The 115,343-nt window shown below is 72.9% G+C and carries 98 protein-coding genes (1 of these 98 running past the window's edge); 63 read left to right on the top strand and 35 right to left on the bottom strand.

Going from position 1 to position 115,343, the window contains the following annotated elements:
• A protein-coding gene (locus AB0O11_RS23555; protein WP_363390287.1) for an HAD-IC family P-type ATPase crosses the window boundary here: on the bottom strand, positions 1-2,403 show its 5' portion. Its footprint begins 63 nt before the window's first position; 2,403 of the gene's 2,466 nt are visible here — the first part of the coding sequence; it begins with the start codon at positions 2,401-2,403; its stop codon lies off the left edge, out of view.
• A 52-nt stretch (positions 2,404-2,455) separates the two neighbouring features.
• The gene (locus tag AB0O11_RS23550; protein ID WP_363390285.1) at positions 2,456-2,770 is read right to left on the bottom strand and encodes a DUF2530 domain-containing protein; all 315 of its coding nucleotides are present in this window, start codon (positions 2,768-2,770) and stop codon (positions 2,456-2,458) included.
• A 175-nt stretch (positions 2,771-2,945) separates the two neighbouring features.
• Here AB0O11_RS23550 and AB0O11_RS23545 point away from each other — a divergent pair, with 175 nt between their 5' ends.
• Positions 2,946-4,406, top strand: coding sequence for an NCS2 family permease (locus tag AB0O11_RS23545; protein ID WP_363390282.1), 1,461 nt, complete (start codon positions 2,946-2,948; stop codon positions 4,404-4,406).
• Between the two features lie 90 nt (positions 4,407-4,496).
• Here AB0O11_RS23545 and AB0O11_RS23540 read toward each other — a convergent pair whose 3' ends face one another.
• Positions 4,497-4,946: a VOC family protein gene (locus AB0O11_RS23540; RefSeq protein ID WP_363390279.1), complete on the bottom strand. Its 450-nt coding sequence runs from the start codon at positions 4,944-4,946 to the stop codon at positions 4,497-4,499.
• Positions 4,947-5,077: 131 nt separating this feature from the next.
• On the opposite strand from AB0O11_RS23540, the gene AB0O11_RS23535 reads away from it, so the two are divergent.
• Positions 5,078-6,001 (top strand): DUF4231 domain-containing protein, encoded by a 924-nt coding sequence (locus AB0O11_RS23535; RefSeq protein WP_363390277.1) that lies wholly within the window; start codon positions 5,078-5,080, stop codon positions 5,999-6,001.
• A gap of 213 nt (positions 6,002-6,214) precedes the next feature.
• Positions 6,215-7,933, top strand: coding sequence for an enoyl-CoA hydratase-related protein (locus AB0O11_RS23530; protein ID WP_363390274.1), 1,719 nt, complete (start codon positions 6,215-6,217; stop codon positions 7,931-7,933).
• Positions 7,934-8,036: 103 nt separating this feature from the next.
• On the opposite strand, the gene AB0O11_RS23525 is transcribed toward AB0O11_RS23530, so the two are convergent.
• Complete coding sequence (locus AB0O11_RS23525) at positions 8,037-8,903, bottom strand: MHYT domain-containing protein (RefSeq protein ID WP_363390272.1); 867 nt, start codon at positions 8,901-8,903, stop codon at positions 8,037-8,039.
• Between the two features lie 304 nt (positions 8,904-9,207).
• Positions 9,208-9,657: a VOC family protein gene (locus tag AB0O11_RS23520; RefSeq protein ID WP_363390269.1), complete on the bottom strand. Its 450-nt coding sequence runs from the start codon at positions 9,655-9,657 to the stop codon at positions 9,208-9,210.
• A gap of 123 nt (positions 9,658-9,780) precedes the next feature.
• Between AB0O11_RS23520 and AB0O11_RS23515 the strand changes: the two genes are divergently transcribed.
• A complete protein-coding gene (locus tag AB0O11_RS23515) occupies positions 9,781-10,215 on the top strand; it encodes a MarR family transcriptional regulator (RefSeq protein WP_030235202.1) in 435 nt (144 codons plus the stop codon).
• Between the two features lie 377 nt (positions 10,216-10,592).
• Positions 10,593-11,936: an MFS transporter gene (locus tag AB0O11_RS23510; protein ID WP_363390330.1), complete on the top strand. Its 1,344-nt coding sequence runs from the start codon at positions 10,593-10,595 to the stop codon at positions 11,934-11,936.
• 56 nt (positions 11,937-11,992) lie between these two features.
• On the opposite strand, the gene AB0O11_RS23505 is transcribed toward AB0O11_RS23510, so the two are convergent.
• Complete coding sequence (locus AB0O11_RS23505) at positions 11,993-12,511, bottom strand: GNAT family N-acetyltransferase (RefSeq protein ID WP_363390265.1); 519 nt, start codon at positions 12,509-12,511, stop codon at positions 11,993-11,995.
• Between the two features lie 46 nt (positions 12,512-12,557).
• On the opposite strand from AB0O11_RS23505, the gene thpR reads away from it, so the two are divergent.
• Complete coding sequence (gene thpR, locus AB0O11_RS23500; RefSeq protein WP_363390263.1) at positions 12,558-13,145, top strand: RNA 2',3'-cyclic phosphodiesterase; 588 nt, start codon at positions 12,558-12,560, stop codon at positions 13,143-13,145.
• A 250-nt stretch (positions 13,146-13,395) separates the two neighbouring features.
• Here the strand turns inward: thpR and serC are convergent, their stop codons facing one another.
• Together serC and AB0O11_RS23490 are read right to left on the bottom strand one after the other, a co-directional pair.
• Positions 13,396-14,514, bottom strand: a complete 1,119-nt coding sequence (gene serC / locus AB0O11_RS23495; protein WP_363390260.1) for a phosphoserine transaminase — start codon at positions 14,512-14,514, stop codon at positions 13,396-13,398.
• 152 nt (positions 14,515-14,666) lie between these two features.
• On the bottom strand, positions 14,667-15,767 hold the full coding sequence (locus tag AB0O11_RS23490) for a citrate synthase 2 (RefSeq protein WP_363390257.1): 1,101 nt from the start codon (positions 15,765-15,767) through the stop codon (positions 14,667-14,669).
• A 416-nt stretch (positions 15,768-16,183) separates the two neighbouring features.
• On the opposite strand from AB0O11_RS23490, the gene pdxH reads away from it, so the two are divergent.
• The 9 genes from pdxH (at position 16,184) to AB0O11_RS23445 (ending at position 29,147) form a co-directional block, all read left to right on the top strand.
• Positions 16,184-16,816, top strand: a complete 633-nt coding sequence (gene pdxH / locus AB0O11_RS23485; protein ID WP_363390327.1) for a pyridoxamine 5'-phosphate oxidase — start codon at positions 16,184-16,186, stop codon at positions 16,814-16,816.
• 144 nt (positions 16,817-16,960) lie between these two features.
• A complete protein-coding gene (fxsA, locus tag AB0O11_RS23480) occupies positions 16,961-17,152 on the top strand; it encodes an FxSxx-COOH cyclophane-containing RiPP peptide (RefSeq protein WP_049656076.1) in 192 nt (63 codons plus the stop codon).
• A gap of 241 nt (positions 17,153-17,393) precedes the next feature.
• A complete protein-coding gene (locus AB0O11_RS23475) occupies positions 17,394-18,791 on the top strand; it encodes a TIR-like protein FxsC (RefSeq protein ID WP_363390253.1) in 1,398 nt (465 codons plus the stop codon).
• A complete protein-coding gene (fxsT, locus tag AB0O11_RS23470) occupies positions 18,788-22,801 on the top strand; it encodes an FxSxx-COOH system tetratricopeptide repeat protein (RefSeq protein ID WP_363390251.1) in 4,014 nt (1,337 codons plus the stop codon). Before AB0O11_RS23475 ends, fxsT (AB0O11_RS23470) begins: the two co-directional genes overlap by 4 nt.
• Positions 22,802-22,836: 35 nt before the next feature.
• A complete protein-coding gene (locus AB0O11_RS23465) occupies positions 22,837-24,042 on the top strand; it encodes an FxsB family cyclophane-forming radical SAM/SPASM peptide maturase (protein WP_363390248.1) in 1,206 nt (401 codons plus the stop codon).
• 147 nt (positions 24,043-24,189) lie between these two features.
• On the top strand, positions 24,190-25,257 hold the full coding sequence (locus AB0O11_RS23460; RefSeq protein ID WP_363390245.1) for an HEXXH motif-containing putative peptide modification protein: 1,068 nt from the start codon (positions 24,190-24,192) through the stop codon (positions 25,255-25,257).
• 370 nt (positions 25,258-25,627) lie between these two features.
• Positions 25,628-25,813, top strand: a complete 186-nt coding sequence (locus tag AB0O11_RS23455; RefSeq protein ID WP_224285014.1) for a hypothetical protein — start codon at positions 25,628-25,630, stop codon at positions 25,811-25,813.
• Positions 25,814-25,869: 56 nt separating this feature from the next.
• Positions 25,870-28,275: an FxsB family cyclophane-forming radical SAM/SPASM peptide maturase gene (locus AB0O11_RS23450; protein ID WP_363390242.1), complete on the top strand. Its 2,406-nt coding sequence runs from the start codon at positions 25,870-25,872 to the stop codon at positions 28,273-28,275.
• Between the two features lie 158 nt (positions 28,276-28,433).
• Entirely contained in the window at positions 28,434-29,147 is a 714-nt protein-coding gene (locus tag AB0O11_RS23445; protein WP_363390239.1) for an AAC(3) family N-acetyltransferase, read from the top strand.
• On the opposite strand, the gene AB0O11_RS23440 is transcribed toward AB0O11_RS23445, so the two are convergent.
• On the bottom strand, positions 29,050-29,502 hold the full coding sequence (locus AB0O11_RS23440; RefSeq protein WP_363390237.1) for a DUF397 domain-containing protein: 453 nt from the start codon (positions 29,500-29,502) through the stop codon (positions 29,050-29,052). The genes AB0O11_RS23445 and AB0O11_RS23440 overlap by 98 nt on opposite strands.
• A gap of 49 nt (positions 29,503-29,551) precedes the next feature.
• Between AB0O11_RS23440 and AB0O11_RS23435 the strand changes: the two genes are divergently transcribed.
• Positions 29,552-29,794 (top strand): hypothetical protein, encoded by a 243-nt coding sequence (locus tag AB0O11_RS23435; protein ID WP_363390234.1) that lies wholly within the window; start codon positions 29,552-29,554, stop codon positions 29,792-29,794.
• 57 nt (positions 29,795-29,851) lie between these two features.
• Here the strand turns inward: AB0O11_RS23435 and AB0O11_RS23430 are convergent, their stop codons facing one another.
• Both AB0O11_RS23430 and AB0O11_RS23425 read right to left on the bottom strand, forming a co-directional pair.
• Positions 29,852-30,403: an NIPSNAP family protein gene (locus AB0O11_RS23430; protein ID WP_363390231.1), complete on the bottom strand. Its 552-nt coding sequence runs from the start codon at positions 30,401-30,403 to the stop codon at positions 29,852-29,854.
• Positions 30,400-30,876, bottom strand: coding sequence for a hypothetical protein (locus AB0O11_RS23425; protein ID WP_363390228.1), 477 nt, complete (start codon positions 30,874-30,876; stop codon positions 30,400-30,402). The genes AB0O11_RS23430 and AB0O11_RS23425 overlap by 4 nt, the downstream gene beginning before the upstream one ends.
• Before the next feature lie 63 nt (positions 30,877-30,939).
• On the opposite strand from AB0O11_RS23425, the gene AB0O11_RS23420 reads away from it, so the two are divergent.
• Positions 30,940-31,869: a YafY family protein gene (locus tag AB0O11_RS23420; protein WP_363390225.1), complete on the top strand. Its 930-nt coding sequence runs from the start codon at positions 30,940-30,942 to the stop codon at positions 31,867-31,869.
• A 3-nt stretch (positions 31,870-31,872) separates the two neighbouring features.
• Here the strand turns inward: AB0O11_RS23420 and AB0O11_RS23415 are convergent, their stop codons facing one another.
• Positions 31,873-32,067, bottom strand: coding sequence for a DUF397 domain-containing protein (locus AB0O11_RS23415; protein ID WP_363390223.1), 195 nt, complete (start codon positions 32,065-32,067; stop codon positions 31,873-31,875).
• Positions 32,068-32,264: 197 nt separating this feature from the next.
• Here AB0O11_RS23415 and AB0O11_RS23410 point away from each other — a divergent pair, with 197 nt between their 5' ends.
• The 3 genes from AB0O11_RS23410 (at position 32,265) to AB0O11_RS23400 (ending at position 38,812) form a co-directional block, all read left to right on the top strand.
• Positions 32,265-33,749 (top strand): TIR-like protein FxsC, encoded by a 1,485-nt coding sequence (locus AB0O11_RS23410; protein ID WP_363390220.1) that lies wholly within the window; start codon positions 32,265-32,267, stop codon positions 33,747-33,749.
• Between the two features lie 149 nt (positions 33,750-33,898).
• Positions 33,899-37,753, top strand: a complete 3,855-nt coding sequence (gene fxsT, locus AB0O11_RS23405) for an FxSxx-COOH system tetratricopeptide repeat protein (RefSeq protein WP_363390325.1) — start codon at positions 33,899-33,901, stop codon at positions 37,751-37,753.
• Between the two features lie 96 nt (positions 37,754-37,849).
• The gene (locus AB0O11_RS23400) at positions 37,850-38,812 is read left to right on the top strand and encodes a D-glycerate dehydrogenase (protein ID WP_363390217.1); all 963 of its coding nucleotides are present in this window, start codon (positions 37,850-37,852) and stop codon (positions 38,810-38,812) included.
• Here the strand turns inward: AB0O11_RS23400 and AB0O11_RS23395 are convergent.
• From AB0O11_RS23395 to AB0O11_RS23385, 3 genes are all read right to left on the bottom strand, one after another.
• On the bottom strand, positions 38,783-39,679 hold the full coding sequence (locus AB0O11_RS23395; protein ID WP_363390214.1) for an alpha/beta fold hydrolase: 897 nt from the start codon (positions 39,677-39,679) through the stop codon (positions 38,783-38,785). The genes AB0O11_RS23400 and AB0O11_RS23395 overlap by 30 nt on opposite strands.
• Positions 39,680-39,702: 23 nt before the next feature.
• Positions 39,703-40,620, bottom strand: a complete 918-nt coding sequence (locus AB0O11_RS23390; RefSeq protein ID WP_363390211.1) for a DUF4231 domain-containing protein — start codon at positions 40,618-40,620, stop codon at positions 39,703-39,705.
• A gap of 297 nt (positions 40,621-40,917) precedes the next feature.
• On the bottom strand, positions 40,918-41,682 hold the full coding sequence (locus tag AB0O11_RS23385; RefSeq protein WP_363390208.1) for an SIS domain-containing protein: 765 nt from the start codon (positions 41,680-41,682) through the stop codon (positions 40,918-40,920).
• Positions 41,683-41,902: 220 nt separating this feature from the next.
• Here AB0O11_RS23385 and AB0O11_RS23380 point away from each other — a divergent pair, with 220 nt between their 5' ends.
• Positions 41,903-42,595, top strand: coding sequence for a metal-dependent transcriptional regulator (locus AB0O11_RS23380; RefSeq protein ID WP_224279564.1), 693 nt, complete (start codon positions 41,903-41,905; stop codon positions 42,593-42,595).
• Between the two features lie 425 nt (positions 42,596-43,020).
• Here the strand turns inward: AB0O11_RS23380 and AB0O11_RS23375 are convergent, their stop codons facing one another.
• Complete coding sequence (locus AB0O11_RS23375) at positions 43,021-43,680, bottom strand: bifunctional DNA primase/polymerase (protein WP_363390323.1); 660 nt, start codon at positions 43,678-43,680, stop codon at positions 43,021-43,023.
• A 360-nt stretch (positions 43,681-44,040) separates the two neighbouring features.
• Here AB0O11_RS23375 and AB0O11_RS23370 point away from each other — a divergent pair, with 360 nt between their 5' ends.
• Positions 44,041-45,417 (top strand): transcriptional regulator, encoded by a 1,377-nt coding sequence (locus AB0O11_RS23370; protein ID WP_224279568.1) that lies wholly within the window; start codon positions 44,041-44,043, stop codon positions 45,415-45,417.
• A gap of 238 nt (positions 45,418-45,655) precedes the next feature.
• Positions 45,656-46,831 carry a hypothetical protein gene (locus AB0O11_RS23365; RefSeq protein ID WP_363390204.1) on the top strand — a complete coding sequence of 392 codons (1,176 nt, stop codon included), beginning with the start codon at positions 45,656-45,658 and terminating at the stop codon, positions 46,829-46,831.
• Positions 46,832-46,905: 74 nt separating this feature from the next.
• Here the strand turns inward: AB0O11_RS23365 and AB0O11_RS23360 are convergent, their stop codons facing one another.
• A complete protein-coding gene (locus AB0O11_RS23360; protein ID WP_363390201.1) occupies positions 46,906-48,207 on the bottom strand; it encodes an ABC transporter substrate-binding protein in 1,302 nt (433 codons plus the stop codon).
• Positions 48,208-48,381: 174 nt separating this feature from the next.
• Between AB0O11_RS23360 and AB0O11_RS23355 the strand changes: the two genes are divergently transcribed.
• A complete protein-coding gene (locus tag AB0O11_RS23355; RefSeq protein ID WP_363390198.1) occupies positions 48,382-48,897 on the top strand; it encodes a hypothetical protein in 516 nt (171 codons plus the stop codon).
• Between the two features lie 168 nt (positions 48,898-49,065).
• On the top strand, positions 49,066-49,932 hold the full coding sequence (gene purU, locus AB0O11_RS23350; RefSeq protein WP_363390195.1) for a formyltetrahydrofolate deformylase: 867 nt from the start codon (positions 49,066-49,068) through the stop codon (positions 49,930-49,932).
• Between the two features lie 12 nt (positions 49,933-49,944).
• Here purU and AB0O11_RS23345 read toward each other — a convergent pair whose 3' ends face one another.
• The gene (locus tag AB0O11_RS23345; protein ID WP_363390193.1) at positions 49,945-51,144 is read right to left on the bottom strand and encodes a zf-HC2 domain-containing protein; all 1,200 of its coding nucleotides are present in this window, start codon (positions 51,142-51,144) and stop codon (positions 49,945-49,947) included.
• Positions 51,141-51,707, bottom strand: a complete 567-nt coding sequence (locus AB0O11_RS23340; protein ID WP_363390190.1) for a sigma-70 family RNA polymerase sigma factor — start codon at positions 51,705-51,707, stop codon at positions 51,141-51,143. Before AB0O11_RS23340 ends, AB0O11_RS23345 begins: the two co-directional genes overlap by 4 nt.
• 637 nt (positions 51,708-52,344) lie before the next feature.
• Here AB0O11_RS23340 and AB0O11_RS23335 point away from each other — a divergent pair.
• Positions 52,345-52,818, top strand: coding sequence for an ATP-binding protein (locus AB0O11_RS23335; protein ID WP_363390187.1), 474 nt, complete (start codon positions 52,345-52,347; stop codon positions 52,816-52,818).
• A 404-nt stretch (positions 52,819-53,222) separates the two neighbouring features.
• On the opposite strand, the gene AB0O11_RS23330 is transcribed toward AB0O11_RS23335, so the two are convergent.
• A complete protein-coding gene (locus tag AB0O11_RS23330) occupies positions 53,223-54,287 on the bottom strand; it encodes a helix-turn-helix domain-containing protein (RefSeq protein ID WP_363390184.1) in 1,065 nt (354 codons plus the stop codon).
• A 120-nt stretch (positions 54,288-54,407) separates the two neighbouring features.
• On the opposite strand from AB0O11_RS23330, the gene AB0O11_RS23325 reads away from it, so the two are divergent.
• The 5 genes from AB0O11_RS23325 to AB0O11_RS23305 all read left to right on the top strand — a co-directional run bounded on the left by AB0O11_RS23325 (position 54,408) and on the right by AB0O11_RS23305 (position 61,474).
• Entirely contained in the window at positions 54,408-55,724 is a 1,317-nt protein-coding gene (locus AB0O11_RS23325; RefSeq protein ID WP_363390181.1) for an MFS transporter, read from the top strand.
• A gap of 76 nt (positions 55,725-55,800) precedes the next feature.
• Positions 55,801-56,328, top strand: a complete 528-nt coding sequence (locus AB0O11_RS23320) for a GNAT family N-acetyltransferase (RefSeq protein ID WP_363390178.1) — start codon at positions 55,801-55,803, stop codon at positions 56,326-56,328.
• A 123-nt stretch (positions 56,329-56,451) separates the two neighbouring features.
• Positions 56,452-56,796, top strand: coding sequence for a DUF4229 domain-containing protein (locus AB0O11_RS23315; RefSeq protein WP_363390175.1), 345 nt, complete (start codon positions 56,452-56,454; stop codon positions 56,794-56,796).
• Between the two features lie 29 nt (positions 56,797-56,825).
• Positions 56,826-57,944, top strand: a complete 1,119-nt coding sequence (locus AB0O11_RS23310; RefSeq protein WP_363390172.1) for a LacI family DNA-binding transcriptional regulator — start codon at positions 56,826-56,828, stop codon at positions 57,942-57,944.
• 167 nt (positions 57,945-58,111) lie between these two features.
• Positions 58,112-61,474 (top strand): SdrD B-like domain-containing protein, encoded by a 3,363-nt coding sequence (locus tag AB0O11_RS23305; RefSeq protein ID WP_363390169.1) that lies wholly within the window; start codon positions 58,112-58,114, stop codon positions 61,472-61,474.
• 74 nt (positions 61,475-61,548) lie between these two features.
• On the opposite strand, the gene AB0O11_RS23300 is transcribed toward AB0O11_RS23305, so the two are convergent.
• Positions 61,549-62,802, bottom strand: coding sequence for an MFS transporter (locus AB0O11_RS23300; protein WP_363390167.1), 1,254 nt, complete (start codon positions 62,800-62,802; stop codon positions 61,549-61,551).
• Between the two features lie 425 nt (positions 62,803-63,227).
• Here AB0O11_RS23300 and AB0O11_RS23295 point away from each other — a divergent pair, with 425 nt between their 5' ends.
• Positions 63,228-64,577, top strand: a complete 1,350-nt coding sequence (locus AB0O11_RS23295) for a dicarboxylate/amino acid:cation symporter (RefSeq protein ID WP_363390164.1) — start codon at positions 63,228-63,230, stop codon at positions 64,575-64,577.
• 350 nt (positions 64,578-64,927) lie between these two features.
• On the opposite strand, the gene AB0O11_RS23290 is transcribed toward AB0O11_RS23295, so the two are convergent.
• Positions 64,928-65,131, bottom strand: coding sequence for a cold-shock protein (locus AB0O11_RS23290; protein ID WP_189920031.1), 204 nt, complete (start codon positions 65,129-65,131; stop codon positions 64,928-64,930).
• 456 nt (positions 65,132-65,587) lie between these two features.
• Here AB0O11_RS23290 and AB0O11_RS23285 point away from each other — a divergent pair, with 456 nt between their 5' ends.
• The 7 genes from AB0O11_RS23285 to AB0O11_RS23255 all read left to right on the top strand — a co-directional run bounded on the left by AB0O11_RS23285 (position 65,588) and on the right by AB0O11_RS23255 (position 73,850).
• Positions 65,588-66,424 carry a menaquinone biosynthesis protein gene (locus AB0O11_RS23285; RefSeq protein WP_363390321.1) on the top strand — a complete coding sequence of 279 codons (837 nt, stop codon included), beginning with the start codon at positions 65,588-65,590 and terminating at the stop codon, positions 66,422-66,424.
• 203 nt (positions 66,425-66,627) lie between these two features.
• Positions 66,628-68,400, top strand: coding sequence for a protein kinase (locus AB0O11_RS23280; protein ID WP_363390161.1), 1,773 nt, complete (start codon positions 66,628-66,630; stop codon positions 68,398-68,400).
• A gap of 184 nt (positions 68,401-68,584) precedes the next feature.
• Positions 68,585-69,805 (top strand): cyclic dehypoxanthinyl futalosine synthase, encoded by a 1,221-nt coding sequence (gene mqnC / locus AB0O11_RS23275; protein ID WP_224276308.1) that lies wholly within the window; start codon positions 68,585-68,587, stop codon positions 69,803-69,805.
• 144 nt (positions 69,806-69,949) lie between these two features.
• Positions 69,950-70,603 carry a hypothetical protein gene (locus AB0O11_RS23270; protein WP_363390157.1) on the top strand — a complete coding sequence of 218 codons (654 nt, stop codon included), beginning with the start codon at positions 69,950-69,952 and terminating at the stop codon, positions 70,601-70,603.
• A 250-nt stretch (positions 70,604-70,853) separates the two neighbouring features.
• Entirely contained in the window at positions 70,854-71,441 is a 588-nt protein-coding gene (locus tag AB0O11_RS23265) for a hypothetical protein (RefSeq protein ID WP_363390154.1), read from the top strand.
• 130 nt (positions 71,442-71,571) lie between these two features.
• Positions 71,572-72,267 (top strand): demethylmenaquinone methyltransferase, encoded by a 696-nt coding sequence (locus tag AB0O11_RS23260; protein ID WP_224276314.1) that lies wholly within the window; start codon positions 71,572-71,574, stop codon positions 72,265-72,267.
• Positions 72,268-72,539: 272 nt separating this feature from the next.
• Positions 72,540-73,850 (top strand): geranylgeranyl reductase family protein, encoded by a 1,311-nt coding sequence (locus AB0O11_RS23255; protein ID WP_363390151.1) that lies wholly within the window; start codon positions 72,540-72,542, stop codon positions 73,848-73,850.
• 78 nt (positions 73,851-73,928) lie between these two features.
• On the opposite strand, the gene AB0O11_RS23250 is transcribed toward AB0O11_RS23255, so the two are convergent.
• From AB0O11_RS23250 to AB0O11_RS23235, 4 genes are all read right to left on the bottom strand, one after another.
• Positions 73,929-74,081, bottom strand: a complete 153-nt coding sequence (locus AB0O11_RS23250) for a hypothetical protein (RefSeq protein WP_363390148.1) — start codon at positions 74,079-74,081, stop codon at positions 73,929-73,931.
• A 47-nt stretch (positions 74,082-74,128) separates the two neighbouring features.
• Entirely contained in the window at positions 74,129-74,485 is a 357-nt protein-coding gene (locus AB0O11_RS23245; RefSeq protein ID WP_363390145.1) for a MazG-like family protein, read from the bottom strand.
• A gap of 100 nt (positions 74,486-74,585) precedes the next feature.
• Entirely contained in the window at positions 74,586-75,293 is a 708-nt protein-coding gene (locus tag AB0O11_RS23240) for a peptidylprolyl isomerase (protein WP_363390143.1), read from the bottom strand.
• An 84-nt stretch (positions 75,294-75,377) separates the two neighbouring features.
• Positions 75,378-76,028 (bottom strand): TetR/AcrR family transcriptional regulator, encoded by a 651-nt coding sequence (locus AB0O11_RS23235; protein WP_363390140.1) that lies wholly within the window; start codon positions 76,026-76,028, stop codon positions 75,378-75,380.
• Positions 76,029-76,122: 94 nt separating this feature from the next.
• Here AB0O11_RS23235 and AB0O11_RS23230 point away from each other — a divergent pair, with 94 nt between their 5' ends.
• Together AB0O11_RS23230 and AB0O11_RS23225 are read left to right on the top strand one after the other, a co-directional pair.
• Positions 76,123-76,788 (top strand): CatB-related O-acetyltransferase, encoded by a 666-nt coding sequence (locus AB0O11_RS23230; protein ID WP_363390137.1) that lies wholly within the window; start codon positions 76,123-76,125, stop codon positions 76,786-76,788.
• A 176-nt stretch (positions 76,789-76,964) separates the two neighbouring features.
• Entirely contained in the window at positions 76,965-77,951 is a 987-nt protein-coding gene (locus AB0O11_RS23225; protein WP_363390135.1) for a DMT family transporter, read from the top strand.
• A gap of 13 nt (positions 77,952-77,964) precedes the next feature.
• Here AB0O11_RS23225 and AB0O11_RS23220 read toward each other — a convergent pair whose 3' ends face one another.
• On the bottom strand, positions 77,965-78,540 hold the full coding sequence (locus tag AB0O11_RS23220; protein WP_363390132.1) for a hypothetical protein: 576 nt from the start codon (positions 78,538-78,540) through the stop codon (positions 77,965-77,967).
• Positions 78,541-78,737: 197 nt separating this feature from the next.
• On the opposite strand from AB0O11_RS23220, the gene AB0O11_RS23215 reads away from it, so the two are divergent.
• The 20 genes from AB0O11_RS23215 (at position 78,738) to AB0O11_RS23120 (ending at position 103,163) form a co-directional block, all read left to right on the top strand.
• Entirely contained in the window at positions 78,738-79,823 is a 1,086-nt protein-coding gene (locus tag AB0O11_RS23215) for a histidine kinase (RefSeq protein ID WP_363390129.1), read from the top strand.
• Positions 79,824-79,858: 35 nt separating this feature from the next.
• Positions 79,859-80,557 (top strand): response regulator transcription factor, encoded by a 699-nt coding sequence (locus AB0O11_RS23210; protein ID WP_363390126.1) that lies wholly within the window; start codon positions 79,859-79,861, stop codon positions 80,555-80,557.
• 863 nt (positions 80,558-81,420) lie between these two features.
• On the top strand, positions 81,421-81,780 hold the full coding sequence (locus AB0O11_RS23205) for an NADH-quinone oxidoreductase subunit A (protein ID WP_030060100.1): 360 nt from the start codon (positions 81,421-81,423) through the stop codon (positions 81,778-81,780).
• Positions 81,781-81,908: 128 nt separating this feature from the next.
• Positions 81,909-82,463, top strand: a complete 555-nt coding sequence (locus AB0O11_RS23200) for an NADH-quinone oxidoreductase subunit B family protein (protein ID WP_355265622.1) — start codon at positions 81,909-81,911, stop codon at positions 82,461-82,463.
• Positions 82,460-83,173, top strand: a complete 714-nt coding sequence (locus AB0O11_RS23195) for an NADH-quinone oxidoreductase subunit C (protein ID WP_363390123.1) — start codon at positions 82,460-82,462, stop codon at positions 83,171-83,173. Before AB0O11_RS23200 ends, AB0O11_RS23195 begins: the two co-directional genes overlap by 4 nt.
• Positions 83,173-84,513, top strand: coding sequence for an NADH-quinone oxidoreductase subunit D (locus tag AB0O11_RS23190; protein ID WP_363390120.1), 1,341 nt, complete (start codon positions 83,173-83,175; stop codon positions 84,511-84,513). Before AB0O11_RS23195 ends, AB0O11_RS23190 begins: the two co-directional genes overlap by 1 nt.
• Positions 84,510-85,325, top strand: a complete 816-nt coding sequence (gene nuoE, locus AB0O11_RS23185) for an NADH-quinone oxidoreductase subunit NuoE (RefSeq protein WP_363390117.1) — start codon at positions 84,510-84,512, stop codon at positions 85,323-85,325. Before AB0O11_RS23190 ends, nuoE begins: the two co-directional genes overlap by 4 nt.
• Complete coding sequence (nuoF, locus tag AB0O11_RS23180; protein WP_363390114.1) at positions 85,325-86,686, top strand: NADH-quinone oxidoreductase subunit NuoF; 1,362 nt, start codon at positions 85,325-85,327, stop codon at positions 86,684-86,686. The genes nuoE and nuoF overlap by 1 nt, the downstream gene beginning before the upstream one ends.
• Entirely contained in the window at positions 86,683-89,262 is a 2,580-nt protein-coding gene (locus AB0O11_RS23175; protein WP_363390111.1) for an NADH-quinone oxidoreductase subunit G, read from the top strand. Before nuoF ends, AB0O11_RS23175 begins: the two co-directional genes overlap by 4 nt.
• A complete protein-coding gene (gene nuoH / locus AB0O11_RS23170) occupies positions 89,259-90,587 on the top strand; it encodes an NADH-quinone oxidoreductase subunit NuoH (RefSeq protein ID WP_363390108.1) in 1,329 nt (442 codons plus the stop codon). The genes AB0O11_RS23175 and nuoH overlap by 4 nt, the downstream gene beginning before the upstream one ends.
• Before the next feature lie 6 nt (positions 90,588-90,593).
• Complete coding sequence (nuoI, locus tag AB0O11_RS23165) at positions 90,594-91,202, top strand: NADH-quinone oxidoreductase subunit NuoI (RefSeq protein ID WP_363390105.1); 609 nt, start codon at positions 90,594-90,596, stop codon at positions 91,200-91,202.
• Positions 91,199-92,161 (top strand): NADH-quinone oxidoreductase subunit J, encoded by a 963-nt coding sequence (locus tag AB0O11_RS23160; RefSeq protein WP_363390103.1) that lies wholly within the window; start codon positions 91,199-91,201, stop codon positions 92,159-92,161. Before nuoI ends, AB0O11_RS23160 begins: the two co-directional genes overlap by 4 nt.
• Entirely contained in the window at positions 92,158-92,457 is a 300-nt protein-coding gene (gene nuoK / locus AB0O11_RS23155; RefSeq protein ID WP_195911268.1) for an NADH-quinone oxidoreductase subunit NuoK, read from the top strand. Before AB0O11_RS23160 ends, nuoK begins: the two co-directional genes overlap by 4 nt.
• 14 nt (positions 92,458-92,471) lie before the next feature.
• Positions 92,472-94,367 (top strand): NADH-quinone oxidoreductase subunit L, encoded by a 1,896-nt coding sequence (nuoL, locus tag AB0O11_RS23150; protein ID WP_363390100.1) that lies wholly within the window; start codon positions 92,472-92,474, stop codon positions 94,365-94,367.
• A gap of 34 nt (positions 94,368-94,401) precedes the next feature.
• On the top strand, positions 94,402-96,084 hold the full coding sequence (locus AB0O11_RS23145; RefSeq protein ID WP_363390098.1) for an NADH-quinone oxidoreductase subunit M: 1,683 nt from the start codon (positions 94,402-94,404) through the stop codon (positions 96,082-96,084).
• Between the two features lie 11 nt (positions 96,085-96,095).
• Positions 96,096-97,718 (top strand): NADH-quinone oxidoreductase subunit NuoN, encoded by a 1,623-nt coding sequence (nuoN, locus tag AB0O11_RS23140; protein ID WP_363390319.1) that lies wholly within the window; start codon positions 96,096-96,098, stop codon positions 97,716-97,718.
• 312 nt (positions 97,719-98,030) lie between these two features.
• Entirely contained in the window at positions 98,031-99,041 is a 1,011-nt protein-coding gene (locus AB0O11_RS23135) for a polyprenyl synthetase family protein (RefSeq protein WP_363390095.1), read from the top strand.
• 114 nt (positions 99,042-99,155) lie between these two features.
• The gene (locus tag AB0O11_RS23130; RefSeq protein WP_224280807.1) at positions 99,156-99,818 is read left to right on the top strand and encodes a response regulator transcription factor; all 663 of its coding nucleotides are present in this window, start codon (positions 99,156-99,158) and stop codon (positions 99,816-99,818) included.
• A gap of 286 nt (positions 99,819-100,104) precedes the next feature.
• Positions 100,105-102,102 (top strand): 2-oxoacid:acceptor oxidoreductase subunit alpha, encoded by a 1,998-nt coding sequence (locus AB0O11_RS23125; RefSeq protein WP_363390092.1) that lies wholly within the window; start codon positions 100,105-100,107, stop codon positions 102,100-102,102.
• Positions 102,099-103,163, top strand: coding sequence for a 2-oxoacid:ferredoxin oxidoreductase subunit beta (locus AB0O11_RS23120; protein ID WP_363390089.1), 1,065 nt, complete (start codon positions 102,099-102,101; stop codon positions 103,161-103,163). Before AB0O11_RS23125 ends, AB0O11_RS23120 begins: the two co-directional genes overlap by 4 nt.
• 84 nt (positions 103,164-103,247) lie before the next feature.
• Here AB0O11_RS23120 and AB0O11_RS23115 read toward each other — a convergent pair whose 3' ends face one another.
• Positions 103,248-104,870, bottom strand: coding sequence for an LCP family protein (locus tag AB0O11_RS23115; RefSeq protein ID WP_363390086.1), 1,623 nt, complete (start codon positions 104,868-104,870; stop codon positions 103,248-103,250).
• On the bottom strand, positions 104,863-105,216 hold the full coding sequence (locus AB0O11_RS23110; RefSeq protein WP_363390083.1) for a DUF6542 domain-containing protein: 354 nt from the start codon (positions 105,214-105,216) through the stop codon (positions 104,863-104,865). The genes AB0O11_RS23115 and AB0O11_RS23110 overlap by 8 nt, the downstream gene beginning before the upstream one ends.
• 405 nt (positions 105,217-105,621) lie before the next feature.
• On the opposite strand from AB0O11_RS23110, the gene AB0O11_RS23105 reads away from it, so the two are divergent.
• Positions 105,622-106,266, top strand: a complete 645-nt coding sequence (locus AB0O11_RS23105) for a TetR/AcrR family transcriptional regulator (RefSeq protein WP_363390081.1) — start codon at positions 105,622-105,624, stop codon at positions 106,264-106,266.
• A gap of 112 nt (positions 106,267-106,378) precedes the next feature.
• On the opposite strand, the gene AB0O11_RS23100 is transcribed toward AB0O11_RS23105, so the two are convergent.
• The 5 genes from AB0O11_RS23100 to AB0O11_RS23080 form a co-directional block, all read right to left on the bottom strand.
• Positions 106,379-107,164 carry a GNAT family N-acetyltransferase gene (locus AB0O11_RS23100; RefSeq protein ID WP_363390078.1) on the bottom strand — a complete coding sequence of 262 codons (786 nt, stop codon included), beginning with the start codon at positions 107,162-107,164 and terminating at the stop codon, positions 106,379-106,381.
• Between the two features lie 60 nt (positions 107,165-107,224).
• A complete protein-coding gene (locus AB0O11_RS23095) occupies positions 107,225-107,791 on the bottom strand; it encodes an RICIN domain-containing protein (RefSeq protein ID WP_363390075.1) in 567 nt (188 codons plus the stop codon).
• 36 nt (positions 107,792-107,827) lie between these two features.
• Positions 107,828-108,676, bottom strand: a complete 849-nt coding sequence (locus AB0O11_RS23090) for a peptidoglycan-binding protein (protein ID WP_363390072.1) — start codon at positions 108,674-108,676, stop codon at positions 107,828-107,830.
• Positions 108,677-108,718: 42 nt separating this feature from the next.
• Positions 108,719-109,621 carry a CAP domain-containing protein gene (locus tag AB0O11_RS23085; protein ID WP_363390069.1) on the bottom strand — a complete coding sequence of 301 codons (903 nt, stop codon included), beginning with the start codon at positions 109,619-109,621 and terminating at the stop codon, positions 108,719-108,721.
• Between the two features lie 133 nt (positions 109,622-109,754).
• On the bottom strand, positions 109,755-112,688 hold the full coding sequence (locus AB0O11_RS23080) for a BTAD domain-containing putative transcriptional regulator (RefSeq protein WP_363390066.1): 2,934 nt from the start codon (positions 112,686-112,688) through the stop codon (positions 109,755-109,757).
• A gap of 130 nt (positions 112,689-112,818) precedes the next feature.
• Between AB0O11_RS23080 and AB0O11_RS23075 the strand changes: the two genes are divergently transcribed.
• The gene (locus AB0O11_RS23075) at positions 112,819-114,249 is read left to right on the top strand and encodes a BTAD domain-containing putative transcriptional regulator (protein ID WP_363390063.1); all 1,431 of its coding nucleotides are present in this window, start codon (positions 112,819-112,821) and stop codon (positions 114,247-114,249) included.
• Positions 114,250-114,291: 42 nt separating this feature from the next.
• On the opposite strand, the gene AB0O11_RS23070 is transcribed toward AB0O11_RS23075, so the two are convergent.
• Positions 114,292-114,759 carry a hypothetical protein gene (locus AB0O11_RS23070; protein ID WP_363390060.1) on the bottom strand — a complete coding sequence of 156 codons (468 nt, stop codon included), beginning with the start codon at positions 114,757-114,759 and terminating at the stop codon, positions 114,292-114,294.
• Positions 114,760-115,343 lie beyond the last annotated feature (584 nt).

Here is a 115,343-nt window from a genome sequence, read left to right as displayed (position 1 = left end):
CGCGATGGCGACGCCCGTCAACGGGTCGCGGAAGCCGACCAGGGAGAGCTCGAAGAAGCTCTTCAGCGAGGGGACCAGCAGCACCAGCGCGAAGGCGCCGCCCATGGCGCCGATCAGCAGCAGGCGCCACCAGGTGTACGGGCGGGCGACGATGGCGAGGACCCAGATGGCGATCAGGAAGAGTGTCAGGGTGGCCACGCTGGTGTCGGCCCTGAGGTCGGTCGCGTGGTCGGTGCGGGCGAGCGTGTAGGCGACGAAGGTGCCGGTGCCGGCGATGACGCCGCCGGGGATCGCCAGCCGCAGCACGCGCTTGACGAAGCCGGTGCGGGCCCGCTCGTTGTTGGGGGCGAGCGCGAGGAAGAAGGCCGGCACGCCGATGGTCAGCGAGGACAGCACGGTGGAGTGCCGGGGCAGGAAGGGGTACGGCGAGTGGGTGAAGATCACCAGGAGTGCCAGCAGGACCGAGTAGACCGTCTTCACCAGGAAGAGTGAGGCGACCCGCTCGATGTTGCCGATCACCCGGCGGCCCTCGGCCACCACCGACGGCAGCGTGGCGAAGGAGTCGTTCAGCAGCACGATCTGGGCGACCGCCTTGGTGGCGTCGGAGCCGGTGCCCATCGCCACGCCGATGTCGGCGTCCTTGAGCGCGAGCACGTCGTTGACGCCGTCGCCGGTCATCGCCACGGTGTGGCCGCGGGACTGCAGCGCCCCGACGAGCTGGCGCTTCTGCTGCGGAGTGACCCGGCCGAAGACGCTGGTCCGGTCGGCGGTCTCGGCGAGCTCCTCCGGGTCGGCGGGCAGGGTGCGGGCGTCCAGCGGGTGGTCGGCGCCGGGCAGGCCCAGGTGGCCGGCCACCGCGCCGACCGAGACCGCCGCGTCGCCGGAGATGACCTTGGCCCGGACCTGCTGGCCCTCGAAGTAGCGCAGGGTCTCGGCGGCGTCCGAGCGCAGCCGCTGCTGGAGCACCACCAGGGCGAGCGGGGTGAGGTCGGCCGCCGGGTCGGGGGAGTCCAGCGGGACGGGGGTGCGGCCCAGCAGCAGCACCCGCAGGCCCCGGGCGCCCAGCTCGTCCACCTCGGCCAGCGCCGGGTGCCCGGCGGGCAGCAGGACGTCGGGTGCGCCGAGCAGCCAGCTGGCCTCGCCGCCCTGCGGCTCCAGCAGCTGCACGCCGCTCCACTTGCGGGCGGAGGAGAAGGGCATCGCCTCGATCACCCGCCAGCCGTTCTTCGGCGCGCCCTCCGCGGTGCCGTCGTCGCCGCGCCCGTACGCGTCGATGACGGCCTGCATGGACGGGTTGGGGCGGGCGTCGGCGCCGGCCATCACGGCCAGTGCGTGCTTGATGGTGTCCTTGTCGACGACGGCGGGCTCCCCGTTCGAGAGCACCCGCAGGTCGATCACGTCCATGCCGCCCTCGGTGAGGGTGCCGGTCTTGTCCAGGCAGACGGTGTCCACCCGGGCCAGGCCCTCGATCGCCGGGAGCTCCTGGACCAGGCACTGCTTGCGGCCGAGCCGGACCACGCCGATCGCGAAGGCGACGGAGGTCAGCAGCACCAGTCCCTCGGGGACCATCGGCACGATGCCGGCCACCATGCGCCGCACGGCCTCGCGCCAGTCCCGGCCCTCGACGGCCAGCTGGCTGATGATCAGGCCGAGGGCGGTGGGGATCAGCAGGTAGGTGATGAACCGCAGGATGCTGTCGATGCCGGTGCGCAGCTCCGACTTCACCAGGGTGAACTTGCTGGCCTCCTCGGCGAGCTGGGCCGCGTAGGCCTCGCGGCCGACCTTGGTGGCGGTGAACGCGCCCGCGCCGGCCACCACGAAGCTGCCGGACATCACGTGGTCGCCGGGCTGCTTGAGGACCGGGTCGGGTTCGCCGGTGAGCAGCGACTCGTCGATCTCCAGGCCGTCCGCCTCGGTGACCTCGCCGTCCACGATCACCTTGTCGCCGATGCCGAGCAGCACGGTGTCGTCGAGGACGATCTCGGAGACGCCGATCTGCTGGACGGCGCCGTCCCGGCGGACCTGCGGGCGGGCCTCGCCGATCAGGGCCAGGCTGTCCAGGGTCTTCTTGGCGCGCAGCTCCTGGATGATGCCGATCGCCGTGTTGGCCACGATGACCAGGCCGAACAGGCCGTCCTGGATCGGGCCGACGATCAGGATGATCCCGAACATCACGCCGATGATCGCGTTGAAGCGGGTGAAGACGTTGGCCCGGACGATCTCCCTGGTGGACCGGCTGGACCGTACCGGGACGTCGTTGACCTGGCCCTTGGCGACCCGCTCGGCCACCTCGGCGGTGCTCAGGCCGCCGCGTCGGCCGGGCAGCAGGCCGAGGGGGTGTGCTCCGTCCGGGTGGTTTCCGTCGGTCGGCCGCTCTTCCGCTGGCTGGGCAGACTGCGTCATGGCACCGACTCTACGGGTGCCTTATGACCGATGCGTGCTACTAAAGGACTATTCAGTCCGACTGGGTGGCCGGGTCCTGGCCGTTGCCCCGGGCCGTGTGTCCGGCCGTGCGCTCGGCCGCCTCGGCGGCGCGGCTGCGGGCGATCGCGTTGCGCCGGGCGCGGCAGTACCAGACGCCGAGCAGGCCGAGCAGGCCGCCGGAGAGGCAGATCCAGGGCCAGGTGCCGTGGCCGTGTGCCGAGAGGGTGCCCTGGAAGGGGAGCAGGGCGAGGAAGGCGATGAACCACAGCACCGTGCCGCCGCCGACGATGGCGACGTCGTTGGCCTCCAGCGGAGGGGGCGAGGGGTGCAGTGGCGTCTTGGGCATGGGGCCTAGCGTACGGTGCGGTGGGCGGCTTTGCGGGCGCCGTGACCCCATGCAGGCTCTACGCGCGAAGATAGCGCGTGTGCGATCGGGAAACCATACTTAAGGATCTGCGCCCGGCCACCGACGCCCCGGGCGTCCCCTCCCTCTCCTCAGCTCCCCCACAGAGGACGCACGCATGCCTGTGGTCCAGCCGACCACCGAGTCGCCCGAACCCGCCGACGCCGCGCCGCAGCCCCCCACGAGCGCCGTCGACCGCTTCTTCCGGATCAGCGAGCGAGGCTCGACCCTGTCGCGCGAGATCCGCGGTGGTGTCGCCACCTTCTTCACCATGGCGTACATCCTGGTGCTGAACCCGATCATCCTGGCCAGCGGCACGGACATCACCGGGACGCACCTGAACAGCGCCCAGCTGGTCACCGCCACCGCCCTCACCGCGGGTCTCACCACCCTCCTGATGGGCGTCATCGGCAACGTCCCGATCGGCCTGGCCGCCGGCCTCGGCGTCAACACGATCGTGGCGCTCCAGCTCGCCCCCAAGATGACCTGGCCGGACGCCATGGGCATGGTCGTGCTGGCCGGCTTCGCGATCATGCTGCTGGTCGCCACCGGTCTGCGCGAGCGGGTCATGAACGCCGTCCCGCTCGGCCTGCGCAAGGCCATCGCGATCGGTATCGGTCTGTTCATCAGCCTGGTCGGTCTGGTCGACTCCGGCTTCGTCAGCCGCATCCCGGACGCCGCCCACACGACCGTCCCGCTCCAGCTCGGCGGCAACGGGCACCTGCTCGGCTTCCCGGTGCTGATCTTCGTGATCGGCCTGACGCTCACCCTGATCCTGCTGATCCGCAAGGTGCCCGGCGCCATCCTGATCAGCATCGCGGTCTCCACCGCGCTCGCCGTGATCATCGACAAGGTGGCCGACGTTCCGGCGCTCAAGTGGGGCCTCACCGTCCCGGTCTGGCCGGGCAACCCGGTCTCCGAGCCGGACTTCGGGCTGATCGGCAAGGTCAGCCTGTTCGGCGGCTTCGAGAAGGTCGGCGTGCTGACCGGCGTGCTGTTCGTCTTCACCGTGCTGATGTCGTGCTTCTTCGACGCGATGGGCACCATCCTCGGCGTGGCCGACGAGGCCCACCTGCTGGACGAGAAGGGCGACCTGCCCGGCATCAACAAGGTCCTGATGGTCGACGGCATCGCCACCGCGGCTGGCGGCGCCACCTCGGCCTCCGCCAACACCTGCTTCGTCGAGTCCACCGCCGGCGTCGGCGAGGGCGCCCGGACCGGCTTCGCCTCGATCGTCACCGGCCTGCTCTTCGCGCTGGCGCTCTTCCTCACCCCGCTCGCCACCATGGTCCCGGCCCAGGCCGCGACCCCGGCCCTGATCGCCGTCGGCTTCCTGATCCTGGCCAACTCGATCAAGGAGATCGACTGGGCCGACTACACGATCGCGATCCCGGCCTTCCTGACCATCGTGATGATGCCGTTCACCTACAGCATCACCAACGGCATCGGCATGGGCTTCATCGCCTTCTGCGTGCTGCGCCTGGCCGCCGGTCGCGGCCGCGAGGTCCCCGCCCCCATGTACGTGGTGGCGGCGGTGTTCGCCTTCTACTACCTGATGCCGGCCCTCGGCCTGCTCTGACGCCGTACGGCCCCCCGCGGCCCCGTCCTCCCGCTCGGGAGGACGGGGCCGCGGCGTTTCGGCGGGGGGCTTGCACGGCGTTCCCCGCGGTCAGTGGACGCAGAACTCGTTGCCCTCGGGGTCCTGCACGACGGTCCACTCGCCGCCGGGCTCCCTGACGTGCCGGACGACGGTGGCGCCGAGGCCTTCGAGGCGGGCGACGGTGGCCTCGCGCTCGCCCGGGCCGGGGTGGACGTCGAGGTGCAGGCGGTTCTTGCCCTGCCTGGGCTCGGGGACGGCCTGGAACAGGACGCGGCGGCCGAGGCCGGTGTCCGAGGCCGGGTCGAACGGGTCCTCGGGGTGGCGGACGGCGGCCAGGGAGCGCCAGGCCGGGTGCCCGTCCACCTCGGTGAGGGCCTCCGGGCCGACCGCGCCGGCGGCGAGCAGCCGGGTGATCAGCGCGCCGTGGTCCTCCAGCGTGTACTCCAGGGCGGCGGCCCAGAAGGCGGCCTGGCGGTGCGGGTCGGCGCAGTCGATGACGAGCTTCCAGTGCAGCGGCATGTAACCGTTTATATCGGTTACCTCGGGGCCGGGCAATGGCCGTCCGTCGGAAGCTGTCAAAAAGGTGCCCGTGTAGGTGAGTTGGCGGCGGGAATACTGGCTGGACGGAGTAGGGGGAGGGGACTCGACCGATGGTGCAACAGGATCCGCCGGGGGGCGTCGAGGCGCAGCTGCTGCCGGAGCTGTTCTGGACGGCGGACAAGGCCTCGCTGGACGGCCAGCGCGAGACGCTGCGCTGGTACCGCGGACTGATCGCGATGCTGGTGATCGCCGCTGTGATCGGGTCGCTCCCCGGCCCGGACGACAAGGGTGACTTCGACGTCTGGCCGCTGTTCTCGGTGGCCGCGTTCCTGGTGGCCGGCTACTTCTGGTCCCGGCTGCGCCGCAGCAACCCGCAGGGCCGCTGGTACCAGGCCCGGGCGGCGGCCGAGTCGGTCAAGACGCTGGCCTGGAAGTACACCGTCCGGGCCCGGCCGTTCGACGGTGCGGCCGAGTCCGCGGACGTCGACCGCGGCTACCTGCTCCAGGTCGAGGACGTGCTGCGGGCCTTCGAGGACCCGGAGATCGTTCCGCCCGGCAGCGTCGCCGAGATCACCCCGGAGATGCGCCGGCAGCGTGCCGAGAACCTGACCGCCCGGCGCACCCTCTACCTGCGCACCCGGGTCGAGGGTCAGCGCACCTGGTACCGCTCCCGGGCCGAGGCCTGCGACTCCCAGGCGGTGTCCTGGGGGCTCGGCATCGCGGTGCTGATCATCGTCGGCGCCGCGGCGGCCGTCGCCCAGGCGACCGGTGCGCTGCCGGTGCACGTCTTCGGCGCCACCTCGGCCGCGGCCGCGGCGATCATCGCCTGGACGCAGCTCAAGCAGCTCGGCCCGCTGGCCGCCGCCTACCAGCTGGCCGCGCGCGAGCTGGAGAACGTCGGCAACCAGCTGTCCGACCTCGACCTCCGGGCGCCGGACGCCGAGGCGCGCTGGGCCCGGCTGGCCGCCGACGCGGAGGACGCGGTCTCCCGGGAGCACACCACCTGGCGGGCCCGCCGGGCGTTCCCGCGCTGAGCCGGGCGCCGCGCGCCGGGCGGGACGGGGCCGGGGCGCGGCGGCAGAGGGTACGCCACCGGAACGGGGACTTGGGGAGATCCGGCGAAACGCGGGGCACAGGTGTGCGGGGTGCGTGAGAGTAGAGCGCCCAGGCGCGGACCGTGACCATTACGTGTCCATGCCCTGGTTTCATCGCCTGCGCGCGACCCCAGTTCCCGCCGGAGGCCCTCCTTGCGCATTCTCCTGATCGCCAGTGCGTTCAACAGCCTGACCCAGCGCGTCCACACCGAGCTGCGCGAGCGCGGCCACCGGGTCGCGGTCCAACTCGCCCTCGGTGACGAGCAGATGAGGGCGGCGGTGGCCCGCACCGACCCCGAGCTGGTCGTCTGCCCGATGCTCACCAAGGCCGTCCCGCAGGACATCTGGTCCACCCGGACGGTCCTGATCGTGCACCCGGGCCCCAAGGGCGACCGCGGCCCCTCCTCGCTCGACTGGGCGATCACCGAGGGGGCGGAGCGCTGGGGTGTCACCGTGTTGCAGGCCGTCGCGGAGATGGACGCCGGGGACATCTGGGCGTCCGTCGAGTTCCCCGTCCCCGCCTGCGGCAAGAGCGAGTTGTACCGGGGCGAGCTCGCCGACGCCGCCGTCGAGGCCGTCCTGCTGGCCGTCCAGCGGTACGAGGGCGGGCTGTTCACCCCCGAGCCGCTGGACTACGCCCGGCCGGACGTGCACGGCGAACTGCGGCCCTTCCTGCGTCAGGAGGCGCGCCGGATCGACTGGGAACAGGACGACACCGCCACCGTGCTGCGCAAGCTGCGCGCCGCCGACTCCCAGCCCGGCGTGCTGGACGAGCTGTACGGGCGGGAGTTCTTCCTGCACGGCGGACACCCCGAGGACGAACTGCGCGGCCCGGTGCCCGGTGCCGTGCTGGCCACCCGGGACGGCGCGATCTGCCGGGCCACGGTGGACGGCGCGGTGTGGATACCGCAGCTGCGCCCGCGCCGCACTCCCGGCGGGCCGGTCACCTTCAAGCTGCCGGCCGCCACGGTGCTCGCCGACGAGCTGTACCGGGTCCCCGAGGTGCCGGTGGGCCCGGAGCGGGCGGGCCGTCGGGAGACCTGGTCGGAGCTGCGCTACCGCGAGGACGGCGACGTCGGCTTCCTCGAATTCGGCTACGCGGGCGGGGCGATGAGCACCGAGCAGTGCCGCCGGCTGCTCGCCGCCTACCGGGAGGCGGCCGAGCGGCCGACCTCGGTGCTGGTGCTCGGCGCTCCCCGGGACTTCTACTCCAACGGGATCCAGCTCAACGTCATCCAGGGCGCGGCCTTCCCGGCGCTGGAGTCCTGGGAGAACATCAACGCGATGGACGACTTCGTCGAGGCGGTGCTGACCACGACGGACAAGGTGACGGTGGCGGCGCTGGCCGGGAACGCGGCGGCCGGCGGGCTGATGGCGGCGCTCGCCGCCGACGAGGTGTGGTGCCGCGAGTCGGCGGTGCTCAACCCGCACTACCGGCTGATGGGCCTGTACGGCTCCGAGTACTGGACGTACGCCCTGCCCCGCCGGGTCGGTGCGGAGCAGGCCGAGCGGCTGACCGCCGAGGCGCTGCCGGTCGGCGCCGAACACGCCCGCCGGATCGGCCTGGTGGACCGTGCGGTCGGCGGGGACGCGGCCGGGTTCCGCCACTGGGTGGCCCGCGAGGCGGCCCGGATCGCCGCCTCGCCGGAGCTCACCGGGCGGCTGGCGGACAAGAAGCGCCGCCGTGCGGCCGACGAGGAGGCCAAGCCGCTGGCCGAGTACCGGGCGGAGGAACTGCGCCGGATGCACGTCAACTTCTACCGGGCGGGCGAGCCGTACCACGCGCTGCGGCGGGACTTCGTGCACAAGGTCTGCCCGGTGGCCACGCCGGAGCACGTGGCGGGGCTGCTCGGGCGGCCCGATCAGCCGTAGCGGCAGGGAGGCCGGGAGCGGGGGAGGGGCGGGCCCGGGCGACGCCCGGCCGGGGTGGGGGCCCGGCCGGACGCCCGCTCGGGCCCCGCTCCCGCACCCGGCCTCAGGGCCGGGCCGCCCCGCCCAGCGGCGTCCGCCGCTGCGGGGCCGGCGGGCCGTCCGGGCCGCCCGGGGTGCGCGCGGCCCATGCGGCCCCGGGGGCGCGCGGGGGCAGCGGGGCGGCAGGACCGGCCAGCAGGGGCTGGGAGTCGGGCCGGCTCGGCGAGACGGCGAAGGCCAGCGAGCCGAAGAAGACGTAGCAGCCGAGCCCGACGCCGAGCGGGAAGATGAACTGGAGCGCCATCACGCCGTCCTCGGTGGAGCGTGAGAAGTCCAGGTGGACGGAGAGCGCCGCCATGCCGGTGTAGTGCATCGCGCAGACCGCCACGCCCATCACCGGTGCCGCCGCCAGCACGGCGAGCGTGCCCCGGATGTTCAGCGCGGCCCAGAGCGCGGCCGTGGCCGCGACCACGGCGATCACCACCGAGGCCGCCACGGTGGGCAGGTCGTAGCCGAGCCGGCCGGGCAGGACCATCGCGGCCATGCCCAGGTAGTGCATCGCGGCGACCCCGAGGCCGGTGGTCAGTCCGCCGACCAGCAGCGCCAGGGCGCGGTGCCGCCAGTACCCGACGGTGAAGAGCCCGGCGCCGACCACGGTGACGGCGACCAGCAGGCTGAGCACGGTGAGCCCGGGCCGGTAGCTGATCTCGGCGCCGGTCACGGAGAAGCCGAGCATCGCGATGAAGTGCATGGACCAGATCCCGGCCCCGAGCGAGGTCGAGGCGAACAGCAGCCAGACGGCCCGGGTGCGGCCCCGGGAGACGAGTGCCCAGCGGGCGCTGCGCAGGGCGACGAAGGCACCGGCGCAGGCGACGAAGTACGAGACCGCCGGTGTCACCCAACCGTGGTCGGCATGGTGGATCTCACCCAATAGAGCTCCCTGGACGAGGGTTGAGGGCACCGGGGCGCGGACGGACGCGGCTGGCCGGGGAAGGCGCGCGACAACGGGCACCGGAGCGGGAACGCGGTCCCGCGGGGAGGAGCCTGGCATGTGGTGCCCCTGACAATCGGGGAGAGTAGCCACTGCCCGGCGGTCGCACAATGTTCGCGTTTTTCGTGAAGTCCCAGGTCAGGATGGGCCTTTACGCGGCCTGCATGATCCCGGCACCAACCCCTGACACCGTCTGCGCACCGTCCCCAGGCCTCGCGCGGGGGCCGCCCGGCCCGCTTGGCGGCTACTCCAAGGGGGCTAGCCCGAACGGGTGGCCGGCCGGGTCGATCAGCACCCGCAGTGTGCGGCCGTGCTGGTAGGCGGGCTCGGTGGCGCCGAGCGCGAGGGCCTTGGCGGTGGCCTCGTCCAGGTCGTCGACGTAGAAGTCGAGGTGGAAGTGCTTGCTGCCGTCCGGTTCCGTCCACGGCTCCGGCCGGTACCCGGTCACCCGCCCGAAGCCCAGCGGGCTGCCGCCCTCGGGGTTGTCCAGGATCGCGAAGTTCTCGTCCGTGTGCCTGGTCTCCCACCCCAGCAGCTCGCCGTAGAACGAGGCCAGTGCGACCGGGTCGGCGCAGTCGATGGTCACCATGGCGAGCCGGGCGAAGCCGGTGTCGCCGGGCCCGTTCTGCGTGGACCGCTCGGACGGCTGCGGCCGTTCGGACCGCTCGGACTGCTCGGTGGCGAGGTCGGACATGGCAGGTCGGCCCTTCTGGGAGTCGAGAGCTGGGGCCCATGACCAATATGGCACCGGGGCGACCCTCCGGCGCGGCGGCGGATCCCATTTTCCTTAGGGAGAGTAATGACGTAAGCTAAAGAGATGCCCGAGATGTCCGAGCAGGACCTCGCAGCGATCAGTCAGCTGCGGTCGTCCACGATGCGCCTCTCCCGACGACTCAAACACCAGCGGGTGGAGGAGTCGCTGAGTCCCACCGAGATGGGAGTGCTGGGCACCCTCGCCCGGTGCGGGAAGGCGACGCCGGGTGAGCTCGCCCGGAAGGAGCACGTGCAGCCTCCTTCGATGACCAGGATCGTCGCGATGCTGGAGGAGAAGGGGCTGGTGCGGCGCGAGCCGCACCCCGAGGACCGCCGCCAGGTGGTCGTCAGCAGCACCGAGCAGGCCGAGACGATCCTCGCGGAGAGTCGTCGACGCCGGAACGTCTGGCTCGCCGAGCTCGCCCAGGGGCTCGACGAGGAGGAGTGGGCCGTCCTCAGGGAGGCCGCGCCCGTGCTCTACAAGCTCGCACACCTCTAGGCACACCGAATCCGGCAAGCCGCCGGAAGGACAAGGAGCACTGCATCACCGCAGGACCGACCACCGACACCAGGAGCGCGACGGCCACCGCCATGGCCGTCGCGCCACGAGGGGAGACCACCGTGACACCGCCGGCCGCAGCCAGCGCCGCCGCCATCCGTACCGACGACCCGACCACCGACCCCGCCGCGGCCAGTGCCGCAGCCGCCGAGGCCCAGGCCCCCGCTCCCACGGGACTGCCCGGCAGCGGCGACGACGACCCCGACGAACGCACCGCGGCGGACTCCGCCGCTCAGGGCCGAACCCGCTCGTCCCGCCCGTCGCCCGCCACCACCCTTCCGGCGACGATCCCCCAGCCTTCGGCCGGGGGGACCCCCATCGCTCGGCCCCTCTCGTCTCCCACAGGTGCCGATTTCACCCGGCCCGGGGGGATGTTCTCCTCACTGCGCGTTCGCAACTACCGCTACTACTTCGCCGGCCAGGTGGTGTCCAACACCGGAACCTGGATGCAGCGGATCGCCCAGGACTGGCTGGTGCTGAGCCTCACCGGCAGCCCGCTCGCGGTCGGCATCACCACCGCCATGCAGTTCCTGCCGATGCTGCTGCTCGGCCTGTTCGGCGGCGTGCTCGCGGACCGGATGCCCAAGCGCCGGCTGCTGATCTTCACCCAGGGCGCGATGGGCCTGCTGGCCGCCGGCCTCGCGGCGCTGACCATCGGCGGCGTGGTGACGCCGTACTACGTGTACGCCTTCGCGCTGCTGCTCGGCCTGGTCACCGTGGTGGACAACCCGACCCGGCAGGCCTTCGTCTCCGAGATGGTCGGGCCCGAGGACCTCGCCAACGCCGTCAGCCTGAACGCCGCCAACTTCCAGACCGCCCGGCTGGTCGGCCCCGCCGTCGCGGGTCTGCTGATCGCCGCGGTCGGCAGCGGCTGGGCGTTCGCCGTCAACGCGCTGTCCTTCGCCGCCGTGATCGGCGGGCTGCTCGCGATGCGGGAGGGCGAACTGCGCCCGACCGAGCCGATCGCCCGCGAGAAGGGGCAGCTGCGCGAGGGCCTGCGGTACGTCCGGGAGCGGCCCGAACTGCTCTGGCCGATGGTGCTGGCCGGGTTCATCGGCACCTTCGGCTTCAACTTCCCGACGCTGCTCTCCGGCTTCGCGTACGACACCTTCAAGGTGGGCGCGGGCCAGTACGGCCTGCTGAACACCGCGATGGCGATCGGCTCGCTGACGGGTGCGCTGCTCGCCGCCCGCCGGGGCGCGCCGCGGCTGCGCCGGCTGGTCGGCGCGGCGCTGGCCTTCGGCGCGCTGGAGGTGGTCGCCGCGTTCGCGCCCGACTACTGGACCTTCGCGCTGCTGCTGATGCTGGTCGGGGTCTTCGGGCTGAGCTTCAACACCTCGGTCAACTCCTCGCTCCAGCTGGCCACCGACCCGGAGATGCGCGGCCGGGTGATGGGCCTGCTGGTGCTGGTCTTCACCGGCGGCACGCCGGTCGGTGCCCCGATCGTCGGCTGGGTGACCGCCTCGTACGGGCCCCGGCTCGGCCTGCTGGCCTGTGGGCTGGTGTCCGCGGCGGCGGCCGGCGTGGTCGGCCTGGTGCTGGCCCGCAGCGCGGACCTGCGGGTGCGGTTCGACCTGCACCCGGGCCGCGGCGGCCGGGTGGTGGCCTTCGTGCCGCGGACCGGTCCCGCGCGCAAGACCGAGCTGGCCACTGCCTGCTGATCGATCGCCAGGAGTGCGCCCCCGGAGTCGGGACTCCGGGGGCTTCCGGCGTTGTGTCAGAGGCGGATGGCCAGCACCTGGCCCGGCCAGACGCCGGTCGGCTGCTCGACCTCGAAGCTCTCGGTCTCGGTGAAGCCGAGCGCCCGGTACTGGGCGACCAGCTTGCGGTCAGCGCCGCCGTAGCAGTCCACCCGCAGCAGGCCGATGCCGCGCCGACGGGCCTCCTCGATCGCGTCGGCGATCAGCGCCGCGCCGATGCCCGAGCCCTTGCGGCTGCGGTCGGTGACCAGGTTGCGGACGTACAGTTCGCGCTCGTCCACGGCGGGGATCCACCGGCCGCGGTCCTCGGAGAGCACGCAGCAGCCGACCGTGCGGCCGTCGTCGTCCACGGCGAGGCGGATCAGGAAGGGCTCGGCGGCGTACGAGGAGACCTGGTCGACCCGGGCCTGGATGGTGCTGAACGGCTGGTCGCCCCACTGGCCGGTGCGGTCCTGGCCGGTCAGCCAGGCCACGGCGCCGTCGAGCAGGGCGAGGATGTCGGGGACGTCCGCGGGTCCCCCGTTGCGGATCTTCATGGACAGACGTTCTACTCCAAGCGGCCGGTCGAGGGAAGATGGGCTCATGAGGCTGTTCGTGGCGGTCATCCCGCCGGTCGCGGCACTGCAGGGGCTCGCCGACGCGGTCGCGCCGGTGCGCGGGCTGCCCGGGGCGGACCGGCTGCGCTGGACCACCGCCGAGGGCTGGCACCTCACCCTGGCGTTCCTCGGCCAGGTGCCGGCCGAGCGGCTGCCGGAGCTGGAGACGGGCCTGGCCGCCGTTGCCGAGGTGCACCCGGTGCACCGGCTGCGGATCGCGGGCTCCGGCCGGTTCGGCGACCGGGTGCTCTGGGCCGGGGTGGAGGGGCAGACCTGGGCGCTGCGCCGGCTTGCGGAGGCGGTCGCCGAGGCCACCGTCGAGGTCACCGGGGACACCGACGACTTCGCCTTCCACCCGCACGTCACCCTGGCCCGGTCCGGCTCCCACCGCGGCCACCGGCGGGCCGTCCAGCGGGTCGCCGCGGCCGAGCTGGACGCGCTGGCGGCGGCACTGGCGGAGTACCGGGGACCGGAGTGGGAGGCCGCCGAGCTGCACCTGATGAAGAGCGACCCGGACGGCGGCTCCGTCCACTACGAGTCGCTGCGCGACTGGGAGCTGGCGGACTGGGGCTGAGGGGACCGAGGCCCCCGGGAGGCCGGGGGCAGGGCCCGGGCGGAGTCCGGGGTGAGCCGGAGGTACGCTCGTTGACCGTGGATCCCAAGACTCGTATGCGCATCGTCTCCGGCACCCTGGTGCTGATGCTGGTCGTCGTGCTGATCAGCTCGCTGGTCGGCCGCTAGCCGGTCGGGCCCCCGGCCCCGGAACGGCGAGAGGGCCACCGCCCGTCGGCGGTGGCCCTCGGCCGTGTCGTCGGGGGACCGGGTCAGAGCTGCTCGACCACGTAGTCGATGCACCGGGTGAGCGCCTCGACGTCCGCCGGGTCGATCGCCGGGAACATCGCGATGCGCAGCTGGTTGCGGCCCAGCTTGCGGTACGGCTCGGTGTCCACGATGCCGTTGGCACGCAGTGCCTTGGCGATCGCGGCGGCGTCCACCGACTCGTCGAAGTCGATGGTGCCGACCACCTGGGAGCGCTCCTGCGGGTTCGCCACGAAGGGGGTGGCGAAGGAGGACTTCTCGGCCCAGGAGTACAGCCGGGACGAGGAGTCGGCGGTGCGGGCGACCGCCCAGTCCAGCCCGCCGTTGCCGTTCAGCCACTCCAGCTGGTCGGCCAGCAGGAAGAGGGTGGAGAGCGACGGGGTGTTGTACGTCTGGTCCTTCGACGAGTTGTCGATGGCCGTCGGCAGCGAGAAGAACGGCGGGATGTAGCGGCCGGAGCCGGCGATCTCGGCGGCGCGCTCCAGGGCGGCCGGGGAGAACGTGGCCAGCCACAGGCCGCCCTCGGAAGCGAAGGACTTCTGCGGGGCGAAGTAGTAGACGTCCGTCTCGGTGATGTCCACCGGAAGGCCGCCGGCGCCCGAGGTGGCGTCCACCAGGACCAGCGAGCCCTCGTCCGCGCCGGCCGGGCGCTCGATCGGCATCGCGACGCCGGTCGAGGTCTCGTTGTGGGTGAGCCCGTAGACGTCCACGCCGGCCTCGGCGACCGGCAGCGGGTGGGTGCCCGGGGCGGTCTTGATCACGGTCGGCTCGCCGAGCCACGGCGCGGCCTTGACCGAGGAGGCGAACTTCGAGGAGAACTCGCCGAAGTCCAGGTGCTGGGACTTCTCCCGCACCAGGCCGAAGGCGGCGATGTCCCAGAAGGCGGTGGAGCCGCCGTTGCCGAGGACGACCTGGTAGCCGTCCGGCAGCGAGAACAGGCTGCTCACGCCCTCGCGCACGCGCTTGACCAGGTTCTTGACCGGGGCCTGGCGGTGCGAGGTGCCGAGCAGGGAGGTCTGGGTGGCGGCGAGGGCACTCAGGGCCTCGGGGCGCACCTTGGACGGTCCGCAGCCGAAACGGCCGTCTGCGGGCTTGATGTCAGCGGGGATCTGGATCTGAGCCACGCGCGCAGCCTACCGGCCGTCGGCCGGGCGGAGGTACGGCAGTCCGCCCGCTGAGACTGTGGTCCCGGTCGCCCCGAGATGACGGAGAGCGGGCCCGGCCGGAGCCGGACCCGCTGCTCAGGGGCACTGTCCGGACGCTCGTCCGGTATCCGTCAGTGGGTGATGGCGTCCCAGCCCTCGATCTCCTCGGGGCGGCGCGGGCCGGGGCCGATGTAGCGCGCGGAGGGGCGCACGAGTCGGCCCGTGCGCTTCTGCTCCAGGATGTGCGCCGACCAGCCGGCGGTGCGCGCGCAGGTGAACATCGAGGTGAACATGTGCGCCGGGACCTCGGCGAAGTCCAGCATGATGGCGGCCCAGAACTCGACGTTGGTGGCCAGCACACGGTCGGGGCGGCGGTTGTGCAGCTCCTCCAGCGCGGCCTTCTCCAGGGCCTCGGCGACCTCGAAGCGCGGCGCGCCGAGCTCCTTGGCGGTGCGGCGCAGCACCCGGGCGCGCGGGTCCTCGGCGCGGTAGACGCGGTGGCCGAAGCCCATCAGGCGCTCGCCCTTGTCCAGGGCGTTCTTGACCCAGGCGGTGGCGTCGCCGGTGCGCTCGATCTCCTCGATCATGCCGAGCACGCGGGACGGCGCGCCGCCGTGCAGCGGGCCGGACATCGCGCCGACCGCGCCGGAGAGGGCGGCGGCGACATCGGCGCCGGTGGAGGCGATGACCCGGGCGGTGAAGGTGGAGGCGTTCATGCCGTGCTCGGCGGCCGAGGTCCAGTAGGCGTCGACGGCCTTGACGTGCTTCGGGTCCGGCTCGCCGCGCCAGCGGATCATGAACCGCTCGACGACCGTCTCGGCCTTGTCGATCTCGCTCTGCGGGACCATCGGCAGGCCCTGGCCGCGGGCCGACTGTGCGACGTAGGAGAGCGCCATCACGGCGGCCCGGGCGAGGTCGTCGCGGGCCTGCTCGGCGTCGATGTCCAGGAGCGGCTTGAGGCCCCAGACCGGGGCGAGCATGGCGAGCGCCGACTGCACGTCGACCCGGATGTCGCCGGAGTGCACGGGGATCGGGAACGGCTCGGCCGCCGGCAGGCCGGGGTTGAACTTGCCGTCCACCAGCAGGCCCCACACGTGACCGAAGGAGACGTTGCCCACCAGGTCGTCGATGTCGACACCGCGGTACCGCAGGGCGCCGCCCTCGCGGTCGGGTTCGGCGATCTCGCTCTCGAACGCGACGACTCCCTCAAGCCCGGGTACGAAATCGGACATGCGACGGCTCCTTCAGTTCTGCGATCGGCGCTCCGCCGTGGTGGGGCGGCGCGCCAGTGACCGAATGGTGTTTGGCACTCGGTGCCAGAGTGACAGGCACGGGGTGCATTGCGCCATACACCACCGTGGTGATGTTTGCCGTGGGCCCGCTTGACTTTGCTGCCGGGGGCGCGGTGGTGCCCGGAACGCCTGGAACCAAACGCCCGGTTCAGGACAATTACCCGCAGGGCGGGCGGCCAAGCGGTGGCGGGTCACCGTATCTCCCACCGAGGTTTGTCCGGAGGTAGCGGTGCCCGTTGCTTGTCGTACGGGATGATGTTGGCGTGCAGACCCCGGATCGCGCCAAGCCGACGCCCCCGAGCCCCGTCAACCGGACCCTGGCCGAGGAGGCCCGTCCCGGCCCGGACCTCACCGTGATGCGCAAGCACTACAGCCACGAGGGCCTGGTCGAGGAGCAGCTCGCGCCCGAGCCGATCGGCCAGTTCACCCGCTGGTTCCACGAGGCGGACGAAGCCGGGGTGGTGGAGCCCAACGCGATGGTGCTCTCCACCGCCGACGCCGAGGGGCGGCCCAGCTCGCGCACCGTCCTGCTCAAGGGCTACGACCTGCGCGGCTTCGTGTTCTTCACCAACTACGGCTCCCGCAAGGGCTCCGAGCTGGCCGCCAACCCGTACGCGGGGCTGCTGTTCCCGTGGATCGCGCTGGCCCGCCAGGTGATCGTCCAGGGCCGGGTGGAGAAGGTCGGCCGGGACGAGACCGCCGCCTACTTCCGCACCCGCCCGCACGGCTCCCAGCTGGGCGCCTGGGCCAGCGAGCAGTCCAGCCCGGTCGGCGGCCGGGAGGTCCTGGAACGGCGCTACGCCGAGCTGGAGCGCCGGTACCCGGAGGGCGAGGGCGTGCCCGTCCCGCCGTTCTGGGGCGGGTACCGGGTGGTCCCGCAGAGCGTCGAGTTCTGGCAGGGCCGGGAGAACCGGCTGCACGACCGGCTCCGCTACGTCGTCGACCCGTCCGGCCCGACGGGGTGGCGGGTGGAGCGGCTCTGCCCGTGATGCGTTCAGCCCACGGGCTCCGCGCCACGCCCGCGCGGAGCTGATGGGCCGTCACACCTCGGGTGTAGGATGCCCGTCGCGGACCTGGGCCGATGCACTTCCGGCCGGCAGTCCGCTGTGCCGACACGATCGAGTGAGGGACTGATGGGCGTCACCGGTGCGGAAACCGCCGCTGGACTCGGCTCTGACCTGGTCGACGTCGCCGCCCTGCCGCTCGACGAACTCGACGCCCTGCCCGATACCGTCCTCGGCGACCTGCTGCGCCGGGTGGTCGCGGACGCCCTGACCCCCGGCGCGGAGCCGCTCGCCGCCTTCCAGTCGGCGCTCGACCGGTAGTGCGCCACCCGGCGCCCGCGCCCCCTCGCCCGGCGCGCCGATCCGGCAGGCGCCCGCGCCCCCGTCGGCGCGCCCCCGAGCGCCGGAGCGCCCCCGGCCGGGGGCGGCGCGCCTGACCACCGGCTAAACCCCACGAGGCGGCCGAATCCGCCAACTCGCCAGCGTGGACGGTGGAGTTCACGACATGCTGGGGTATGAAACCAGCGCCGTCGCGGACCGTCGGGCACGGGGGGAACAGGTGATGGAGCAGGAACAGCACCGGCCGTACTTCTTCTTCAGTTACGCGCGTCGTGACTTCGAGGCCGAGGACGTCTTCGTCAACCAGTTCTTCAACGACCTGCGGGACGAACTCGGCCGACTGGTCGGCACGGGCGTGCGCGTCGACGAACTGGCCTACCGGGACACCGAGCAGCTGCGCCTGGGCGACGACTGGGCCGAGAAGCTGGCCACGATGCTCGGCCGCAGCCGCACCATGATCGCGCTCTACTCCCCGGCCTACTTCGCCAGCCTCTACTGCGGCAAGGAGTGGACCGCCTTCCGTGGCCGGGTCCGCCGCCACCACGAGGACACCGGGGAGCTCATCTCGGCGCTCATCCCGGTGCTCTGGGAACCCGTCGAGCCGGGCGGGCTGGCCGACGAGGTGAACAAGATCCAGTGGGCCCAGCCGGACATGGGCGAGGCCTACGCCCGCCACGGCCTGCGGGCCCTGCTGCGCACCGCGCAGGGCGGGGCGTACGAGCAGGTCGTCCGGGTGGTCGCGGAGCGGGTCCGGGACGCGGCCGCGCGCCGGCTCGGCGAACTGCCCGAGTTCGACCTCGGCGCCGTGCGCGGCTACTTCCCGCCCCCGGCGCCGCCGCCCGTGGCGTCCGCCCCCGGGATGGTGCGGCTGTTCATCGCGGCCGGGCGCGCCTCGGAGGCCGCCGCCGAGGGCGGCTCCTGCACGGGCGGCTGGTACGGCACCAAGCCGTGGCACTGGGCGCCGTACCACCCGCCCACCCAGCCGTCCCTGGCGGCCCGCGCCCAGCAGGTGATCACCGGCGCCGGGCACACCACCACGCTGGAGGAGATCGACACCGCCCTCGCCGACAAGCTCGACCAGGCCCGGGAGGACAGCCAGGTCAGCATCCTGCTGGTGGACCCGTGGGTGGCGGGCGGCGAGCGCTACCGGTCGGCGCTGCGCGCCTACGACGAACAGAACCACCCGGTCACCGGCGTGATGGTGCCCACCGGCAGCGACGACCCGGCCGACGGGCCGGAGCGCGATGCGCTCTGGGCGGGCGTGCGCGACGTGTTCCGGCGCAACTGGCTGCGCCGGAGCGACCTGGAGCACTTGTTCCGGGTCAAAGTGAGCCGGGAGAGCTTCGACACCGACCTCACCATCATGGTGACGGTCGCTCAGAACAAGCTCATGGACGACAACCTGGATTGGGGAGACGATGGCGGCGACGCCTTCGGCTTCGGCCCGGGCGGTGGCCCGGACACCGGCCCGGCGATGCCCGGGCTGACCATCCCGGCCGGCCCGCCGGGCCCCCGCCGGGGACCCGCGCGCGTCGACCGGGGCCTCCCGGGTTCCACGGACCTGCCGCACCAGAGCCGGGGCAAGGACACCGCTGTCCCGCCGAGGGGAGAAGAACGATGACCACTGAGCCCGGCGCAGAGCTGGAGCGCGGCGGACCGGGATCGGTCGTCACGTTCTACTCCTTCAAGGGCGGCACCGGCCGCACCATGGCGCTCGCCAACGTCGGCTGGATCCTCGCCAGTCGCGGCCTGCGCGTCCTGGTCGTCGACTGGGACCTGGAGGCGCCCGGCCTCCACCGCTACTACCACCCGCTGCTGGTCGACCCGGAACTGCACTCCACCGACGGCCTGATCGACCTGCTGCGCTCCTACGTCAAGCAGGCGCTGCCCTCCGCCGCCGGGCCGGTCGGGCAGTCCCCGGCGGCCTGGCTGGACGAGCCCGGGCGGCTGGACGGCTACGTCTGCGGCCTCGCCCTCGACCTGCCGCCCGGCGGCCGGCTCGACTTCCTGCCCGCCGGCCGGCAGAACGCCGCCTACGCCGCCGCCGTCACCAGCTTCAACTGGCGCAGCTTCTACCACGGCCGGGACATCCGCGGCGGCGAGTTCCTGCGCGAGCTGCGCGAACGCTGGGCCCGCGGCTACGACTACGTGCTCATCGACAGCCGCACCGGCGTCAGCGACACCTCCGGCATCTGCACCGTCCTGATGCCCGACACCGTGGTGGACTGCTTCACCTTCAGCGCCCAGAACATCCGCGGCGGCGTCGACGCCGCCCGCGACATCGCCGCGGCCGAGGAGCGGGCGATCCGGGTCCTGCCGGTGCCGATGCGGGTCGAGGACGCCGAGCAGGAGCGCCTGGAGGCCGGCCGCGACTACGCCCGCGAGGCCTTCGCCCCCTACCTCGGCCGCTGGCTGGCCGGCGACCGCCGGGCCGGCTACTGGGCCGACGTCGAGGTGCCGTACAAGCCCTTCTACGCCTACGAGGAGGTGCCCGCCACCGTCGCCGACCGGCCGCAGGAGGCCCGCAGCCTGCTCAACGCCTTCGAACGGCTGGCCGGCTGGATCACCGACGGCCGGGTCAGCACCCTGCGCCCGCTCACCGCCGAGACCCGCCGCCGGCTCTACGGCGCCTACCTGCGCTCCGCCCGCGCGGTGCCGCGCCAGGTGTTCGTCAGCTACGCGCCCGAGGACCGGATGTGGGCCGAGTGGGCCGCCGGGACGCTCACCCGCTTCGGCTACCAGACCTCCCTGCACAACGCCGCCGAGCCGTACTCCGGCCCACGGCCGCCTGAGGTCGCCGGGCCCGTCGACGGCCAGGGCCGGCTGCTCGCCCTGCTCTCGCCCGAGTACACCGCGCTGCCCCGCGCCGCCGAGGTCTGGCAGCTCCTCCAGGGGCGCGAACTGGCCTCCGGCTCACCGGCGTTGGTCGCCTTCCGGCTCCAGGACCCGGACGAGCCGGTGCCCCGCCCGTTCGCCGGGCAGCCCGTGCCCGACCTGGTCCGCTCCTCCGCGGTCGGCGCCGAGTCCCAGCTCTACGCAGAACTCGGCCCGCCGCCCGGCAGCAGCCGCCAACCCGACACCGACAGCGGAGAGTTCGCCACCCCCGCGCGGTTCCCCGGCACCGCACCGCAGGTCCAGGAGGCACCCTCGCGCAACGCCGCCTTCATCGGCCGCGGCAAGCTGCTGGAACTGCTCCGCAACCGCTTCACCGGCGGTCCCGCCGCCGTGCTCAGCCAGGTGCTCTACGGCTTCGGCGGCGCCGGCAAGTCCCAGATCGCCGCCGAGTACGCGCACCGCTTCAAGGCCGCCTACGACGTGGTCTGGTGGGTGCCCGCCGAGGAACCCGCCAACATCCCGCAGAAGCTCGCCGAACTCGCGCCCCGGCTCGGCGTGCCCACCAGCGACGACGTCGCACACACCGCCGCCGCCGTGCTCGACGCGCTGCGCCGCGGCCAGCCGTACCGCCGCTGGCTGCTCGTCTTCGACAACGCCGGCACCCCCGAGGAGCTCGCCCCCTGGCAGCCGGCCGGCTCCCCTGGCGGGCACGTGCTGATCACCTCCCGCAACCAGGGCTGGGCCCGGCACGCCGGCCTGGTGGAGGTCGACGTCTTCCTCCGCGAGGAGAGCGTCCGGCTGCTGCGCCGCTTCAACGGCGGCCTCTCGTCGGAGGACGCCGACCAGGTCGCGCACCGCCTCGGCGACCTGCCGCTCGCCGTCGGCCAGGCCGCCGTCTGGCTCCAGGAGACGTCGATGCCGATCGCCACCTACCTCGAACTGCTCGACGAAGAGCTCACCGAGATGCTCGAACGCACCCGGCTGCGCGCCGCCGACTACCCGCACTCGGCCGCCGCGACCTGGCGCATCTCGGTCGAGGAACTGCGCCGGATGAACGCCCCGGCCGCCCAGATCCTGGAGATCTGCGCCTTCTTCGGCCCGGACGCCATCCCGATGCGGCTGCTCTACAGCCGGGCCGTCACCCGCGCCCTGCGGCTGCCCCCGCGCGCGCCCCGCGACAAGCTCGCGATCGGCGAGTTCCTGCGCGCCATCAACCGGTTCGGGCTCGCCCGCACCGACCAGGGCAGCGAGACCATCACCGTGCACCGGCTGGTCCAGGCGGTGCTGCGGGACCAGGTCGAGGAGGAGCGGCGGGCCGAACTGCGCGGCGTCGTCCACGCCGCGCTCGCCACCGCCAACCCCGGCGACCCGGACGTGCCCGTGAACTGGGCCGAGTACGCCGAACTCCTGCCCCACCTCTGGCCGTCCGGGGCGCTCGACAGCGCCGACGAGGACGTCCGGCAGTGGATCATCGACTCGGTCCGCTACCAGTGGAAGCGCAGCCTGCACGAGTCCGGCCGGGAACTGGCCGAGCGGACCCTGGAGCACTGGCGCCAGGACGGCTACGGCGGGCCTGGCTTCGACGTCGACAACGACGCCCAGACGCTCATGCTGCGCACCCAGCTGAGCAACATCCGCCGCTCCCAGGGCGCCCTCCAGGAGGCGTACGAGATGGACCGGGACATCCTGGAGCGCTTCACCGCGACCTTGGGCCCGGAGCACTCGCACACCCTCGCCGTCGCCAACAGCCTCGGCGCCGACCTGCGCTTCCTCGGCCGCTACGACGAGGCCCGGGCGCTGGACCGCCGCACCCTGGACGCCGCCCGGCGCACCCTCGGCCCGGACCACCCGCGGACCCTGATGATCACCAACAACCTCGCCGTCTCCGACTACCTGGCCGGTGACCGCCGGGCCGCCCTGGAACGGCACCGCAGCAACTACCTCCAGCAGCGCGACGCGCTCGGCGCGCACAGCCTCTACGCACTCTCCTCGGCCTCCAACTACGCCCGCGACCTGCGCGAGACCGGGCGGCTGCGGGAGGCCCTGGACCTGCTGGAGGAGACCGTCCGGATCTACCAGCAGACCATCGGCGACAGCCACACCGACACCCTGCGCGCCCGCAAGAACCTGGCGGTGGCGCTGCGCCGGGCCGGCCGGTACCACGAGGCCCTGGAGATCGACGAGGACATCTACCAGCGCTACCTGGACATCAACGGCGCCGAGCACCCCGACACCCTGGCCGCCGCCACCAACCTGGCCAGCGACCTCAACGCGCTCGGCGACACCGGGCGGGCGATCCCGCTGGCCGAACGGGCGCTGGCGCGGTACCGCGACTACCTGGGCGAGAACCACCCGGTGACGCTGGCCGGCGCCAACAACCTCTCGGTGTATCTGCGGCTGGCGGGGCGCACCACGGAGGCGCGCGAGCTGTCCGGCCGCACGCTGGCGCAGTTCCGCACCGTCCTCGGCGCGCACCACCTCTACATCCCGATCGCGATGATGAACCACGCCAACGACCTGTCGCTGGCCGGGGAGCTCCAGGCCGCGCTCGACCTGGAGCTGGAGGCCGCGCCGCTGATGACCGAGGCCCTCGGCCAGGACCACTACGACTCCATCGGCATAAACTCCAACCTCTCGCTGTCGCTGGCCGCCCTCGGGTACACCGAGCGGGCCGCGGAGCTGCGGGCGGACTGCATCCGGCGGGCCCGGGTCACCCTGGGGGAGGAGCACCCGACGACGATCGCGGTGCGGGCCGGGACGCGGCTGGACTCGGACGTGGAGCCGCCGCACGTGTGACGGACGGTCAGCGGAAGTGCCCTAGGCTCGCGGTCATGGTGCCGTTCCGGCAGTTCCTGTTGAAGATCCACAGTCGGTGCAACCTGGCGTGCGACTACTGCTACGTGTACGAGGGGGCCGACCAGAGCTGGCGCGGGCGGCCGCGGCGGATGGAGCTCGCGACCGTCCGCCGCACCGCCCGGCGGATCGGCGAGCACGCGGCCGAGCACGGCTTGGACGAGGTGTCCGTGGTGCTGCACGGCGGCGAGCCGCTGCTCGTCGGTGCGGCCCATCTGGAGGCGCTGCTCGGCGAGTTGGCGTCCGCCGGGCCCCGGGTGCGGTTCACCGTGCAGACCAACGGGCTGCGGCTGCTGGACGAACCGGCGCTGCTCGACGTGCTGCACCGCCACCGGGTCGCGGTCGGGGTCTCGCTGGACGGCACCCGGGCCGCCCACGACCGGCACCGCCGGCTGCCCTCCGGCGCGGGCAGCTGGGCGCGCACCGCCGAGGCGGTGCGGCTGCTCGGCTCGGACCGGCACCGGGAGCTGTTCGCCGGCCTGCTGTGCGTCGTCGACCTGGCGTCGGACCCGGTGGCCACCTACGAGGCGCTGCTGGAGTTCGCGCCGCCCCGGCTCGACCTGCTGCTGCCGCACGCGACCTGGCGGGAGCCGCCGCCGGGCGTCCCGCCGCGGCCGGTGCCGGACGCGCCGCCGCCGGGTGGGGGGCCCGCGCCGTACGGGGAGTGGCTGATCGCCGCCTTCGACCGCTGGTACGGCGCGCCGCGCCGGGAGACCGGGGTGCGGCTGTTCGAGGAGCTGGCGGTGCTGCTGCTCGGCGGGCGGGCGGCCAGCGAGGCGGTCGGGCTGGCGCCCGTCGACCTGGTGGTGGTCGAGACGGACGGGACGATCGAGCAGGCGGACAGCCTCAAGGTGGCCTACGAGGGCGCCCCGGGGACCGGCCTGGACGTGTGGCGGCACGGCTTCGCGCAGGCGGCGGCGCACCCCGCCTTCCGGGCCCGCCAGCGCGGCCTCGCGGGCCTCGGACCGGTCTGCGCGGGCTGCCCGCTGGCCCGGGTCTGCGGCGGGGGCCTGTACGCGCACCGGTACGCGGGCGACGGCTTCGGGCACCCGTCGGTGTACTGCGCGGACCTGGACCGGCTGATCCGGCACATCGCGGGGCGCCTGCGGGCGGGGGTGGCGGGGCTGACGGCGGCCGGGGTGCCGGGCGCGCCGGGGTCCGGGCGGGCGCGCGCGGGGAGCTGAGGGCCGCTTCGGCTCACCCGTCCGGGTCATGCCCGGCCGCCGTCCGGCTGATCCGTCCCGGCGCGGGGAGACTGCGGGCGGACCCGGCGGGTTGGGCGATGGGCCGGCCGACCGGGCCGGAAGCCGCACACACGAGGAGGAGGACCGGTGGCGGGTACGGGTGAGGTGGTGGCGGCCTGGGTGCCGGACGCGCGCGGGGCGGACGGGCTGCCCCGGCACGGCGTGGACCGGGCGACGTTCCGGGCGATCGCGGGCGCGCGCGGCGGGCCGGAGGCCGTCCGGCTGCTGCGCGGCGGGCAGTTGAGCAAGCGGGCGCTGCTGCTGCTGGCGCTGCGCCGGGCGGCGCCGGAGCACGACGGCTACCGGGAGGCGTACGCCCGGGTCCGGGCGCTGCAACGGGACGACCGCGCGAGGTGGGAAGAGGTGCTGCTGCGGCCCGAGTTGGACGCCTGGGCGGCCGACTGCCTGCGCGGCGTGACGGCGGGGGAGAGCGCTCCGCTCGGCGGACTGGGCGAGTTCCTCCGCCCCGTTCCGGGCCCGGCCCTCGCGCTGGAGTGCGACGGGCTGCGCTGGGCGCCGTCGGTCGACCATGCCGGTTCGCGCCGGGTCGACTACGGGCGCCCGCCGGCCGGTCCGCTGCCGGACGGCGAACTCGCGCTCTGGGAAGAGCGGCTGGCCGAGGCCTGGGACATCCTGGTGCACCGCCACCGCCGTCACGCGCAGGCCGTCGCGGCCTGCGTGACCACCGTCGTGCCGCTGCTGCCCGCCCCCGGCGGGGCGACGGTCAGCGCTGCCGCCCGGCGGGCGTACGGCGCGGTGGCGGCCTCGCTGCCGGGCGATCCGGTGTCGCTGGCGCTGGCCCTGGTGCACGAGTTCCTGCACGTCCAACTCGGCGCCCTGCTGGACCTGGTGCCGCTGCACCGCCCCAACGGCCAGGCCATTCACCACGCCCCCTGGCGGCCGGACCTGCGCCCGGCCGGGGCGCTGCTCCAGGGGGCGTACGCCCACCTGGGCGTGGCGGACTTCTGGCGGGCGGAGGCGGCCGCCGGGGCGGGCGACGCCGCCCGTGCGCAACGGGAGTTCGTGCGCTGGCGGACGCACACCCTGACCGCCGGGAAGACGCTCCTGGCCTGCGGTGAACTGACGCCGAGCGGAACGGAGTTCACCGGGGAGCTGGTGCGTGCCGTCCGGGAGCTCGGCGAGCCGGGGGAATGAATCCGGGCGCCGGATGCTTGGCCGGATGGTGCGCTTGCCCGGGTGCTTCCCGGGGCACTCCCGGGGTGTGCCCAGGTCGTCGGCCCGGTTCCTGTCCGGGTGAGGTCTGCGGCGCCTGCCCCGGGGCTGGTCCAGGTGCTCGCCCCGGGGCTGGTTCCGACGCGCTTCGGCGTGCGCCACGGCGAAGTGCGCGACCGCTGAACGGGTGAATTCTGGAGGTCCGGCGTGCTGTCATACGACGTCGGCCGCTTGGGGAGCCCAACGTGAGTCCGCAAGGTGCCGCGCGGAGTCCCCGCGGGCACTACATTGGTCGCAACCGGGTGGGCCTACCCACCCTCGGCAGGTCCTAACCGCGCCTAAGGAAAAGAACATGACTCCGGTAACCAGCACCAGGCCGGCCGGCAAGCTCACTGACCATCAGGAGACGCCGGAACGCCCCTCCCTCGCCGATCTCGCCGAGCTCGGCGCGGAAGAACTCGCCGCCCGCCTCCAGCGCGCGCTCCCCAGCGTGGATTCCGGCCTCGTGCCGGTCGCCGCCTTCAACTCCTCGATCTGACCCCACCCGGAAATCCGAGCGGAACCCAGACCGAGCAGACCGAACCGAACAGTCCCATGACGACGTCGATTCCGCTGCCGTTGACGCAGTTCGTGGTCAAGATGCACAGCAGGTGCGATCTGGCCTGCGACCACTGCTACGTCTACGAGCACGCGGACAGCAGCTGGCGTTCCCGGCCGAAGGTCATCGCGGACGGGATCCTGGCCAAGGCCGCCGAGCGCATCGGCGAGCACGCGGCCGCCCACCGGCTGCCCGCCGTCCGGGTCGTCCTGCACGGGGGAGAACCCCTGCTCGCCGGCCCGGACCGCTTGCGCCGCGCCGCCGGGGCGCTCCGGGCGGCGCTCCCGCCCGGCTGCGCGCTCGACCTGCGCATCCACACCAACGGCGTGCTGCTGAGCCGGGACTTCTGCTCGCTGTTCGCGGAGCAGGACATCAAGGTCGGCATCTCGCTGGACGGCGACAAGGCCGCCAACGACCGCCACCGGCGGTTCGCCGACGGACGCAGCAGCCATCCGCAGGTGCTGCGGGCCGTCGCGCTGCTGAACGAGCCCGAGTACCGGCACCTGTTCGCCGGGCTGCTGTGCACCATGGACGTCGAGAACGACCCGGTGGCCGTGTACCGGGCGCTGGCCGAACTCCGCCCGCCCGCCGTGGACTTCCTGCTCCCGCACGCCACCTGGGACGAACCGCCCAGGCGCCCCTCCGGGCTGGGCGCCACCCCGTACGCGGACTGGCTGCTGACCGTCCACAGGCTGTGGGAAACCGACGGGCGGCCGTTCGCCGTACGGACCTTCGAGTCCGTGCACCGGACCCTGCGGGGGTTCTCCAGCCTCACCGAGTCGCTCGGCCTGGAGCCCTCCGACCTGGCGGTCCTGGAGACCGACGGGACCTTCGAGCAGGCCGACAGCCTGAAGACCGCGTACGACGGCGCGCCCGTCACCGGGATGAACGTTTTCGCGCACAGCCTCGACGACCTCGCCCGCCACCCCGGCATCGCCGCCCGCCAGTCCGGCCTGGCCGGACTGAGCGAGGCCTGCCGCGCCTGCTCCGTGGTCCGCTCCTGCGGTGGCGGGCTGTACGCCCACCGCTATCGGAGCGACGATGGAGGAGGCAGCTTCGACCATCCCTCCGTCTACTGCGGTGATCTCATGACGTTCATCAACGGCATTGCGGGGAGCGGGAGTCCGTCGGTCGTACCGGCGCAGGGGGCCACCGCCCCGGCGCCCGGCGCCGAGCCGCTGCTGCCCGGCGCACTCACCCCGTCGCAACTCGACGAGCTCGCGCACGGATACGGGAGCACGGAGACCCTCGCTGCGCTCGGCCGCTCCCAACTCGCCCTCACCCGGGCGATGCTGGCCGCCGCCTGGGACGCCTCCGGACAGGGGCGGGCCGAGGCGTGGGCCCTGCTGGCGGAGCTCGACGTGGCGGCCCCCGCCGCCGTGGACGCCGTGCTCGCCCACCCGTACGCCCGCGCCTGGGCGGCTCGCCGGCTCGCCGGCGACCTCCCGGTCGGGCTCGGCCCGCTGGCCGCGCTCGCCGCGGCGGCCGCGGTGCGGGCCGGACGGGGGGACTCGGTGGCGGTGCCCGTGCGGGGCGGGTGGCTGCACCTGCCGACGCTCGGCCGGATCGCCGTCCCCGACGGCGAGGCCGTGGTCACCGGACGGTCCGACGGCTTCGAGGTGCGGGCGTCCGACGGCTCGGTGCACACCGTGTTGGACGAGCCGCTGCGGCGGGTCCGGCTCGCCGACGGCTGGACGGTCGCACTGGAGGACACCGACCCGCTGCGCGACTGCCACGACCACCCCGTTGCGGGCCGCCTGTCCGAGAGTGAACTGCTCGACTGGACAGGCGCGTTGCGCGAGGCCTGGGAGCTGCTCGGGCGGGACCTGCCCGGGTACGCGGAGGGCATCCGGGCCGGCCTGGCGACGGTCACCCCGTTGCGGCCGGGCCCGACCGGCCGGGACGTCAGCTCGGCGGCCCGGCAGGCCTACGGCGCCGTCGGCATCGCGCGGCCGGCCACCGCGCCGACCCTCGCCCTGCTGCTCGCGCACGAGTTCCAGCACGTCAAGCTCGGCGCCGTGCTGGACCTGACCGACCTGTACGACCGCGCCGACTCCGCGCTGTACTTCGCCCCCTGGCGGCCCGACCCCCGGCCGCTCGAAGGGCTGCTCCAGGGCACGTACGCCCACCTGGCCGTCACCGAGTACTGGGGCACCCGCACCCTCGCGTACGACGGACTGCCGGGCACGGCCGCCGACCGGGCGCGCGAACAGTTCGCGCTCTGGCGGCGGTACACCGCCGAGGCCGTGGAGCGGCTGGCGTCGTCCGGGGCCCTGACCGGGACCGGCTTGCGCTTCGCCGACGGCATGCGTGCCACCGTCGCACCCTGGCTCACCCTGCCGCTGCCCGCCGCCGCCGAGCAGGCGGCCGACCGGGCACGGCGGGAACGGGCCGGGGTCTGACCCCCACTCGCGCCGCCCCGGGTCCTCCCTCACCCCGGGGCCCTCAACCCCGGGGAAACGCCATCCTCACCGAATCCCTCGGCGGCAGCGTCGCCGTCGCCTCCCCCGTTCACCCCCTCGTCCGCGACTTCGTCGACCTCGGGGTCCGCCCGGGCACGGTGCTGCACGTCCAGGCGTCCCTGCGCGCCCTCGGACCGGTGCCGGGCGGGGCGGCCGGTGTGGTCGAGGCCCTGCTCGACGTCCTGGGCCCCGACGGCACCTTGGTCGCCTACACCGCCACGCCCGAGAACTCCGCCACCTCCCGCAGCCACCAGACCGCCACCGCCGGACTCTCCCCGGCGGAGGTGGCCGACTACCAGGCCCGGATGCCCCGCTTCGATCCGGCAACCACCCCGGCGTCGCCCTCCATGGGGGCGCTGTCCGAGGCGATCCGCACCCACTCGGGCGCGATGCGGAGCGGCCACCCGCAGACGTCCTGGGCGGCGGTGGGCCGGCTCGCCCGGGAGATCACCGAGCGCCACCCGCTGACCTCCCACCTCGGCCCTGAGTCGCCGCTCGGACGGCTCTACGAGCTGGACGCCCGGGTGCTGATGATCGGCGTCCCGATGGACCGCCTGACCGCCTTCCACCTGGCCGACCTCCGCATGCCCGACGTCCCCGTACGCGAGTACCGCTGCGTCGGCCCCGAGGGCTGGACCACCTTCCGGGCCCCCGACCTGGACGACGTCCACTTCGGCCCGCTCGGCGCCGAGGTCCTGAGCACCGCCCACGGCATCACCACCGCCAGGATCGGTACCGCCGACTGCCGCCTCGTCCCGGTCCGGGAGGCCGTCGACCTCGCCGAGTCCATCCTCCGCAGCAGCCGCTCGTGAAACCCGACTCCCAGCCGTCGTCCTGTTTGGGCTTGATGAGGATGGAGTGGAGACGAGTCCCCGTGCCCCGGCCCACTGCCGGGGCACGGGGATGGTGTCGGGCTTCGGCGAAGTGGTCGAACTCGCCGGCCTTGGCGCCGCGGATCCAAGCGTGGAGCTTGGTGCGGGTGGTGGTGACGATGGTGGTGGGGTCGTCGGACTCGCGGATGTAGACCAGCTCACCGTCGGAGGCGATCTCAAGGCAGTTGGTGTTGGTGCCCTGGAGCAGCCCTTCGAGCGGCCGGGGGTCGGGCCGCCAGGGGGCGAAGTACAGCGCGGAGTCGGCGCGGTCGTACAGGTCGGTCAGGTCCAGCACGGCGCCGACGACGTGGCGGGACCGGGCGTTCCCCGGGCACGAGGACTGGGTGGCGCTCGGCGCCGGCGGCTGCGGCGCCTCGGCGGTGCACGTGGACTCGACGCCCGTGCGCTTCGACCAGCCGATACCGGGTGAGTTGCTGGGGCAGCTCACCTGGCGCAACCGCCGGAACCAGACCCGCGGCCTGAAGTACGTGGTGGATGGCCGCCTCGAACGCGCAGTCAGCCTCCAGGGCTTCTACCGGCTGACCCCGGAGTCGGCCGACGAGCTGGCGGAGCTCGTCGGCCCTTGATCCCCGGAGCTGCGCTGCGCAGGAAGTCGGACGGGCCGACTTCCTGCGCATGGCCGGCTACGGCGTCACTGGCTCCAGGCGGAGCTGCCGGAACGGCCAGGGCGGCGGCTCGGCCGGGCCGAACCACACGCGGACGTCCTCGCCGGTGCGGACGGGCAGTTGGGGGAAGTCGTTCTCGGCGTGCTCGGTGCGGTGCAGCGCGTGCTCAGGGCCCAGGTGGCGAGCGGCGTAGGCGTCGAAGGCGTCGCCGTCGGTGGGGTGGCAGACGGTGGCGAGCACCTCGCGGGCGCCCGTTTCCGGGGCGAAGCCCGGGCCGCGCAGCAGCAGGACGTCGTCGCTGTCGACCATGGTGGCGTTGGCCGCGTCGCGGTGCTCCCGCCAGACCGGGCCGCCGTAGAAGGCCTCCAGTGCGCGGCGGCGCTCGGGCATCGAGGGGAAGGCGCGCAGCCAGACGAAGCGGTCCGGGTCGTCCAGGTCGCGGAAGCGCCCGCCGAGGGTCATGCCGACGGCCTCCTGCCCGGCCACGAACTCGCGCTCGAACAGCTCGATCAGGGTCTCGCGGGCGCCGGGGTGCAGGGTGTACTGGCGCAGTTCGACGATGAGGTTCACGCGCCGAGCCCGTCGAAGGCCGCGCCGGTGCGGGTGAGGTCCATGGTCCAGTTGAGCTCCCAGTTGCGGCCCTCGTCGGCGGAGAACTCCTGCTCCCAGCGGGCGGTGTCCGGGCCGAGGCGGTACCAGGTGAAGTGCACCCGGATCGGGCGGCCGCCGTAGGTGTCCTCGCCGTGGAAGTCGCCCCGGTCGCCGGTGAAGCTGCCGGTCACCGGCGGGTCCAGCCGGCCGGTGCGGCTGTCGGACCAGAAGATCGACCACTGCTGCTCCTCGCGGTCGAACAGCCGCAGGGTGACGCCCCGGCGGTCGAGGGTGGGGAAGGCGATCTCGTCGATGTTGCCGGCGCCCCCGAACAGCGGCCGGATCACGGAGTGGCCGGGGAACTCCTCCCAGGTGTCGCCGCCGGTGAGCGGTGCGGTGAGGCGGCGGTTGGCCACGTCCCAGGAGCCGTGCAGGAAGTCGAAGTCGTTCATGCGGGGAGGCTAGGGGCGGTCCACTGACATCCCCTGTCAGTGGAGATCGGGATACTGGGCGGCATGCGCGCGAGCCGTCTGGTGGCCCTGATCCTGCTGCTCCAGAACCGGGGACGGATGACCGCCCGGCAGCTGGCCGAGGAGCTGGAGGTCTCCGTCCGTACGGTCTACCGGGACGTCGAGGCGCTGGCCGCCGCCGGTGTCCCGCTGTACGGGGACGCCGGGCACGCCGGTGGCTACCGGCTGGTCGACGGCTACCGGACCCGGCTCACCGGGTTGACGGCGGACGAGGCGCAGGCCGCGTTCCTCGCCGCGCTTCCGGGTGCGGCGGCCGAACTGGGCCTCGGCGAGGCGCTGGCCGCCGCCCAGCTGAAGTTGCGGGCCGCCCTGCCGGCCGAGCTGCGCGAGCACGCGGGGCGGATCCAGGAGCGCTTCCTGCTCGATGCCCCCGGTTGGTACGGGGAGGCGGACCGTGCGCCGCACCTGGCCGCGGTCGCTGCCGCCGTGTGGGAGCGGCGGGCGGTGGTCCTGCAGTACCGGCGCTGGCGGGCGCCGGAGGAGATCGAACGGCGGGTGGAACCGTACGGGCTGGTGCTCAAGGCCGGGCGTTGGTACCTGGTCGCCGCCGGTCCGGCCGGTGTGCGCACGTACCGGGTCGACCAGATCGTCGGACTGCGCGAACTGGCAGAGGAGTTCGCGCTGCCGGCCGGCTTCGAGCTGGGCACGTACTGGACGGGCTACCTCGCCGACTTCCGGGCCCGGCTGCACACCGGGGAGGCCCTGGTCCGGCTCACCCCGGAGGGCGCCCGACGCCTCGGGGTGGCACCCGGGGGCGGCGGCTGCACGGAGGCCCGGGTGCCCATCGAGTCGATCGACCACGCCCACGGGGAGTTCCTGCGGCTCGGCGCCGACGTCGAGGTGCTGGAACCGGCCGAACTCCGTGACCGCATCGCCGCGACGGTGCGGATCCTGGCGGCCCGCTACCCGGGATGACCCTCAGGCGACGAAGTGGTCGAACTCGCCGGCCTTGGCGCCGAGGACCCAGGCGTTGAACTTGGTGCGGGTGGTGGTGACGACGAGGGTGGGGTCGTCGGACTGCCGGATGTAGACGTGGTCACCCTCGGAGGCGATCTCGATCCAGTCGTCCCTGTCGCTGCTGGTACTGGACCTCTGCCAGTCGAGGTGGTTCACGGATGTCCTCCCGGTGGTGCGCGGCGGCCGGAACGAGGGTACTGCTCCCAGTGCACGGACAGCGGCATCGTTTCGGTCATGTCAATTCGTGCGAGACGTTGTGCTATTCCATTGGGGTGTCAGTCGTTCCTACACTGAAGCCCCGCCGCACGGGGGCTGCGGGAGGCAGGTTGCCGACGGGCCCGGGGGAGGCGCGTGTGACTGACCGGGGCTGGGACGAGGACGACGCCCGGCCGTACTTCTTCCTCTCCTACGCGCACACTCCCAAGGCCGGTGCGCGGGGCGCGAGCGATCCGAACCACTGGGTCAGGCAGCTGTACCGGGATCTCTGCGAGGCGGTGCTCCAGCTCACCACCGTCCCGGACGGGGTCGCGGTCGGCTTCATGGACGAGTCCATGCACCAGGGCGAGTTGTGGGCCGAACGGCTGTCCGACGAGTTGGCGACGTGCCGGGTGTTCGTACCGCTCTACTCCCCGAGGTACTTCAACAGCGTTCCGTGCGGCCAGGAATGGCACGCCTTCACCCGTCGACCGGTCTATCCGGCGAACCTCGACTACGAGCGCACCAGCGGCATCGTGCCGGTGCTGTGGGCGCCGATGAGCCGCTACCGGCTGCCGAACGTGGCCAGTGAACTCCAGTTCAACCACACGAGTTTCGGGCCCGAGTACGCCACCGAGGGCCTGTACGCGCTGATGAAGCTCAGCTACTTCCGCTCCGCCTACGAGCTGGCCGTGCACCGGCTGGCCGCCCGGATCGTCCAGGTCGCGGAGGAGACGGTGATCCCGGTGGGGCGGCGGCTGGAGTTCAACGGCCTCCCGAGCGCGTTCAACGTCACCGCCCCGACCAAGCAGCTGCGGATCTCCGTGCTCGCCTACCACCAGAACGAGGTGCCCGGCGACCGCAGCCCCGACTACTACGGCGAGCGGCGTACCGACTGGCACCCGTACCAGCCGGTCGGCTCGCCGATCGCCCAGCACGCGGCGCGGCTGGCCCGGCAGTTGGGGTTCCAGCCGACCGTGCACGAGTTCGACGACGAGGTCGAGTCGATCATCGAGGGCAACGCCGAGGCGCCCGGCCTGCTGCTGCTCGACCGCTGGACGCTGCGCGACCCGCGCCGGCGCGAGCTGGTCCGGCGCTTCGACCGCTCGGAGGCCACCTGGGTGAGCATCCTGGAGCCGTTCAACGGCGACGACCCGGAGTGCGCCGATCGTGCGGACGAGCTGGGAGACCTGAGCGACGAGACGCTGCGCATCACCCGGCGGGCGAGCCGGCCGAGCTTCCTCGGCGCGATGGGCCCGACCGGGCTGCACACGCTGGAGGACTTCGACGACGCGCTGCCCCGGGCGGCGATGAAGGCCAAGTACGCGTTCGAGGGCCGCACCCGGGCCGAACCGGAGGAACCTCCGCCGCCCCGGCCGAGCCTGCGGGAGGCGTTCCGGCGCGGGGGAGGCGGGTACGGATCGGACGGAGCCCAGGTGGATCCCTTCGACGACCCCGACGGCGGCGACCAGGACAACGGCAACACCCGCAACACGAACGACAGCAGCGACGGCAACGGCCGAACCCACCGCCGAAGTCGAAACACCGGCAACGACCCGCACCGTGCGCACGACCCGTACCGCGACGACGGCGATGAACCCGATGACGGGATGGCGCCCTTGGGAGGACGAGGACCGCGATGACTGACAACCGCACCAGGAACCTCCGCCTCGGCGGGCTCACCCCCGTCGATCCGGCCGCCCAGCGGGAGGCCGAGCGGCAGGCGGCGGACCAGGACCGCAACGGCCGGATCGTCACCTTCTACTCGTACAAGGGCGGCACCGGCCGCACCATGGCGCTGGCCAACACCGCCTGGATCCTGGCCGCCAACGGTTTCCGCGTGCTCACCGTGGACTGGGACCTGGAGGCGCCCGGCCTCGCCAAGTTCTTCCACCCGTTCCTCGACCCGGCCTCGCTGGCCGGCACCACCGGCATGATGGACCTGATCGCCGAGTACCGCGAGGAGGCGCTGCGCCCGGTCGAGCACGCCGAGGGCTGGCACCTGGACTTCGCCCGGGTGCACCCGCACGCGCTCTCGCTCACCTGGCCGCACTTCCCGTCCACCGGCAGCCTGGACTTCCTCTCCGCGGGCCAGTTCAACCGGGACTACTCCGAGGCCGTCACCCACCTCGACTGGGACATCTTCTACGACCACTTCGACGGCGGGCAGTTCTTCGACGCCCTCAAGGCGGACATGGCCAAGCGCTACGACTACGTGCTGATCGACTCCCGCACCGGCCTGTCCGACATCGCCGAGATCTGCACCGTCCAGATGCCCGACGACCTGGTCGTCTGCTTCACCCTGAGCGACCAGTCGATCGACGGCGCCTCCCGGATCGCCCAGCACATCCACGACCGCTACCGCGAGCGCGGCATCCGCATCCTGCCCGTCCCGATGCGCATCGACGAGGGCGAGAAGGAGAAGGCGGACGCGGGCCGTGCCCTCGCCAGGGTCCGCTTCGACGGTCTGCCCGCGGGCCTCAACGGCGAGGAACTCGCCCAGTACTGGGGCTCGGTGGAAATCCCGTACCGGCCGTTCTACGCGTACGAGGAGATCCTCGCGACCTTCGGCGACCAGACCGGCACCCCGACCTCGATGCTGGCCGCCTGCGAGCGGCTGACCTCCATGCTCACCGACGGCCGGGCGCCCGGCCTGCCGCCGATGGACGAGACCGTCCGGCTGCGCTACGTGGACGCCTTCACCCGCCGCCGCCCGTCCGTGCCCGCCGACCTCTACCTCTCCTACGTCCCCGAGGACCGGATGTGGGCGGACTGGATCGAGTCCGTCCTCACCCGGGCCGGCTTCCGGGTGCTGCCCCGCGACCTCAGCGCCGGCACCGACCCGCGCGAGGAGACCGAGCGCGGCATCGACTCCGCGTTCCGCACGGTCGCCGTGCTCTCGCCCGCCTACCAGCGTTCCCCGCAGGCCCGGGCGCTGTGGGAGTCGGTGGTCAGCTCCGACCCGTCCGGCACCCGGCGCCAGCTGCTGCCGGTCCGCGTCGGCGACGTCCGGCTGACCGCGCCGTTCAGCAACCGCAACCCGGTCGACCTGGTCGGCCGGGACGAGAACCAGTCGATCCTGAGCCTGCTGCGCGCGCTCGGCCGCGGCGAGGTGCCGCTCGACGACGCGCCCAACGGCGGCCCGCGCTTCCCCGGCAGCAAGCCCTCGGTGTGGGACGTCCCGCCGCGCAACCCCTCCTTCACCGGGCGCGCCCCCGTCCTGGAGCAGCTGCGCAACCAGCTGCGCGGCGGCATGGCGGCCGTGCTGCCCACCCCGCAGACCCTGTACGGGCTCGGCGGCGTCGGCAAGACCCAGGTGGCGCTGGAGTACGCCCACCGCTTCATGTCCGACTACGACCTGGTCTGGTGGATCGACGCCGAGCAGACCGAGCTGGTCGCCCCGGCGCTCGCCGAACTCGCCCGCCGGCTGGGGCTGCGGGTCGGCGACTCGGTCACCGAGGCCGCCGAGGCGGCCCGGGAGGCGCTGCGGCGCGGCGTGCCCACCTCGCGCTGGCTGCTGATCTTCGACAACGCCGACGAGCCCGCCGAGATCCGCCGGTTCTTCCCCGGCGGCTCCGGCCACATCCTGGTCACCTCCCGCAACCAGGCCTGGACCGGGCACGCCGAGGCGCTGGAGGTCGACGTCTTCACCCGCGGCGAGAGCGTCGAGCACCTGTGTCGGCGCGCCCGCAGCCTCTCCCGCCCGGACGCCGACCGGGTCGCCGAGGCGGTCGGCGACCTGCCGCTGGCCGTCGAGGTGGCTGCCGCCTGGCTGGACACCACCGGTACCCCGGTGGAGACCTACGTCTCCCAGCTGCACGCCGAGGCCGCCCGCGCGCTGGCCGTCGGCCGCCCGGCCGACTACCCGACCCCGGTCGCCGCGACCTGGAACGTGTCGATCGGACGACTGCGCCAGCAGTCCCCGGCGGCCGTCCGGCTGCTCCAGCTCTGCGCGTTCTTCGCGCCCGAGCCGATCTCGATGAACCTCTTCTACAGCGACCAGATGATCCGGGCGCTGGTGAAGTTCGACGCCGACCTCAGCGACAAGTTCATGCTGGGCAAGGTGATCCAGGCGATCGGCCGGTACGCGCTGGCCAAGGTCGACGCCGGCAGCAACAGCTTCCAGGTGCACCGGCTCGTCCAGGCGGTGATCCGGGCCGGGATGACCGCCGACGAGCAGGAGATCGCCGTCCACGAGGTGCACCGCATCCTCACCGGCGCCCGGCCCGTCCTCGGCGACACCGACGACCCGGCCAACTGGCCCGCCTTCGACGAGATCTGGCCGCACCTGTCGCCGTCCAAGGCGCACAACTGCGACGAGGCGGACACCCGCCAGCTGCTCATCGACCGGGTCCGCTACCTGTGGAAGCGCGGCGAACTCGACCGCGCCCGCGACCTCGGCCACGCCCTGGACGCGGAGTGGACCGGCAAGCTCGGCGAGGACGACCGGCAGACCCTGCTGCTGCGCTTCCAGCTCGCCAACGTGCTGCGCTCCCAGGGCAACTACGCCGAGGCGCTGGCCCTGGACGAGGACACCCTGGAGCGCCAGCGGGCCCTGCTCGGCGAGCACCACCCGTACACCCTGATGACGGCCGGCTCGCTGGGCGCCGACCGCCGGGCGCTCGGCCGGTTCCAGGCCGCCCTGGACCTCGACCGCGAAATCCTCGACCAGTTCCGCGAGCTGTTCGGCGACGACAACCCGCGCACGCTCTCCATGGCGAACAACCTGGCGATCGACTACCGGCTGGTCGGCGACAGCGAGGCGGCCCGCGAACTCGACCAGGAGACCCTCGACCGGCGCACCGCCGTCCTCGGCCCCAAGCACCCCTACACCCTGTCCACCAAGTCCAACCTGGCCCGCGACCTGCGCGAACTCGGCGACTACCGCGGCTCGGTGGACCTGCTCCAGGAGGTCACCTCCGACCTCGGCGACGTGCTCGACCCGGACCTCCCGGAGAACCTGCGCAACGCCAAGTCGCTGGCCGTCTCACTGCGCCGGATCGGCCAGCTCGCCGAGGCCCGCCGGATCACCAAGGAGACCTACGAGCGCTACCTGGAGCGCTACGGCGCCGACGCCCCCGACGCGCTCGCCTGCGCGCTCAACCTGGCCGCCGACCACAGCGCCTCCGGCGACAAGGAGGCCGCCCGCGACCTCTGCTCCACCGTCTTCGAGGGCCACCGGCGGCTGTTCGGCGACGAGCACCCGTTCACCCTGGCCTGCGCCAACAACCTCGGCATCTACCTGCGGGGCAGCGGCGACGTCCAGGGCGCCATCGAGCGCGGCCGGCTCACCGTCGAGGGGCTGACCCGCTCGGTCGGGCCGGAGCACCCGTACACCCTCAACGCGATGATCAACCTGGCCAACGCCTACGGCGACGACGGGCAGATCGACCGCGCCGAGCGGCTCGGCCGGGCCGCGTACCAGGGGCTGTGCGACCGCTACAGCGCCCAGCACCCGGACGCGGTGGCCTGCGAGGCCAACCTGGCGATCACCCTGCGGTCGGGTGGGCGGCACACCCAGGCCGCCGAGCTGCGGGCGCGGGCCATCTCCGAACTGATCCGGCAGGTCGGCGAGGAGCACCCCAACACGGTTTCCGCGCGCGGCTGGAAGCGGATCAACCGCGACCTGGAGCCGCAGCCGGTCTGATCAGGAGGGGGCGGGGTACGCTGCAACGTCATGAGCGAACGCAGCATGGGGGTCCCTCCCGGCCGAAGGCTGGGGGAGAGTCATCAAGAGGTGCGCATGAGCACCCCGCCCCCGGTCCTGGTCACCCGGCGCCTCGCCCCCGGCGTCATCGAACGGCTCACCGCGCACCACGCCGTCACCTACCACGACTCCGACCTGACGATGGACCGGGCCGAACTGCTGGGCGCCGTCCGCGGCCGGCGGGCCGTGATCACCACCCTGGACGACCGGGTGGACGACGAGTTCCTCGACGCGGCCGGCCCGCAGTTGGCCGTCGTCGCCAACCACGCCGTCGGCTACCACAACGTGGACGTGGCCGCCTGCGCCGAACGCGGCGTGCTGGTCACCAACACCCCCGGCGTGCTCACCACCGCCACCGCCGACATGGCCTGGGCGCTGCTGCTGGCCGCCACCCGCCGGCTCGGCGAGGGCGAGCGGCTGCTGCGCTCCGGCGCGCCCTGGGTCTGGGCGCCGAACTTCATGCTCGGCCTGGAGCTGGCCGGCACCCCGCTGGGCGTGCTCGGCATGGGCCGGATCGGCCGGGCGGTGGCCCGCCGGGCCCGTGCCTTCGACATGCCGGTCAGCTACCACAACCGCGGTGAACTGCCGCCCGAGCAGGCCGAGGGCGCCGACTGGAAGCCGCTGGAGGACCTGCTCGCCACCTCCACCGTGCTGGTCGTCACCTGCCCGTTCACCGCCGAGACCCGGCACCTGCTGGACGCCCGCCGGCTCGCCCTGCTGCCGCACGGCGCGGTGGTGGTCAGCATGACCGCGGGCGTGGTGGACGAGGAGGCGCTGGCCGCCGCGCTGGAGTCCGGCGCGCTGTTCGCCGCCGCCGTGGACAACTTCGAGCACGAGCCGGCCGTCCCGTCCGCGCTGCTCGCCCAGGAGCGCGCGGTGCTGGCCCCGCACCTGGGCAGTGCCACCGTCCGCACCCGGCAGGCGATGGGCGGCCTGGCGGTGGACAACGTGCTGGCGGTGCTCGGCGGCTCAGCGCCCCTGACGCCGGCGAAGGGCTGACCCCGGACCGCCCCAGCCGGCCGCCCAGGCGAGCGCGGTGGTCATCACCCGGAACGCCCCGAAGTGCGCGGCGCCGGGCTCCAGGAACAGCTCGGCGTCCGGGATGTGGTCGGCCAGCCAGCGGGAGTGGTCGACCGGCGAGAACTGGTCGTCCGCGCCGTGCCAGAGCCAGGCCGGCACCCGGACCGACCCGACCTCGAACCCCCAGTCGGCGGTGAAGGCCAGCACGTCGTCGATCCAGCCGTCCGCGCCGTGCCGGAACGCCTCCCGGTAGTTGCTCTGGAGCATCCGCCGCAGCCCGCTGTCGGCCACCACCTCCCGGTCGGCGGCGGAGAGTTCGGTGCGCAGCCCGTTCAGCAGCCGGACCGGGTCGTCCTTGATCTGCCGGGAGCGGAACTCCATCGCGTCGGCGATCCGGCCGTGCCCCCGCTCGGCCTCCCGGTAGGCGCGGACGTTGGACGGGGTCATCCCCGCGTACCAGTCCAGGCCGGCCGCGTTGCGCGGCGCGAGGCCGACCAGTACCGCCACCCGGCTGACCCGCTCCGGCAGCAGCGCCGCGCAGGCCAGCGCGTGCGGGCCGCCGCCGGAGCGGCCGAGCACCGCGAAGCTCTCCAGCCCGAACTCGTCCGCGATGGTCCGCACGTCCGCGGCCGCCGCGCTCACCCGGCGGCCGAACAGCCGGGTCGAGTCGCCGTAGCCGGGCCGGTCGTACGAGATCAGCCGTACGCCCAGCCGGTACAGCACCGTGCTGCGCGGGTGCGGGCCGACCCGGCTGCCGGGCATGCCGTGCAGCAGGAACACCGGACGGCCGCGCGGGTCGCCGAGGGACTCGACGGCGAGGGCTCGGTCGTCCGCCGTTTTGACCATCCGTAACGACACCTGCGGCCTCCTCAGTGCTCCGGGTCGGTTGCGTGCTCCCGGTCGGTGGTGGCGCGCACCTCCCGGCGGGCCTGCCAGGTGGTGTGCTCGCGGGAGATCGCGTCCTCGGCGTCCCGGGCCAGGCGGGCCCAGATCTCCTCGGCCTCCATCGACTCCAGGTCCAGCTGGGCGAGTTGGTGCTGGATCTGCGCCAGCTCCTCGGCGGCCAGGGCGTACGCGGCGGCCAGCGGCCGGTACTGGCGCAGCTGCGCCCAGGCGGCGACCGAGGCGGCCACCGCCGAGACCGTGCCCAGCGCGTCGTAGCCGAACGCGCCGAGCGCCCGCAGCAGGGCGAGCACCAGGCCGAGCGCGGGCAGCAGCACACCCAGCACCCCGGCCCAGTGCCCGGCGCGGGCGCAGTGGCGGGCCTTGGCGCGGTACCAGTCGTGCTGAAGCTGGATCCGCTCGGCCAGGTACACCTCGCGGCGCACCGCCAGGGGCTGCTCGCGCAGGTCGCGCATCGTCGGGGTGATCCCCGCCCCGCCCTCCGGGACGGCCGCCGGGCTGTCCCGGAACGCGCCGAGCACCCGGGCGAGCTGGAAGCGGTACAGGCCCTCGGCGTCCGGCAGGGCGTGCGGCGGCGGCTGGTAGGCGTCGGCCCGGACGGCGTACTTCCAGGCCAGCGTCTTCACCGACTCGGCGGCCGCCCGGCCCTCGTACCAGAGGCCCTGCGGGTTCTGCCTGCTGACCACCACTGCCAGCGCGATCGCGCCGAGGTAGGCGACCGCCGCCGACCAGGCCCAGGGCTCGCCGTCGGCCGAGCCGGTCGCCGCGGCGACCACCAGCAGGACCAGCTCCCAGGCGCAGAGCAGCACCGAGCGCCGCTGTCCGTGCAGCGAGGCCGCGTCGGCGGCCCAGAAGAACTCGGGCAGCAGGTCCCGCTCACGCACCCACCCGGTCCGTCCCGCAACAGACGCCATGTCGGGCCCCCACCAGTCGCTCCGGTCGCACCGCTCTCCTGCCCCGGGCGGCTCGCCGGTACGCCTGGTGACGGCCGGGCTGGCCGGATGTGGCCGGGAAGCCCCGGTGGTTGTCCGGTACTCCCCGTGTTCGATCCGGCACCCAGCGTGCGAGGGAGGTGGCGGGGGCGCGCGGCGGCCGGCGGGTGTGCGCGGGCGACCGCCGGGTGCGGGCCGGAGAGTCCGGACCGGCGGGTGCGGATCAGCGGGTGCGGGCCGGCAGGTGCATCAGTAGGTGTAGAAGACCCGCTCGGCGTTCTCGGCCATCTGCTTGGCGTTCCACTCGGTGCCGCCCGGGACGTTGCCGGAGCGGAACAGCGGCGGCGCGGGGCACTCCCCGGCGGCCGCCCGGTCGGCCAGCCGGCCGACCGCCGAGGCGACCACGGCCTGCATCAGCGCGCTGGTCACGATGGTGGAGACCGGCCCGAAGGTGGTCTCGGCACCCGGATGGGTCAGCTCGCCGTCGCCGACCGCGATCTTGCTGTCCAGCACCACGTCGCAGTGGTCCTTCAGGTAGGTGCCGGTCGGGTGCGCCGAGGGCACCTCCTGCGGGTACGCCAGCGAGGTCACCCCGACCACCTTCAGGCCGCGGTCCCGGGCGTACCGGGCCAGCTCGACCGGCATCACCTGGCGACCGGAGAGCGAGATCACGAACAGCAGGTCCCCGGCGGTCGCCGGGGTCAGGTCCAGGGTGGCGGTGGCCAGCCCGGAGACCCGCTCCAGCGCGCTGGACAGCGGCGCGGGCATCACCGTCACCCCGGCCATCCCGGGCACGTTCAGCAGGTTCACCGGGACCAGCCCGCCGGCCCGGTAGACCACGTCCTGGGCCGGCAGCGCGGAGTGCCCGGCACCGAAGGTGAAGACCCTGCGCCCCTCGGTCATCGCCTCCGCCAGCAGCGCGGCGGCGGCCTCGATGGCGTCGGCCTCCTCCTCGCGGACCCGCTGGAGGTGGGCGACAGCGGCGTCGAAGTACCTGCCGACCAGGTCGTTCATCTGGTGCCTTCGCTCTCTGCCGGTGGGGGAGCCGGCCGGGTGGGGTGGTCCGGGTGGTCCAGACCGCCGGTGGAGAAAGCTTCGGCGAGCACGGTCGCGCCCCGGCGGCATCGTTGTCAACAGGAACAAAACGGCTCTCCGGAGCCCCGGGGCGGGCCCGGTTGTTGGTCCGGTACGTCAGAATTGGCGATGAGGACACCGAAGAACGGAGCCAGCGGCGATGTCTGGGCTGATCGACACCACTGAGATGTACCTTCGCACCATCCTGGAGCTGGAGGAGGAGGGCATCGTCCCGATGCGCGCCCGGATCGCGGAGCGCCTGGAACAGAGCGGGCCCACGGTCAGCCAGACGGTTGGCCGGATGGAGCGCGACGGGCTGCTCCAGGTCGCCGGGGACCGCCACCTCGAACTCACCGAGGACGGCCGCCGGCTCGCGGTGCGCGTCATGCGCAAGCACCGCATCGCCGAGTGCCTGCTCGTCGACGTGATCGGCCTGGAGTGGGAGCAGGTGCACGAGGAGGCCTGCCGCTGGGAGCACGTGATGAGCGAGACGGTCGAGCGCAAGGTGCTCGCCATGCTCGGCCACCCCACCCAGTCCCCGTACGGCAACCCGATCCCGGGCCTGGACGAGCTGGGCGACACCAAGGCCGAGGGCGAGGGCTTCGACGCCGGACTCGTCCCGCTGGACACCGTCAAGCCGGGCGACGCCGGGGCCGATGTGGTGGTCCGTCGGATCGGCGAGCCGATCCAGACCGACAGCGCGCTGATGAGCACCCTGCGCCGGGCCGGCGTCCGGCCGGGCTCCACGGTCAAGGTCAACATCGGCGTCGCCGGCGTGCTGGTCGGCACCGGCGACAACGCGGCGGAGCTGGGCAAGGACATCGCCCAGCACGTCTTCGTCGCCCAGGCCTGAGCCGCCGGCTCCGAACTCCAGGCGCCGGATCCGAACAGCCGAGGCGCCGGATCCGAACAGCCGAGCGGGCCCGCTGCTCCCCGTGCAGCGGGCCCGCTCGCCTCCCCGTTCCCTCCCGTCCCTCCCGTTCCCCTCCATCGCCGCCGCCCGGCTTCCCCGTCCGAGCGCCCCTGCCGGCGTCCCCACACATCGCAATTCCTCCCCTCGGCCGATCATGGCAATCCTTGAGTGCTGTCACTCGTACGAGGGGCTTTTCCGGTTGGTCAGCGGGTACACGGAAGCCTTATCCGGACATGCGTATGACGGACCCCGTCTCCGGTGGGAGACAAGGCCCGTCACTCGCGCGCGTTGTGTCGCGCAGCGCACGCCCTCACCCGATCGGCGGAGGGCGGCAGATCCAGGGGCCGGACGGAGCCGGTCCGGGCTCAGCCCACCGGCGCCGGCCGGACGGCCCGGGCGGCGCGGACCGAGCGCGCCTCGCGTCCACAGGCGTACGCGAGCGGGCCGATCAGTTCGGCGGCGTCCGGCAGCCAGCGGTTGAGCGCGGAGGGGGAGCGGGCCCACTGGGCGTACCCCAGGGAACCGATCCGGGACGGCGGGGCGACCGTCCAGTCGCCCTCACCGCGGGCGACCAGGTCCAGCCGGCCGGGCGGCCGCCCGAGCCGGCGGAGCATCTCCGGGAGCCTGGCCGCGGCCCCGGGCAGTACCAGGAAGTGCAGCCGCCGCCCGATCCGCCCGGACGCGGCGGGCTGGACCACCACCGGGCCGAGCTGGAGGTCCATCCGCTCCATCCGGGCGAGCGCCAGGCAGCCGGCCGTCTCCGGGACGTCCAGGACGTCGAACGAGCGCCCGGTGGGCAGCAGGATCGACGCCTGCGGCCGCTCGGTCCACCAGCGCCGCACCGCGCCGGGATCGGCGCTCGCCTTCCGTGCCCAGTCCGGGTCCGGCGGGTGGGCGCCCGGCAGCGTGCAGCGCCGGTCACCGCAGGAACAGCGGACGCCGTCGTCGCCGTCGTCGATCAGCCAGGCGCCCGGCGCCACCTCCCAGTGGCGGGTCTCGGCGTAGCCGGTCGCTTCGACGGGCAGGGGGGGCGGAGCCGCCTTCTCGTTCCGGCCCGCGGCGTCGGGGATGTCTTCCACGGGGTGCTCAACTACCGTGCGTGAGGCTGGTTACGGCCCGATGGCGCCCGGTTGGGTGCATCCCGGCAATGTCACCCGTTCCGGTTAGTCGACCGAATTGAAGGGGCCGAGGGCAGGCGCAGCGGGGGCGCACAGGAGCATTTCCCAGGGCGCAAGGGGGGTGCGGTTCGTCACCGTGGGTATCCCGCTGGCGTTGCTGATCGCTAACCTGGTGTCAGATTCCTTGGACGGTCGGACAGTCGGCAACAGATCAGCAGAATCGTCGCCCGCCGGCCGGGACCGGAGGGTGTGGGGAGGCGAAGCCCAATGGCCGCGAGACCACTCGTCGCACGACAGCCCAACGAGCGTCTGCAGCAACTGATCCAGGAGGCCAGCTGCTCCAACGCCGGCCTGGCCCGGAGGGTCAACCTCTGCGGCGCCGAGCACGGGCTGGACCTTCGGTACGACAAGACCTCCGTCGCCCGCTGGCTGCGCGGGCAGCAGCCGCGCGGGCAGGCGCCGGCCGTGATCGCCGAGGCCCTGGGCCGCAAGCTCGGCCGCAGCGTGTCGGTCGAGGAGATCGGCATGGCGGACGGCAAGAACCTGAGCTCCGGCATCGGGCTCCAGTTCGCGCCGACCATCGGTGCCGCCCTGGAGCAGGTCTGCGAGCTGTGGCGCAGCGACGTCGGCCGGCGGGACTTCCTGACCGGGGCGACGGTCGCCGCCTCCGCGCTGGTGGAGCCCAGCCGGGACTGGCTGATCACCCCGCCGGACCCGGTGGTGGCGCGGGCCGGCGGCCCCCGGGTCGGTCCGACCGACGTGGCCGCGATCAAGGCGACCACCGCGATGCTGGTCGACCTGGATCACCGCTTCGGCAGCGGCCACGTGCGCCCGGTGGTGGTGCACTACCTCAACTCGGTGGTCTCCGGCCTGCTCGGCGGCGCCTACCGGGAGGAGACCGGGCGCCAACTCTTCGCCGCGGTGGCCCGGTTGACCGAACTGGCCGGCTACATGGCGGTGGACACCGGGCAGCCCGGGCTCGCCCAGCGCTACTACATCCAGGCGCTGCGGCTGGCCCAGGCCGCCGACGACCGCGGCTACGGCGGCTACGTGCTGGCCGCCTCGATGAGCCACCTGGCGGCCACCCTCGGCAACCCGCGGGAGATCGCCCAACTCGCCCGCGCGGCCCAGGAAGGCGCCCGCTCGGTGGCCACCCCGACGGCGATGGCGATGTTCTACGCCGCCGAGGCCCGCGGCCACGCCCTGCTCGGTGACGCCCGCTCCTGCGAGACGGTGTCGGCCAGGGCGCTGGAGATGATGGAGAAGCGCCGCCCGGAGGACGACCCGGACTGGATCGCCCACTTCGACGACGCCTACCTCGCGGACGAGCTGGCCCACTGCCACCGGGACCTGGAGCAGGCCGGCCAGGCCGAGCACTACGCCCGCCGGGCGCTCGACCTGCACCCGCCGACCCGGGTCCGGCGCCGTGCGGTGGACCTCGTCCTGCTGGCCACCGCCCAGCTCCAGCAGCGGGACCTGGAACGCGCCTGCGAGACGGGTGCCCAGGCGGTCCGGCTGCTGAGCGGGCTGCGCTCCAACCGCGGCGTGGAGTACCTGGACGAGTTCCGGCGCCGGCTGGAGCCGTACCGGGAGCAGCGGGTGGTCCGCGAGTTCCACGCCCGGGCGGATGCCGAGGCGGCTTAGGACGCGCCTGTCCCCCCTGGGTCTGCTCGGGAGCGGCCCGAGCCCGGGGGGTGGCCCGAGCCCGGGGCGGCTCGCGGATCGTCTGTGCAGGGAGCGTGACGGATGTCCCGCCCGCGTGGTCACCCGGTGAGGCGAACCGGTAGCGTGGGCGCGACGTCCAAGGAACTGTGATGCTCCCAAGAACCGACGAGATGTGGTCCGCCGTCAGTGCGCGGTCCTGCACAGGTGAGGAATCGCGTTGAGTCAGCGCCGCTCGTACCCGAACTCCGGTGACTTCAACCTGGACGACCTGTTCCGCCCCGAGCCCGGCCAGCCGCAGGGGCAGCCGGGCCAGCCGCAGGCCCACTCGGCCGTGCCGCCGGTGGGGCAGCCGTCCGGGCAGCCGGAGTACCTCGGCGAGGGCGCGCACGCGCTGCCGACCCAGGCCATGCCCGCGCAGCCGGTGCCCGGCCAGGGCGCCCCGTGGGGTGCGCCGCAGCCCGGGTACGGCGCCCCGCAGCCCGATCCGGCCCCGGAGACCCAGCACCTGCCGCCGTACCCGGTCGGTGACCCCCAGGCGGCCGGCTACCCGGGGCAGGCCCAGCCCGGCTACCCGCAGCCGCAGCCCGCGCCGGGGTACCAGGCCTATCCGCAGGCCGCGCAGCCGGCCCACCCGGCGCAGGACTACCATCAGGGCTACGCCCCCGAGCAGGGCCAGAACTACGACCAGAACTACGACCAGGGCTTCGACCAGGGCTTCGACGCGACCCAGGCGGGCGGCGCGGGCCGCGGCGGACGCCCGTCCAACAAGCTGATCATCGGCGGCGTGGTGGCGGGCTGCGCGGCGGCCGGCATCCTGGTCGCCGTCCTGATCGGCGGCGACAAACCCACGGACGGCAAGAAGACCGCCCCGGTGGCCGCCGCCAGTACCACCTCGGCCGCCCCCGGCACGCCGAGCGCGAGCGGCTCCGGTGCGGCCGTCGACCCGGACGTCAAGGCCCAGGCACAGCCGCTGTCGGACCTGCTGGGCACCGCGAGCGACAGCCGCAGCTCGGTGGTCTCCGCGGTCGGCTCGGTGCAGAAGTGCGACAAGCTGCCCGAGTCCCAGCAGGCGCTGACCGCCGCGGCCGGCAAGCGGCGCGAGCTCCAGGGCAAGCTCGGCCAGCTGAAGACCGACAAGCTGCCCGGCGGCCAGCAGCTGGTCGACCAGCTCAACGCGGCCTGGACGGCCTCGGCCCAGGCCGACGACGAGTACGCGGCCTGGGCGCAGGACGCGCAGGGCTCCTGCGACGCGAAGAAGCAGGACAACCAGCACTACAAGAACGCCGTCCAGGCCAGCGGCACCGCGACCACCGCGAAGAAGCAGGCCGCCACGCTCTGGAACGCGATCGCCGCCCAGACCGGACTGCCCAACCGGAACGACGGCGACCTGTGAGCGACGGCGGCCGGTGAACGCCGGGAGGGGGGACGGGCCTACCGGCCGTCCCCCCTCGCCCCGGGCGGCTCGCCTCAGGCCGGTGGCCGGCCCCCGGTGAGCGCCCAGCGGATGTCCACGAAGCCCGGCTGCTGCAGGGTCATCCGGCCGTTCTTTACCACCTGGTAGGTGACCCAGGTGTTCACCAGCCGCGGTGACCCGCTGCTGGGCAGCATGTTGGTGGTGCCCCAGTTCAGCGGCGGGGTGATCCCGACGTCGATGCCCTCGCCGCTGTCCAGCAGCGAGGAGACCGCCTTCGCGGTGACCGGTCTGCCGGCCTCCGCCAGCTTCTGCACCGCCGTCCGGAACACCTCGTACGCGACCCAGGTGGTCTGAACGCCCGGGTCGGAGACGTCGATGGGGCGTCCGCCGGTGGTGTCGGTGCGCACCACCGCGCGCAGCCCGTCCCAGATCTTCGCCGACTCCGGCGGGTACCAGCTGGTGACGTAGGCGCCGCCCAGCGGGCCGGAGTCGCCGCCGGTGGAGTCCACCACCGACTGCTGGACGCTGCCGATCACCGAGGCGATCCGGGTGTTCTTCGGGTTCAGCCGCCGGTAGGAGTCCAGCAGGTTGCCGGTCGGCTCGGCGGCCAGGGCGCTGGTGACGCAGTTGCCCGACTCGTCCTTGCCGATCGCCTTGCGGACCACCGGGGTGTAGTCGGAGGACTGCTCGGGCGCCTTGACGTCCGTCAGCTTGATCCCGGCCGGCCGCAGCGCGGTGCCCAGGTAGCCGAGCAGGTTGTCGCCGGCCGGGGTGTCCGGGCGGACCAGGGCGACGGTCTTGCAGCCGGCGTCCACCAGCTGGCGGCCGTTGCCCGCGATCAGCGCCGGCATGCCGCCGTCCACCGGGTAGGACAGCGGGCTGGAGAACTCCGGCTGGGAGAGCCCGTAGCCGCCGATCAGCGGGATGCCGGCGCGCTCCAGCACCGGCATGAACGCCTCTCCCCACTGGCTGTACGAGCCGATCACGGCGACCACCTTGGCGTCCACCGCCTGCTGGGCACAGGCGCGGGCACCGTCCACGGTGTTGTGCTCGTTGCAGGTGAGCACTCGCAGCCGGTGGCCGTTCAACCCGCCCTTGGTGTTGACGTCCTGGCCGATGGCGGAGGCGAGCGCGGTCATGCCCGGGCGGTCGGCGGATCCGGTGCCGGACGGGGCCCAGGTCATCACGGTCAGGTCGCTGCCGCTGGTGGAGGCATCGGCCGGTCCGCCGCACGCGGAGGCCGAGAAGAGGGTGGGGAGCAGGGCCGCGGCGGTCGCCGCGGCTGCGATCGGGCGTCGGCGGTGGCGTCGCACGACCTGGGGACGGCCCTGGAACGAGTCCCTTCGGCTGGTCATCGGTATTCCCTCTCTGGGGCGCACTCCGGCGCACCGGACCAAGCCAAGCCCCGGCGCCACAAGCCGAGAGGGCCGAAGTGCGAACGGATGGCAAACGGCGGCCGAAATCCGGAGCGGTACGCGTGTAGATCGCGAGTGGAGCACGAACAGACAGGGAACGTACGATCGTTCACCATGTCCGCCAGCACAGATTCTTCGCACCGGTCCGCCCGAAACCCTTCTCGTCCGGGCCACCGCTCCAGCACGATGGGCGGCATGCCGCTCAACGACCTGCCCTGGTGGCGCTGGCGAGCCCGACTGCGCTCGGCGCTGCACATGCTGTCCGACCCCGGTTTCCAGCAGGAGACCTGGCTGACCGGGCGGGAGGGGTACGGCGACGTGACCGACGCCGTCTACCGGCTGGTCGAGGACACCTGGCTGGACCACTGGTCGGCCGAGAAGTACGTCGGAACGATCTTCCGCGACTCCGCCGAGGCCGCGCTGATGGACGTCGCGGTGCTGCGGGCCGTGCAGATGCTGCACGAGGTCGGTGCGGACGCGCCGACCTCCGCCTACCTCGGCCACCCCGGCTGGCCGGAGACCGTCCGGGCCGCCCGCGAGGCGCACGTCGCGCTGGCCCTGGGCGACGGGGACGACCCGGACGCGGCGCCCAAGTCGCTGGACGTGCTGCGCATCCTCACCCAGGTCTGAGACCGACCGGGTCAGGGGCCGGCGTCGACCGGGTCCGGCGCCGGGCACCGAACGGGACGGCGGCCGGGTGCCGCCGTCCCGCAGTGCGGGCAGCGGGACGGCAGCCGTCCGGAATGTGACACGCTGGACCATCCACGCACGTCACGACCTCAGAACGGGATACCCCCAGTGGAACAGCAGCCGGCCAGCGCCCAGTACGTCCTCACGCTGTCCTGCCCCGACAAGCAGGGCATCGTCCACGCTGTCTCCAGTTACCTCTTCATGACCGGCTGCAACATCATCGACAGCCAGCAGTTCGGGGACGGCGACAGCGGGCTCTTCTTCATGCGGGTGCACTTCTCCGCCCCCGAGCCGGTCACCGCCGACAAGCTGCGGGCCAGCTTCGCCGCGATCGGCGCCTCCTTCGGGATGGACTGGCAGATCCACCCGTCCGAGGAGCGGATGCGGATCGTGCTCATGGTCAGCAAGTTCGGGCACTGCCTGAACGACCTGCTCTACCGCACCCGGATCGGCGCCCTGCCGGTGGAGATCGCCGCGGTGGTCTCCAACCACACCGACCTGAAGGAGCTGACCGAGAGCTACGGCGTCCCCTTCCACCACATCCCGGTCACCAAGGACACCAAGGCCGAGGCCGAGCAGCAGCTGCTCGACCTGGTCGCCAAGGAGAACGTCGAACTGGTCGTGCTGGCCCGCTACATGCAGGTGCTCTCGGACCAGCTGTGCACCGAGCTGTCCGGCCGCGTGATCAACATCCACCACTCCTTCCTGCCGAGCTTCAAGGGCGCCAAGCCGTACCACCAGGCGCACGCGCGCGGCGTGAAGCTGATCGGCGCCACCGCGCACTACGTCACCGCCGACCTGGACGAGGGGCCGATCATCGAGCAGGAGGTCGCCCGGGTCACCCACGACGTCAGCCCCGACCAGCTGGTCGCGCTCGGCCGGGACGTCGAGTGCCAGGCGCTGGCCCGCGCGGTGAAGTGGCACAGCGAGCACCGGGTGCTGCTGGACGGGACCCGTACGGTCGTCTTCGCGTAAACCCCGGGGCCGCTACGGCCGGGAGAGCAGCGGGAGCGCGTGCAGCACCTCGCGGACCGCGGCCCGGTCGCCGTGCTCGCCGACCGGCAGCCGGTCCGGGTCGCGGTGCCCGGCGGCCAGCTGGCACAGCTCCAGGCCGTCCAGGACCATCGAGGCCACCGGATCCTCGCCGGTCGGCCCGCCGGTGCGGTCGTCGTCGCCGTCCAGGGTGATCAGCCACTCGCCGCCCGCCGGGCCGTCGACCATCAGCCGCACCCGCCGGGCGGTCCGCACCCCGCCCTCCGGCGCACCCGGCGCCCCGGCGTGCTCGGGGCGGGCCGCGCGCAGCCGGGCCAGCGCCCGGGGGAGCAGCCGGACCACCAGCTCCACCATCTGCCGCAGGTGCTGCGGTGCCGGCGGGTCGTACGGGTAGGCGACCGCGCGGGCCACGTCCTCGCCGTGCACGAAGCACTCGAAGGCACGGTCCACGAAGGCGTCGCGCAGCGGCAGCACCGTGAAGCCGTAGTCGACCGGGGTGTTGCCCTGCGGCACCAGCGCGGCGCTGCGCACCAGGTCGTGGGCCTGCCGCCGCCAGCGGGAGCGCACCGACTGCGGGGCCAGGCCGCCCTGGTCCGCGATCAGCCGGGCGGTGCGCGCGGTGATCGCGTCGTACGGACCGCCCTGCGGCGGGACGCGCGGCACCGCCGGCCCGGCGGCCGGCTCCTGCGGCGGCACCCGCCGCCCGCCCGGCGCGGCGGGCAGGCCCGGGGTGGCCGGCACCGGATCGGGCAGACCGAGCGCCAGCGCCAGGAAGCCGTCCACCGCGGTCAGGTGGCCCAGCACCTCGGCCGGGCGCAGCCACGCGGTGCCGCCGTGCCACGGCAGTTCGGCCACCTCCTGCCACTCCTCCGGGCCGAGGTCGCGCAGCAGCGCGTCGAGCTTGGCGGTCTCCGCCGTGTACGGCACGCCCCAGGCGGGGACGGGCAGTTCGGCCGGCCGGCGGGCCAGGCACCAGTCGAGCACCTGCTGGCGCAGCGAGCCGGGCTGGTCCAGCGGCTCGTCCAGGGAGAGCCAGCCGGCCGCCTCGCGCAGCCGGGCCGCCTCCTCGGCGCACTCCCGGCAGTCGCTCAGGTGCTGCTCCAACTCGCCGGCCTCGCGGGCCGGGCAGGCGCCGAGGGCCCACGCGCCGAGCAGCGAGCGCAGGGCGTCGTGCTGCTCCTCAGTGCTGCTCACGTCTCCCCGTTCCCGTCCCCGGTTCCGTCCTGGCGGGTGCGTTCGTCGGCCAGTTCGGTGGCCAGCAGCTCCAGACCGAGCCGCATCCGCTGCTTGGCGGCCTGCTCGCTGATGCCGAGCAGCCGGGCCGTCTCGCGGTACGTGCGGCCGTCGTAGTAGGTCACCGCGATGGTCTCACGCAGGGGTTGGGGCAGGGAGTCGACCACGTACTGCATCCGCGCCGCGGTGGCCACGGCGCGGATCTCGGCCTCCGCGCCCGGTGCCTGTTCGGCGGCCCGCCGTGCCCGCAGCCGTTCGACCGCGCGGTGGTGGGTCAGCGCGCCGAGCCAGGAGCGCAGTGTGCCCCGGGCGGGGTCGTAGTCCTCGGGGTGCTCCCAGACGTGGGCGAAGACCTCCCGGGTGAGCTGGGTGGCGGCCGCCTGGTCGGCCAGTATCCGTCCGGCCAGGCCGTGCACCATCGGCGCGAGCCGGTCGTAGAGTTCGCCGAGCGCCGTCTCCTCGCCGCGGGCGAGGCGGCGCTGCAACTGCTCGTCCCCGCGCGGGGTCCGCTCCGGGGTGGCCATCGGCAACCACCCTCCTGCCCGGGCTCGCTGGCGTACCCAACGGTATCTTGCGGCCGGGCGGCGCCGGGGGCGATTCCGGCAAGAGCGGAACCGTTCCTCGTGGATCGACGTCCTCGTGGATACGCCTCCCGGCTCGGAACTCCCGGCTCGGACTCTCCCGTCTCCGGGCCGGATCGTCGGATGGTGCGACGGTCGGCCGGTGGGACCGTCCGTCGGTGCCGCTGTTCGAGAGCCGCCGGACACGTGTCGCACGGGTGGTCCGCGAGTGGCGGGCGGGGCGCGGTCGGTGCGCGGCGGTAGGTTCCCGACTGCGGGACCGGCTGGTCGGCCCGGTGCCGGCCGAGCGCCGGTACGAGGCTCGCGAGCGTGAGCGGGACAGTATGCACTGCCCTGTCGCCCGATCGCCGGAATATGCCCGAAGCGCTTGCTGCGGTCCGTCCCCCCGCCCATCCTGAGGCGTATTCGTGTCGCGGCCGGTGCCCGACCGACGAGACGGCGCGGACGAGTGGGCGCGGGCGGACGGACCGGGCGGGCGCCCGGGTACGGCTCGGGTGGCGCCGGGCGACGTGCGCGGGCCCGCCGGCCGATCCGGCCCGATCGGGACTATGGCCGAACTGCGAGTGCGGGTGGTGGAGCGGTGCAGGTTCTTCAGGTACAGCTGGCGGTGCAGGCTGACCCCGCCGAGGTCGGCCGGGCCCGCCGGTGGGTGCGCTCGCGGCTGCTGAACCACGGGGTGGACCCGGATGCGCCGATGGCCGAGACGGTGGTGCTGGTGGTCTCGGAACTGGTGACCAACGCCGTGGTGCACACCGGCTGTCCGGCCGTCCTGCGGCTCTGTCTGCCGGTGGCCGACGACACGCAGGAGGGCGGACCGGCCACCCCGCTGCGGGTGGAGGTCGCCGACGCGAGCCAGGCCGCCCCGACCCCGCGGCACGCGGGCGCGGACGAGGACGCGACCAATGGGCGCGGCCTGGAACTGGTCGAGCTGCTCTGCGAGCGCTGGGGCTGGTATCCGGACGGCTCGGGCAAGCGGGTCTGGTGCGAGATCGGCAGCGACGCCCGCCCGGCCGATCCGCTGGCCGACGTGGACTGGGCGGCTTTGGCGCAATAGCGGCTTTCGCGGCGGCCGTCGGGCCGTGCCGATCACCGGTGCCGGTCACCGGCCGAAAGGTGACGCAACCATTCCGAATTTCGGACTACCCATTGACGTGACGTATCCGACTGATCACGCTTGGGTGCGGCGCTCCGTCGCGAGGGGACGCCGAGGGGATGTCCGTCCACCGCCGTGGTGCTGCTGTCCAGGGAGTTCGCGCCAGCAGGGGGGACCGCGGACGGCCGGTCGCGGGCCGCTCCTCGGCGAGTGCGGAGGGTGTGGCGCGGGTTCAGGGCCTGCGCGCCGCGATTGGATGGCGGCCTGCCGTACCGCGCTCGGGGTGCGCGCGGCCTGCCGCCATCCAACGCGTCGCCACCGTGCGACGAGTTTCGGCCACCGGCCGGTCGGTTGCCAGGTTTCACTCAGGAAACGCGCTGGGCAGGGCTTTCGAGGGCGACGGCGCTCCCGGGGGCGGTGGTGCTCCCGGGGACGACGGGGCTCCCCGGAGTGGTGCGGCTCTCGGGGAGGGCGCGGAAGGTGCGCCGGTAGGCACTCGGTGCGACGTCGAGCCGGCCGCGCAGTTGCAGCCGCAGCGAGGCCGCGGTGCCGAAGCCGGACTCCCGGGCGACCTGGTCGATCGTCAGATCGGTGCGCTCCAGCAACTGGCGGGCCCGCTCGGTGCGCTGGGTGGTGATCCACTGGCCGGGGCTGGCGCCGGTCTCCTCGCGGAAGCGCCGGGTGAAGGTCCGTACGCTCATCCCCGCCCGGTCGGCGAGCTGCCGCAGCGCCAGCGGCCGGTCCAGGCGCTCCAGCGCCCAGGCGCGCACCGCGGCGGTGCCGCTGCCGCCGGAGTCCACCGGGCTCGGGGCCTCCACGTACTGCTTCTGGCCGCCCTCGCGCCACGGCGGCACCAGGCAGTTGCGGGCCACCGCGTTGGCCACCGCGCTGCCGTGGTCGCGGCGCACCACGTGCAGGCACAGGTCCACCCCGGCGGCCACCCCGCCGGAGGTGAGGACGTCGCCGTCGTCGGTGTAGAGCACGTCGGGGTCCAGCCGCACCCGGGGGAACAGCCGGGCGAAGCGCTCGGTGTAGCGCCAGTGGGTGGTGGCGGGGCGCCCGTCCAGCAGGCCGGCGGCGGCCAGGACGAAGGAACCGGTGCAGATCGACATCAGCCGGGTGCCGGGCCGGATCCGGGCCAGCGCGTCGGCCAGCGCGGGGGTGAAACAGGCGTCGGCGACCGCCGGGCCGGAGTCGGCGGAGGCCGGGATCAGCACCGTGTCGGCCCGCTCCAGCAGTTCGGGCCCGTGGTCGACCATGATCCGGAAGTCGGCGCTGGTGGTGACCGGCCGCCCGTCCAGGGTGCAGGTGGCCACCTCGTAGAGCGGCTGCCCGTCCGGGTCCTTGGCGCCGCCGAAGATGCGGGCGGGGATGCCGAGTTCGAAGGCGATCACGCCCTCCAGAGCGAGTACCGCGACCAGGTGCGCCATGCCGTCCCCTCGGGTGTAGGTGGGTCCGGGCCAGGGTACTGCGGCCCTTGGCCCGATTCTTGCGAAAGCTGTCGTTCAGGCCACTCGTCCGGCTCCGGGCGGCCCGGAACACTCGTCCGCGTGACCGAACGCAGCGCCCTCGCCTCCACGTCCCGCTCCGAACCGCCCGCCCCGGCCGCGCGCCCCCGGGTGCACTACGCCTGGGTGGTGGCCGCCGTCTCCCTGCTCGTCCTGCTCGGCTCGGCCGGCTTCCGCTCCACGCCGAGCCTGATGATGGACGCCCTGCACAACGAGTTCGGCTGGTCGCTCGGGACGATCTCCAGCGCCACCTCCGTCAACCTGACCCTCTACGGCCTCACCGCCCCCTTCGCCGCCGCCCTGATGGACCGTTTCGGGGTGCGCCTGGTGGTGGTCTGCGCGCTGCTGACCATCTCGGTCGGCGCCGGGCTGACCATGCTGATGCGCCAGCCCTGGCAACTGGTGCTCTGCTGGGGCGTGCTGGTCGGCCTCGGCAGCGGCTCGATGGCCGGCGCCTTCGCCACCACCATCACCGGCCGCTGGTTCCAGGCCCGCCAGGGCCTGGTCACCGGGGTGCTGACCGCCGCCGGAGCGGCGGGAAACCTGGTCTTCCTGCCGGTCGGCGCCTGGCTGGTCGAGCAGCACGGCTGGCGCTCGGCCGTGATCGTGGTCTCGCTCGCCGCCAGCGCCGTCGCCGTCCCGGTCCTGCTGCTGATGCGCGAACGGCCCGCTGACCTCGGCCTGCTCCCGTACGGCGCGACCGAGGCCCCTCCCGCACCGGTCACCGACGGCCGCGCCCTGGCCCGCTCGCTGCGGGTGCTGCGGGACGCCGCCCGCACCCGGGCGTTCTGGCTGCTGGCCGGCTCCTTCGCGATCTGCGGAGCCACCACCGCCGGCCTGGTCGGCACCCACTTCATCCCGGCCGCGCACGACCACGGCATGCCGGTCACCACCGCCGCGAGCCTGCTCGCCCTGATCGGCCTGTTCGACGTGCTCGGCACCGTCTTCAGCGGCTGGCTCACCGACCGGGTCGACTCCCGGATGCTGCTGACCGTCTACTACGGGCTGCGCGGCCTGTCCCTGCTCCTGCTGCCGCAGCTGCTGGCCGGTTCGCTCCAGCCGCCGATCCTCGCCTTCGTGATCTTCTACGGCCTGGACTGGGTGGCCACCGTGCCGCCGACCGTCGCGCTGTGCCGACGGCACTTCGGCGAGGACGCCCCGATCGTCTTCGGCTGGGTGCTCGCCGCCCACCAGATCGGCGCGGCCGTCGTCGCCGGCCTGGCCGGCCTGGCCCGTGACGCGCTCGGCAACTACGACCTCACCTGGTACGGCGCCGGCGCACTGTGCGCGGTCGCGGTCGGGCTCTGCCTGGCGCTGCGCACCGGGCGGGCCGACCGGGCGGTGCCGGCCCTCCCGTGACGGCCGGTCCCCGCCCGTGAGAGCGATGACGGCCCTTCCGGAAGGACTGTCGTACCGGAGGTCTAGGCTCCGCTCCATGGCGCTCACCTTCACCCTGGACCCGAAGCTCGACCCCGACCTGCGGACGGGCATCGTCCGGCTGTGGGCCGACGTCACCAACGCCGGCGGGGCGGTCGGGTTCGTGGCGCCGGTCACCGAGGAGGAGGTCTGGGACACCGCCGACCACCAGTTCGCCGGGGTCGAGCCGGACGGTCCGGACCGGCTGCTGGTCGCGCACGAGAGCGGGACGGGCCGGCTGGTCGGCGTGCTGTTCTTCGAGTCGATGCGCTTCGACCTCATGGAGCACTGGCGGATGCTCAAGCGGGTCATGGTGCACCCCGACTTCCAGGGCCGTGGTCACGGCGCCCGGCTGCTCGCCGAGGCCGAGCGGGTGGCCCGGGAGTGGGGCCTGGAGTCGCTGCGGCTCACCGCGCGCGGCGGCCTGGGGCTGGAGCGGTTCTACGCCCGCAGCGGCTACCGGGAGGTCGGCCGGGTGCCGGCCGCGATCCGGGTCGCCCCCGGGGACGACCGGGACGACATCACCATGTGGCTCGACCTGCGCTGACACCCGCCCCGGGCGGGCCGGGTGGGCGGGGCGGGCCGGACCGGGTGCCCCGTGCCCCGCTCCGGCCGTCAGGCATGCTTGACTGGAGAACCCGCCCCAGCGCAACGAAGAAGGACGTGTCGAGTGACCAGCAACGGCCCGGAGAAGTCGCACGCCACGCTCCGCTACACCTCCCTGCGGGTCAGCATCTTCCTCGGCTGCCTGCTGGTGGCCCTGCTGCTCGGGCACTTCCAGATCATCCCGGTCAACGGCGAGGCCGGCGTGATCTTCCTGTTCCTGCTGGCCGCGGTCGCCTCCGCGCCGCTCAGCTACGCGCTGCTGAGCAAGCAGCGCGACCAGATGTCCGCGCAGATCAGCGGCAAGGTCTCCGGGATGCGCAGCCGTACCGCCGAGCGGATCGCCACGCAGAACGCCGAGGAGGACGCCGCCGACGACGCCGCCCGCGCGGCCGCCGCCGGCCAGAGCTGACCCCGGCCCCGCCCACGAGCGCAGCCGCCGTGCCCGCCACCCGAGACTCCGAGCCGTCGGAGCTGCCCGAGCCGTCGTCCGAGCAGCCGCCCGCCGAGGCGCCGCCCGCCGAGGGGTCGCTCGGCACCTGGCCGGCCCCCGTCCGTCGGCCCACCGGGCGGGACGTGGCCCGGCTCGCCGGGGTCTCCCAGGCCACCGTCTCCCTGGTCTTCTCCGGCGCCGAGGCCGGCCGGCGGGTCTCCGAGGCCACCCGGGGGCGGGTCCGGGAGGCCGCCCGCAGCCTCGGCTACCGTCCGCAGGCGGCCGGGCGACAGCTGCGGCTCGGCCGCAGCGGGATGATCCTGCTGGCCGTGCCGAACCTCCAGGGCCCGTTCTTCGGCCGGGTGCTGGAAGGCGTCCACGAGGAGGCCGGCCGCAACGGCCTGGCCGTCGTGGTCAGCTCCGGCTGGGGCAGCGCCACCCTCGCCGAGGCCGCCACTGCCGGCCGCTTCGACGGCCTGCTGATCTGCTCCCCGGACGACAGCCAGCTCGGCGAGCTGCCCGCCGACACCCCCGCCGTCTTCCTGGACGCCGACCCCGGCGCCGACCGGGCGCGTCCGACCGTCGAGCTCGACGTGGCCGGCGGGATGCGCGCCGCGGTCGAGCACCTGGCCGCGCTCGGCCACCGCCGGATCGGCCGGCTGCGCTCCAGCCACTCCGCGTACACCTTCCGGGTCCGGCAGGCCGCCTTCGAACGGGCCGTGCGTGAACTCGACCTGGACGTCGTGGAGTTGGGCGTGAGCCTGAACGACGGCCACCGGGCGGCGCGGACCGTCGCGGGCCGGCTGCTGGAGGGGGCGGACCGGCCGCGTGCGGTGATCTGCGACGACGACGTGGTCGCCTCCGGGGTCTACCAGGCCGCCGCCGAGCTGGGGCTGCGGGTGCCGGAGGACCTGTCGGTGGTCGGCATGGACAACGTCGCGGTGGCCGCGCTGCTCGCCCCGCCGCTGACCACCGTCGACCTGCCCGGCGAGGAGCTGGGCAGGGCGGGCGCGGCCGCGCTGGCGGCCCTGCTGCGCGGGGAGCGGGTGGCGCCGGTCGCGCCGCTGGCCACCTCGCTGGTGCTGCGCTCCTCCACGGCGCCGGTGCGTACGACGTCCACGAGCTGATCGCGCAACGTCACCCTTTGGTGGCGCCCTCCCTTTCAAATTGCTCCAATCAGGTGAAAAATACTCATTTTCCCTCGCGCCGTGCCGCCATTCGGATTAACGGAGGGTGAGATTCCGGCATGCGGACGCTCCGATCAATACCCTCACCCCCGTCCAGGACGGGCCGAATGGCCACGGCCCTGGGCCTCTTCGCGGGCACGCTACTCACCGGCACCCTCACCGCCCCGACCGCCGAAGCCGCCGTCAGCTTCACCAAGACGGTGGACAAGCCGACGGTGGCACCCGGCGAGAACGTCACCTACACCCTGCGCTACACCTGCTCGGTGACCGACTGCGCCAACGGCCGGATCACCGACACCCTCCCCGCCGGGATGGAGTTCGTCGGCTGGACGCCGGACGCGAGCACCGTCGACGTCGCCGGCTCGACCGTCCCGGCCGCCGGCACCCTCGGCGGCAGCCTTGACATCAAGCTCCTCACCCTCACCCCGGGCACCACCGCGACCGTCAAGGTCGTCCTCAGGTTCCCCAACTTCACCACCCCCAACGGCACCAAGACCGTCAACTCGGCCACCCTGACCGCCGACGGCGAGCCCGCGCAGAACGGCTCCGCCACCACCACCGCAGCAGTCCAGCCCGACTACGCGGTCACCAAGGGCGTCCAGACCAGCAGCCAGGACGGCCGGTCGGTCACCTACCAGTTCAGCGCCTGCTCCACCAGCGGCGTCCCCAACGTCGACCTGGACGCCGGCCGCCTGGTCGACACCCTGCCGCCCGGCGCCGTCGTCGACACCGGCCGCTCGCCCGGCTGGACCCAGGACCCGGCCGACCCCGACCGCTGGACGTTCGACCTCGGCGACTTCCGGGCCGGAAACGGCCAGGCCGGCTGCCGCAACCCCGGCGTCCTGGTCGTCAACTACCCCGACCCGGCGTTCCCCAGCGGCACCACCTCCACCAACTCGGTGGTCCTGCAAGGCGACCCGCTCGGTCCCGACGGCATGCGCGACCTGTCCAAGGCCACCGCCGAGTCCCCGACCTTCAAGCCGCCGACCACCGGCATCCAGGTCGCCGCCTCCAAGACCTGGCAGAACGAGGTCGTCTCCGGCGACATCGCCTCCTTCAGCCTCCACCCCGGCAACATCGCCGGCCCCGCCACCCGCCTGGTGATGACCGACCCGGGCAGCGGCACCACCTCCGGCCTCTACAACTGGCTGATCCCGCAGTCCATCCAGCTGGAGGCCTGGAACCCCACCAGCATCGGCCTCACCCTCCAGTACCGGCTCGACGGCGACCCGACCTGGCGGACCTTCACCCCCGGCAAGCCGTTCGACGGTTCGAGCAGCCGCCGGATCACCTTCGCCGAAGGCTCCGGCAACCCCGCGAACGACGAGCTCGGCATCCCGGCCGGCCGCCGGCTGGACGGGCTGCGCTTCGAATGGAACGGCCCCATCCCCACCGGCTGGAGCCCCGGCAACGCCGTCCAGGTGCTCTCCCAGGTGGTCACCCCCGGCCACGACGGCCGCACCGCGCCCGGCCCGCTGCACAACTGCGTGGACGTGACCGGCACCGACGCGACCGGTGCGACCTCCTCGGCGAGCGACTGTGCCGACACCACCGTCTCCGCGGCCACCAACCTGGGCGCCGCCAAGACCACCACCTCCGGCGAGGTGCTCGCCCCCGGTGGCACCGCGACCTTCCAGGTCACCCCGTACAACCGCACCGGCCGCACCCTGGGCACCCCGCTGGTGATGTACGACCTGCTGCCGCCCGGCCTCGTCTACCAGGACGGCAGCGCCCGGCGCGACCCCGGCTACGCGGGGTCCGTCGCCCCGCAGTCCGTCCAGGTGCTGCCCGGACCGGACGGCCGCCAGCTGCTCAAACTGACCTGGCCGGCCGGCGCGCCCGACATGACGTACCTCGACGACCAGAAGGCCTACCGCACCCTGATCGACGTCCAGGTGGCCGGCAGCGCCAAGCCCGGTACCCTCACCAACGACGTGTACGTCACCACCGAGGGCGCCGAGGAACCCGTCGCCTGCTCCTACTTCGGCACCGACAGCGGCGCGCCGGACACCCACGACCTCGACGGCGACGGCAACACCACCGAGACCGTGTGCCACGCCTCCTCCAAGGTCGAGGTGCAGGTCCCGGCCGTGCTGCGCTCCTTCAAGGAGGTCAAGGGCGACCTCGACCAGGACTACGCCACCACCGGCACCACCACCCCCGGCGGCGGCCTCTCCTACCGGCTGACCGTCCGCAACGACTCGCCCGACCCGGTCACCGACTTCGTCGCGTACGACAAGCTGCCCACCCCGGGTGACTCGTACCTGCTGCGCCCGGACGTCCCGCGCGGCTCCGCCTGGACGCCCTCGCTCACCCGGCCGCTGACCTCCAGCGACCCGACCGTGGCGATCGAGTACACCACCTCGCCGAACCCCTGCGTGACCGGGGCGATCACCGTGCCCGGGCCGTGCGACGCGAACGCCCGGTGGAGTGCCGACTTCCCCGGGCCGGGCAACGCCACCTGGTTCAAGGTCAGCCGGCCGGGCACCCTGCCGTCGGGCGGACTGTTCACCCTGACCTGGCCGATGGTCGCCTCGGTGGACGCCGGCAACGCCGACTTCGCCTGGAACAGCTTCGCCTACACCGCCACCGACTCCACCGGCAGCCCGCTGCTGCCCGCCGAGCCAGCCAAGGTCGGCGTCGGCGTCCAGGCGCCCGCGCCGCCGGACAACGCGCTCGGCGACCACGCCTGGGCCGACCGCAACGGCAACGGAATCCAGGAACCCGGGGAGAACGGGGTGCCGGGCGTCCGGGTGGAGCTGCTGGACGGGACCGGACAGCCGGTCCGCGACAGGACGGGCAAGCCGGTCACCACGGTGACGGACGCGGACGGGAACTACCTGTTCGACAAGCTGCCGGACGGGGAGTACGCGGTGCGCTTCGACCTGACGACCGTTCCGGCGGACGCGAAGGTCACCGTGCGGCACGCGGGGAAGGACCCGGCGCTGGACTCGGACGCAGACCCGGCCACCGGGGTCACCCAGACGGTGCGGCTGTCGGGCGGGGCACGGAACCTGAGCCTGGACCTGGGGCTGGTGCCGGCGGATGCGCCTACGCCTACGCCGACTCCTACGCCCACGCCGACGAACTCGCCGTCTCCGACCTCGTCGCCGACGGCGACGAACTCGCCGTCTCCGACCTCGTCGCCGACGGCGACGAACTCGCCGTCTCCCACGGGTTCGCCGACGCCGACCAACTCGCCGACGAATTCACCTTCGCCGTCGAACAGTCCGTCGGATGGCCCGTCGGCCAGTCCGTCGGACGGCCCGTCGTCGAGCGAGCCCCCGAGCACGGGTGAGCCCGGCGCACCGTCGCACGATCCGCAGCAGCCGTCCCCGGGTCAGGGCGGCAGCGAGCTGCCCCACACCGGTGGGCCCGGCCTGCTGCCGGCCGTGCTCGGCGCCGCCGCCGTGGGCGTTGGCGTGCTGTTCACGGTGATCGCCCGGCGCCGTCGGGGCCGCCACAGCTGATCACCCGTAGGTGAAGGAGAAGACTGCGCCCGCCGGCCAGACCACCGGCGGGCGCAGTCGTTCGTGGGGGTGGGTCAGCCCACCGGGACGGGCTGCGTGGCGGGGGCGAGCGGCGCCGGGTGGAACCAGCGCCGGGCGCCGAACAGCAGCAGTCCGCCGAGCGCGATCCCGCCCACCGCGCACAGCGCCACCGGGCGCAGCGAGCCCTCGGCGAGCTTGCCGGAGACGGCGTAGCCGAGCGAGTTGCCGGTGGCGAACAGCGTCACCAGCCAGGCGAAGGCCTCGGTGACGGTGCCGGTCGGCGCCAGTTCGGCGACCAGCACGAACGCCGCCGCCAGCAGCGGGGCCAGCATGATTCCGGAGAGGAAGGCCAGCGCGGCCATCGGGTACGGCCCGGGCAGGGCGACCAGCGGCAGGTAGGAGGCGGCCATCGCGAGGGCCATCACCCAGGTGCGGGTGGCGGTCGTCTGCCGCCACTTGACCATGCCGTAGGCGAGTGCGCCGAGCAGGCCGCCGAGTGCCGCCAGCGCCAGCAGGGTGCCTCCGCCGCCGGGCAGGGTGCCGACGTGCTGCTCGGCGTAGGCGATGAACAGCACGTTCTGCGCGCCGACCGCCCAGCCGGCCCCGGCCAGTCCGACCAGCAGCAGCACCAGCCCGGGGGAGCGCAGTGGCCCGAGCAGTCCGGCGGACTGCTCCCGCGCCGGGGCGCGCCAGGCTCGTGCGGGCCCGGTGGTGGCCACGATCAGCGCGCCGGCCAGTCCCAGCCCGGCGGCCACCCAGAGTGCGGCGACCGGGCTGAACAGCCCGGAGATGGCGGCGACGGCCAGCGGGCCGGCCACGTAGAGGATCTGCTGGGAGGCGGAGTCGAAGGCGTACGCGGTGTCGAGCTGCTTCTCCTCGACCACGTCCGGCCAGAGCGAGCGCAGACAGGGCTCCAGCGGAGGCATGGCGAGGCCGGCGATCGCGGCGCCGACCGGTGCGCCGATCGCGGAGCCGGGGGCGAGGGCGAGCAGCGCGTACCCGCCACCGGCGACCACGGCGGAGACGAGCAGGACACGCGGCTGTCCGGTGCGGTCCACGATCCGGCCGAGCACCGGCCCGCCGACGGCGGCGGCGATCGCGTAGGCGGAGGTGGCCAGTCCGACCCGGCCGTACGCCACCCCGGCGTCGCGCAGCGCGAGGGCGATGACGAGGGCGGTCATGCCGGCGGGCAGGCGGCCGAGCAGGGTGCCGAGCAGCAGACGGGTGACGTGCGGGGCACGGAGCAGGGCGAGGTAGCCCATCGGCGTCCTCTCCGGGTGGGCAGGCAGGGTCGGGGACGCCGCCAAAGTTATACGTATAACCGTTCAGCGGTCAATCGGATCGCAGAGTCGATCTGATGGGGCATCAGCTTCGTTCGTGTCCGGAGCCAGGGTTCGCGGAGGGCTCGGGGTGGGCAGGGACTCTGCGTGACCTCAAACAAGTACTTTGAACATCTCAAACCTTTGCTGCTAACGTATCGGCCATGACAGCCTCAGACGCACTGCGGACGCACGGCCCGGGCCCGCTGCCCGGCGCCGCCCGCCCGTGCGCTCTGACCGGCGCTGTGGACAGCCCGCGCCGTTGTCGCGCCAAGCGCTGTACTGCCCTGAGCTGTACCGCGGCGGCACGCCCCTGACCGGGGCCCGGCCTCTCCCGTCCGGCCCCGCGCCGTGCCGCCTGCTCCGCCCCACACCTCACCGTCAGCAACGCCCTCCCCCGGAGACGCTCCCCCATGTCCACAGCGCCCGAGGCGACCTCGTCGCCGTCCGTGCTCGCCCGTGTCCGCAAGACGCCCTTCTGGGTGCAGATCGTCGCCGGCCTCGTGCTCGGTGTCGGCCTCGGCTACCTGGCCCGGGCCGCCGACATCTCCTGGCTGGCCACCACCCTGGAGACCATCGGCAAGATCTTCGTCCAGCTGCTCAAGCTGGCCGTCCCGCCGCTGGTGTTCACCGCGATCGTGGTGAGCGTCGCCAACCTGCGCAACGTGACCAACGCGGCCCGCCTGGCCACCCGCACGCTGCTCTGGTTCATGATCACCTCGCTGATCGCGGTCGGCATCGGCCTGGGCCTGGGCCTGCTGACCAACCCGGGCGAGGGCACCAACCTGAAGACCGAGGGCCTCAAGGCGCTCGACTCCAAGGGCACCTGGATCGACTTCCTGACCGGGATCTTCCCGACCAACATCGTCGACTCCTTCGCCAAGGTGAACGTGCTCCAGATCGTCTTCCTGGCGGTCGTGGTCGGCGCGGCGATCATCAAGCTCGGCGCCAAGGCCGAGCCGGTCCTCAAGCTCAGCGAGTCCGTGCTGGAGCTGACCCAGACCGCGCTGTGGTGGGTCATCCGGCTCTCCCCGCTCGGCACCCTCGGCCTGATCGGCAAGTCCGTCGCCAAGTACGGCTGGGACCTGCTCAAGCCCTTCGCCACGCTGACCCTGGACATCTACGTCGGTTGCGCGCTGGTCCTGTTCGTCGTCTACTCGCTGGTGCTGCGCTTCGCCGCCGGGCTCAACCCGCTGCACTTCTTCAAGGGCGCCTGGCCTGCGATCCAGCTGGCCTTCGTCTCCCGCTCCTCGGTCGGCACCCTGCCGGTCACCCGTCGCGTCACCGAGCGGCTCGGCGTCCCGAGCGAGTACGCGTCCTTCTCCGTGCCGTTCGGCGCCACCACCAAGATGGACGGCTGCGCCGCGATCTACCCGGCCGTCGCCGCGATCTTCGTCGCCCAGGTCTACAACATCGAGCTGGGCATCAAGGACTACATCCTGATCGCCTTCGTCTCGGTGGTCGGCTCGGCGGCCACCGCGGGCCTCACCGGTGCGATCGTCATGCTGACGCTGACCCTGTCCACCCTGGGCCTGCCGCTGGAGGGCGTCGGCCTGCTGCTCGCCATCGACCCGATCCTGGACATGATGCGCACCGCGACCAACGTCGCCGGCCAGGTCGTCGTGCCGATCGTGGTCGCTGCCCGGGAGAAGATCCTGGACGTCACCGCGTACAACAACCCGTCCGGGGACCTGTACGACGAGGACGCGGAGCCCGCCGCCGCCGTCGCCGTCCAGGGCGGGGCGGCCCCGGCCACGGTCTGAGGCCCGTTCGGCCGGTCGGCTCGTCCGCCCGGCCGGAGGTCCGGAAGTTCGGAGGTTCGGACGTCCGAACGGGCGCCAGAGGGGACGTTCGATCGACGCGACGGAAAGGGCCCTCTCCCGGTGACGGGAGAGGGCCCTTTCCGCATTCCTTCGTTCCGCACCCGAACTTCACGTTCGAACTTCATGTTCGAACATGGGGTTTGACGTTCGGGCGGACGCGTTCGAAAAGGCAGGGGGCCCGCCGGATGGGCGGGCCCCCTTGGGTACTGCTCTTGTGCTCATGGTGGCGGCTGTCGGGAGCCGCCGGTGGACCCGCACGGGTCCCGAGCGATCAGATCATCAGAGGATGGTCAGACAGCGGTGACGTTCTCCGCCTGCGGGCCCTTCGGGCCCTGGGTGACGTCGAAGGTGACCGTCTGGTTCTCCTCCAGCGAACGGAAGCCGTTCGCGTTGATGGCGGAGTAGTGAACGAAGACGTCGGGGCCGCCGCCCTCCTGGGCGATGAAGCCGAAGCCCTTCTCAGCGTTGAACCACTTGACGGTTCCCTGAGCCATGCCGTTCTCCTTGCGATGCGTGTCGGGGGCCACACCGTGTGACACCCGGTCCGCTGCGCTGATCGCCCTGCCTCCGGACGTGTCCGAAATTTTTCGATATTGCTGAAAAACTACAAAAAGCCTGCGGTTACATGCTCCGCAGGCTTCAAGTACTGCAAGGGGAATCAAACTGCAACTGAGGGCAACGCTAGCATGCGGCCGCTGTGACGACCAGAGGTCACTTCCGGCGTGGAAGGCGCGTGTCGTAAGGGCGGGAGCGGGCGTGGAAAGGGTCGTCCACCGCGCGTGAGGGCGCGTCGGGTGGCCGGTGCGAGCCGCCGCGAACAGCAGGCATACGCTGCGGGGAGGCACGAACAGCAAGGGAGCGGCGCAGTGGCAGCACCGGAAGCACGAACACCGGACGCGCGGACGCGGGAGCCCCGGCAGAACACCCCGGTCAGGCCGCGAGTCGGCCACATTCAGTTCCTGAACTGCGTTCCCCTCTACTGGGGGCTCGCCAGGACCGGCAATCTGCTCGATCTGGATCTCACCAAGGACACCCCGGAAAAGCTGAGTGACCAGCTCGTCGGCGGCACCCTGGACATCGGCCCGATCACCTGCGTGGAGTACCTGCGCAACGCGGACGACCTGCTGGTCCTACCGGACATCGCGGTCGGCAGCGACGGCCCGGTGATGTCCTGCCTGATCGTGAGCAAGGTGCCGCTCGCCGACCTCGACGGCCGCAGGGTCGCCCTCGGCTCCACCAGCCGCACCTCCGTACGGCTCGCCCGGCTGCTCCTGGAGGAGCGCGAGGGCGTGCGCCCGGACTACTTCAGCTGCCCGCCGGACCTCAGCGCGATGCTCGCCGAAGCCGACGCCGCCGTCCTGATCGGCGACCCGGCCCTGCGCGCCTACCTCGGGCAGGCCGCCGACCTCGGGCTGATCGTCCACGACCTCGGCGAGATGTGGAAGGAGTGGACCGGCCTGCCGTTCGTCTTCGCCGTCTGGGCGGTGCGGCGCGAGTTCGCCGAGCGCGCCCCGGAACTGACCGCCGCGGTGCACCGGGCCTTCCTGGAGTCCCGCGACCTGTCGTTGGTGGAGGCCGCCAAGGTCGCCGAGCAGGCCGCCCGCTGGGAGTCCTTCGGGGCGGACGTGCTGGAGCGGTACTTCAGCGAGGCGCTCGACTTCTCGCTCGGCGAGCGGCAGCTGGCCGGCGTCGCGGAGTTCGCCCGACGGGTCGCGCACGACAGCGGGTTCGCCCCGGACGTCGTGGTGCGGCGGCTGGAGCCGGTGGCGTTGCCGTTGGGGTCGTAGGACGCGTCCGGCCCTGGGGCCGGCCGTGCCCCCTGTTCCCGTCCGCTCCTGTCCGAGGGGCGGGCGGGGCCCGGCCGGGCCCGGTACGGTCTGCACCCGAGGCGCGTGCGGCGGCCGGCCGGTGGTCGGGTGGCCGGTTGACGGCGGTCGGTTGACGGCCGGTCGGCGGGGCGTGCGTGCGAGGGCGAGGGGAGCGTGCGGGGATGCGGGCACTGGGATCGGACGATCCGCGCCAGGTGGGCGGCTACCGGCTGCTGCGGCGGCTCGGCGCGGGCGGGATGGGCCGGGTCTACCTCGGCCGGACCGCCGGCGGGCGCACCGTCGCCGTCAAGGTGGTGCGGTCGGAGCTCGCGGACGATGCCGAGTTCCGCGCCCGGTTCCGACAGGAGGTGGCCGCCGCCCGACGGGTCGGCGGTGCCTGGACCGCGCCCGTGCTGGACGCCGACACCGAGGGCGCACAGCCCTGGGCCGCCACCGGCTACGTGGCGGGCCCCGCGCTCGGCGACGCCGTCCGGACGTACGGGCCGCTGCCCGAACCGGCCGTGCGCTCGCTCGGCGTCGGGCTCGCCGAGGCGCTCGCCCACGTCCACGGGCTCGGCCTGGTGCACCGGGACGTCAAACCCTCCAACGTGCTGCTCACCCTGGACGGGCCGCGGCTGATCGACTTCGGGATCGCCCGGGCCCTGGATGCCGCCGGCGGTCTCACCCGTTCCGGTTACGTGGTCGGTTCGCCCGGCTTCATGTCGCCCGAGCAGGCGAACGGGCAGACGGTCGGGCCGGCCGGGGACGTCTTCTCGCTCGGTACCGTCCTCGCCTTCGCCGCGAGCGGCGTTCACCCCTTCGGAGAGGGGGTCAGCGCGGCCGTCCTGCTCTACCGGGTGCTGCACGAGGAACCGGACGTGGCCGGGCTGCCCGAGCCGCTGCGGGGGACCGTCCTCGACTGCCTGGCCAAGGACCCGGCCGCCCGGCCCACCCCGCAGCAGCTCCGCGCCCGGCTGGACCCGGACGGCACCGCCGCCACCCGGCTGTCCCAGGGCGGCTGGCTGCCGGTGGAGCTGGCGGCGGGGGTGGGGCGCAGTGCGGTGGAGCTGCTGGACCTGGACGGGGAGCCGGGGACGGCGGCTTCGGGCAGGGTGCCTTCCGGTGAGGTGGCTTCGGAGGCGAGTGCTTCCGGTGAGGCGGCTTCGGAGGCGAGTGCTTCCGGTGAGGCGGCTTCCGGCGCGGTGGCCGGTGCGATGCGGACGCCGACCTTCGTGTCCGGGGGCAGGCCGGAGGGCGAGGGGGACCACCTGCCGCTGTGCGTCGGCGTGTGGGACGAACCCGCGAAGGCACGGCCGCGGAGTGCCTGGATCGCGGTTGCGGTCGTGGCGGCGCTCGTGGTGCTCGGGGGCGGTGGGTACGGGCTGTACGGGTGGCTGCACCGGGCCGAACCGGCGGCGTCGGGGCCCTCGACGGGGCCGCTGCCGGAGGTGTCCGTCGATCCGGGCCAGGCCGTCCTGCCGAGCGGGGCCTTCGGCTCCGGGGTGGCCTCGGCCTCCGGCGCGCCCGGTACCGCGACGGCGTCCGGCCCGGGTACGGCGCCGCCCGGGACGGGCGGGCCGAGCGTGGTGCCCGCCGCCTTCCTGGGCACCTGGAGCGGGGACATGGTCACCGACAAGGGACTGCCCGGCGGGACCACCACGCTCACCATCCGTCCGGCGGCGGTCGGCCAGGAGGGCGCCACCAGCCGCAACGCCGCCTCCGGACTGCTCCCGATCAGCTGTGAGGGAGCCTGGACGCTCAAGTCCGCCTCCGCCACCGAGCTGGTGTTCCAGTCCCGGCTGGTCCGCTCCTCGATCCCCGGTGCCTGCACCGGCGGCTCCGACGCGGAGACCCTCACCCTCCAGTCCGACGGGACGATCCGTTTCACCTCCGCCGACCCTCCGGCCGGGAACCCGACCGGCACGATGCGCAGGGCGAACGGAACGGGCGGCTGAGACGTCCGACCGGGGCGTCCGACTCGGAGGTCCGGCCGGGACCGGCGGCTCGGGCGGCGCGGTCCGGAGACCGTCCGGGGCCGGCCCGTGCGCAGTTCAGCGGGCTGACGCGGGCGGCGGAATGTGCTGGCGTAGGCTGGTTCGGCCGTACCCGAGTTGCACTTGAGAGAGAGAAGGCCGCCAGGTGACCGAGCTCGCAGCGACCACCCTCGATGCGTCCAGCACCGACCTGAAGGCCGTGCTCGACCGGGCCGCCGCCGGTGGTCGGATCACCCCGGAGGAGGCGCTGGAGCTCTACCGCTCGGCGCCGCTGCACGCGCTCGGCTCCGCCGCCGACGCGGTGCGCCGCCGTCGCTACGCGGGTACCGAGCACATCGCGACGTACATCATCGAGCGCAACATCAACTACACCAACGTCTGCGTGACGGCGTGCAAGTTCTGCGCCTTCTACGTGCCGCCGAAGAGCGACAAGGGCTGGTCCCGCGAGCTCGACGAGATCCTGCGCCGCTGCGCCGAGACGGTCGAGCTGGGCGGCACCCAGATCATGTTCCAGGGTGGCCACCACCCGGACTACGGCGTGGAGTACTACGAGCGTGCGTTCTCGGCGATCAAGGCCGACTTCCCGCAGCTGGTGATCCACTCGCTGGGCGCCTCCGAGGTCGAGCACATGGCGCGGATCTCGGGCGTCTCCGTCGAGGAGGCCATCACCCGGATCCACAAGGCGGGCCTGGACTCCTTCGCCGGCGCCGGTGCCGAGCTGCTGCCGGAGCGGCCGCGCAAGGCGATCGCCCCGCTGAAGGAGTCCGGCGAGCGCTGGCTGGAGATCATGGAGATCGCCCACGGCCTCGGCGTGGAGTCCACCTCCACCATGCTGATGGGCACCGGCGAGACCAACGCCGAGCGGATCGAGCACCTGCGGATGATCCGCGATGTGCAGGACCGCACCGGCGGTTTCCGGGCGTTCATTCCGTACACCTACCAGCCGCAGAACAACCACCTGAAGGGCTCGACCCAGGCCACCGTCTTCGAGTACCTGCGGATGATCGCGATCGCCCGGCTGTTCCTCGACAACGTCGCCCACATCCAGGGCTCCTGGCTCACCACCGGCAAGGAGGCGGGCCAGCTGTCGCTGCACTACGGTGCGGACGACCTCGGCTCCGTGATGCTGGAGGAGAACGTCGTCTCGGCGGCGGGCGCCAAGCACCGCTCCAACCTCACCGAGCTGATCCACCTCATCCGGGCCGCCGACCGCGTCCCGGCGCAGCGCTCGACCACCTACGAGCACCTGCGGGTGCTGGACGACCCGGCCAACGACCCGGTCGACCCGCGGGTCGCCTCGCACATCTCCTCCACGGCGATCGAGGGCGGCACCGCGCACCCCGAGCTGAAGATCCTGGACAACTGAGTCCTCCTTCCTCTCCAGTCCCCTCTCGTGGGTCCCTCCTCGTGGGTCCCTCCTTGTGCCGGTGTCGGCGTCGGCGGCGGTGTCGCTGATGCCGGCGCCGTTGCCGTTGCCGTTGCCGTTGTCGTCGAAGTCGAAGGCGCTGTTGTGCTGACTCTGCACCGGGCGGCGTTCGTGCTGCCCGACCCGGCCGATCCCATCGCCCCGTCCATCGCCGACGGGGCGGTGGTGGTGCGTGGCGAGCTGATCGAGGCGGTCGGGCCGTACGGGGAGCTGACGACCGCGCACCCGGGCGCCCGGGTGCGGGACTGGGGAACGGCCCTGCTCGCCCCGGGGCTGCGCAATCCGTACGGGCACTGGCTGTTGGAACGTGCGTACCACCCGGATCCGCGGGAGGAGGTCGGCGTCGAGCCGGTGGCGGACGGGCTGGCCGGATCCACCGACGAGGTGCGGTGCGGGGCCAGTGCGCGGCGGGGGCTGCAGCGGATGCTCGGATACGGGGTGACGGCGGTGGCCGGGCCCTTCGAACGGGCCTCGGTGCGGACGGCCGTGGCGCGGTCGGGGATCGTGGGGCTGCCGGCTCCCTCCGTTTCGCCCGGAGGGCCGGACGGCGGAGGTGCGGGGCCGCTGGACCCGTTGGCCGCCCTGCCGCTCGCGGAGGCCGTGCACGGGCGGGTGGCGGCCGGGGGCCGGGCAGACTTCGCGGTGTTCGCGGTCGCGGGGGACGGGGGCGCCGAACCGGTGGCGGGCGGGTGCCTGGCCACGGTGCTGGGCGGGCGGTTGGTGTACCGCCGGCGGTGAGACGGTCGTCACGTCGGGTGTGACGTACTCGCCAGTAGTCGGATTTCCTTGTGGTGCACGGGACTTCCTTCGTGTGCACCCGAACTCCGCTGCCGGTCGCGGAGAGTGATTGCCAGTTCATCGTGACCTGAGGGCCCGCCAGCGGATACGATCCCGGACAGCTCACTCCGTACCCTCACCACACCACCACCCGCGCCCGCGGGCGGCGGGGCCGTGTCCCCGGCCCCGAAGGCAAGCCAGGACAGGAACCATGCGAACCGCGATCGTTCCCCCGCCGCGCACCCCGCGGTTGGGCCGTGGTTGGTACCTCGCCGCCGTGCTCAGTGCCGTGCTGGCCGTCGGCATGTGCCTGCTCGGTTGGCGCCAGGCCGACCAGGCCGACCGGATCGAGGCGCACCCGGTGAGAGTCGACGGAGTCGTCACCCAGCTCCCGAGCGGAGGCGGCACCTACAGCGCCGTCAGCTACCGGGTCGAGGGAGAGCCCCACACGGCGGCCGCGCTGCCGCTCTCGGACGGCGCCAAGCTCGGCGACAGGGTCTGCCTGGAACACGCCGCCGACGACCCGGGCGCGGTGCGGATCTGCGGCGACACCTACCCGCAGCCGGTCGGCGTGGGCCTGGCCCGGTACAGCGTGCCGGTGGCCGTCGTGCTCTTCGCGATCTGCGTGCTGCGCATCCGGCGGCACCACAAGGCCCTCGCGGTCCGCGGCGGGCAGGGGAAGCTGGCCGCCAACCTCGCACTGGCGGCCGAGGCACTGGCGGACGGGATGCCCGCGATAACGCACGGCAAGCGGTCCCGTCGCCGTCGGCGTGCGGGCGGGCGGCGCGCTCAGCACTGACGGGGGCGTGCCCGGTACCGGTGGTGCCGGTGGGTAGGTGGCTCGGGCTCGGGGGTGTGCTCGGAGGTGCGGCTCGGGGTCGGCGTGCCCCGTGGGTCGGGGTGTCCGTGTGAGGGTGAACAATGGGGGCGTGACCCGAGCCTCTCTGGACAAGCAGCCGCACGAAGTCGCCGCCATGTTCGACGACGTCGCGGCCAAGTACGACCGCACCAACGACGTGCTCTCCCTCGGCCAGGCCCGTGCCTGGCGCCGGGCGGTGGCCGAGGCGGTGGCCGCCGGACCGGGGGACCTCGTGCTCGACCTCGGGGCCGGCACCGGCACCTCCTCGCTGCCCTTCGCCGAGGCCGGGGCGAAGGTCGTCCCGTGTGACTTCTCGGTCGGCATGCTCACCGAGGGCAAGCACCGCCACCCCGAGTTGGCGCTCACCGCCGGCGACGCCACCCGGCTGCCGTTCGCGGACGACACCTTCGACTCGGTGACGATCTCCTTCGCGCTGCGCAACGTCCAGGACACCGACGCGGCGCTGCGCGAGATGCTGCGGGTCACCAAGCCCGGCGGCAAGCTGGTGATCTGCGAGTTCTCCACCCCGACCTGGACGCCGTTCCGGACGGTCTACACCGAGTACCTGATGCGCGCGCTGCCGCCGGTGGCCACCGCCGTCAGCAGCAACCCGGAGGCGTACGTCTACCTCGCCGAGTCCATCCGGGCCTGGCCGGACCAGCCGGGGCTGGCCGCCAGGCTCCAGGACAACGGCTGGTCGAAGGTCGCCTGGCGGAACCTGACCGGCGGGATCGTCGCGCTGCACCGGGCCTACAAGATCGCGTAGCCGGGCTCGGGCGGCTCGGACCCCCGGGCTTGGGACCCGCGGCTCGGACCCCTGGGCTTGGGACCCGCGGTTCGGGTCCCTGGGCTTGGGCCTGCGGTTCGGGTCCCGGGCGTGGGCCCGCGGTCCGGGTCTCAGGACTCGGTGCTCGCGGTTCGGGCTCCAGGGCCCGGGGCGGTGGTCGGGGGCGGGGGCGCATCCGGTGGCATGAGCGGAACTAGACTGCCGGAGGCAAAGCCGCCGTCCCCCAGCCGCAGTTCCAGGAGTGTGTCCACGTGTCCGAGACCGCAGCCGATCTGACGAAGCCGGACAGCCCCGTGGAGAGCACGGCCGACGTCATCGTGGTCGGTGCGGGCCCGGCCGGCTCCACCACCGCGTACTACCTCGCCCAGGCCGGGCTGGACGTGCTGCTGCTGGAGAAGACCGCCTTCCCGCGCGAGAAGGTGTGCGGCGACGGCCTGACCCCCCGCGCCACCAAGCAGCTGGTGGACATGGGCATCGACGTCTCCACCGAGAACGGCTGGCTGCACAACAAGGGCCTGCGCATCATCGGCGGCGGCGTCCGGCTGGAACTCGACTGGCCCGAGCTGTCCTCCTTCCCCGACTACGGCCTGGTGCGCAAGCGTGCCGACTTCGACGAGCTGCTGGCCCGTCAGGCCGAGAAGGCCGGCGCGCGGCTCTACGAGCGCTGCAACGTCAGCGGTCCGGTCCTGGACGAGCGCACCGGCCGGATCGTCGGCGTCACCGCCAAGCTCGGCGACGAGAAGCGGCCGGTCACCTTCCGGGCTCCGCTGGTGGTCGCCGCCGACGGCAACTCCACCCGGCTCTCGCTCGCCATGGGCCTGCACCGGCGCGAGGACCGTCCGATGGGCGTCGCCTACCGCACCTACTTCACCTCGCCGCGCCACGACGACGACTACCTGGAGTCCTGGCTGGAGCTGTGGGACACCCGCGGCGGCGAGCGCAAGCTGCTGCCCGGGTACGGCTGGGTCTTCGGCATGGGCGACGGCACCTCCAACGTGGGCCTCGGCATCCTCAACTCCTCGCCCGCGTTCGGCGAGCTGGACTGGCGCGAGGTGCTCAAGGCCTGGTGCGCCGGCATGCCGGAGGAGTGGGGCTACACGCCCGAGAACATGACCGAGCCGATCCGTGGCGCCGCGCTGCCGATGGCCTTCAATCGGCAGCCGCATTACACCCGCGGTCTGCTGCTCGTCGGCGACGCGGGCGGCATGGTCAACCCGTTCAACGGCGAGGGCATCGCCTACGCGATGGAATCCGGCCAGATCGCCGCCGGGGTCATCGTGCAGGCCCTCGCCCGGGTCACCGACGGTGGCCGCGAGCGTGCCCTCCAGGCCTACCCGCGCATCCTCAAGGACGTGTACGGCGGCTACTACACGCTGGGCCGCGCCTTCGTGAAGCTCATCGGCAACCCCAAGGTGATGCAGCTCGCCACCCAGCGCGGCCTCACCCACCCGATGCTGATGCGCTTCACCCTCAAGCTGCTCGCCAACCTCACCGATCCGCAGGGCGGCGACGCCATGGACCGCGTGATCAATGGCCTCGCCAGGGTCGCGCCGAACGCCTGATCCCGCCCGGTCGCCTGCCCGTGCCCGGCCGGTTCGTCGCAGGACCGGCCGGTTCACTCCCGGGGCTTGATGGTCAGGTCAGGTCAGTGGCATCAGGCGCCGGTCAGTGGCACCAGGCACCGGGAGCTGGGCGGCCCGGTGCCGGGTGACGTCGTCGATCAGCCTCCGGGTGACGTCCGGGGACAGGACCGCCTTGCCCGCGGCGACCACCCGTACTTCATCAAGCTTCATCAAGGCCGATGTCGAAGGAGCCGTGCTTCGCCAGGGGGAGTTGTCGCCTACACCCCTTCGGCCGTCTGGGGGGCCTCTGCCGGCCGGCGGAAGTCGGCGGAGCGCTGTTCGACGTAGGCGAGGCGCTCGGCGAAGATCCGGGCCGCGTCGGGGGTGAGGGTCCTCAGCGCGACGAGGGCGGAGAAGACGACGTCGCAGAGTTCGTGCTGGACGTCCTCCCAGGTGTGGGTGACCCCCTTGCGCGGGTTCTGGCCGGTGGCGCCGATGACCGCCGCACCGACCTCGCCGACCTCCTCGGAGAGCTTGAGGATGCGCAGTAGCCGCTCCTCCTGGGGCGACTGCGTGCTCTGCTCGTCCAGCCACGCGACCAAGTGGTCGACGCTCTCCCAGATCCGGCTGTCCATGCGGCGCTGCTCCTGCTCCCATGCGGTGTCGTCGGTGTGCTGCCACCGTACGGGAGCGGGGGCGGGCGGGTGGCAGGCCGGGGCTGTCCGGCCCTCCGGGTCAGCGGGCGCTGATCTTCACGTTGCGGATGTTCACCGGGAGGTTGGGGAAGCCGTCGCCCGGGTTGTTCTGGTCGTCCTCGCCACCGGCGGCGATCTTCTGGAGGACGTCCAGGCCGGCGGTGATCCGGCCGAACGGGGTGTAGGCGGGGGAGAGCTTGGTGTCCTTCCAGACGAAGAAGAACTGGCTGCCGTTGGTGTTCGGGCCGGCGTTGGCCATGGCCACGGTGCCGGCCGGGTAGGTGGCACCGGTCAGGTTCTCGTCCGGGAACGAGTAGCCCGGACCGCCGCTGCCCGTGCCGGTCGGGTCGCCGCACTGGAGGACGTAGATCCGCTGGGTGGTGAGGCGGTGGCAGTGGCTGCGGTCGAAGTAGTCGTGCTCGGCGAGGAACCGGAACGAGAAGGTGGTGCAGGGCGCCTTGTCGGTCAGTGCCTCGAAGGTGATCTGGCCCTGGCTGGTCCGCAGTGTCGCGCGGTAGGGCTTCGCCGCCTTCTTGGCGTCGAACACCGGGATGCCCTTGAAATTGTCGGCCGGGACGGCCGGTGTGTAGGTGCAGCCTGCGGCGGGGGCGGCAGCCGCGGGGGCTTCCGCGAAGGCGGTGCCGGTGCTCGCCACGAGCGGGAGGACGGTGGCAGCGGCGACCAGCGCCCAGTGCTTGCGCTTCACGTGACGGGCCTTCCGGGGGGTGGTGGACGGCGGGGTTGTCATGGGTGCATCATCCACGGCCTGGTGGGGATGCGGTAGGGGTTGGGACGGCCGTGGTTCCTCGGGCGACAGCGGTGTGATGGTTTGTCAGTTCTGCTCCGGGGCGGGCGAGGTGGGCGCGAAGAGTCCGGTGCGGGCGGCCAGGGCGGCGGCGTCGGCGGCTCGCTCGGCGGTGCGGGCGTCCAGCGGATCGTCGGAGACGAACAGGCGGTAGTAGAGCGGGGCGACGGCGGCCCGTACCACTTCGGCACTGTCCGTCCCGGCGGGCAACTCGCCGCGGGCGGCGGCCCGTTCGACCACCTCGGCGGCCTGCCGGTGGCGGGCCGCGAAGAAGGCGCGCAGGGCGGCCGCCCCGGCGTCCGAGCGCTGGGCGGCGAAGATCAGCGCGGTTGGCGTGGGGCCGAGTTCCGGGTCGGTGAAGACGCTGAACACCTCCCGGGTGATCCGGCGGAGGTCCTGCTGGAGGTCTCCGGTGTCGGGCAGGGGCCAGGCCTGGTCGGCGGAGGCGGTCAGGGCGTCGGCGACCAGGCCGTCCACCCCGCCCCAGCGCCGGTAGAGGGTTGCCTTGTGGACTCCGGCGCGGGCGGCGACCGCCTCGACGGTGAGACCGTCGTATCCCTTCTCGGTGATCTCCGCGAGCGTGGCGGCGACCACCTCCGCCCGGACCCGGGCGCTGCGGCCGCCCGGGCGTGGGGTGGGGGTGCGGGGTTCCGGTGCGGGGTGGGTGGGGCCAGTCAAAGTCGACTCCAGTTGCGTTAAGGCTTGCCGAGGGGTGGTGGTCGTGCCATGCTCATCGTAATGCGACTCAAGTCGCATTACGAGAGGAGCTCGCGTGCCCGCCACTGTCATCCCCGACCCTGCCGCCCTCCACCCGCTCGCCGGCCACGACCGGGTGGTCCTGTTGCGCCCGCTCGTCACCGACCCGCGGATCGAGGTCGGCGAGTACACCTACTTCGACGACCCCGACGGAGCCACCCGCTTCGAGGAGCGCAACGTCCTCTATGCGTACGGCCCCGAGCGGCTGGTGATCGGCAAGTACTGCGCGATCGCCACCGGCACCCGCTTCCTGATGGCCGGCGCAGCCCATCCGACCGTCGGTGTCTCCACCTTCCCCTTCACGATGTTCGGCGGCAGCTGGACCGAGCGGACCCTCGACATCGTCACGGGCCTGCCCAGCCGGGGCGACACGGTGGTCGGCAGCGACGTCTGGTTCGGTCACGGGGCCACCGTCCTGCCGGGTGTCCGGATCGGCGATGGCGCGATCATCGCCGCCGGAGCCATGGTCACCTCCGACGTCGAGCCGTACACCGTCGTCGGAGGCAACCCCGCCCGCCCGATCCGCCGCCGCTTCGACGACGCCGACATCGAGCGCCTGCTCCGCTCGGCCTGGTGGGACTGGCCGACCGAGCTGGTCACCGCGCACGTCCGCGTCATCATGTCCGGGACCCCGGCCGACATCGAGGCGATCGCCGCGGCGAACGGTCTGCTCGCCGCCTGACCCACCCGTGCCCGGACAGGGCATTGATCATCGGTGGCCCGGTGCGCGAGGATGGCGCCCCCTTGCTCCGCGTTCCGCCCCGTCCACCGCCGGGCCTTCCGCCCGGCTCCTGGGTCCGTCCGACGCCGTACGGTACTCGCGCCCGCCGGTTCCGTCCGTTCGGAGGGATCTTTCGCATGCCAGCCTCCTCTTCCGACCTGCCCGAGGGTTCGTCCTCGTCGGTCCTTCGTGATCTTCCGGTCCTGCTCGTGGCCGTGGTGTGGGGGTCGAGCTTCCTCGCCGTCCAGCGGGTGGCCGAGCCCGGGACGGTGGTGGCGATGCTCGTACTGCGGTTCGGGCTGGTGCTGCCGCTGCTCGGGGTGGTCGCATGGCGTGCCCTGCGGAGGCTGAACCGTGCCGAGTGGCTCGGCGGTGCCGCACTGGGACTGGTGCTCAGCGGGATCTTCCTGCTGGAGACCTACGGCGCCGTCCACACCTCCGCGACCAATGCCGGTCTGATCATCAGCCTCGCGATGGTGCTCACCCCGCTCGGCGAGAGCGCCCTCGGCCGGACCGCGCCACCGAAGGCCTTCCTCGCGGCCGCCGGACTGGCCGTCCTCGGCGTCGCCCTGCTCACCGGCGACGGCGGGCTGCGCCCTCCCATGCTCGGTGATCTGCTGGTGCTGGGCGCCGCCCTGGTCCGCTCGGCGTACGTCCTCGCGATGGCCCGCACCCGGGCCGTCCGCGACACCGACATGCTCGCCGTCACCTGGGTCCAACTCGCCGTGGCCACCGGCGTTTTCGCCGTCGTCGCGCCATCGGTCGGGCCCGCGCCCTGGACGGTCGCACGCTCGTACGGGGTCGGCCAGTGGGTCTGGCTGCTCCATCTGTCCCTGTTCTGCACCCTGTTCGCCTTCTTCGTCCAGATGTGGGCCGTGCGGGCCACCTCGCCCTCCCGGGTGAGCCTGCTGCTCGGCACCGAGCCGCTGTGGGCCGCCGTCTTCGGGATCACCGTGGCCGGGAACCGGATGGGCCCGCTTGCCCTGCTCGGAGGAGCCCTCGTGCTGGTCGCGACCGAGTGGGGCCGGCGCACCGCTCCCGCGCCGCGCCCGCCCAGAGGCCAGGGAGAGGGAGAGGGCGATCCTGACGCGGCGGGGTCGAATGCCGAGCCGGCCCGGGTGTGACCAGCCACCCTCGTCACCGGCGCCGCCGCAGCGTCCGGCGGGCGTAGTCGAGGGTGACCGCACCGAGCAGCGGGCCCCAGGCGACCAGGGGCAGGTATGCGAGCGTCATCACCACGGCGGCGAAGCCACGCGGCGAATCCGGATCGACCAGGTTGCGTGCCCAGCCGCCGAAGAGCGCCTCCATGCCGACGGCCGTGAGCACCACCGAGCCCAGCATGGCCGGGAGGATCGCGGCGAGTGGCTGGACCCGGCGGCCGCCTATCAGCGGGATCCACCGGGGCGCGATCAGCCCCCAGGGCCGGACCAGGCCCAGGGTCAGGAAGGCCAGCGACTCGGCAAGGGCGCTCAGCGCCACGCAGTAGACCGTGCCCCAGCCCGGCTGGTGCTCGGCGTACGCAGCGGCCGTCGCGCCGGTGAAACCCATCGGGGCGCCGAAGCCGAAGACGATTCGCCACAGCCCCGAGGGGACGGTGGTGAGGGCGGCGGCCTTGGCGGCGAGCTGGGCCCAGCGCGGGGCGGGCGGGACGACCGGGGCGGTCGCCTCGGCCCGGCGGGTGGTGCTGCGGGCGTTGATCACGAGCTTCGACATGGTGGTGGACTCCCTTCGGCTCCGGCCTCCGTGGCCGGTGCGATGACTCAAGACTGGAGGCCGGCCAGGGGTTTGCGGCAGATGCCGATCGGGCTGTTCCTCCTGTTCAACCGGCCTTTGAAATATGCCGATCGGCACAGGCATGCCGCATGGGTGGCGTCGTAATGTGACGGCAGTCGAAGAGTCGAGGAGAGGTGATGACGATGACTCAGGTTCTGTCCGGTGTTGTCCTGGTCCTGGTGCCGCCGGCCTGGGCGGCGCGGGCGCGGTACGGGGCGGCGGCCGTGACCATGGCGCTCGGGGCGGCATCGGTCGTGGTCACGCTCGCCGTCTGGCTCCTCGGCCGCTGGGCGGAGGGCCAGCGCTGGGCCGGGCTGTTGGGCCTGGCCGAACTGGCCGTCCTGCTGCTGTCGGTGGTCATCAGCCTGCGCGCCGAGGACGGCCCGCGGTGTGCGGCCGCGGCCTGGACGGCATGCGGAGCGGTCGCCCTCTGGCCGTCCCGGTTCGCGTTCATCGAGGGGCCCGCGGACACGCTCACGCTCTTCGGGTTCGGATCGATGCTCTCCCTGCCGGTCGTCCTGATCGGGCTCTACCTGCGGGGCCTGGACGAGGGACGCAACAAGGCGGTGGCCGAGGCCAGGCGGGCACAGCGAATCGAACTGGCCCACGACCTGCACGACTTCGTGGCGCACGATGTCAGCGGCATGGTCGCCCAGGCCCAGGCGGGGGCCTACCTGGCCGGGATCGACCCGGCCCGGGCGGCCGAGATGTTCCAGCGAATAGAGCAGGCCGGGCAGCGGGCGCTGGCCTCGCTGGACCGGACGGTACAGCTGCTGCGCAGCGAGGAGGGCGGCGGCCGCGGTCCGCAGCCCGGGCTCGCCGAACTCGCCGGGGTGGCCGAGCGGTTCACCGCGACGGGCGGCGCCGAAGTCCGGTTGGAGCTGCTGGAGGAGTCGGTGCCGCGTGAGGTGGAGGGCACCGTCCACCGGATCGTGGTCGAGTCACTGACCAATGTCCGGCGGCACGCTCCGGCCGCGCGGGCGGTCGAGATCAGGGCCCGCCGCAGTGGCGCAAGGCTGGAGCTGACCGTGACCAACGACGGTCGGGCACCGGGCCCGGCAGGGCGGCCGCGCCGTGGCGGCGGAAGCGGACTGCCTGGGTTGGCGGCCCGGGTGGAGGCCCTCGGTGGTTCGCTGGAAGCCGGCCCACACGAGCGGGAGGCCTGGAGGGTGACGGCGGTACTGCCGTTGGAGGAGGCCGGCGCAGGGCCGGCGCGATCGTAGAAGCCGACGCGGGTCGGTAACGGGGAGGTGCGGATATGGGCAATGGCACAGGGCCGGTTCGGATCCTGATCGCGGACGACCAGGCGGACGTTCGTAGTGCGTTCCGGATGATCCTGGACGTCCAGCCGGACATGGTGGTGGTGGCTGAGGCGGCGGACGGCGCCGCAGCGGTGGAGGAAGCAAGGAGACTGCGGCCGGACGTGGTGCTCGCGGACATCCGGATGCCGAAGCTGGACGGTTTGGAGGTCACACGTCAGTTGGCCGACCAGTGCAAGGTGATCGTGGTGACCACCTTTGACCTGGACGAGTACGTGCACACGGCACTGCGGCACGGGGCGGCCGGATTCCTGCTGAAGCGGTCGGGGCCGGTGCTGCTGATCGAGGCGGTCCGGGCGGCGATGGCCGGGGACGCGTTGATCAGCCCGCAGATCACCGTCCGGCTCCTGCGGCACATGGCACTCCCGGGTACGGAGCCGAAGCCTGCGCCGGCCGCCAAGGCGGCTGTGGCGGCTCCGCCGCCGATAGCCGGGCCGACGGAGGAACTGACCACGAGAGAAAGGGAGATCGCCGAGCTGGTGGCAGACGGCGCGACCAACGCCGAGATCGGCGCAGGACTGTTCATCTCACCGGGAACGGTGAAGAACCACCTCGCCAACATCCAGCGCAAGATCGGAGCCCGTAACCGGGTGGGCATCGCGGCCTGGATCTGGGAGCAGGGGGCGGGCCGCCAGTAACCGGCCCCTGGCCCGGAGGGCGAGAGCCCGGGCAGCCCGGGGCCTAGGCTGGCAGGCCCCGAGCACGGCGGGCAGTGCCGGAGCGGGCCGGCCCCGGGCAAGGTCAGCGCTGACCAGTGCGAGGTCGCGGCCCGGCACAGGCGGGCGGCGGACTTGCAGGTGCGGTGCGGGCGAGGGCGCCGACCCCGCTTCGGCGGTGCGGCCGTGAGGCCTGCATGGTCGGCGCCGCCCACCCCCAATGGCGCGTGGCCCACACGGCCCGCGCTGCCGCACAACCGAAGCGGCCGAGCGCAGGCAGTGCCGCCAACCCCAGCGCAGGCAGTGCCGCCAACCCCAGCACAGGCGTCGGGCGTAGGAAGCAGGCACAGGCGTCGGGCGGAGGCGTCGGCGGGCGGGTGGGCGAGGGGGAGGGCAACCCCACCCAACGACAAGCTCGCGCGCTTGTGAACGAAGGGTCAAGCGAGCGTTCGGCCCCCCGCCACCCCTCCGAGTGAGCCGACATAACACGTCAACATGACGCCTGGAAATTTGCCCAAGGCGATGCATGGTTGATATAGGACCATGCCCCTGACCAGCCGCTTCACAGGTAAATGCGACTGTTTGTGATCATTTGACTGCTATGCGTCGACAGATCTGGGCATGTTCGCATTCGACACCATTCACATGGTGTCGTAGATCACAAAGATGGCGGTGAACTGCGTGTCGCAGATCACAAGCCGACGGGCATAGGATGCGCTCGTTCCAGGCTTTGTGAACTGCCTCACATGAGGTGGATCTCGGGAACTGGAACGCGGGTTCACCTCAGTGTGACCCGCCGGTTCCGATCTGCAGTCAAGGACGACTGGACGGAGGGAGCGGGGGCTATGAATGCCTACGCGCCGATCCTCGTACTCGGTGCCATCGCGGCGGCGTTCGCGGTCGGCTCCGTCGTGATGGCCTCACTCACCGGCCCCAAGCGCTACAACCGGGCCAAGCTGGAGGCGTACGAGTGCGGCATCGAGCCGACCCCGCAGCCCGTGGGCGGCGGTCGGTTCCCGATCAAGTACTACCTGACGGCGATGCTCTTCATCGTCTTCGACATCGAGATCGTCTTCCTCTACCCCTGGGCGGTGACCTTCGACGCCCTGGGGATCTTCGGGCTGGTCGAGATGCTCCTGTTCATCGCCACCGTCTTCGTCGCGTACGCCTATGTGTGGCGGCGCGGCGGCCTGGAGTGGGACTGAGCGCGGGGTGGTCCGAGCGCGGGGTGTTGACCCCACCCGTCCGCCGGCTGCGCACCCGCTTGTGAAAGAGCGGACAAGCCAGAACCGGCCCACGTATCAGCGGACTTGAGGGCATTGAGAGGGATCTGATGGGAATCGAGGAGAAGCTGCCGAGCGGCTTTCTGCTCACGACGGTGGAGACGGCCGCCGGCTGGGTGCGCAAGGCGTCACTCTTCCCGGCCACCTTCGGTCTGGCCTGCTGCGCGATCGAGATGATGACCACCGGCGCAGGCCGCTACGACCTGGCCCGGTTCGGCATGGAGGTCTTCCGGGGCTCCCCCCGTCAGGCCGATCTGATGATCGTGGCGGGCCGGGTGAGTCAGAAGATGGCCCCGGTGCTGCGCCAGGTGTACGACCAGATGCCCAACCCCAAGTGGGTCATCTCGATGGGCGTCTGCGCCTCGTCCGGCGGGATGTTCAACAACTACGCGATCGTCCAGGGCGTCGACCACATCGTCCCGGTGGACATCTACCTGCCCGGCTGTCCGCCCCGTCCGGAGATGCTGATGGACGCCATCCTGAAGCTGCACGACAAGATCCAGCACGAGCCGCTCGGAGTGAACAAGCGCCGGGCCGAGGAACTCGGCGAGGCGCTCGCACTCAAGGCCACCCCGATCAGTGAGATGCGGGGGCAGCTGCGATGAACGACCAGGTACCCGAGACCCGCCGGGAGCAGCCGGTCCGTGAGATCCCGGTCGAGGTGGTCGGCCGCCGCCAGGGCATGTTCGGCGCCAAGGGCAGCGGCGACACCTCCGGCTTCGGCGGCCTGGCCGCCCCGATTGCGCTGCCCGGTCCGAGTGAACGCCCGTACGGCGGCTGGTTCGACGAGGTCGCCGACGAGCTGGAGGGCGCCCTGGAGGAGCAGGGCCTGGACCCGGTCGAGGTGATCGGGAAGACCGTGGTCGACCGCGGCGAGCTCACCTTCCACATCGACCGCGACCACCTGCTGGGGACCGTCCGCATCCTGCGCGACGACCCGGCGCTGCGCTTCGAACTGTGCCTCGGCGTGAGCGGCGTGCACTACCCCGGCGACAAGGGCCGCGAGCTGCACGCGGTCTACCACCTGCGCTCGATCACCCACGGCCGGCTGATCCGGCTGGAGGTCACCGCGCCCGACGCCGACCCGCGCATCCCCTCCGTGGTGAGCGTCTACCCGACCAACGACTGGCACGAGCGCGAGGCCTACGACTTCTTCGGCCTGGTCTTCGAGGGCCACCCGGCGCTCACCCGGATCATGATGCCGGACGACTGGCTGGGCCACCCGCAGCGCAAGGACTACCCGCTCGGCGGCATCCCCGTCGAGTACAAGGGCGCCCAGATCCCGGCTCCCGACCAGCGGAGGTCGTACAGCTGATGAACACCCAGCACTTTGGAGAGACCGAGGAAGCGGACGCCCGCGAGACCACCGAGGGCCGGGTCTTCACCGTCACCGGCGGCGACTGGGGCGAGGTGGTCGAGGCGGTCGGCCGGGCCGACGACGAGCGCATCATCGTCAACATGGGCCCCCAGCACCCGTCCACCCACGGCGTGCTGCGGCTGATCCTGGAGATCGACGGCGAGACGGTGAAGGAGGCCCGCTGCGGCATCGGCTACCTCCACACCGGCATCGAGAAGAACATGGAGTTCCGCAGCTGGGTCCAGGGCACCACCTTCGTGACCCGCATGGACTACCTGACCCCGCTGTTCAACGAGACCGCCTACTGCCTGGCGGTCGAGAAGCTGCTCGGCATCACCGACGACGTCCCGGACCGCGCCAGCGTCATCCGGGTGATGATGATGGAGCTCAACCGGATCGCCTCGCACCTGGTCTGCCTGGCCACCGGCGGCATGGAGATCGGCTCCACCACCCTGATGATCTACGGCTTCCGGGACCGCGAGCTGATCCTGGACGTCTTCGAGCTGGTCACCGGCCTGCGCATGAACCACGCGTACGTGCGCCCCGGCGGCCTCGCCCAGGACCTGCCGCCCGGCGCCGTCGACCAGATCCGCGAGGCGGTCAAGGTCTTCCGCTCCCGGATGCACGAGTACGACAAACTCGCCACCGGCAACCCGGTGTTCAAGGCCCGCCTGGTCGACGTCGGCTTCCTGGACCTGCCCGGCTGCCTGGCCCTCGGCGCCACCGGCCCGATCCTGCGGGCCACCGGCCTGCCGCACGACCTGCGCAAGACCGACCCGTACTGCGGGTACGAGGACTACGACTTCGAGGTCGCGATCGCCGACAGCGCCGACTCCTACGGCCGCTTCCTGATCCGCCTGGAGGAGATGAAGCAGTCGCTGCGGATCGTCGAGCAGTGCCTGGACCGGCTGCGGCCGGGCCCGGTCATGGTGGCCGACAAGAAGATCGCCTGGCCCGCCCAACTGGCCGTCGGTCCGGACGGGATGGGCAACTCCCTCGACCACATCCGCAAGATCATGGGCACCTCGATGGAGGCCCTGATCCACCACTTCAAGCTGGTCACCGAGGGCTTCCGGGTGCCGGTCGGCCAGGCGTACGCGGCGGTCGAGTCGCCCAAGGGCGAGCTGGGCGTGCACGTGGTCAGCGACGGCGGGACGCGGCCGTACCGGGTCCACTTCCGGGACCCGTCGTTCACCAATCTGCAGACGATGGCGGCGATGTGCGAGGGCGGCCAGGTGGCCGACGTGATCGTCGCGGTGGCCGGGATCGACCCGGTGATGGGAGGCGTGGACCGGTGACCAACGTCGAACTCGGACTGCCGGCGCTGCCGGCCGCACCGTACCCCGAGGAGGTGCACGCCCGGCTGGCCGCCGACGCGGCCGAGCTGATCGGCCGCTACCCGCAGCGCCGCTCGGCGCTGCTGCCGCTGCTGCACCTGGTGCAGGCCGAGGAGGGCTTCGTCAGCCCGACCGGGATCCGCTTCTGCGCCGAGCAGCTGGACCTCACCACCGCCGAGGTCACCGCGGTGGCGACCTTCTACACCATGTACCGGCGCCGCCCGGCCGGGAAGTACCACGTCGGGGTCTGCACCAACACCCTGTGCGCGGTGCTCGGCGGCGACCAGATCTTCGCCGAGCTCCAGGAACACCTGGGCATCCGCAACAACGAGACCACCGGGGACGGCGAGGTCTCGATCGAGCACATCGAGTGCAACGCGGCCTGCGACTACGCGCCCGTGGTGATGGTCAACTGGGAGTTCTTCGACAACCAGACCCCGGAGAGCGCCCGGCAGCTGGTCGACGACCTGCGCGCCGGCCGTGAGGTCCGGCCCACCCGCGGCGCTCGGCTGTGCGGCTTCAAGGAGACCGCCCGGATCCTGGCCGGCTTCCCCGACGAGCGCCCGGGCGCCAACGACGAGTCCGGTGCCGGCGGCGCGCCCTCCCTGGCCGGCCTGCGGCTGTCCCGCGGCGAGGCCCTGCCCGGCGCCCCCGGCACCAGGGTCGTCTCCCCGCGCAACGAGCCGCCCCGCCCCGATGCCTCCCGCCCCGATGCACCCCGCTCCGAATCCCCCCGCCCCGAGGGCAACGGCCAGGAAGGGAGCGAAGCGTGATGACCTCTGCCGAGCCGGCCGAGAAACTGCTCACCCCGGTCCTGTCCGACTCCTGGGACGACAGCCGTCCCTGGACGCTCGACACCTACCGCCGCCACCACGGCTACGAGGGACTCAAGGCGGCCCTCGCCATGCCGCCGGACGACGTGATCGCCCTGGTCAAGGACGCCGGCCTGCGCGGCCGCGGCGGCGCCGGCTTCCCGACCGGCATGAAGTGGCAGTTCATCCCGCAGAACGACGGCAAGCCGCACTACCTGGTGGTCAACGCGGACGAGTCCGAGCCGGGCACCTGCAAGGACATCCCGCTGCTGTTCGCCAACCCGCACGCGTTGATCGAGGGCATGATCATCGCCTCCTACGCGATCCGCTGCGACCACGCCTTCATCTACCTGCGCGGCGAGGTCGTCCCGGTGCTGCGCCGGCTGCACGCGGCCGTCGCCGAGGCGTACGGGGCGGGGCTGCTGGGCCGGAACATCCTCGGCTCGGGCATCGACCTCGACATCACGGTGCACGCCGGCGCCGGCGCCTACATCTGCGGCGAGGAGACGGCACTGCTCGACTCGCTGGAGGGCCGGCGCGGCCAGCCCAGGCTGCGGCCCCCGTTCCCGGCGATCGCCGGCCTGTACGCCTGCCCGACGGTGGTCAACAACGTCGAGTCGATCGCCTCGGTGCCGCCGATCCTGGCCCGCGGCAAGGAGTGGTTCAAGGCCCTGGGCACCGAGAAGTCCCCCGGCTTCACGCTCTACTCGCTCTCCGGCCACGTCACCAACCCCGGCCAGTACGAGGCCCCGCTCGGCATCACGCTGCGCCAGCTGCTCGACCTCAGCGGCGGCATCCGCCCCGGGCACCGGCTGAAGTTCTGGACCCCCGGTGGTTCCTCCACCCCGATGTTCACCGACGAGCACCTCGACGTCCCGCTGGACTACGAGGGCGTCGGGGCGGCGGGCTCGATGCTCGGCACCAAGGCGCTCCAGGTCTTCGACGAGACCACCTGCGTGGTGCGCGCGGTCACCCGCTGGACGGAGTTCTACGCCCACGAGTCCTGCGGCAAGTGCACCCCCTGCCGCGAGGGCACCTACTGGCTGGTCCAGCTGCTCAAGCGGATCGAGGCGGGCGAGGGCGTCGACGGGGACCTGGAGAAGCTCCTCGACATCGCCGACAACATCAACGGCAAGTCCTTCTGCGCACTGGGCGACGGCGCGGCCAGCCCGATCGTCTCCTCGCTCAAGTACTTCCGGGCCGAGTACGAGCAGCACCTGGCCGAGCGCCGCTGCCCGTTCGACCCGGCCGCCTCCACCGTCTGGGCCGACGGCCCCCGCCCCGGCCACCAGTCCGCCACCGAAAGGGAGGTGCACGCGTGACGATCACAGAGCCAACCGCCTCCGAGACCGCGGTCGAACTGGTCACGCTCACCATCGACGGCGTCGAAGTGCAGGTCCCCAAGGGAACGTTGGTGATCCGGGCCGCCGAGACCATCGGCACCCAGATCCCCCGCTTCTGCGACCACCCGCTGCTCGACCCGGCCGGCGCCTGCCGCCAGTGCATCGTCGAGATCGAGGGCCAGCGCAAGCCGGTCGCCTCCTGCACCATCCCGGTGGCCGAGGGCATGGTGGTGCGCACCCAGCTCAGCTCGCCGGTGGCCGAGAAGGCACAGCGCGGCGTGATGGAGCTGCTGCTGATCAACCACCCGCTGGACTGCCCGGTCTGCGACAAGGGCGGCGAGTGCCCGCTGCAGAACCAGGCGATGACCAGCGGTGCCGCCGACTCCCGCTTCGAGGGCATGAAGCGCACCTACGAGAAGCCGGTGCCGATCAGCAGCCAGGTGCTGCTGGACCGCGAGCGCTGCGTGCTGTGCGCGCGCTGCACCCGCTTCTCGCAGCAGATCGCCGGGGACCCGTTCATCGACCTGGTGGAGCGCGGGGCGCTGCAGCAGGTCGGCACCGGCGAGGGCGACGACTTCGAGTCGTACTTCTCCGGGAACACCATCCAGATCTGCCCGGTGGGCGCGTTGACCTCGGCGGCGTACCGGTTCCGCTCGCGCCCCTTCGACCTGGTCTCCTCGCCGAGCGTGTGCGAGCACTGCGCCTCGGGCTGCGCGCAGCGCACCGACCACCGGCGCGGCAAGGTGCTGCGCCGGCTGGCCGGCGAGGACCCGGCGGTGAACGAGGAGTGGAACTGCGACAAGGGCCGCTTCGCCTTCCGCTACGCCCAGCAGCGCGACCGGCTGACCACCCCGCTGGTGCGGGTGGACGGCGAGCTGGTGCCGGCCTCCTGGCCGGAGGCGCTGGCCCGGGCGGCCGAGGGGCTGCGCGGGGCCCGGACCGGGGTGCTGGCCGGCGGCCGGGTGACGGTCGAGGACGCCTACGCGTACGGGAAGTTCGCGCGGGTGGTGCTCGGCACCAACGACGTGGACTTCCGGGCCCGCCCGCACAGCGGTGAGGAGGCGGACTTCCTGGCCGCGGCGGTGGCCGGGCGGGGCGTCGACGTGAACGGCACCGGGGTGGCGTACGAGGACCTCGACCGGGCGCCGGCGGTGCTGCTGGCGGGCTTCGAGCCGGAGGAGGAGTCGCCGATCGTCTTCCTGCGGCTGCGCAAGGCGACCCGGGCGACGGGCCTGAAGGTGTTCTCGGTGGCCGCGTTCGGCTCCCGGGGCCTGGCGAAGCTGCACGGCGCGCTGCTGTCGGCCGCTCCCGGCACCGAGCCGGAGTGGTTTGCGGCGCTGGCGGCGGACGAGCCGCTGAACGACGACGCCGGCCGGGCGGCCGAACTGCTGCGCACCCCGGGCGCGGTGATCCTCGCGGGTGAGCGGCTGGCCGCCGTCCCGGGCGCGCTGACGGCGGTGCTGCGGTTGGCGCACACGACCGGCGCGAAGCTCGCCTGGGTGCCGCGCCGGGCCGGAGAGCGCGGGGCGGTGGAGGCGGGCGCGCTGCCGGGCCTGCTGCCGGGCGGCCGTCCGGTGGCCGCCCCGGCGGCCCGGGCGGAGGCGTCCGCGGTGTGGGGCGGGGCCGAGCTCCCGACCCGGCCGGGTCGGGACACCGACGGGATCCTGGCTGCGGCCCTGAGCGGCGAGCTGGACGCGCTGCTGGTCGGCGGCGTGGACCCGGACGACCTGCCGGACCCGGTGCTGGCCGACGAGGCGTTGGCGGCGGTGCCGTTCCTGGTGTCGCTGGAGTTGCGGCCCTCGGCGGTGACGGCCCGCGCCGACGTGGTGCTGCCGGTGGCGGCGGTGGCGGAGAAGGCCGGCACCTTCCTGGACTGGGAGGGCCGGGTACGGATGTTCGAGTCCGCGCTCAAGCCGGACCAGCAGATGGGCCGGCACCTCCAGTCGGACCTGCGGGTGCTGGGCATGCTGGCAGACGCGCTGGGCCGGCGGCTGGGCCTGCCGGACGTCCGGGCGGCCCGGCTGGAGCTGGACCGTTTCGCCCCCTGGGAGGGCGACCGCACGGCCGACCCGGCGGCGCACCCGGGCCCGCTGCCCCGGCCGGCCACCGGCCAGGCGGTGCTGGCGGGTTGGCGGATGCTGCTGGACAACGGCGTGCTGCAGCAGGGGGACCCGCACCTGGCGGGCACCCGGCACCGGGCGGTGGCCCGGATCTCGGCGGAGACGGCCAAGGAGATCGGTGCCGAGGCGGCTGCCGCGCTGCGGCTGACCGGCCCGGCCGGCTCGCTGGCCCTGCCGCTGGAGGTCACCGACTCGATCCCGGACCGCACGGTCTGGGTCCCGCTCGACTCCACACCGGGCGGTGCCCACCGCGCGCTCGGCACCACCGTCGGCCACCTGGTCACGATCGCCGCGGCCGAGTCCGAGTCCGAGTCCGAGTCCGAGCCGACGGCGCAGGACCAGGCGGCGCAGGGTGAAGCAGCGCAGGACCGGGCAGCGCAGGACCGGACCGGGGTGACCGCGGACGAGACCGCGGGCGAAGGGGAGGACCGATGACTTCGCAGCCGTACGAGACGCTCCACTTCTTCGGGCAGGACCCGTGGTGGCTGGTGCTGCTGAAGGCGGTGTTCTGCTTCGCCTTCCTGGTCCTGACGGTGCTGATCGCGATCGTCTGGGAGCGCAAGGTGGTGGCCTGGATGCAGCTGCGCATCGGGCCCAACCGGCACGGCCCGTGGGGCCTGCTGCAGTCGCTGGCGGACGGCGTGAAGCTGGCGCTGAAGGAAGACCTGGTGGTCAAGGGCTCGGACAAGGTGGTCTACATCCTGGCCCCGATCGTCTGCGCCATCCCCGCGTTCATGGCCTTCGCGGTGATCCCGTTCGGCCCGGCCGGCAACGAGGTGTCGATCTTCGGCACCCGCACGCCGCTCCAGCTGACGGACTTCCCGGTCGCGCTGCTGTACATCCTGGCGACGGCCTCGGTGGGCATCTACGGCATCGTGCTGGCCGGCTGGTCCTCGGGTTCGACGTACCCGCTGCTGGGCGGGCTGCGCTCGTCCGCACAGATGATCAGCTACGAGATCGCGATGGGCCTGTCCTTCGCGGCGGTGTTCATCTACTCGGGCTCGATGTCGACCTCGGAGATCGTGGCGCACCAGCAGCCGACCTGGTTCGCGGCGCTGTTGCCGGTGTCGTTCATCGTGTACGTCATCGCGATGGTCGGTGAGACCAACCGGGCGCCGTTCGACCTGCCGGAGGCGGAGGGCGAGCTGGTCGGCGGGTTCAACACCGAGTACTCCTCGCTGAAGTTCGCGATGTTCATGCTGGCCGAGTACGTGAACATGGTGACGGTTTCGGCGGTGGCCTCGACCCTCTTCCTGGGCGGCTGGCGGGCTCCGTGGCCGGTGTCGACCTTCTGGGAGGGCGCCAACCACGGCTGGTGGCCGATGCTGTGGATCACGCTGAAGATCCAGTTGCTGCTGTTCTTCTTCATCTGGCTGCGCGGCACGCTGCCCCGGTTCCGCTACGACCAGTTCATGAAGCTGGGCTGGAAGGTGCTGATCCCGGTCTCGCTGGTGTGGCTGGTGCTGATCGCGAGCGTGCGGGCGCTGCGCAACGAGGGCTACGGCTTCGGCGAGGTGTTGCTGTACGTGGGCGCCCCGGTCGGGGTGGTGCTGCTGCTGGCGCTGCTGCGGGACTTCCTGAGGAAGCAGCCGGAACCCGAGGACACCCCGCCCGAGGCCGACTTCGACCCGATGGCGGGCGGCTACCCGGTCCCGCCACTGCCCGGTCAGGTGCTCCCGCCGGTGCCGCGCCGGCGCAGCCGCGCCCCGAAGCAACTCCAGGACGCCCTCAACGGGGCCGACCATTCCGAAGGGAGCTGAACCGAGATGTCCGACCAGTCCGATCGTACGGACCGCCCCGAGCGGGCCGACCGTCCGTCGATCCTCGGCCCGGCCGCCGGCTTCGGCGTGACCTTCAAGGCCATGTTCAAGAAGCGGCTAACCGAGCAGTACCCGGAGCAGAAGAAGCCCACCGCTCCGCGCTTCCACGGCCGCCACCAGCTGAACCGGCACCCGGACGGCCTGGAGAAGTGCGTCGGCTGCGAGCTGTGCGCGTGGGCCTGCCCGGCCGACGCGATCTACGTGGAGGGCGCGGACAACCGGGACGAGGAGCGCTACTCCCCGGGTGAGCGCTACGGCGCGGTGTACCAGATCAACTACGCCCGCTGCATCCTGTGCGGGCTGTGCATCGAGGCCTGCCCGACCCGGGCGCTGACCATGACCAACGAGTACGAGCTGGCCGACTCCTCCCGGCGGGACCTGATCTTCACCAAGGAGCAGCTGCTGGTGGGCCTGTCCGAGGGCATGGTCGACACCCCGCACGCGATCTTCCCGGGCGCCGACGAGGGTGCGTACTACCGGGGCGAGGTCACCGAGGCGGCGCCGGGGACGGTTCAGCAGGAGCGCACCGACCGGGAGAGGGAGGTGCAGCAGTGAGCGCGCAGCTGGCGGAAGCGGTCGGGACGACCTCGACGGGTGAGGCCGTCCAGTTCTGGGTGCTCGCGGTGATCGCGGTCGGCGGCGCGCTGGGCATGGTGCTGATGCGCAAGGCCGTGCACAGCGCGCTCTGCCTGGCGGGCACCATGATGGCGCTGGCGGTCTGTTACATGGCCCAGGGCGCGGTGTTCCTGGGCGTGGTGCAGATCGTGGTCTACACCGGCGCGATCATGATGCTGTTCCTGTTCGTGGTGATGCTGGTCGGCGTCACCAGCGAGGACTCCCTGAAGGAGCAGCTGAAGGGCCAGCGGTTCGCCGCGGCGCTGTGCGGGCTGGGCTTCGGCGTGCTGCTGATCGCCGGGATCGCCAACGCGAAGCTGAACCACTTCACCGGGCTGTCCGAGGCGAACGCCGAGGGCAACGTGCCGGGCCTGGCCCGGCTGATCTTCACCCGGTACGTGTGGGCCTTCGAGGTCACCGGCGCACTGCTGATCACCGCGGCGATCGGCGCGATGGTGCTGACGCACCGGGAGCACGTGAAGGCGCCGAAGACGCAGCGCGAGCTGGCGGCGCAGCGGATCAAGGACAACATCCAGGTGCCGCCGCTGCCGGCGCCCGGCGTGTACGCGCGGCACAACGCGGTGGACATCCCGGGGCTGCTGCCGGACGGCACGATCGCCGAGGACTCGGTGATGGCGACGCTGCGCGAGCGCGGCCAGGTCCGGGACGTGAGCCAGGCGATGCTGCAGCGGATGGCGGAGCTGGAGAACACCACGGCGGATTGGCTGGGCCGTCCGTCCTCGGACCGGCCGGCGATGGCGCCCCCGCGCAAGTCGCTGAAGCCGGTGCCGGCGAACGGCCAGCAGGTTCCGGCGAACGGCCGGCCGGTTCCGACGAACGGCGAGCCGGTGCCGGCGAACAACGTGGAGCATCCGGCCGACGAGGAGGGCACGGAGTGAACCCGGTCAACTACCTCTACCTGTCGGCCCTGTTGTTCACCATCGGCGCGGCCGGGGTGCTGATCCGGCGCAACGCGATCGTGCTGTTCATGTGCGTGGAGCTGATGCTCAACGCCTCGAACCTCGCCCTGGTGACCTTCTCCCGGCTGCACGGGACCCTGGACGGCCAGATCATCGCGTTCTTCACGATGGTGGTCGCGGCGGCCGAGGTCGTGGTCGGCCTCGCCATCATCGTCTCCATCTTCCGGACCAGGCACTCCGCTTCGGTCGACGACAGCAACCTGATGAAGCTGTAGGCGGAGGGCCTTCGGTGAACTCTCTCATTCCGCTGCTGGTGGCGGCCCCACTGGCCGGCGCCGCCCTGCTCCTGCTCGGTGGCCGGGCGCTGGACCGGTACGGCCACTGGCTGGCCACCGCGCTCGCGGCGCTCTCGTTCGGCTTCGGCCTGGCCCTGTTCTCGGACATGCTCGGCCGTGACGCCGAGCACCGGGCGGTCACCGAGCGCCTGTTCAGCTGGATCCAGGTGAACGGCTTCCAGGCCGACGTCTCCTTCCGGCTCGACCAGCTGTCGATGACCTTCGTCCTGCTGATCACCGGCGTCGGCACGCTGATCCACCTCTACTCGGTCGGCTACATGGCGCACGACGAGCGCCGGCGCCGCTTCTTCGCGTACCTGAACCTGTTCCTGGCCGCCATGCTGCTGCTGGTGGTCGCGGACAACTACCTGTTGCTGTACTTCGGCTGGGAGGGCGTGGGCCTGGCCTCGTACCTCCTGATCGGCTTCTGGCAGCACAAGCCGAGCGCGGCGACGGCGGCGAAGAAGGCCTTCATCGTCAACCGGGTCGGCGACGTCGGCCTGTCGATCGCGATCATGCTGATGTTCGCGGAGTTCGGCTCCTTCGCCTTCGACCCGGTCTTCGGAGCGGCGCACGAGGCGAGCGAGGGCAAGCTGACGGCGATCGGGCTGATGCTGCTGCTGGCGGCCTGCGGCAAGTCGGCGCAGGTGCCGCTGCAGTCCTGGCTGGGGGACGCGATGGAGGGCCCGACCCCGGTGTCGGCGCTGATCCACGCGGCCACCATGGTGACCGCGGGCGTCTACCTGATCACCCGCTCCGCGACGATCTTCGACCTGGCGCCGGACGCCCAGACCGCCGTGGTGGTGGTCGGAGCGGTCACGCTGCTGTTCGGTGCGATCGTCGGTTGCGCCAAGGACGACATCAAGAAGGCGCTGGCCGGCTCGACCATGTCGCAGATCGGCTACATGGTGATGGCGGCCGGGCTCGGCCCGATCGGCTACGCCTTCGCGATCATGCACCTGGTGACCCACGGCTTCTTCAAGGCCGGGCTGTTCCTCGGCGCGGGGTCGGTCATGCACGGCATGAACGACGAGGTGGACATGCGCCACTACGGCGGCCTGCGCAAGTACATGCCGGTCACCTTCGTCACCTTCGGCCTCGGCTACCTGGCGATCATCGGCTTCCCGGGCCTGTCCGGCTTCTTCTCCAAGGACAAGATCATCGAGGCGGCCTTCGCCAAGGGCGGCACCGAGGGCTGGATCCTCGGGCTGTGCGCGCTGGTCGGCGCGGCGGTCACCGCGTTCTACATGACCCGGGTGATGGTGCTGACCTTCTTCGGTGAGAAGCGCTGGCAGCCGGACGCTGACGGCAACGCCCCGCACCCGCACGAGTCGCCCAGGACCATGACCGTCCCGATGGTCCTGCTGGCCGTCGGCTCGGTCTTCGCGGGCGGGCTGTTCGCCTTCAACGACTCCTTCCTGAAGTGGCTGGAGCCGGTCACCGGGTACGAGGAGGGCAACTCCCCGCTCGCCCCGCTGACCGTCACCCTGCTGACCACGGCATGCATGCTGGCCGGCGTCGGCGTCGCGTACCTGATGTACGGGCGCTCGCCGGTCCCGGTGGTGCCGCCGGTGGGCTCCCCGCTCACCCGGGCGGCCCGCCGCGACCTGCTGCAGGACGACTTCAACCACGCGGTGCTGGTGCGGCCGGGCTCGGCGCTCGCCGCGGCGCTGGTCTACTTCGACAGCCGAGGCCTGGACGGCGTGGTCAACGGCCTGGCCGCAGCGATCGGCGGGCTCTCCGGCCGGCTGCGCCGGGTCCAGAACGGCTTCGTCCGCTCGTACGCGCTCTCCATGTTCGGCGGCACGCTGGTGCTGGTCGCCACGACTCTCCTGATGAGGTCCACGTGATGACTCGTCCTGATATCCGTCGGGGGGTGGGCGCATGAGCGCGCTTCTGACCGCCACCTGCGCCGTTCCGGCGGCCGGCGCGGTGCTGACCGCCGCGCTGCCCGCCGGGTCCTCCGAGAGCCGGCGCAGGACCACCAAGGCCGTTGCGCTGGGCGTCTCGGCCGTCACCCTGGTGCTGGCCGCCGCGGTGGCGACGCGGTTCGACCCGCACGGCGCCCGCTTCCAGCTGACCGAGTCGTACAGCTGGATCCGTTCCTTCGGCATCACCTTCTCGCTCGGCGTGGACGGCATCGGCGTCGTGCTCGCCCTGCTCACCGCCGTGCTCGTGCCGCTGGTGATCCTCGCCTCCTGGCACGACGCCGACCCGCCCTCCTCGCCCGCCGACGGGCCGGGGGCACGTTCCGGCCGCCGGGCCGGGGGAGAGGGGGCCGGCCCGGCCCGGCCCGACGGCACCTTCGAGAACAGGCGCCGCACCCAGGGCTTCTTCGCCTTGATCCTGGCGGTGGAGGCGATGGTGGTCGTCTCCTTCTACGCCACCGACGTCTTCGTGTTCTACGTGTTCTTCGAAGCCATGCTGATCCCGATGTACTTCCTGATCGGCGGCTTCGGCGACCGGGCGGGCGGCCCCGAGTCGGCGCGTCAGCGCTCCTACGCGGCCGTGAAGTTCCTGCTCTACAACCTGCTCGGCGGCCTGGTGATGCTGGCCGCCGTGATCGGCCTGTACGTGATCGCGCAGGACCAGGGCTTCGGCACCTTCGACCTGCCGACCCTGACCTCGGCGATCGCCGACGGTCGGATCCAGCTGACCGGTACCGCCGAGAAGGCGCTGTTCCTGGGCTTCTTCTTCGCCTTCGCGGTGAAGGCCCCGCTGTGGCCGCTGCACACCTGGCTGCCGAACGCGATGGGCGAGTCCACCGCCGGCACCGCCGTGCTGATCACCGCGGTGGTGGACAAGGTCGGCACCTTCGCGATGCTGCGCTTCTGCCTCGGGCTGTTCCCGAGCGCCTCGAAGACCTTCGCCCCGGCGATCCTGGTCCTCGCGCTGATCGGGATCGTCTACGGCGCGCTGCTGGCGGTCGGCCAGAAGGACATCAAGCGCCTGGTGGCGTACGCCTCGATCTCGCACTTCGGCTTCATCATCATGGGTATCTTCGCCCTGACCAGCCAGGGCCAGAGCGGCGCCACCCTCTACATGGTCAACCACGGCCTTTCCACGGCGGCGTGGATGCTGGTGGCCGGCTTCCTGATCTCCCGTCGCGGCTCGCGGCTGATCGCCGACTACGGCGGTGTGCAGAAGGTCGCCCCGGTGCTCGCCGGGACCTTCCTGATCGGCAGTCTGGCCACCCTGTCGCTGCCCGGGCTCGCCCCGTTCGTCAGCGAGTTCCTGGTGCTGGTGGGCACCTTCACCCGCTACCCGGCGATCGGCATCGTGGCCACCTTCGGCATCGTGCTGGCCGCGCTGTACGCCCTGCTGCTGTACCAGCGCACCATGACCGGCCCGGTGAAGGACGGGGTGCGCACGATCCCCGACCTCAAGGCCCGCGAACTCGCCGTGGTCGGCCCGCTGGTGGCGCTGACCATCCTGCTCGGCGTCTACCCCAAGCCGCTCACCGACCTGGTCAACCCCTCGGTGAACGCGACGCTCTCGCAGATCCACCGGACCGATCCGGCGCCGGCCCACCCGGTCGCCGCCACCTCAGGAGGTGAGCGGAAGTGAGCACCACCGCAATGCTCGCCGCCGCCGGCGGCAACACCGCCGGCATCCCGGCACCGCACATCGAGTACGGCCAGCTCTCCCCGATGCTAGTGGTGTTCGCCGCCGCCGTGGCCGGTGTCCTGGTGGAGGCCTTCGCGCCCCGCCGGTTCCGGCACTGGACGCAGGTGGCGCTCGCCCTGGGCGGGCTGGTCGGCGCCTTCGTCGCCGTGGTGGCGCTGGCCGCGCAGGGCTACGGTTCCACCAAGGTGGACCTGCTGGCCATGGAGTCCGTCGCCCTGGACGGCCCGGCGCTGTTCCTCCAGGGCGTGATCCTGCTGGCCGCCGTGGTCGCGGTGCTCACCTACGCCGAGCGGAGGCTGGAGCCCAAGGCCGGCGGCCTGCCCGCCGACGCCTTCGCCGCCCAGGCCGCCGCCACCCCCGGCGGCGAGCAGGAGCGGGCCGCGGTCCGGGCCGGCTTCGCCACCAGCGAGGTCTTCCCGCTCACCATGTTCGCGGTCGGCGGCATGCTGCTGTTCCCCGCGGCCAACGACCTGCTGACCATGTTCGTGGCGCTGGAGGTCTTCTCGCTGCCGCTGTACCTGCTGTGTGCGCTGGCCCGGCGCCGTCGGCTGCTCTCCCAGGAGGCGGCGGTCAAGTACTTCCTGCTCGGTGCCTTCGCCTCGGCGTTCTTCCTGTTCGGCACCGCGCTGGTGTACGGCTACGCGGGCAGCGTGCGGCTCGGCGACATCGGCGACGTCATCTCCGGCAAGGCGATGACCACCCCCGCGCTGCTGAGCACCACCCAGAGCGACGCGCTGGTGCTGACCGGCCTGGCGATGCTGGCGGTCGGCCTGCTGTTCAAGGTCGCCGCGGTGCCCTTCCACTCCTGGACGCCGGACGTCTACCAGGGCGCGCCGACCCCGGTGACCGGCTTCATGGCGGCGGCCACCAAGGTCGCGGCCTTCGGGGCCTTCCTGCGGCTGTTCTACGTGGCCTTCCCGGGCCTGCGGCTGGACTGGCGGCCGGTGATGTGGGGGGTGGCGATCCTCACCATGGTCGTCGGCGCGGTGCTCGCGGTGACCCAGCAGGACGTCAAGCGCCTGCTGGCGTACTCCTCGATCGCGCACGCCGGGTTCATCCTGACCGGCGTGATCGCCGTCAACAAGCAGGGCATCTCCTCGGTGTTGTTCTACCTGCTGGCGTACTCCTTCGTGACGCTCGGTGCGTTCGCCGTGGTCACCCTGGTGCGCGACTCCAAGGGCGAGGCGACCCACCTGTCCAGCTGGGCCGGGCTCGGGCGGCGCTCGCCGCTGGTGGCGGCGGTGTTCGCGCTGTTCCTGCTGGCGTTCGCCGGGATTCCGCTGACCTCCGGCTTCACCGGGAAGTTCGCGGTCTTCCAGGCCGCGGCCAGCGGCGGGGCGACCCCGCTGGTGGTCGTCGGTGTGCTGAGTTCGGCAGTGGCCGCGTTCTTCTACATCCGGGTCATCGTGCTGATGTTCTTCTCGGACCCGCAGCCGGGCGGCCCCACGGTGGCGATCCCGAGCGCCTTCACGGCGACCGCGATCGGGGTGGGGGTGCTGGTCACGCTGGGTCTCGGACTGCTGCCGCAGTACTTCCTCGACCTCGCGTCCAAGGCCGCACTGTTCGTGCGCTGACCTTTGCGTCCGCCGCCCCCGACCAGGGCCCCGTCCGGGCCGCGCCCAGTCCGCGCGGTCCGGACGGGTCTTTGTCGGGAGCCGGGGCCGGGGGAGTTCCGACCGGCTCTCCCACCTTTGTTTCCATCCGAATTCACCCCCACCGCCGTCCGGCCCGCACAGCAGCCCTGACCAGGGCATCAGGCCCGATCATGACAGGATCCGCACGCCCGTGCAGTGATCCACTCACGACCGGATACCCTGCCTGTATGGCCAGCGGCGGCACTCAGGGACCAGGCCGCTAGATCGACCAGGGACAGAGGAGTGGTCTTCGTGACCGTCGTGGAACCCTTCGGGCTCAGCGTGCAGGACCGCGACCTGACCCGGGACGTCCAGGCCGGACTGGACGCGGTGGAGGCGGCGCTCGGTGAGGCCGTCAAGAGCGACGTCCCGTTCATCACCGTCACCGCCAGCCACCTCCTCGAAGCCGGCGGCAAGCGCTTCCGTCCGCTGCTCCTGCTGCTCGCCGCCCAGTTCGGCGACCAGGGGGCGCCCGGCGTGGTGCCCGCCGCCGTGGTGGTCGAGCTGACCCACCTGGCCACGCTGTACCACGACGACGTCATGGACGAGGCGCCGGTGCGCCGCGGCGCACCGAGCGCCAACTCCCGCTGGGACAACTCGGTCGCCATCCTCACCGGCGACTTCCTGTTCTCCCGCGCCTCCCAGGTGCTCGCCGACCTCGGCCCGGAGGCCGTGCGGATGCAGGCCGAGGCCTTCGAGCGGCTGGTCACCGGCCAGATCCTGGAGACCCGCGGCCCCGGCCCGGACATGGACCCGTTGCTGCACTACCTGGACGTCCTGGAGGGCAAGACCGGTTCGCTGATCGCCGTCTCCTGCCGGATAGGAGCGCTGATGGCCGGCGCCGAGCGCGAGCTGGTGGACACCCTCGGCGAGTTCGGCGAGCGGATCGGCATCGCCTTCCAGCTGGCCGACGACGTGCTCGACATCGCCAGCGACGGCCACGAGTCCGGCAAGACTCCCGGCACCGACCTGCGCGAGGGCGTGCCGACCCTGCCGACCCTGCTGCTTCAGCAGATGCCCGCCGACCCGGCCGACCCGGACGACACCCGGCTGCGCGAACTGCTCGACCAGGACCTCTCCGACGACGACCTGCACGCCGAGGCGCTGCGCCTGCTGCGCGCCCACCCCGCGCTGGAGCGCGCCCGCGCCGAGACCCTGCGCCGGGCCGAGGAGGCCCGGGCGTTGCTCGCCCCGCTGCCGGACTGCCCGGCGAAGGCCGCCCTGGAGGGCCTCTGCGACGCGGTGGCGATCCGCACCATGTGAGCCGGGCCGGGGCCGTCCGGGCCGGGCCGCGGTGAGGCCGGGCCCTGGCCCTCGGCACGCCCCGGGATGGGGGAGACTGACACCCGTCAGCACACGCCTGCCGGGAAGGTCGCCATGCGTCGCGTCGTCATAGCCGAGGACTCCGTACTGCTGAGGGAGGGACTGACCCGGCTGCTCACCGATCGCGGCCTGGAGGTCGTCGCCGGGGTCGGGGACGGCGAGGCCCTGGTGAAGGCCATCCACGACCTGGCGGCGGCCGACGCCCTGCCGGACGTCGTGGTCTCGGACGTGCGGATGCCCCCGACCCACACCGACGAGGGCCTGCGCGCCTGCGTCGAGCTGCGCGGCCGCTACCCGCAGCTGGGCGTGCTGGTGCTGTCGCAGTTCGTGGAGGAGCGCTACGCCTCGGAGCTGCTGGCCGGTTCCACCCGGGGCGTCGGCTACCTGCTCAAGGACCGGGTCGCCGAGGTGCGCGAGTTCGCCGACGCGGTGGTCCGGGTCGCCGAGGGCGGCACCGCGCTGGACCCGGAGGTGGTGCAGCAGCTCCTCAGCCGCAGCCGCAAGGGCGACGTTCTGGCCAATCTCACGCCGCGCGAGCGCGAGGTGCTCGGGCTGATGGCGGAGGGCCGCACCAACGCCGCGGTGGCCAAGCAGCTGGTCGTCTCCGACGGCGCAGTGGAGAAGCACGTCAGCAACATCTTCCTCAAGCTTGGCCTGGCCCAGAGCGCGGAGGACCACCGGCGGGTGCTGGCCGTGCTCACGTACCTCAACTCCTGAGGCCCGCCCCTCCGGTTCCGCTGCCCCGGCTCCCGGGGCACGCCCTCCGGGGGGGGCACATCTCGGCCATGCGCCCGCCGGGTGCTCGCGCCCGCCCGTCCGAGCCGGAATGATCTCCGGCGGGCGGGCGTTGACGAGTATGTGCGGTGCAGCCGCGGGCCGGTGAAATAACTGCCGTGGTTCCGTCCGCCGTCGTGTCGGCCCGCATAGGATGCGAGAGGTGCACCAGGCGGACGGGGCACGGGGCCGCGCCCGCGGTGGTGCGCCCACGAGGAGGTCCGCGGCAGTGACCAGTCAGGTCGATCAGTCAGAGGCAGTGGACGGCTCGGACGGCAACGAGGCCGGTGCCGGGAGCGGGGACGCGCGCTCGGGTTCGGCCGCGCCCGCCGGGCCACCCGCCCCGGGCGGCCCTCCGGCGAAGCCGGGCAAGCCCATCCGCAGACTCGATCGGGTGATCATTCGCTTCGCCGGTGACTCCGGTGACGGCATGCAGCTCACCGGTGACCGGTTCACCTCGGAGACGGCGTCCTTCGGCAACGACCTGTCCACGCTGCCGAACTTCCCGGCCGAGATCCGGGCGCCCGCCGGCACCCTGCCGGGCGTCTCGTCCTTCCAGCTGCACTTCGCGGACCACGACATCCTGACCCCGGGCGACGCCCCGAACGTGCTGGTCGCGATGAACCCGGCCGCGCTGAAGGCGAACCTGCCGGACCTGCCGCGCGGCGCCGAGATCATCGTCAACACCGACGAGTTCACCAAGCGCGCGCTGGCCAAGGTCGGTTACCCGGCGGACCCGCTGACCGACGGTTCACTGGGCGGCTTCCACCTGCACAAGGTGCCGCTGACCACGCTGACCCTGGAGGCGCTCAAGGACAGTGGTCTGGCCCGCAAGGACGCGGAGCGGGCGAAGAACATGTTCGCCCTGGGCCTGCTGTCCTGGATGTACCACCGGCCCACGCACGGAACGGAGTCGTTCCTGCGCACCAAGTTCGCCAAGAAGCCGCAGATCGCCGAGGCCAACATCAGCGCCTTCCGGGCGGGCTGGAACTTCGGTGAGACCACCGAGTCCTTCGCCGTCTCCTACGAGGTGCCGCCGGCCCGGCTCCCGGCCGGGCGCTACCGCAACATCTCCGGCAACCTCGCCCTGTCCTACGGTCTGATCGCCGCCGCGCAGCGCTCCGGACTGCCGCTGTACCTGGGCTCGTACCCGATCACCCCGGCCTCGGACATCCTGCACGAGCTGAGCCGGCACAAGGACTTCGGGGTGCGCACCTTCCAGGCGGAGGACGAGATCGCCGGCGTCGGCGCCGCGCTCGGTGCCGCCTTCGGAGGGGCGCTCGGCGTGACCACCACCTCAGGGCCGGGTGTCGCACTGAAGTCCGAGACGATCGGCCTGGCCGTCTCGCTCGAACTGCCGCTGCTGATCGTGGACATCCAGCGCGGCGGCCCGTCCACCGGCCTGCCGACCAAGACCGAGCAGGCGGACCTGCTGCAGGCGATGTTCGGCCGCAACGGCGAGGCGCCGGTGCCGATCGTCGCCCCGGCCACGCCCGCGGAGTGCTTCGACGCGGCGCTGGAGGCGGCCCGGATCGCGGTCACCTACCGCACCCCGGTGTTCCTGCTCTCGGACGGCTACCTGGCCAACGGCTCGGAGCCCTGGCGGATCCCCGGCGTCGACGAACTTCCGGAGATCGACCCGCAGTTCGCGACCGGCCCGAACCGCGAGGACGGCGCCTTCTGGCCGTACCTGCGCGACCCGCGGACGCTGGCGAGGCCCTGGGCGCCGCCCGGCACGCCCGGTCTGGAGCACCGGATCGGCGGCATCGAGAAGCAGGACGGCACCGGCAACATCTCCTACGACCCGGCCAACCACGACTTCATGGTCCGCACCCGGCAGGCCAAGGTCGACGGCATCACCGTGAAGCCGGTGGAGGTGGACGACCCGACCGGCGACGCCCGGGTGCTGGTGCTGGGCTGGGGTTCGACCTACGGGCCGATCACCGCCGCGGTGCGCCGGGTGCGCGCGGACGGCGGCGAGGTCGCCCAGGCGCACCTGCGCAACCTCAACCCGTTCCCGGCCAACCTGGGCCCGGTGCTGCGCAGTTACGAGAAGATCATCGTGCCCGAGATGAACCTGGGCCAGCTGGCCCTGCTGCTGCGGGCGAAGTACCTGGTGGACGCCGAGTCCTACAACCAGGTGCGCGGATTGCCGTTCAAGGCGGCCCAGTTGGCGGACGTGCTGTGGGCCGCGGTCGGCACCCTGGACGAGGAGGACCACCGATGAACGAGCGGAGCGAGCGCGACTTCCCGTCCCTGCGACTGGTGCCCAAGGCCGAAGGCCCGCAGAGCGCCCGGGACTTCAAGACCGACCAGGAGGTGCGCTGGTGCCCGGGCTGCGGGGACTACGCGATCCTGGCGGCGGTGCAGTCCTTCATGCCGGAGCTGGGCATCCGGCGCGAGAACACGGTGTTCGTCTCGGGCATCGGCTGCTCCTCGCGCTTCCCGTACTACATGAACACCTACGGGGTGCACTCGATCCACGGCCGGGCGCCGGCGATCGCGACCGGACTGGCCACCTCGCGCCAGGACCTGAGCGTCTGGGTGGTGACCGGTGACGGCGATGCGCTGTCGATCGGCGGCAACCACCTGATCCACGCCCTGCGGCGGAACGTCAATCTGAAGATCCTGCTGTTCAACAACCGGATCTACGGGCTCACCAAGGGCCAGTACTCGCCCACCAGCGAGCTCGGCAAGATCACCAAGTCCACCCCGATGGGCTCGCTGGACGCGCCGTTCAACCCGCTGTCCCTGGCGATCGGCGCCGAGGCCACCTTCGTGGCGCGCACCATCGACTCGGACCGCCAGCACCTCCAGTCCGTGCTCCGGGCGGCTGCCGAGCACGAGGGCACGGCGCTGGTGGAGATCTACCAGAACTGCAACATCTTCAACGACGGTGCCTTCGAGGTGCTGAAGGAGCCCGGCAGCCGGGACGAGGCACTGATCCGGCTGGAGCACGGGAAGCCCGCCCGCTTCGGCGCCGACCTGGCGAGCGGCGTCTTCCGGGGCCCGGACGGCGAGCTGTTCACCGCCCCGGTCACGGCGGACAACGAGGCGGACGTCCTGGTCCACGACGCGCACGCGGCCAGCCCCGCCACCGCCTTCGCACTCTCCCGGATCGCCGACGCGGACACCCTGCACCACACGCCGATCGGTGTGCTGCGCAGCGTCGAACGCCCGGTCTACGACGAGCTGATGGCGGGCCAGCTGGCTGCCGCCGCCGCCCGGAGCGGCCAGGGCGACCTGGCCACGCTGCTCGCCGGCAACGACACCTGGACGGTGGACTGACCGTCCGCCGGAGTGAGCGGCGCCCCCTGTCCCGGGTCGGGACAGGGGGCGCCGCTCGTCGTTCCCAGGTCGATGCGGTACGCGTCAGAAGACGCAGGGGATGCCGCCGTCGGACTCCGCGTCGACCATGGGGCCCTGCTGGGGCACGTTGGTGTCCGGGGCGGCCGGGGTGCCGGTGGCGGGCTTGTCGCCGGGGGCGCCGGTGAAGGTGGTGCCGAGGGTGACGACGACGTGGTCCGCGGGGGCGGTGGCGGACTCGGTGGCGGTGACGCCGTAGCGGGCGGCGACCTGGGCGGCGGCCTCCTTGGCGCCCTTGCCGTAGGTGACGGTGGTGGTCTTGGGCTTGGAGGCGGCGGGGCCGGTGCGGCCCTCCTTGAAGCCCGGGCCGGCCAGGGCCTTGGCCTCGGCCGCGGAGGTGACGCCGGCGGCCGAGGAGGCGTTGAAGACGTCCACGGTGACGGCCTTGGCGGTGGTCGTCGTCGGACCGGCGGCAGGTTGGGCGGGGGCCGTCGGGGTGGGGCTCTCGTCGGTCGGTGCCGGCGCGGGACTGGTGTCGGCGTAGCCGAACAGTTGCTTGACGATCTTCTGGATCTGCGGCGGGCTGACGACGTTGACGTCCTGGCCGTTGACCGTCTTGAGCTCGGCGACCGGGAGGGTGCGGAACTCCACATTGCCGCCGGTGAGGTTGGGGGCCTGCTGGGCGAAGTCCAGGACGTTCCACTCGTTGTCGATCACGAGGTCCTTCTGCACCACGCCCATCAGCTCCTGCATCTTGCCGAGGTTGCCGATGACGCCCTTCTGCTTGAGGTTGTGCACGACGGAGGAGATGAAGGCCTGCTGGCGGTGGGTGCGGGCGAAGTCGCTGTCGTTGCCGTCGCCGCCGTTGAGGTTGTGGCGCTGGCGGACGAAGGAGAGCGCCTGCGAGGCGTTGAGCTGGTTGACGCCCTTGTGGAAGTCGGCCCCGGAGCCCTGGCCCTCCATGGCCGGGTCCTTCGTGTCGTGGGTGAGGCAGACCTCGATCGGCTGGAGGGCCTTGGCGATGTCGTAGAAGCCCATCAGGTTGACCTCGGCGATGTGGTCGACGGGCTGGTCGAGGAACTTCTGCACGGTCTGGATGGTGGCCGCGCGCCCGGCGTCGCGCCCGGCCTTCTCCAGGTCCACGCCCTTGAGCCCCTTGGCCTGGAGGGCCGGCGTGGCCTTCTCCTTGGCCTCGCCGTAGGCCTCCTTGATCTTGCGCATGCCGACCTGCTTGCCGTCGCCGCTGTAGGCCATCACGTAGTCGTCGCGGGGTATCGAGACGGCCTGCACCTTGCCGCCGTTCGCCGGGATGTGCAGCAGGATCAGGGAGTTGGTGTTGTAGCCGCCGATGTCGGAGCTGTGGCCGGCGTGCAGCTCGTCCTGGACGAACTCGGGCGGGAGGTCCGTGCCGTCCATGTTCTTGCGGCTGTCCAGGCCGATCAGCAGCAGGTTGACCGAGTTGTCGAGGTGCTTGGGCGCGTCCTTCTTGGTCTCGGCGATGACTCCGGAGGTGGTCATCCCGTCGGTGAGCTGCTTGTACTCGTACCAGACCACCCCGCTGGCGGCGAACACCGCCAGGCCGACGCTGCAGGCCAGCGCCCGGCCCGCGATGAGCGCGGGGGAGGGGCGGCGGCGCGGTGGCGTCGGGGCTCCGCCCTCGGCCCGGCCGTCGGTCCGGTTCTCAGCCATGCTGCCTCCTCCGCGCCCGGACCAGCCGGACCGCGATCACGACGACGGCCGCGGCCGCGGCCTCGGCCATCACGGGAAAGCCGTGCACCACCCACTTCGCGGCGCCGGTGGCCAGGCCCTTGCCCAGGTACCGGTCGCGGTGGGCGGCCAGCTCGACGACGGCCGTCGCGCCCAGGACGACCAGCGGCGAGGCGGCGAGCACCCACCACCAGCCGTTGCGGCTGCTCAGCGCCGCCGCCAGGCCGGTGCCCAGCACGGCGGCCACGGTGAAGGCCAATCCCATGCCGGGGCCGGAGAGTTCGTCGACCGCGGCGCCGGCCAGCGGCAGCCCGACGGCGAGGGCCACCGGCAGTGCCGGCCCACCGGGCAGGGGGCGTATGTGTCCGGCGGGTCCGCCCGCCGCCCGTCGGCGCGCCCCCTGGCCGGCCGACCGTCCTCGTTGCCCCGCCACGCCCTCACCCCGGTGTTCCCGTGCTCCGCGCCACGGTGGCGCCTGCGCCGCATGCCGTCCGAAAGTCCGTTCGTGGCGCTGCCAGTTCTGGACGCCGGTTCCGGCCGGCCGGTTCCCGCGCGGGCCCGGCTGCCCGTGATCGGGGGCGCTTCCCAATTCCTTCTACACGGGTGTAGAAGTCGTACGCAGCATAGAGCACGTCCGTCCGGCGGCACCTCCGGGTTCGCTGCAACCCGGATAAACTACACCGAGCAGTTTCTGAGAGGGCCGGCCGATGCGCCGGCGGAAGAGGAGAGGACCGTGGCGGCGACGGGCGGAGCGGGGCGGCCGGAGAAGCGCAAGGCGATCACGCAGGCCGCGACGGTGGTGTTCGGACGCGAGGGGTACGTCCGGGCCAGCATGGACGCGATCGCGGCCGAGGCCGGGGTGTCCAAGCGGACGGTCTACAACCACTTCGCCGACAAGGAGACCCTCTTCCTGTCCGTGGCCCTGCAGAACTCGGCGGAACTGACCGAGCGGATCCGGGAGTTGATGGCGAAGTACCTCGACCGGGTGGTGGACCTGCGCCAGGACCTGGTCGACTTCGCCGTCGAGCGGGCCCGCGCCGTCCTGTCCGCCGGCGAGCACGGGGCGCTCGGCCGGGCGATCCGGGCCGAGGTGGCCAACATCCCGGCGGACGTCCTGGAGGCCTGGCTGGAGGCCGGGCCGGTCGCCTCCCAGCGCGACCTCGCGCAGCACTTCGCGGCGCTCGCCGGGCGCGGGCTGCTCGCGGTCGAGGACGCCGGGACGGCCGCCGAGCAGTTCACGCTGCTGACCTTCCACGGCATCGCCGAGCGCTCCTTCTGGGGCGCACTCCCGGTGCCGGACGAGGAGGCCGAGCGGATCGCGACGGCCGGTGTGGACGCCTTCCTGCGGATCCACGGCGCGTCGGCGGCGCAGGGCTGAGAACACCCGGGCGGGGGCGGCCCGGCAGGTGCTCGACCTGGTCGGCGGCCCGCTCCCGGAGGGCCACCGGCGAACCCGGCGGGGCACCGTCGGGCGGACGGTCCGTGGACGTCTAGGACGCGGTGCCGAGCACCAGCTCGTTGTACGTGGCGACGGTGGTGAAGCCGAGCCGCTCGTAGAGCCGGATCGCCGGGGCGTTGTCGGTGCGGACGTTCAGGCCCAGGTGGTCGGTGGTCGCGGCCAGGTGGTGGCACAGCGAGGTGACGCAGGCCCGGGCGAGGCCGCGGCCGCGGGCGTCGGGGTGGGTGGTGACGTTGCCGAGCACGGCGACCCGCTGCGCGGGGGAGTGCACGTGCACTCCTGCGACGGCCAGCAGCCGGCCGTCCTCGCGGACGCCGACGTAGCCGCCGTCGGCGAGCATCCGGGGGTCGAACCAGGAGTCGGGGTGGGACTCTTCGAGCAGGGCGCGGACGGCGTCGACGTCGTCGAGGGTCAACGGCTGCGTCTCGTGCGCGACCTCGGTCGGAAGTCCGTCGGTGAGGAGCATCCGCAGCAGCGGCGTCCGGCGCTCGACCGCGTAGTCGGGGACGAGGGCCCGCTCGGCGCCTTCCGGCAGCCCGGCCGTGAAGCGGCGCGGGAGGAAGGGCCGGAGGTCGCGCAGCAGGGACTCCAGCGGAGGCACGTCCGCGGGCCGGGCGAAGGCGAGCAGGACGGGGGTGTCCCCGCCGCTGTAGAGCAGCGCGACCGGCCCGCGGCCGGAATCGGGAGAGGCCGTGTACCAGGTGGTGTTCGGCCAGAGGGTGTCGTCCAGGTCGCCGAGCTCGAAGAGGTGCAGCGCCGGATCGGTGCGGAAGCGGGCGGCGAGCGCGGCGCGGTCGTGCAGGCTGATGAGGGGCACGCGGACGAGGATAGGCCCGGCCCGCTCGACGTCGACGAGCGGACCGGGCCCGGTGGTTCGTCAGCCCAGCAGCCAGCGCTGGGCCGGGGCGGCGGGGTTGCAGGGGGCCACCCCGGTGGCCTGGCCGCCGCCGTTGGAGGTGAGGCACTGCCCGGTGGCCGCGCTGCGGATCAGGTACCAGCCGTGGTCCTCGTCGGTCAGCCGCCACTTCTGGTTGGCCGGCATCCAGTCGCCGGCCGGGCGGTTGAGGCCGTCCAGCCCGCCGGGGGTGTCCCAGAGGCGGACGGCACCCGAGCCGGTGTCGAGGTCGATCACCTTGCCCTGCCCGTGCGAGAACGCGGTGGTGCCGTCGCAGTAGCGCCAGAACCACCAGGTCTGCGCGGGCGACTGGTTGGCTTCCCAGACGACGATCGGCTGACCGTTGACCTCGGCGTTGTGGAACAGGTCGAGCGCGCCTGCCCCGGAGCCGTTGTGCACGGCCGCCAGCGCCCCTGCGGCCGGCGTCATGTCGCAGTTGCCGGCCTGTGCCGCCTGCGCCGCCGGCGCACCGGCCACGACCGCCCCCGCGACGGCCGTGACGGCCCCGAGCGAGGCGAGGAACCTGCGGGTACGGGTGATGGTGCTCATGGCGTTTCTCCTTCTGGTGTGGTGGAGGGGCCCGGGTCAGCCGCGCGGGACCGCGAGCGCGGCCCACTGCTTGGGGCCGGGGATTCCGTCGGCGTCCGCGCCCGAGTCGCCGAGCTTGTGCTGCCAGTTGCGGAAGGATTCGAGGTCGGCGTCGGACCACTCGGGCCCGGGGCCCTCGGCGTAGGCGGAGCAGCCCTCGGCGACGAGGCGCTCGCCCATCCGGGTGATGACGTCGCTGTTCTGACCGTCGTGGAAGAAGCCGGCACCGGGGAACGGCTCGTAGCCGTCGCCGCCGTCGGCCGCCGGGGCGGCACCGGACGGGGCACCGCCGCTGGGGCTGTCGTCCGCGGAGGCCTCCTGCCCGAAGTAGAGCGCCCCGGGCCGGTCCTTCCACTCCGGGTCGGCGAGGACCACACCCTCGGCGAAGTCCGGGATGCCGTAGCCGTGGACCCAGTCCGAGCGGCGATCACGGGTCTTCAGGTAGACGCCGTCACCCTCGGAGCTTCCCCCGTCGTTGGTGTTGCCCTCGACGGTGGTGATGGTGGAGCTGGTGTAGGCGATGCAGATGCCGGTGTGGCTGCCGCCGCCGGGGCCGAAGAAGACCTGGCCGCCGATCACCGGGTACTCGGTGAAGCGGTCGCGCTCCTTGAACCAGGCGACGCCCTCCGCGCAGGAGGCGGTCACCGGGAAGAGGCCGGCACTGCCGGACTGCTCGGCGCACCAGGCGACGAAGGTGGCGCACCAGGCCTCGCCCTGGGACCACTCCAGGCCGGCGACGGCGGGGGAGAACTTCTGGATGTTGTTCCAGTGCCCGCCGCTGCGGCCCTCGTGGTAGCCGACCTCGTCTCGGGCGATGCGGATCAGGTCCGCCGCGTTCGAGGACATGGGTATGGACTCCTTGTTGCTGGAAGGGTGCCGGTCGGGATCTCAGGCCTTGCCGAAGGTCTGCACGTAGCGGCCCCAGTTGCCGCGCTGGCGGGGCGCGTAGCCGATGCCGATGAAGTTGTAGTCGGGGTTGAGGATGTTCACCCGGTGGCCCGGGCTGTTCATCCACATCTGCATCGCCTCCGGCACGCTGTTGCTCGGGGTGACGTTCTCGGCGGAGGCCCGCGAGGAGAAGCCGGCGGCCGCGATGCGGTCCCAGGGGGAACTGCCGTCGGTGCCGTTGTGCTGGGTGAGGTCGTGCGAGGCCATGTCGTTGGCGTGGCGCTGGGCGGCCGCGCTGAGGCGGTCGTCCAGGCGCACCGGCGGGGCGCCGACCCGGCCGCGCTCGGCGTTGACGGCGTTCAGCATCTCGGAGCGGAAGTCACCGCCACCGGGCTGCGGTTGGGGTTGGGGCTGGGGCTGCGGCTGCTGCTGCCCGCCGCCGCTGACGCCCCCGGCCGGGACGAGCTGCCAGCGCTGCGCCGGGTTGGCGTCGTCCTGCTTGGCCAGGGTGAGCGGGGAACCGGGGGCGGCCGCGGTGAGGAAGAGCATGCCCTCGTTGGTGCGGGTGGTGCGGATCCGGACCCAGTCGTTGTCGAGGGGCTCGAAGCACCAGTGCTGGTTGGGCTGGTTGTGCTCGTTGTACAGCCAGGTCTGGCCGATGGAGTAGTTGAAGTCCATGACCATGGCCTGGCCGGGGGCGTGCCGGCCCACGGTCAGCTGGGTCTCCAGGAGGAAGCTGCCGTTCTCCTTGGCCCAGAAGGTCCAGCCCTGGGCGGTGGTCCCGTTGGATCCCCAGGACTGGATGGCGGTGCCGGCGGCGGTCTGGCTGGAGCGGACGTCGGCGACCGTTCCGTTGGCGGACTTGAGCGTCCAGGTCTGGCCGTGCTGCGGGAGCGTGGGCATGGTTGCGCCTCTCGTCTGTGGTGTCGCCCCGGGCCGCAACCGCTGCGGCCCGGGGCCTGACGAGAGAGACGTTTCCGCACTGCGGTAGACGGGCGGTCAACGCGCGTAGCCCGCACCGCCGTTGATGTCGCGTCTACCGCGCCAGCAGTCCCCTGACCTGCGCAGACTCCTCCTGGAGGCCCAGCCGCTCGTACACCTCCAGGGAGTCCGTCAGGCAGGCCCGGGCCTGGCTCGGGCGGCCCAGGCCGGTGAGCGCGGTGCCGAGGGTGCGCAGCAGGCCGGCCTCCAGGGCGGGGCTGGTGCGCCGGGCGAGCGGGAGGACGGCCTCGGCGGCGTCGACGGCGAGCATCCAGCGGCCGGCCTCGGCGTGGATGCGGGCGGCGAGGTCGCCGGACGCGGCGGCGAACACGGTGACCTGGAGGGCGGCGAACTCGTCGCGGGCGCCGACGGCGTGGGTGAGCGCGGCCTCCGGATCGCCGCACAGCCGCAGCACCCGGGCGAGGTAGTAGCGGCCGATCGCGGCGGAGACCGGCCCCGAACCGCTCATCAGGTGGGCGCTGCGCTCGGCGGCGTCCCGGGCCTCGTCGATCCGGCCGGTCTGGGCGCAGCTGAACGCGAACTCGCCGAGGGCGCTGCCCTCGGAGCGGCTCGCGTCCAGGCGCCGGAACAGCCCGGCGGCCCGGCCGGCGTGTTCGGCGGCCTCGGCGTAGCGGCCGTGGACGCGGGCGTTGCCGCCGAGGGTGAGCAGGGCCTTGGCGAGGACCCGCTCGGTGCCGGTGGTGGTGCAGACGTCGACGGCTCGGTGGATCTCCTCCTCGGACTCGGCGTAGCGGTTGACGTGCCAGAGCATCGAGCCGCGCAGGTAGCGGGCGAGGGCGAGCGGGCCGTGGTCGCCGCGTGCCGTGGCTTCCCGGGCGAGGCGTTCGGCGAGGTCGGCGATGACGGTGGTCTGGGTGCGTTCGGCGAGCACCGAGCCCATCCGGTCGGCGAGTTCGGCGGCGCGATCGAGCGGTACGGCCGGGTCCGCGCAGCTCAGGGCGATGACGGCGGCGTGCACCTCGGCCTGTTCGCGCATCCAGCGCACGGCTTCCGCGCCGTCGGCCACCGGTCGGCCGGGGTGGGACACGGTCGCGTCGAGCAGGCTGAGTTCGACCGGGTCGGGTTTGCGGGCGACGAGGTCGGCGTTGCGGGCGGTGGCGAGGCAGAAGTCGAGCAGCCGGTCGGTGGCGGCGGTGCGTTCGGCGGCGCCGTCCTCGTCGGCGAGCCGGCCGCGGGCGTAGGCGCGGACGAGGTCGTGGAAGCCGTACCGGCCGAAGCGGGGGGAGTGCAGCAGGTTGAGGTCGACGAGGGTTTCGAGCAGCTCGCCGGTCTCGGCCTCGGTGCGGTCGAGCAGGGCGGCGGCGCAGGGCAGCGGGACGTCGGGGGCGTCGGGCAGGGCGAGCAGCCGGAAGGCGCGGGCGAGTTCGGCGTCCAGGCGGTGGTAGGAGAGGGCGAAGCTGGCCTCCACGGTCCGTTCGCCGTCGCTGAGTTCGGCCAGCCGGTGCTCCCGGCGGAGTCCTTCGGCGAGCGCGGCCAGGGTGAGCGCGGGGTCGGCGGCGAGCCGGGAGGCGACGATGCGGACGGCGAGCGGCAGCAGCCCGCAGGCCCGGACGACCTCCTCGGCGGCCCCGGGTTCGGCGGCGACGCGTTCGGCGCCGACGATCCGGGTGAACAGCTCCAGCGCCTGCCCGGGCGACAGGGTGTCCAGCCGCAGCTGGTGGGCCCCGGCGAGGCCGGTCAGCCGGTGGCGGCTGGTGACGAGGACGGCGCAGCCGGGTGAGCCGGGCAGCAGCGGTTCGACGTGGCCGGTGGTGGCGGCGTTGTCGAGGACGACCAGGACGCGCCGCCCGGCCAGGGCCGAGCGGTAGAGCGCGCTGCGCTCGCCGGCGTCCGGCGGGATCTCGCCCGGGTCGACGCCGAGGTCCCGCAGGAAGCCGGCGAGCACCGTGCCGGGGTCGGGCGGGGTGCGGTCGGCGCCGCGCAGGTCGGCGAAGAGCTGCCCGTCGGGGAAGCGGTCGCGGACCCGGCGGGCGACGTGCACGGCGAGGGTGGTCTTGCCGACGCCGCCCATGCCGTCCAGGGCGGAGACCACGACGGCCCGTCCGCCGGCGCCGGCGAGGCGGTCGGCGAGGGTCTCGGCCTCCTCGGTGCGGCCGGTGAAGTCGGGCAGGCCGGACGGGAGCTGGTCGGGGGCCTGCCAGCTGTCGGCGGTGGCGTCGGCGGTGGGTTCGGCCGGGCCTGTGGCGGCCTTCGCGGGCAGCAGGGAGGCGTCCTCGCGCAGGATGCGCAGCTGGAGGTCGGCCGGGCCGTTCTCGCCGGGCGGGAGCGAGGCGCGGGCGTCCTCGTACACGGCGAGCGCCTCGGCCTTGCGCCCGGCCTGGTACAGGGCGCGCATCAGGACGGCGGTGAGCCGGGGGCGGCCTGGTTGCTCCAGGGCGAGGGCGGCGATCGCCGCGGTGAGGTCGGTGCGGTCGCCGAGATCGGCGTCCAGTTCCAGTTCCGTCTCCTTGGCCGAGATCCGCTGCTCGGTGAGGCGGGCTCGGACGGCCTCGGCGTGCGGCCCGGGCAGTCCGGCCAGGGCTTCGCCGACCCACAGCCGGTGGGCGCGCCGCAGCACCTCCCGGACCTCCTGCGGCGGTGCGTCCGCCTCGTGCAGCCGTCCGGCCTCGGCCACCAGCGCCTCCCAGGCGGCGGCGTCCACCTCGGCACCGGGCGCCTTGAACGCGTATCCGTCGCCGACCCGGACCAGCGGCATCCGGTCCGGGTCGTCCCCGGCGTACGGCCGGAACGCGGTGCGCAGCCGGGAGACGGCGAGCTGGACGGCCTTGCGCGGATCGGCCGGCGCGGCCCCGCCCCACACCCCCTCGACCAGCACCGAGGTCGCGACCGTCCGCCCGGCGGCGCCCAGCAGTACGGCGAGCACGGCCCGCTGCTGCGGCCTGCCCAGCTGCAGCTCCTGCTCCCCGCACCAGGCCCGCAGCGGTCCCAGCAGTCCGAACCGCAGCCCGGATCCCCCCATGTCACCCATGTCCCGTCCCCGAAAGTCGTTCTGCGCCGGGATCTCGCCAGTTCCGTCCGGACGGGCGGGCCCCGTACCCCCGGCGGCCTATTCTCTGTCACAGATTGTGTACCGGATCGAGGGCTTCGAGGAGTGGGCGGTGGGGCTCGAATTCCACGTGCTGGGGCCGCTGCGGGTCCGGTACGAGGGCCGGGAGGTTGACCTCGGACGACCGCAGCAGCGGGCCGTCCTCGCCGCGCTGCTGTTCCCGCCGGGGCAGCTGGTGTCGACGGACCGGCTGGTCGAGAGCCTGTGGGGCGAGGACGAGAGCCGCTGGCCGAAGGACCCGGTCGGGCAGATCGGCACCCATGTCCACCGGCTCCGACGTGCCCTGGGCGGGCCCGGGCTGCTGGTCGGGGCGGCGGGCGGGTACCGGCTGGAGGCGCCGCGCACGGCGGTGGACCTCTTCCGCTACGAGGCCGCGGTGACGGAGGCCGTCGCGCTGCGTCACCAGGATCCGCTACGGGCGCGCGAGATGCTGGCGCAGGCTCTGGGGGCCTGGGAGGGGAACCGCGCGCTGGACGGGGTGCCCGGGACGTTCGCCGAGCGGGTCCGGGAGCGACTGGCGGCCGGGCGCTTCGCGGCGGTCAAGGCGCTGCTCGGCCTGGACCTGGCGCTCGGCCGGCACGCCGAGGCGCTGGAACCGCTGGCCGGGCTGGCGGCCACGCACCCGCAGGACGAGGAGGTGCACAGGCTGCACCTGCTGGCACTGCACCGCTGCGGCCGTACGGCGGAGGCGCTGGCGGGGTACGAGGCGCTGAGGGAGCGGCTGGACGGGGAGCTCGGGCTCGAACCCGCCCCGGCGCTGGTCGAACTGGCGGAGCAGATCCGACGGGGGGAGGCCCCGGTGCTGCTGCAGCGGCTGCCGAGGCTGCCGAGGCCGTGTCAGCTGCCGCCGGACATTCCGGACCTGGTCGGGAGGGCGGCGCAGGTGCGGGAGGCGGAGCGGGTCCTGCGGGCGGACGGTACGCCGGTTCTGGGGCTGTCGGGCCCGGCGGGCTGCGGCGCTTCGGCGCTGGCGGTGCACGTCGCGCACACCGTCCAGGACGCCTACCCGGACGGCCAGCTGTACGCGAGCGGGGGCGGCTCCGGCGCGGTGCTGGCCGGCTTCCTGCGGGCGTTGGGGGATCGGGCCGACTCCTCGGCGGGCCTCGACGAGCTGTCCGCGCGCTACCGCGCCGCGCTCACCGGGCGTCGGGTGCTGGTGCTGCTCGACGGGATGGCCGAGCCGGGGCCGCTGCTGCCGTCGGTGCCCGGCTGCGCCGCGGTGGTGGCGGGGGCGGAACCGGGCGCGCTGCCCGAGGACGCCGTACGGCTGGCGGTGGGACCGCTGGAGCCGCACGACGCCTACGAGCTGCTGGCCCGGATCGCCGGCGCGGAGCGGATCCGGCGGGAGCCGGAGGCGGTGGCCGAGCTGGCGGAGATCTGCGGCCACCTGCCTGTCCTGCTGCGGACGGCGGCGGAGCGGCTCGCCGCCCGGCCGCAGTGGACGGTGGCCGACCTGGTCAGGTGGCTCGCGGAGCGGGGCTGAGTGCCGGGCCGCGCGGGCGGCCCGGCCGGGCGGGACCGGGAACTACGGCCGCGGGGCGTACAGGTCGGAGGCCAGGGTCACGGACTGGGGGTCGTTGGAGTGCGGGACCCGGTCGCTGCCCCAGTAGTAGTCGACGCGGTACTCGCCGACGACCAGCTTGGCGTGCGGGTGTCCGTACGCCAGGCTGTTGGCCCCGCAGAAGCGGCCGTCGGCGCCGTAGACGACGAGGTTGCCGTCGGACTGCATGACGGCCTTGTAGCCGCAGTTCTGGGTGTTCATGGCCCAGCCGACCTTCATCAGGCTGGGGTAGTTGTAGTTGTAGTAGACGACGAGGTTGCCGTCGGACTGCATGATCAGCCGGGTGCTGGGAGAGTCGACGTGCCAGCCCGGGTAGAGCGGCTCGTCGTCCCAGATGGCGTGGGAGGCCGGGTCGTACGCGGCCTGCGCGCTACCCGCCCCCAGCATCGTCCCGGTCAGTGCCAGCGCGGCGGTCGCCGTTACGACGGCCACGCGTCGGAGTGCGTTGGTTGCCTTCATGTCCCCGTGTACCTCGTGGTTCTCTCGTGCGTTCGCGCCCGGGAGGTCCTCGGGGCGCCGTGCGAGGACGATCTTGGGGGAGGGCGGTAGACAAACGATGAACGCCCGCGCCGATCGGCTTGATCGGCGTCCGGGGGCGGGGACAGACCCGGCAGGCTGGGCCGGCTGCCTCCTGCGGCGGCCCGGGGGCATTTGGCTTGGGCCCGAAGTAGGAGTACTGTCTCCTAGTCGCCTGACAGGGAGCACCGGACACGCAGCTGCGCGGACGGTCCCGGGGCAGCCAATCCTCTGAAACACCACTTCCCGGTTCGGGCCGGGTCGCTTCGTCGTTTTCACGTCGCGGCCTGGTGTGTATTCGGTGTGCGCGTTTTATTGGGTTGCGGTCGGATTCGCTTTTCGGAGCGGAGATCGGCTAGAGTTTGAAACGTCGGACGGGGCGTCAAACCCCGGAAGACACCGGCGAGTTGGATGAAGGAAGCCCCGGAAACGGAGCGGAAAACATCTGATAAGCTGGAAACACGAAAGAACGAAGCCCGGAGGGTCCGCTGGAAGGCGGT

Origin of the sequence: Kitasatospora sp. NPDC093102 (assembly GCF_040683915.1) — a bacterium.
In the GTDB taxonomy this organism is placed as follows: domain Bacteria; phylum Actinomycetota; class Actinomycetes; order Streptomycetales; family Streptomycetaceae; genus Kitasatospora.
Note: the sequence above shows the minus strand (reverse complement) of the source record. Positions and strands in the feature narration are given on the sequence as shown.

Excerpts from the sequence above, each read along its gene's own strand:
- AB0O11_RS23550 (WP_363390285.1), bottom strand. The coding sequence starts at position 2,770 with ATGCCCAAGACGCCACTGCACCCCTCGCCCCCTCCGCTGGAGGCCAAC.
- AB0O11_RS23545 (WP_363390282.1), top strand. The coding sequence starts at position 2,946 with ATGCCTGTGGTCCAGCCGACCACCGAGTCGCCCGAACCCGCCGACGCC.
- AB0O11_RS23540 (WP_363390279.1), bottom strand. The coding sequence starts at position 4,946 with ATGCCGCTGCACTGGAAGCTCGTCATCGACTGCGCCGACCCGCACCGC.
- AB0O11_RS23535 (WP_363390277.1), top strand. The coding sequence starts at position 5,078 with ATGGTGCAACAGGATCCGCCGGGGGGCGTCGAGGCGCAGCTGCTGCCG.
- AB0O11_RS23520 (WP_363390269.1), bottom strand. The coding sequence starts at position 9,657 with ATGTCCGACCTCGCCACCGAGCAGTCCGAGCGGTCCGAACGGCCGCAG.
- AB0O11_RS23515 (WP_030235202.1), top strand. The coding sequence starts at position 9,781 with ATGCCCGAGATGTCCGAGCAGGACCTCGCAGCGATCAGTCAGCTGCGG.
- AB0O11_RS23505 (WP_363390265.1), bottom strand. The coding sequence starts at position 12,511 with ATGAAGATCCGCAACGGGGGACCCGCGGACGTCCCCGACATCCTCGCC.
- thpR (WP_363390263.1), top strand. The coding sequence starts at position 12,558 with ATGAGGCTGTTCGTGGCGGTCATCCCGCCGGTCGCGGCACTGCAGGGG.
- AB0O11_RS23490 (WP_363390257.1), bottom strand. The coding sequence starts at position 15,767 with ATGTCCGATTTCGTACCCGGGCTTGAGGGAGTCGTCGCGTTCGAGAGC.
- pdxH (WP_363390327.1), top strand. The coding sequence starts at position 16,184 with ATGCGCAAGCACTACAGCCACGAGGGCCTGGTCGAGGAGCAGCTCGCG.
- fxsA (WP_049656076.1), top strand. The coding sequence starts at position 16,961 with ATGGGCGTCACCGGTGCGGAAACCGCCGCTGGACTCGGCTCTGACCTG.
- AB0O11_RS23475 (WP_363390253.1), top strand. The coding sequence starts at position 17,394 with ATGGAGCAGGAACAGCACCGGCCGTACTTCTTCTTCAGTTACGCGCGT.
- fxsT (WP_363390251.1), top strand. The coding sequence starts at position 18,788 with ATGACCACTGAGCCCGGCGCAGAGCTGGAGCGCGGCGGACCGGGATCG.
- AB0O11_RS23465 (WP_363390248.1), top strand. The coding sequence starts at position 22,837 with ATGGTGCCGTTCCGGCAGTTCCTGTTGAAGATCCACAGTCGGTGCAAC.
- AB0O11_RS23455 (WP_224285014.1), top strand. The coding sequence starts at position 25,628 with ATGACTCCGGTAACCAGCACCAGGCCGGCCGGCAAGCTCACTGACCAT.
- AB0O11_RS23450 (WP_363390242.1), top strand. The coding sequence starts at position 25,870 with ATGACGACGTCGATTCCGCTGCCGTTGACGCAGTTCGTGGTCAAGATG.
- AB0O11_RS23425 (WP_363390228.1), bottom strand. The coding sequence starts at position 30,876 with ATGAACGACTTCGACTTCCTGCACGGCTCCTGGGACGTGGCCAACCGC.
- AB0O11_RS23420 (WP_363390225.1), top strand. The coding sequence starts at position 30,940 with ATGCGCGCGAGCCGTCTGGTGGCCCTGATCCTGCTGCTCCAGAACCGG.
- fxsT (WP_363390325.1), top strand. The coding sequence starts at position 33,899 with ATGGCGCTGGCCAACACCGCCTGGATCCTGGCCGCCAACGGTTTCCGC.
- AB0O11_RS23400 (WP_363390217.1), top strand. The coding sequence starts at position 37,850 with ATGAGCACCCCGCCCCCGGTCCTGGTCACCCGGCGCCTCGCCCCCGGC.
- AB0O11_RS23395 (WP_363390214.1), bottom strand. The coding sequence starts at position 39,679 with ATGGTCAAAACGGCGGACGACCGAGCCCTCGCCGTCGAGTCCCTCGGC.
- AB0O11_RS23385 (WP_363390208.1), bottom strand. The coding sequence starts at position 41,682 with ATGAACGACCTGGTCGGCAGGTACTTCGACGCCGCTGTCGCCCACCTC.
- AB0O11_RS23380 (WP_224279564.1), top strand. The coding sequence starts at position 41,903 with ATGTCTGGGCTGATCGACACCACTGAGATGTACCTTCGCACCATCCTG.
- AB0O11_RS23370 (WP_224279568.1), top strand. The coding sequence starts at position 44,041 with ATGGCCGCGAGACCACTCGTCGCACGACAGCCCAACGAGCGTCTGCAG.
- AB0O11_RS23360 (WP_363390201.1), bottom strand. The coding sequence starts at position 48,207 with ATGACCAGCCGAAGGGACTCGTTCCAGGGCCGTCCCCAGGTCGTGCGA.
- AB0O11_RS23355 (WP_363390198.1), top strand. The coding sequence starts at position 48,382 with ATGTCCGCCAGCACAGATTCTTCGCACCGGTCCGCCCGAAACCCTTCT.
- AB0O11_RS23340 (WP_363390190.1), bottom strand. The coding sequence starts at position 51,707 with ATGGCCACCCCGGAGCGGACCCCGCGCGGGGACGAGCAGTTGCAGCGC.
- AB0O11_RS23330 (WP_363390184.1), bottom strand. The coding sequence starts at position 54,287 with ATGGCGCACCTGGTCGCGGTACTCGCTCTGGAGGGCGTGATCGCCTTC.
- AB0O11_RS23320 (WP_363390178.1), top strand. The coding sequence starts at position 55,801 with ATGGCGCTCACCTTCACCCTGGACCCGAAGCTCGACCCCGACCTGCGG.
- AB0O11_RS23305 (WP_363390169.1), top strand. The coding sequence starts at position 58,112 with ATGGCCACGGCCCTGGGCCTCTTCGCGGGCACGCTACTCACCGGCACC.
- AB0O11_RS23295 (WP_363390164.1), top strand. The coding sequence starts at position 63,228 with ATGTCCACAGCGCCCGAGGCGACCTCGTCGCCGTCCGTGCTCGCCCGT.
- AB0O11_RS23290 (WP_189920031.1), bottom strand. The coding sequence starts at position 65,131 with ATGGCTCAGGGAACCGTCAAGTGGTTCAACGCTGAGAAGGGCTTCGGC.
- AB0O11_RS23280 (WP_363390161.1), top strand. The coding sequence starts at position 66,628 with ATGCGGGCACTGGGATCGGACGATCCGCGCCAGGTGGGCGGCTACCGG.
- AB0O11_RS23265 (WP_363390154.1), top strand. The coding sequence starts at position 70,854 with ATGCGAACCGCGATCGTTCCCCCGCCGCGCACCCCGCGGTTGGGCCGT.
- AB0O11_RS23250 (WP_363390148.1), bottom strand. The coding sequence starts at position 74,081 with ATGAAGCTTGATGAAGTACGGGTGGTCGCCGCGGGCAAGGCGGTCCTG.
- AB0O11_RS23245 (WP_363390145.1), bottom strand. The coding sequence starts at position 74,485 with ATGGACAGCCGGATCTGGGAGAGCGTCGACCACTTGGTCGCGTGGCTG.
- AB0O11_RS23240 (WP_363390143.1), bottom strand. The coding sequence starts at position 75,293 with ATGACAACCCCGCCGTCCACCACCCCCCGGAAGGCCCGTCACGTGAAG.
- AB0O11_RS23225 (WP_363390135.1), top strand. The coding sequence starts at position 76,965 with ATGCCAGCCTCCTCTTCCGACCTGCCCGAGGGTTCGTCCTCGTCGGTC.
- AB0O11_RS23220 (WP_363390132.1), bottom strand. The coding sequence starts at position 78,540 with ATGTCGAAGCTCGTGATCAACGCCCGCAGCACCACCCGCCGGGCCGAG.
- AB0O11_RS23215 (WP_363390129.1), top strand. The coding sequence starts at position 78,738 with ATGACGATGACTCAGGTTCTGTCCGGTGTTGTCCTGGTCCTGGTGCCG.
- AB0O11_RS23210 (WP_363390126.1), top strand. The coding sequence starts at position 79,859 with ATGGGCAATGGCACAGGGCCGGTTCGGATCCTGATCGCGGACGACCAG.
- AB0O11_RS23205 (WP_030060100.1), top strand. The coding sequence starts at position 81,421 with ATGAATGCCTACGCGCCGATCCTCGTACTCGGTGCCATCGCGGCGGCG.
- AB0O11_RS23200 (WP_355265622.1), top strand. The coding sequence starts at position 81,909 with ATGGGAATCGAGGAGAAGCTGCCGAGCGGCTTTCTGCTCACGACGGTG.
- AB0O11_RS23195 (WP_363390123.1), top strand. The coding sequence starts at position 82,460 with ATGAACGACCAGGTACCCGAGACCCGCCGGGAGCAGCCGGTCCGTGAG.
- AB0O11_RS23190 (WP_363390120.1), top strand. The coding sequence starts at position 83,173 with ATGAACACCCAGCACTTTGGAGAGACCGAGGAAGCGGACGCCCGCGAG.
- nuoF (WP_363390114.1), top strand. The coding sequence starts at position 85,325 with ATGACCTCTGCCGAGCCGGCCGAGAAACTGCTCACCCCGGTCCTGTCC.
- nuoH (WP_363390108.1), top strand. The coding sequence starts at position 89,259 with ATGACTTCGCAGCCGTACGAGACGCTCCACTTCTTCGGGCAGGACCCG.
- nuoI (WP_363390105.1), top strand. The coding sequence starts at position 90,594 with ATGTCCGACCAGTCCGATCGTACGGACCGCCCCGAGCGGGCCGACCGT.
- AB0O11_RS23145 (WP_363390098.1), top strand. The coding sequence starts at position 94,402 with ATGAGCGCGCTTCTGACCGCCACCTGCGCCGTTCCGGCGGCCGGCGCG.
- nuoN (WP_363390319.1), top strand. The coding sequence starts at position 96,096 with ATGCTCGCCGCCGCCGGCGGCAACACCGCCGGCATCCCGGCACCGCAC.
- AB0O11_RS23130 (WP_224280807.1), top strand. The coding sequence starts at position 99,156 with ATGCGTCGCGTCGTCATAGCCGAGGACTCCGTACTGCTGAGGGAGGGA.
- AB0O11_RS23120 (WP_363390089.1), top strand. The coding sequence starts at position 102,099 with ATGAACGAGCGGAGCGAGCGCGACTTCCCGTCCCTGCGACTGGTGCCC.
- AB0O11_RS23115 (WP_363390086.1), bottom strand. The coding sequence starts at position 104,870 with ATGGCTGAGAACCGGACCGACGGCCGGGCCGAGGGCGGAGCCCCGACG.
- AB0O11_RS23095 (WP_363390075.1), bottom strand. The coding sequence starts at position 107,791 with ATGAGCACCATCACCCGTACCCGCAGGTTCCTCGCCTCGCTCGGGGCC.
- AB0O11_RS23090 (WP_363390072.1), bottom strand. The coding sequence starts at position 108,676 with ATGTCCTCGAACGCGGCGGACCTGATCCGCATCGCCCGAGACGAGGTC.
- AB0O11_RS23085 (WP_363390069.1), bottom strand. The coding sequence starts at position 109,621 with ATGCCCACGCTCCCGCAGCACGGCCAGACCTGGACGCTCAAGTCCGCC.
- AB0O11_RS23080 (WP_363390066.1), bottom strand. The coding sequence starts at position 112,688 with ATGGGTGACATGGGGGGATCCGGGCTGCGGTTCGGACTGCTGGGACCG.